98 protein-coding genes (1 of these 98 only partly in view) are annotated in these 109,342 nt (G+C 43.9%); 38 read left to right on the top strand and 60 right to left on the bottom strand.

What is annotated here, in order from left to right:
- Positions 1-262: 262 nt before the first annotated feature.
- The 3 genes from KIH41_RS08360 to KIH41_RS08350 all read right to left on the bottom strand — a co-directional run bounded on the left by KIH41_RS08360 (position 263) and on the right by KIH41_RS08350 (position 2,837).
- Positions 263-982 (bottom strand): phytanoyl-CoA dioxygenase family protein, encoded by a 720-nt coding sequence (locus KIH41_RS08360; RefSeq protein WP_214162130.1) that lies wholly within the window; start codon positions 980-982, stop codon positions 263-265.
- Positions 983-1,227: 245 nt separating this feature from the next.
- Positions 1,228-1,938: a LytR/AlgR family response regulator transcription factor gene (locus tag KIH41_RS08355; RefSeq protein WP_214162129.1), complete on the bottom strand. Its 711-nt coding sequence runs from the start codon at positions 1,936-1,938 to the stop codon at positions 1,228-1,230.
- 146 nt (positions 1,939-2,084) lie between these two features.
- Positions 2,085-2,837: a response regulator gene (locus KIH41_RS08350; protein WP_214162128.1), complete on the bottom strand. Its 753-nt coding sequence runs from the start codon at positions 2,835-2,837 to the stop codon at positions 2,085-2,087.
- Between the two features lie 448 nt (positions 2,838-3,285).
- On the opposite strand from KIH41_RS08350, the gene KIH41_RS08345 reads away from it, so the two are divergent.
- Positions 3,286-6,036, top strand: coding sequence for a PAS domain-containing hybrid sensor histidine kinase/response regulator (locus tag KIH41_RS08345; protein ID WP_214162127.1), 2,751 nt, complete (start codon positions 3,286-3,288; stop codon positions 6,034-6,036).
- Positions 6,037-6,072: 36 nt separating this feature from the next.
- On the opposite strand, the gene KIH41_RS08340 is transcribed toward KIH41_RS08345, so the two are convergent.
- From KIH41_RS08340 to KIH41_RS08300, 9 genes are all read right to left on the bottom strand, one after another.
- Positions 6,073-7,149 carry a phytase gene (locus tag KIH41_RS08340; protein ID WP_214162126.1) on the bottom strand — a complete coding sequence of 359 codons (1,077 nt, stop codon included), beginning with the start codon at positions 7,147-7,149 and terminating at the stop codon, positions 6,073-6,075.
- A 246-nt stretch (positions 7,150-7,395) separates the two neighbouring features.
- A complete protein-coding gene (locus tag KIH41_RS08335; RefSeq protein ID WP_214162125.1) occupies positions 7,396-7,908 on the bottom strand; it encodes an ABC transporter permease in 513 nt (170 codons plus the stop codon).
- Positions 7,901-10,297, bottom strand: a complete 2,397-nt coding sequence (locus KIH41_RS08330) for an ABC transporter permease (protein WP_214162124.1) — start codon at positions 10,295-10,297, stop codon at positions 7,901-7,903. The genes KIH41_RS08335 and KIH41_RS08330 overlap by 8 nt, the downstream gene beginning before the upstream one ends.
- A gap of 80 nt (positions 10,298-10,377) precedes the next feature.
- Positions 10,378-12,801 carry an ABC transporter permease gene (locus KIH41_RS08325; RefSeq protein ID WP_214162123.1) on the bottom strand — a complete coding sequence of 808 codons (2,424 nt, stop codon included), beginning with the start codon at positions 12,799-12,801 and terminating at the stop codon, positions 10,378-10,380.
- 127 nt (positions 12,802-12,928) lie between these two features.
- Entirely contained in the window at positions 12,929-15,346 is a 2,418-nt protein-coding gene (locus KIH41_RS08320) for an ABC transporter permease (protein ID WP_214162122.1), read from the bottom strand.
- Between the two features lie 138 nt (positions 15,347-15,484).
- A complete protein-coding gene (locus tag KIH41_RS08315; RefSeq protein ID WP_214162121.1) occupies positions 15,485-17,842 on the bottom strand; it encodes an ABC transporter permease in 2,358 nt (785 codons plus the stop codon).
- Between the two features lie 80 nt (positions 17,843-17,922).
- Entirely contained in the window at positions 17,923-18,621 is a 699-nt protein-coding gene (locus tag KIH41_RS08310) for an ABC transporter ATP-binding protein (protein ID WP_214162120.1), read from the bottom strand.
- 126 nt (positions 18,622-18,747) lie between these two features.
- Positions 18,748-19,101 (bottom strand): four helix bundle protein, encoded by a 354-nt coding sequence (locus KIH41_RS08305; RefSeq protein WP_214162119.1) that lies wholly within the window; start codon positions 19,099-19,101, stop codon positions 18,748-18,750.
- A 200-nt stretch (positions 19,102-19,301) separates the two neighbouring features.
- Positions 19,302-20,552 (bottom strand): efflux RND transporter periplasmic adaptor subunit, encoded by a 1,251-nt coding sequence (locus KIH41_RS08300; protein WP_214162118.1) that lies wholly within the window; start codon positions 20,550-20,552, stop codon positions 19,302-19,304.
- Between the two features lie 445 nt (positions 20,553-20,997).
- Here KIH41_RS08300 and KIH41_RS08295 point away from each other — a divergent pair, with 445 nt between their 5' ends.
- Positions 20,998-22,386 carry a sigma-54-dependent transcriptional regulator gene (locus KIH41_RS08295; RefSeq protein WP_213943681.1) on the top strand — a complete coding sequence of 463 codons (1,389 nt, stop codon included), beginning with the start codon at positions 20,998-21,000 and terminating at the stop codon, positions 22,384-22,386.
- Positions 22,376-23,728: a sensor histidine kinase gene (locus KIH41_RS08290; RefSeq protein WP_214162117.1), complete on the top strand. Its 1,353-nt coding sequence runs from the start codon at positions 22,376-22,378 to the stop codon at positions 23,726-23,728. The genes KIH41_RS08295 and KIH41_RS08290 overlap by 11 nt, the downstream gene beginning before the upstream one ends.
- Before the next feature lie 43 nt (positions 23,729-23,771).
- Here KIH41_RS08290 and KIH41_RS08285 read toward each other — a convergent pair whose 3' ends face one another.
- The gene (locus KIH41_RS08285; RefSeq protein ID WP_214162116.1) at positions 23,772-24,170 is read right to left on the bottom strand and encodes a YybH family protein; all 399 of its coding nucleotides are present in this window, start codon (positions 24,168-24,170) and stop codon (positions 23,772-23,774) included.
- A gap of 209 nt (positions 24,171-24,379) precedes the next feature.
- Here KIH41_RS08285 and KIH41_RS08280 point away from each other — a divergent pair, with 209 nt between their 5' ends.
- From KIH41_RS08280 to KIH41_RS08265, 4 genes are all read left to right on the top strand, one after another.
- Positions 24,380-24,817, top strand: a complete 438-nt coding sequence (locus KIH41_RS08280) for a DUF2141 domain-containing protein (RefSeq protein ID WP_214162115.1) — start codon at positions 24,380-24,382, stop codon at positions 24,815-24,817.
- Positions 24,818-25,164: 347 nt separating this feature from the next.
- Positions 25,165-25,800: a methyltransferase domain-containing protein gene (locus KIH41_RS08275; RefSeq protein ID WP_214162114.1), complete on the top strand. Its 636-nt coding sequence runs from the start codon at positions 25,165-25,167 to the stop codon at positions 25,798-25,800.
- Between the two features lie 140 nt (positions 25,801-25,940).
- Entirely contained in the window at positions 25,941-27,038 is a 1,098-nt protein-coding gene (gene gcvT, locus KIH41_RS08270; RefSeq protein WP_214162113.1) for a glycine cleavage system aminomethyltransferase GcvT, read from the top strand.
- A gap of 44 nt (positions 27,039-27,082) precedes the next feature.
- Positions 27,083-27,817: a 2-phosphosulfolactate phosphatase gene (locus KIH41_RS08265; protein WP_213944178.1), complete on the top strand. Its 735-nt coding sequence runs from the start codon at positions 27,083-27,085 to the stop codon at positions 27,815-27,817.
- An 85-nt stretch (positions 27,818-27,902) separates the two neighbouring features.
- Here KIH41_RS08265 and KIH41_RS08260 read toward each other — a convergent pair whose 3' ends face one another.
- Complete coding sequence (locus KIH41_RS08260; protein WP_213943675.1) at positions 27,903-28,784, bottom strand: hypothetical protein; 882 nt, start codon at positions 28,782-28,784, stop codon at positions 27,903-27,905.
- Between the two features lie 281 nt (positions 28,785-29,065).
- Here KIH41_RS08260 and KIH41_RS08255 point away from each other — a divergent pair, with 281 nt between their 5' ends.
- A complete protein-coding gene (locus tag KIH41_RS08255; protein ID WP_214162112.1) occupies positions 29,066-29,353 on the top strand; it encodes a hypothetical protein in 288 nt (95 codons plus the stop codon).
- An 8-nt stretch (positions 29,354-29,361) separates the two neighbouring features.
- Here the strand turns inward: KIH41_RS08255 and KIH41_RS08250 are convergent, their stop codons facing one another.
- The 5 genes from KIH41_RS08250 to KIH41_RS08230 all read right to left on the bottom strand — a co-directional run bounded on the left by KIH41_RS08250 (position 29,362) and on the right by KIH41_RS08230 (position 31,976).
- Positions 29,362-29,688: a nucleotide pyrophosphohydrolase gene (locus tag KIH41_RS08250; protein ID WP_213943657.1), complete on the bottom strand. Its 327-nt coding sequence runs from the start codon at positions 29,686-29,688 to the stop codon at positions 29,362-29,364.
- Between the two features lie 152 nt (positions 29,689-29,840).
- Positions 29,841-30,293 carry a D-aminoacyl-tRNA deacylase gene (dtd, locus tag KIH41_RS08245; RefSeq protein WP_213943656.1) on the bottom strand — a complete coding sequence of 151 codons (453 nt, stop codon included), beginning with the start codon at positions 30,291-30,293 and terminating at the stop codon, positions 29,841-29,843.
- Positions 30,294-30,300: 7 nt separating this feature from the next.
- Positions 30,301-31,029, bottom strand: coding sequence for an NAD-dependent epimerase/dehydratase family protein (locus KIH41_RS08240; RefSeq protein ID WP_214162111.1), 729 nt, complete (start codon positions 31,027-31,029; stop codon positions 30,301-30,303).
- On the bottom strand, positions 31,029-31,445 hold the full coding sequence (locus KIH41_RS08235) for a YkvA family protein (RefSeq protein ID WP_213943655.1): 417 nt from the start codon (positions 31,443-31,445) through the stop codon (positions 31,029-31,031). Before KIH41_RS08235 ends, KIH41_RS08240 begins: the two co-directional genes overlap by 1 nt.
- Before the next feature lie 9 nt (positions 31,446-31,454).
- Positions 31,455-31,976, bottom strand: a complete 522-nt coding sequence (locus KIH41_RS08230) for a DUF7935 family protein (protein WP_213943654.1) — start codon at positions 31,974-31,976, stop codon at positions 31,455-31,457.
- Between the two features lie 114 nt (positions 31,977-32,090).
- Here KIH41_RS08230 and KIH41_RS08225 point away from each other — a divergent pair, with 114 nt between their 5' ends.
- Positions 32,091-32,414 (top strand): HesB/IscA family protein, encoded by a 324-nt coding sequence (locus tag KIH41_RS08225; RefSeq protein ID WP_214162110.1) that lies wholly within the window; start codon positions 32,091-32,093, stop codon positions 32,412-32,414.
- Between the two features lie 283 nt (positions 32,415-32,697).
- Here KIH41_RS08225 and KIH41_RS08220 read toward each other — a convergent pair whose 3' ends face one another.
- The 5 genes from KIH41_RS08220 to KIH41_RS08200 form a co-directional block, all read right to left on the bottom strand.
- Positions 32,698-33,159, bottom strand: coding sequence for a DUF4268 domain-containing protein (locus KIH41_RS08220; protein WP_214162109.1), 462 nt, complete (start codon positions 33,157-33,159; stop codon positions 32,698-32,700).
- 124 nt (positions 33,160-33,283) lie between these two features.
- Complete coding sequence (locus tag KIH41_RS08215) at positions 33,284-34,141, bottom strand: ChaN family lipoprotein (RefSeq protein WP_214162108.1); 858 nt, start codon at positions 34,139-34,141, stop codon at positions 33,284-33,286.
- The gene (gene folB / locus KIH41_RS08210; protein ID WP_213943650.1) at positions 34,134-34,499 is read right to left on the bottom strand and encodes a dihydroneopterin aldolase; all 366 of its coding nucleotides are present in this window, start codon (positions 34,497-34,499) and stop codon (positions 34,134-34,136) included. The genes KIH41_RS08215 and folB overlap by 8 nt, the downstream gene beginning before the upstream one ends.
- A complete protein-coding gene (locus KIH41_RS08205; protein WP_214162107.1) occupies positions 34,499-35,356 on the bottom strand; it encodes a DivIVA domain-containing protein in 858 nt (285 codons plus the stop codon). The genes folB and KIH41_RS08205 overlap by 1 nt, the downstream gene beginning before the upstream one ends.
- Before the next feature lie 212 nt (positions 35,357-35,568).
- Positions 35,569-36,477, bottom strand: coding sequence for a WD40 repeat domain-containing protein (locus KIH41_RS08200; protein WP_213943648.1), 909 nt, complete (start codon positions 36,475-36,477; stop codon positions 35,569-35,571).
- A 36-nt stretch (positions 36,478-36,513) separates the two neighbouring features.
- Between KIH41_RS08200 and KIH41_RS08195 the strand changes: the two genes are divergently transcribed.
- Together KIH41_RS08195 and KIH41_RS08190 are read left to right on the top strand one after the other, a co-directional pair.
- Positions 36,514-37,143, top strand: a complete 630-nt coding sequence (locus tag KIH41_RS08195; protein ID WP_214162106.1) for a 4'-phosphopantetheinyl transferase family protein — start codon at positions 36,514-36,516, stop codon at positions 37,141-37,143.
- Positions 37,144-37,292: 149 nt separating this feature from the next.
- Complete coding sequence (locus KIH41_RS08190; RefSeq protein ID WP_246539020.1) at positions 37,293-37,868, top strand: redoxin domain-containing protein; 576 nt, start codon at positions 37,293-37,295, stop codon at positions 37,866-37,868.
- Here KIH41_RS08190 and KIH41_RS08185 read toward each other — a convergent pair.
- From KIH41_RS08185 to KIH41_RS08175, 3 genes are all read right to left on the bottom strand, one after another.
- The gene (locus tag KIH41_RS08185) at positions 37,865-38,707 is read right to left on the bottom strand and encodes a transglutaminase-like domain-containing protein (protein ID WP_214162105.1); all 843 of its coding nucleotides are present in this window, start codon (positions 38,705-38,707) and stop codon (positions 37,865-37,867) included. The genes KIH41_RS08190 and KIH41_RS08185 overlap by 4 nt on opposite strands.
- Before the next feature lie 83 nt (positions 38,708-38,790).
- On the bottom strand, positions 38,791-40,419 hold the full coding sequence (locus tag KIH41_RS08180; RefSeq protein ID WP_213943645.1) for an acyl-CoA carboxylase subunit beta: 1,629 nt from the start codon (positions 40,417-40,419) through the stop codon (positions 38,791-38,793).
- A 240-nt stretch (positions 40,420-40,659) separates the two neighbouring features.
- Positions 40,660-41,460, bottom strand: coding sequence for an N-acetylmuramoyl-L-alanine amidase family protein (locus KIH41_RS08175; protein ID WP_214162104.1), 801 nt, complete (start codon positions 41,458-41,460; stop codon positions 40,660-40,662).
- 162 nt (positions 41,461-41,622) lie between these two features.
- On the opposite strand from KIH41_RS08175, the gene KIH41_RS08170 reads away from it, so the two are divergent.
- Positions 41,623-44,322 carry a putative LPS assembly protein LptD gene (locus KIH41_RS08170; protein ID WP_246539028.1) on the top strand — a complete coding sequence of 900 codons (2,700 nt, stop codon included), beginning with the start codon at positions 41,623-41,625 and terminating at the stop codon, positions 44,320-44,322.
- A gap of 613 nt (positions 44,323-44,935) precedes the next feature.
- Here KIH41_RS08170 and KIH41_RS08165 read toward each other — a convergent pair.
- From KIH41_RS08165 to KIH41_RS08145, 5 genes are all read right to left on the bottom strand, one after another.
- Positions 44,936-45,235 carry a type II toxin-antitoxin system RelE/ParE family toxin gene (locus KIH41_RS08165; RefSeq protein ID WP_213943642.1) on the bottom strand — a complete coding sequence of 100 codons (300 nt, stop codon included), beginning with the start codon at positions 45,233-45,235 and terminating at the stop codon, positions 44,936-44,938.
- Positions 45,225-45,464, bottom strand: a complete 240-nt coding sequence (locus KIH41_RS08160; protein ID WP_214162102.1) for an addiction module protein — start codon at positions 45,462-45,464, stop codon at positions 45,225-45,227. Before KIH41_RS08160 ends, KIH41_RS08165 begins: the two co-directional genes overlap by 11 nt.
- Positions 45,465-45,892: 428 nt before the next feature.
- A complete protein-coding gene (locus tag KIH41_RS08155) occupies positions 45,893-47,953 on the bottom strand; it encodes a M13 family metallopeptidase (protein ID WP_246539019.1) in 2,061 nt (686 codons plus the stop codon).
- Positions 47,954-48,310: 357 nt separating this feature from the next.
- Positions 48,311-50,029, bottom strand: a complete 1,719-nt coding sequence (gene lysS, locus KIH41_RS08150) for a lysine--tRNA ligase (protein ID WP_214162101.1) — start codon at positions 50,027-50,029, stop codon at positions 48,311-48,313.
- Positions 50,030-50,053: 24 nt separating this feature from the next.
- A complete protein-coding gene (locus tag KIH41_RS08145; RefSeq protein ID WP_213943609.1) occupies positions 50,054-51,247 on the bottom strand; it encodes a proline dehydrogenase family protein in 1,194 nt (397 codons plus the stop codon).
- Between the two features lie 127 nt (positions 51,248-51,374).
- On the opposite strand from KIH41_RS08145, the gene KIH41_RS08140 reads away from it, so the two are divergent.
- Positions 51,375-52,463, top strand: a complete 1,089-nt coding sequence (locus KIH41_RS08140; RefSeq protein ID WP_213943608.1) for a bifunctional 3-deoxy-7-phosphoheptulonate synthase/chorismate mutase type II — start codon at positions 51,375-51,377, stop codon at positions 52,461-52,463.
- Between the two features lie 46 nt (positions 52,464-52,509).
- Positions 52,510-53,547 (top strand): AI-2E family transporter, encoded by a 1,038-nt coding sequence (locus KIH41_RS08135; RefSeq protein WP_213943607.1) that lies wholly within the window; start codon positions 52,510-52,512, stop codon positions 53,545-53,547.
- 7 nt (positions 53,548-53,554) lie between these two features.
- On the opposite strand, the gene KIH41_RS08130 is transcribed toward KIH41_RS08135, so the two are convergent.
- The 3 genes from KIH41_RS08130 to KIH41_RS08120 form a co-directional block, all read right to left on the bottom strand.
- Positions 53,555-55,759, bottom strand: a complete 2,205-nt coding sequence (locus KIH41_RS08130) for a xanthine dehydrogenase family protein molybdopterin-binding subunit (protein ID WP_214162100.1) — start codon at positions 55,757-55,759, stop codon at positions 53,555-53,557.
- Between the two features lie 9 nt (positions 55,760-55,768).
- Positions 55,769-56,248 carry a (2Fe-2S)-binding protein gene (locus KIH41_RS08125; RefSeq protein ID WP_213943605.1) on the bottom strand — a complete coding sequence of 160 codons (480 nt, stop codon included), beginning with the start codon at positions 56,246-56,248 and terminating at the stop codon, positions 55,769-55,771.
- A 118-nt stretch (positions 56,249-56,366) separates the two neighbouring features.
- Entirely contained in the window at positions 56,367-58,010 is a 1,644-nt protein-coding gene (locus KIH41_RS08120; RefSeq protein WP_214162099.1) for an amidohydrolase, read from the bottom strand.
- A 30-nt stretch (positions 58,011-58,040) separates the two neighbouring features.
- Here KIH41_RS08120 and KIH41_RS08115 point away from each other — a divergent pair, with 30 nt between their 5' ends.
- A complete protein-coding gene (locus KIH41_RS08115) occupies positions 58,041-58,511 on the top strand; it encodes a type I restriction enzyme HsdR N-terminal domain-containing protein (RefSeq protein ID WP_394369802.1) in 471 nt (156 codons plus the stop codon).
- 5 nt (positions 58,512-58,516) lie between these two features.
- On the opposite strand, the gene KIH41_RS08110 is transcribed toward KIH41_RS08115, so the two are convergent.
- Positions 58,517-59,212 (bottom strand): ComEA family DNA-binding protein, encoded by a 696-nt coding sequence (locus KIH41_RS08110; RefSeq protein ID WP_213943603.1) that lies wholly within the window; start codon positions 59,210-59,212, stop codon positions 58,517-58,519.
- 259 nt (positions 59,213-59,471) lie between these two features.
- On the opposite strand from KIH41_RS08110, the gene hemA reads away from it, so the two are divergent.
- The gene (gene hemA / locus KIH41_RS08105) at positions 59,472-60,740 is read left to right on the top strand and encodes a glutamyl-tRNA reductase (protein ID WP_213943602.1); all 1,269 of its coding nucleotides are present in this window, start codon (positions 59,472-59,474) and stop codon (positions 60,738-60,740) included.
- A gap of 230 nt (positions 60,741-60,970) precedes the next feature.
- Positions 60,971-62,545, top strand: a complete 1,575-nt coding sequence (locus KIH41_RS08100) for a WG repeat-containing protein (RefSeq protein WP_213943601.1) — start codon at positions 60,971-60,973, stop codon at positions 62,543-62,545.
- Positions 62,546-62,573: 28 nt separating this feature from the next.
- Here the strand turns inward: KIH41_RS08100 and floA are convergent, their stop codons facing one another.
- The 3 genes from floA to proS form a co-directional block, all read right to left on the bottom strand.
- On the bottom strand, positions 62,574-63,581 hold the full coding sequence (floA, locus tag KIH41_RS08095) for a flotillin-like protein FloA (protein ID WP_213943600.1): 1,008 nt from the start codon (positions 63,579-63,581) through the stop codon (positions 62,574-62,576).
- 3 nt (positions 63,582-63,584) lie between these two features.
- Positions 63,585-64,046 carry an NfeD family protein gene (locus tag KIH41_RS08090; RefSeq protein ID WP_213943599.1) on the bottom strand — a complete coding sequence of 154 codons (462 nt, stop codon included), beginning with the start codon at positions 64,044-64,046 and terminating at the stop codon, positions 63,585-63,587.
- 315 nt (positions 64,047-64,361) lie between these two features.
- Positions 64,362-65,843: a proline--tRNA ligase gene (gene proS / locus KIH41_RS08085; RefSeq protein WP_214162098.1), complete on the bottom strand. Its 1,482-nt coding sequence runs from the start codon at positions 65,841-65,843 to the stop codon at positions 64,362-64,364.
- A gap of 134 nt (positions 65,844-65,977) precedes the next feature.
- On the opposite strand from proS, the gene KIH41_RS08080 reads away from it, so the two are divergent.
- Positions 65,978-67,381 (top strand): hypothetical protein, encoded by a 1,404-nt coding sequence (locus tag KIH41_RS08080; RefSeq protein WP_214162097.1) that lies wholly within the window; start codon positions 65,978-65,980, stop codon positions 67,379-67,381.
- A gap of 127 nt (positions 67,382-67,508) precedes the next feature.
- Entirely contained in the window at positions 67,509-68,993 is a 1,485-nt protein-coding gene (locus KIH41_RS08075; protein ID WP_214162096.1) for an OmpP1/FadL family transporter, read from the top strand.
- Positions 68,994-69,074: 81 nt separating this feature from the next.
- On the opposite strand, the gene KIH41_RS08070 is transcribed toward KIH41_RS08075, so the two are convergent.
- From KIH41_RS08070 to KIH41_RS08055, 4 genes are read right to left on the bottom strand one after another with little or no spacing between them, the layout of a single operon-like run.
- The gene (locus KIH41_RS08070) at positions 69,075-69,821 is read right to left on the bottom strand and encodes a thioredoxin domain-containing protein (protein ID WP_214162095.1); all 747 of its coding nucleotides are present in this window, start codon (positions 69,819-69,821) and stop codon (positions 69,075-69,077) included.
- A 48-nt stretch (positions 69,822-69,869) separates the two neighbouring features.
- Complete coding sequence (locus KIH41_RS08065) at positions 69,870-70,394, bottom strand: shikimate kinase (protein WP_213943594.1); 525 nt, start codon at positions 70,392-70,394, stop codon at positions 69,870-69,872.
- A gap of 5 nt (positions 70,395-70,399) precedes the next feature.
- On the bottom strand, positions 70,400-71,515 hold the full coding sequence (locus tag KIH41_RS08060) for a BT_3928 family protein (protein WP_214162094.1): 1,116 nt from the start codon (positions 71,513-71,515) through the stop codon (positions 70,400-70,402).
- Positions 71,508-72,059, bottom strand: coding sequence for a DUF1599 domain-containing protein (locus KIH41_RS08055; RefSeq protein ID WP_213943592.1), 552 nt, complete (start codon positions 72,057-72,059; stop codon positions 71,508-71,510). The genes KIH41_RS08060 and KIH41_RS08055 overlap by 8 nt, the downstream gene beginning before the upstream one ends.
- Before the next feature lie 14 nt (positions 72,060-72,073).
- Here KIH41_RS08055 and folP point away from each other — a divergent pair, with 14 nt between their 5' ends.
- Together folP and cdaA are read left to right on the top strand one after the other, a co-directional pair.
- Positions 72,074-72,949, top strand: coding sequence for a dihydropteroate synthase (folP, locus tag KIH41_RS08050; protein WP_214162093.1), 876 nt, complete (start codon positions 72,074-72,076; stop codon positions 72,947-72,949).
- On the top strand, positions 72,946-73,812 hold the full coding sequence (gene cdaA / locus KIH41_RS08045) for a diadenylate cyclase CdaA (RefSeq protein WP_213943590.1): 867 nt from the start codon (positions 72,946-72,948) through the stop codon (positions 73,810-73,812). Before folP ends, cdaA begins: the two co-directional genes overlap by 4 nt.
- Before the next feature lie 100 nt (positions 73,813-73,912).
- On the opposite strand, the gene kbl is transcribed toward cdaA, so the two are convergent.
- Positions 73,913-75,109 carry a glycine C-acetyltransferase gene (kbl, locus tag KIH41_RS08040; protein WP_213943589.1) on the bottom strand — a complete coding sequence of 399 codons (1,197 nt, stop codon included), beginning with the start codon at positions 75,107-75,109 and terminating at the stop codon, positions 73,913-73,915.
- Between the two features lie 165 nt (positions 75,110-75,274).
- Here kbl and KIH41_RS08035 point away from each other — a divergent pair, with 165 nt between their 5' ends.
- A complete protein-coding gene (locus KIH41_RS08035) occupies positions 75,275-76,231 on the top strand; it encodes an NAD-dependent epimerase/dehydratase family protein (RefSeq protein WP_214162092.1) in 957 nt (318 codons plus the stop codon).
- 3 nt (positions 76,232-76,234) lie between these two features.
- Positions 76,235-76,696, top strand: coding sequence for a copper resistance protein NlpE N-terminal domain-containing protein (locus tag KIH41_RS08030; protein WP_214162091.1), 462 nt, complete (start codon positions 76,235-76,237; stop codon positions 76,694-76,696).
- A 10-nt stretch (positions 76,697-76,706) separates the two neighbouring features.
- On the opposite strand, the gene KIH41_RS08025 is transcribed toward KIH41_RS08030, so the two are convergent.
- The gene (locus KIH41_RS08025; protein ID WP_214162090.1) at positions 76,707-77,063 is read right to left on the bottom strand and encodes a Spx/MgsR family RNA polymerase-binding regulatory protein; all 357 of its coding nucleotides are present in this window, start codon (positions 77,061-77,063) and stop codon (positions 76,707-76,709) included.
- Between the two features lie 162 nt (positions 77,064-77,225).
- Between KIH41_RS08025 and KIH41_RS08020 the strand changes: the two genes are divergently transcribed.
- Both KIH41_RS08020 and KIH41_RS08015 read left to right on the top strand, forming a co-directional pair.
- Complete coding sequence (locus KIH41_RS08020; protein ID WP_246535250.1) at positions 77,226-77,648, top strand: DUF4168 domain-containing protein; 423 nt, start codon at positions 77,226-77,228, stop codon at positions 77,646-77,648.
- A gap of 112 nt (positions 77,649-77,760) precedes the next feature.
- Positions 77,761-78,810 (top strand): DUF3667 domain-containing protein, encoded by a 1,050-nt coding sequence (locus KIH41_RS08015; RefSeq protein ID WP_213943584.1) that lies wholly within the window; start codon positions 77,761-77,763, stop codon positions 78,808-78,810.
- Between the two features lie 66 nt (positions 78,811-78,876).
- On the opposite strand, the gene hemL is transcribed toward KIH41_RS08015, so the two are convergent.
- The 8 genes from hemL to KIH41_RS07975 all read right to left on the bottom strand — a co-directional run bounded on the left by hemL (position 78,877) and on the right by KIH41_RS07975 (position 88,188).
- Entirely contained in the window at positions 78,877-80,166 is a 1,290-nt protein-coding gene (hemL, locus tag KIH41_RS08010) for a glutamate-1-semialdehyde 2,1-aminomutase (protein WP_214162089.1), read from the bottom strand.
- A gap of 9 nt (positions 80,167-80,175) precedes the next feature.
- On the bottom strand, positions 80,176-81,843 hold the full coding sequence (locus KIH41_RS08005) for an ABC transporter substrate-binding protein (protein ID WP_214162088.1): 1,668 nt from the start codon (positions 81,841-81,843) through the stop codon (positions 80,176-80,178).
- Positions 81,844-81,994: 151 nt separating this feature from the next.
- Entirely contained in the window at positions 81,995-83,524 is a 1,530-nt protein-coding gene (guaA, locus tag KIH41_RS08000) for a glutamine-hydrolyzing GMP synthase (protein ID WP_213943581.1), read from the bottom strand.
- A gap of 434 nt (positions 83,525-83,958) precedes the next feature.
- Positions 83,959-84,969: a ligase-associated DNA damage response exonuclease gene (locus KIH41_RS07995; RefSeq protein ID WP_214162087.1), complete on the bottom strand. Its 1,011-nt coding sequence runs from the start codon at positions 84,967-84,969 to the stop codon at positions 83,959-83,961.
- A complete protein-coding gene (locus KIH41_RS07990) occupies positions 84,969-85,655 on the bottom strand; it encodes an SDR family NAD(P)-dependent oxidoreductase (protein WP_214162086.1) in 687 nt (228 codons plus the stop codon). The genes KIH41_RS07995 and KIH41_RS07990 overlap by 1 nt, the downstream gene beginning before the upstream one ends.
- Before the next feature lie 101 nt (positions 85,656-85,756).
- On the bottom strand, positions 85,757-86,890 hold the full coding sequence (locus tag KIH41_RS07985) for a hypothetical protein (RefSeq protein WP_214162085.1): 1,134 nt from the start codon (positions 86,888-86,890) through the stop codon (positions 85,757-85,759).
- Positions 86,891-87,116: 226 nt separating this feature from the next.
- Complete coding sequence (gene folE / locus KIH41_RS07980; protein WP_143960078.1) at positions 87,117-87,818, bottom strand: GTP cyclohydrolase I FolE; 702 nt, start codon at positions 87,816-87,818, stop codon at positions 87,117-87,119.
- The gene (locus KIH41_RS07975; protein ID WP_214162084.1) at positions 87,772-88,188 is read right to left on the bottom strand and encodes a 6-pyruvoyl trahydropterin synthase family protein; all 417 of its coding nucleotides are present in this window, start codon (positions 88,186-88,188) and stop codon (positions 87,772-87,774) included. Before KIH41_RS07975 ends, folE begins: the two co-directional genes overlap by 47 nt.
- 270 nt (positions 88,189-88,458) lie before the next feature.
- Here KIH41_RS07975 and KIH41_RS07970 point away from each other — a divergent pair, with 270 nt between their 5' ends.
- Positions 88,459-89,187 (top strand): murein L,D-transpeptidase catalytic domain family protein, encoded by a 729-nt coding sequence (locus KIH41_RS07970; RefSeq protein ID WP_214162083.1) that lies wholly within the window; start codon positions 88,459-88,461, stop codon positions 89,185-89,187.
- Positions 89,188-89,337: 150 nt separating this feature from the next.
- Here KIH41_RS07970 and KIH41_RS07965 read toward each other — a convergent pair whose 3' ends face one another.
- The 4 genes from KIH41_RS07965 to KIH41_RS07950 form a co-directional block, all read right to left on the bottom strand.
- Positions 89,338-90,948 (bottom strand): L,D-transpeptidase family protein, encoded by a 1,611-nt coding sequence (locus KIH41_RS07965; RefSeq protein WP_213943576.1) that lies wholly within the window; start codon positions 90,946-90,948, stop codon positions 89,338-89,340.
- Positions 90,949-91,083: 135 nt separating this feature from the next.
- Complete coding sequence (kdsA, locus tag KIH41_RS07960) at positions 91,084-91,929, bottom strand: 3-deoxy-8-phosphooctulonate synthase (RefSeq protein WP_213943575.1); 846 nt, start codon at positions 91,927-91,929, stop codon at positions 91,084-91,086.
- A gap of 17 nt (positions 91,930-91,946) precedes the next feature.
- Positions 91,947-92,513, bottom strand: a complete 567-nt coding sequence (locus KIH41_RS07955) for a KdsC family phosphatase (protein ID WP_214162082.1) — start codon at positions 92,511-92,513, stop codon at positions 91,947-91,949.
- 1 nt (position 92,514) lies between these two features.
- Positions 92,515-94,056 (bottom strand): bifunctional GNAT family N-acetyltransferase/carbon-nitrogen hydrolase family protein, encoded by a 1,542-nt coding sequence (locus tag KIH41_RS07950; protein ID WP_213943573.1) that lies wholly within the window; start codon positions 94,054-94,056, stop codon positions 92,515-92,517.
- A gap of 245 nt (positions 94,057-94,301) precedes the next feature.
- Between KIH41_RS07950 and KIH41_RS07945 the strand changes: the two genes are divergently transcribed.
- Positions 94,302-95,234 (top strand): DUF6089 family protein, encoded by a 933-nt coding sequence (locus tag KIH41_RS07945; RefSeq protein ID WP_214162081.1) that lies wholly within the window; start codon positions 94,302-94,304, stop codon positions 95,232-95,234.
- Between the two features lie 20 nt (positions 95,235-95,254).
- Here KIH41_RS07945 and KIH41_RS07940 read toward each other — a convergent pair whose 3' ends face one another.
- From KIH41_RS07940 to KIH41_RS07930, 3 genes are all read right to left on the bottom strand, one after another.
- Positions 95,255-95,668, bottom strand: a complete 414-nt coding sequence (locus tag KIH41_RS07940) for a type II toxin-antitoxin system VapC family toxin (protein WP_214162080.1) — start codon at positions 95,666-95,668, stop codon at positions 95,255-95,257.
- Positions 95,665-95,919 (bottom strand): DUF6364 family protein, encoded by a 255-nt coding sequence (locus tag KIH41_RS07935; protein WP_213943570.1) that lies wholly within the window; start codon positions 95,917-95,919, stop codon positions 95,665-95,667. The genes KIH41_RS07940 and KIH41_RS07935 overlap by 4 nt, the downstream gene beginning before the upstream one ends.
- A gap of 74 nt (positions 95,920-95,993) precedes the next feature.
- Complete coding sequence (locus KIH41_RS07930) at positions 95,994-96,425, bottom strand: SRPBCC domain-containing protein (protein ID WP_214162079.1); 432 nt, start codon at positions 96,423-96,425, stop codon at positions 95,994-95,996.
- A gap of 357 nt (positions 96,426-96,782) precedes the next feature.
- Between KIH41_RS07930 and KIH41_RS07925 the strand changes: the two genes are divergently transcribed.
- The 11 genes from KIH41_RS07925 to KIH41_RS07875 form a co-directional block, all read left to right on the top strand.
- On the top strand, positions 96,783-97,202 hold the full coding sequence (locus KIH41_RS07925) for an IS1/IS1595 family N-terminal zinc-binding domain-containing protein (RefSeq protein WP_214162078.1): 420 nt from the start codon (positions 96,783-96,785) through the stop codon (positions 97,200-97,202).
- A 140-nt stretch (positions 97,203-97,342) separates the two neighbouring features.
- Positions 97,343-98,788 carry a porin gene (locus KIH41_RS07920; protein ID WP_246535249.1) on the top strand — a complete coding sequence of 482 codons (1,446 nt, stop codon included), beginning with the start codon at positions 97,343-97,345 and terminating at the stop codon, positions 98,786-98,788.
- Between the two features lie 12 nt (positions 98,789-98,800).
- A complete protein-coding gene (locus KIH41_RS07915) occupies positions 98,801-99,088 on the top strand; it encodes a DUF4212 domain-containing protein (protein WP_213943567.1) in 288 nt (95 codons plus the stop codon).
- 39 nt (positions 99,089-99,127) lie between these two features.
- Positions 99,128-100,831 carry a sodium:solute symporter family protein gene (locus tag KIH41_RS07910; RefSeq protein ID WP_213943566.1) on the top strand — a complete coding sequence of 568 codons (1,704 nt, stop codon included), beginning with the start codon at positions 99,128-99,130 and terminating at the stop codon, positions 100,829-100,831.
- 157 nt (positions 100,832-100,988) lie between these two features.
- Positions 100,989-101,195, top strand: coding sequence for a hypothetical protein (locus tag KIH41_RS07905; protein WP_213943565.1), 207 nt, complete (start codon positions 100,989-100,991; stop codon positions 101,193-101,195).
- A gap of 34 nt (positions 101,196-101,229) precedes the next feature.
- Positions 101,230-103,944 carry an ATP-binding protein gene (locus KIH41_RS07900; RefSeq protein ID WP_317194929.1) on the top strand — a complete coding sequence of 905 codons (2,715 nt, stop codon included), beginning with the start codon at positions 101,230-101,232 and terminating at the stop codon, positions 103,942-103,944.
- The gene (locus KIH41_RS07895) at positions 103,919-104,275 is read left to right on the top strand and encodes a response regulator transcription factor (protein ID WP_213943563.1); all 357 of its coding nucleotides are present in this window, start codon (positions 103,919-103,921) and stop codon (positions 104,273-104,275) included. Before KIH41_RS07900 ends, KIH41_RS07895 begins: the two co-directional genes overlap by 26 nt.
- 23 nt (positions 104,276-104,298) lie before the next feature.
- Positions 104,299-106,191 carry an acetate--CoA ligase gene (gene acs, locus KIH41_RS07890; protein WP_214162076.1) on the top strand — a complete coding sequence of 631 codons (1,893 nt, stop codon included), beginning with the start codon at positions 104,299-104,301 and terminating at the stop codon, positions 106,189-106,191.
- Between the two features lie 75 nt (positions 106,192-106,266).
- The gene (locus KIH41_RS07885) at positions 106,267-108,216 is read left to right on the top strand and encodes a DUF294 nucleotidyltransferase-like domain-containing protein (protein WP_214162075.1); all 1,950 of its coding nucleotides are present in this window, start codon (positions 106,267-106,269) and stop codon (positions 108,214-108,216) included.
- Positions 108,213-108,884 (top strand): 3'-5' exonuclease, encoded by a 672-nt coding sequence (locus tag KIH41_RS07880; RefSeq protein ID WP_213943560.1) that lies wholly within the window; start codon positions 108,213-108,215, stop codon positions 108,882-108,884. Before KIH41_RS07885 ends, KIH41_RS07880 begins: the two co-directional genes overlap by 4 nt.
- A 167-nt stretch (positions 108,885-109,051) precedes the next feature.
- A protein-coding gene (locus KIH41_RS07875; protein WP_213943559.1) for a hypothetical protein crosses the window boundary here: on the top strand, positions 109,052-109,342 show its 5' portion. It continues 123 nt past the right edge of the window; only the first 291 of its 414 coding nucleotides appear in the window; its start codon is at positions 109,052-109,054; its stop codon lies off the right edge, out of view.

The raw sequence follows: 109,342 nt of genomic DNA, 5'->3' as shown, positions 1-109,342 counted from the left end.
TATCAGCGTAAACTATGGCCCAGTGACCTCCGTTTTAGACACCAGGGGGTCTCATATACCTTGGATTACTTATCTATGCCTGTTTTACTGGGTTATTCTATTCATAAACAATTTTCAATCACAGGGCCTCAATTTGAACTTTTAATTGCAGGAAAGGAATCCACTCGGGATTAATGCAATAGGAATAAACCAAAGGACCAACCGAAATGAATTCCAGTTTGAACTGTTCCATATAGCAGGCAATTATACATTTTAAATGATTTTACCAAGCCTTAAAGGAAGGCCTTTGCGTAACCTCATGATACCTAATGACGTCCGCTCCAAAATAATGTAACACCATACTTTTTCTTGTCCTGCTCGGGTCAATTAATTTACTCCCTCCATGAAGCAGGTTCCCATGCCATATCAACACATCTCCTTTTTTTGCTGTAAAGATTTTCCTCTCTAAGCCACTTTCCTGAATTTTTTCCTCAATCTTTTCTATATACTTTTGTTTACTATTTTTACCCAACAGCCATCGATTTCCCCCATGATCAAAATCTCCATTCATCACATACGGTAGCTTATGGCTTCCGGGGTAATAAAACAAGGCTCCATTCTCCTCATTAATATCCTCAAGAGCAATCCAAACCGCAATCAAATACCCATAAGGATACGTAGACATATGTATAAAATCGGAATGGGCTGGCTCTTCACTCCCCTTTAGAAAATTTACGCTTTGAAAAAGGTCTAGAGGTCCACCCATAAGCATTTCGAGTATTTGTACTAGAAGGTTTGTATTAACCGTGTCCCTTAGCTCTTTTGAATGCCTCACCGCGAACATGATTTTCCTTTTGTCCTTAATGGTCAGGTGTTTTTCATGCATCAAATTCACAAGTTTTTCATTGATCAATGAAACCTTTTCCTTTGAAAAAACCCCATTAAGAATCGCATATCCATTATCTGACCAATTAAGTAAGGCAGATTGGATATCGGAATCCAAAGCTGAAAATGCTTGGAGCAGAGGTAAGGCTTCTACTGAATTGATATTATCTAGCCAAGGACGATCCCACGGGTTGTTTTTTGGGAAATCATTGCTACAAATTGTACTATAAAATTTTTTCTTAATTCCGTATAATTTATAAAGTTTATTTTGATATTTAAGTTTCCTATAATTGAAAAGGTTATATATCTCATATAACAACTTAATTCTTTTTAGGTCATCAATCATTTCTGTATATGAAAGCTTTAAGTAAGTGTATTAATCTTGGCCAACAAATTAGGGCGATAGCTATTACTTATCGGTATCACCTTTTTCCTCACCTCCAGATTGGATGGATCTATATTCTCAATCTTATCCAATCTTACGATATAGGACCGGTGAATTCTTGCAAAGGCATTTTTGGGAAGGGTCTCCTCCACCGTTCTTAGCTTCGCATGCGCCACATACATCTTTTGCTCCGTGTAAATTTTGATATAATCCCCAAAAGCTTCTATATACAAAATATCCTTTAACTGAAAATTCAATAACAAGGAATCAATTTTTATGAAGATTTGCTTTACTTTTTCTTGATTGCCTATACCATTAGCCTTTTCCAAGTTAGCCTTGGCCTTCCTTACGGCTTTTAAAAACCGGGAATAATTTTCAATTGGCTTAAGTAAAAAGTCTGCTACCTCGTAATCAAATGCAGGCACGGCATACATATCCTTCAAGGTGGTTATTATGATTTGGGGTTGATCAGCAAGAGTATCCAAAAGTTCCAACCCACTCATCTCAGGCATTTCCACATCCAAAAACACTATATCAACCCTAACCTCTGATAACATTCTGAAAGCATCCACCGGATTGTCAAATACACCGACGACCTCAAGAAAAGGAGTCTTTTCAACTAATATCTCCAAAATCCTAAGGGACATCCGATCATCATCCACAAGTACACATGTATATTTCCTTTCCATAAAAAATCAATAAAAACGATTGGTAATACTCACAAAAACCTACTGTCTCAAAAGCTATTCTCGCACGATAACGGGTTACTAATTTAGTGAAAATCAAAAACTTATAACAACTAGAAATCACCTATTTATTGGATTTACTTGATTATTTAAAGATTTTTCTTTCTCTTTTCAAGTGAAACAATGGCTTTTTGGGTTATCTTCTCTAAATGTATTACTCGTGACAGGTAGGTTTCCTTGTCGGTCATCTGTTCTAAGTCATGTTCCAGCTTTCTTAAAAGCTCTTTTTGCTCTTCCATTCCTACATAGGCAAAGTTTGCTTTGATCTTATGGATAAGAGTCCGAAGGCTTTCCCAATCTTCAAGAAGACAAAAGGTTTTCATCTTGAACAGGAACTTAGGAGCTTCTTCAATAAAAATATCTATGACTTCCCGCATTAATTGCGGATTGGTATCGGTGATTTTTTTCAGATACTGAGTTGAAGTGGTATTAATCCTTGAATTTTGGGCAACGCCAATATTCAACAATTCGGACAATGTAGAAAACAGTACATCTTTTTGGATAGGTTTTCGCAAAAAATATTTGACCCCAGATTTTTTCAGATCATTTATTACTGTTGCACTCGTTTCTCCAGTTAGAAAAATGATTTGCATGTTTTCAATGTTCGGAAACCTCCCTTCTTTGAGCAACTTGTAAGTAGAAAGTCCATCCATTTCAGGCATTTGGTAATCCAAGATCAAAATATCAAAAGCATTTCTACTAATTTCATCCAAGACTCCATTACCATCATCCACAATTGTGACTTGGTGGCCCCATTTCGACAACAGGGCCCCCATAAATTTCTGGGTAATCTTATTGTCCTCTGCTAAGAGAATTCTGCCTGACTTAATTGATTTCGCCATTGGGTGATATGCTTGATTCTTTTATAGTATATAATCACCAACTCTACTTTAAAAATAGATTGTTTTTTTTTAAACAACATGATAATTCGGCAGGTTAACAGGGAATAGAGACCAATTAATTAAATCATACGCTAAATAAATTGCCCTTTCAAAATTTAGGGAAAATACCTGATTTATTTAGGGAAAATACCTGATTTTTAAAAAAAAAGGCAGACTTTTTCTATTTTTTTCAAGGATTATGACCTGGTCTAATTAACAAAAAAGTTCAAAGTTGTTTTTTTGCGATTTAAGAAGGGTAAGTAACCAAAAAGCTTCAGTACTTACACGATTTAACACAATAAACTGAAAACCATAAGGTTATATTTTGGGTTATAACAACATTCACCATAGGATTTTTATTTTTATTTCATATTCTATTTAGTTTACCCTTAACCATTAAACCATGTCAATGGCCAAATCTACATCTTGGGTGGACATTTTGTCGGATTTATTGCGGTTTTCTTTGGAACAAAAAAGACTTGTCCCTTCACATCAGGCGCTAAAGGCTGTTTTAATAAAAACGGGTCAGATTGTAAAGGCCTCGCATTCATATTTCATCAGAGTAGATTCAGATAATAATAATTTCATCGAAATCTATTCCTCCGAGCCCGATCTCTCTGTTCCGTTTGAAGTCATAAAGGACTGGCAAAAAGACATAGCTACATTTAAAAAATTACAGAAATCAGAAAAAAAAGGTGGTTTTAATAAGCTCAACCATCTTCTCATAATACCAATTGAAGAAAACAGCTATGCGGTTTTCGGTTTTCAATTGTCTCCAGAAGGGAAAGAAAAAATCATGAATCTGGTTAATTTGATTCAGCCAATACTTTATGACATTCTCCACGAAATCAAGTCAAAAAATGACTTACTACAAATAGCGCAGCCATTACACAACAGCCAAGCGGCTGTTGTGGAGTATTCCACAGATTTGGTATTTACATTGGACGAGCAGCAATCTTTCACCACATTAAATCCGAATTTCATAAAATACCTTTCCTCTGAAACGGGCGAAAAACCAGAGCTAGGGGATGAACTTCCCTCCGAAATTTCTGCTCTTTTTGGACCCAATTTCCCCAACCTTATAGGAAAAAGTTTCAAAGGATTGAACTTCTCAAAAGAACTTCCCATCAAGTGGGCAAAAAAGAAAGTTTATTATGAATTCTCATTTTATCCCATCCGATACATGAACAATAAAGTGGTTGAAATAAGTGTTGTTGGACATGATATTACAAAAAGGAAAAAATCGGAGTATCTGGTTAGACAACAAAGCCAGCTGCTGAATAGTATTCTGGAAAATCTACCAGTTATTATTTTCCGCATTTCAGAAATTGGCTATTTTTTAGAATTTTCCGGTGCCGGTATAAATAAACTCGGGCTCAACCGAGATGAGGTGATCGGTCAGAAAGCATTGAAGGTTTTCCCTGAACTCAGAGAACCTATTCAAAAAATGAAAAGAAAAAACCCATCAAAATTTACACTGGAAGGCGAAAAAAATGGTATTCATTGGGTGTTCGAGGCATTTACTTTTCAAGATGAAACAAGCCCGAAAGATATCGTGGGTTTTGCTTTTGATATTACAGAGCAATTCATTTATAAAAAAGAATTGCAACTTGCAAAGGAATCAGCTGAAAGTGCAAGTCTGGCCAAGAGTTCTTTCCTCGCAAACCAGAGCCATGAAATCCGCACTCCAATCAACACCATGTTAGGTTTTGCTCAATTGATAAAAAACCATCCGCTACCTAAAGAAACTGAAGAGTATTTAGATTATATCATTTCCTCCGGGAAAATATTGTTATCCCTTTTGGGAAATGTACTGGATCTGACAAAAATCGAGGAAGGAAAAATTGAACTTCAGGAGGAAGCATTCCATCTGAAAGAAACAATTACCTCAAATGTGTATCCTTATAAATTCCAAGCTAAAGAAAAGGGGCTGAAGTTTACTCTCCAATTTGGCGACAATATTCCTAATTACTTGATTGGGGATTCCCAAAAGATCGTTCAGATAATTATAAACCTGATTTCAAACAGCCTTAAATTCACCAAACAGGGCGAAATACATATATCATTTAAATGTATGTATAAAACCCACGATCAAAATATTTTTATATTAATTGAAGTTTCGGACACGGGAATAGGGATCCCAAAGAGTAAACAGGATACGATTTTTGAAAATTACACACAGGCCGATAGCTCTATTAACAGGGAGTTTGGCGGTTTTGGGCTAGGCTTGTCCATTGTCCGTAAACTGATCAATTTAATGGGTGGAGAAATTGGCGTTCAAAGTCCTGGAAAGCTCGTAAATGACTCTGGCCCCTGTGGGAGCACATTCTGGATACACCTACCCTTACAAATCACGGAAACCCAAAATACACAAGATATAAACACCGAATCCAGCCAAATCCACTATAATCGGGAAGCAAAAGTCTTGTTGGTTGATGATAATTACCTTAATCAGCGGTTAGGTGCTGCCATGCTTGATGGTATAGGCTGTTCTGTTGTATTGGCAAACAACGGGAAAGAAGCCCTTACCCTTGTTCTAAAAGAAAACTTTGATCTCATCCTGATGGATGTACAGATGCCTGTTCTGAATGGATTTGAAACCACCCGCAGGATACGGGAGCACAATTCACATGTTCCAATCATTGGTTTAAGTGCAAATGTTTATAAAGAGGATATTGAACACTGTTTTCGAGCTGGTATGAACGATTATCTGGGACGCCCTTTTACCAAGAAGTCGTTTCAGGATAAAGTGGTCAAATGGGTACCGCAAAATCTTCACATTAATCGCCCTCAAAGGATTACTTCTCAGAATCTAACCGGGTTAGCATTCTTAGAGCAAGTCTTCAACGGAGATCAGGAGATAATAATTGAAATTGTAGAGGACTACCTCCATCACCACGATATTATGATAGCAGAATTACATGATACCCTCGCTAATGAAAATTACTCGATGGCGGCGTCCATTTTACATAAAATCAGATCATCCCTTCAAACAGTTGGGTTAAACTCCTTATATAAAACCCTCACCGATATGGAGCAGATAGCCAAGAACGAAGGAAACGGTAAAAAGTTAAAAGTACTTTTTGAAGAAGTAAGAATTACATCGGAAATTGCCAAAAAAGAACTGGAGGAGTCACTTATCTTACTAAGAAAAAACTAAATACGCTGTTTTACTAATGAATGATTGAAATGAATTTCATTCCCTTAACGATTCAGCCAGCTTTAAATCATCACCCGCAATGTCCCTCCAATCATAATAATGGAATGTTTTGTCTGTTGACATGGCAACAAATAAGCCATTGGGGAAGGATGGACCAAGATTTACTGACACGACTTCGGAACCGTCACTTTCCTTGGCTGCCAACTGCACAATTTTCACTAAATTATGTTGATGCTTGTCACGAATAGTTCCTTCTCTTCTAAAAATATGAAATTTTCCTGCTTTCTGATCTGAAACCAAAATATATCCTGTTTGACTGCTTACCTTATATATACTTATACCTTCATGATCCTCCGCAAAACCTTTCTGAGCAAAAACAGCCAACTCCTCATTACCTAGTTCAGGGTCAGCAAAATATTTCCTTACTCCAAATTGTTCATCTGAATAATAAACATATCCCAATTCATCATCGACAACAATAGCTTCTATTTCTTTTTTCCTACTGAACTGTCCGAACTCCCTAACTTTTATCCCCACAAAATTCCCATTTTTATCTAAGTCCAATCGGTACTGCCATAAATATCTCCCTGAGGGACCTAATTTCCTACTCACTATTGCAAACACAGCATTATCGCGGGGTCTTATATACAACGCAACACCCATTGGCGCCCTTTCCTCCTCCCCCTTAAATAATTCTATTCCCCCTTGATCAATCGGTTCCATATCAGGTACAGAAAAAATTCTAAGTTTATTTTCTCCTCTTTCTGTAATTGCCGCAATCGAAAAAGAATTACCGTTTATTGTAACTTGTTTGACATCAACATTATTAGGCCGGTTGAGGCCTTTTACTGTTTTTTCCCTGATTATATGTCCATCAAGTCCATACACTAACAAACAGCCATTTTCACCTTTATCCGTACCTATGACCAGACTTGATGTAGGATCTTCCAAATTATACCAAATGGCAGGATCATCAGTATCATGGACAGCTTTCTCGGTAATAACTTTAGGATAGACTGTATTGGGGAGAATCTCACGGCTTTTCCCAGTCAGTTCCCAACAACTGCTAGGAATCGCCAAAAAGACGACCGGTATCAAATATCTGCTATTCATGGTTCGTGGGGATTTTGTCCTTAATTATTATTCAATATTAAAATTACAGGGTATGAACAATTTTACTTTTTTGTTGCCTCACAAATAAGCAAAATCACACTTGTGTCACTTACTGGCACTTTAAAAGGAATTATTAATTTTGAATTTCGATAAACCAGATTTTGGATTAGCAAATATTCGGTTAATCTTGGTTTTCAGAGGATGAGAGAAACCGGTTAGAAGTTTAATGAATCTGAAAACACATTCTTACTCACTCTTCAACACCTCTGCCGGATTCCTCTGGGCAACCTTATACCCCTGCATGCCCACTATCGCCAGAGAGGCCAGTAGAACCGCCAAACCTGCGGCCACATAAAGTTCATAAGGCATATTGATCTTGAAGTGAAATTCCTGAAGCCAACTGTTTAAAAGATACCAGGTAAGGATAGCCGCAAGCCCAAAAGCAACCGCCATCAGCCAAACATACTCTTTTGAAAGGCTCATTAAAATCTCCATTGTCCCTGCTCCAAGCACCTTACGTATACTGATCTCCTTTGTCCTCTGCGCAATGGTGAAGGAGATCAAAGCAAACAGCCCTAGAAAACTTATCCCCAATGCCATCAAAGTTGCCATCCCCAACACCTTCATCACCCTGAAATCCGATTGATAAAAGTTGCTGATAGTCTCATCGAAGAACTTGAACTCCCCATCCTCAAGTGGAAAATACTTTTTAAAAACCTGATCAAAATCCTGCTTGGCAGTTCTTCCCACATCACTCATCCTTCAGCGTCTCTGCAGGCCTTTTCACAAACACCGTCACTGTCCTATATCCTATGGTCAGGAAAGAAATCAAAGCCACCACCAAAATAGCCGAAGGATAAATCCAAAGCGGGATCACGGCCCGGTTGGCAAAGCCGGAAAGCCATTGGCTACTGAACCAAAGTCCAAAAATCACAGCCAAAACAGAGGAAATTGCCAAAAGCATAAAGAAATCAGAAGACAAAAGTTTCAGAACATCCTGACCTGAGGCACCAAGCACTTTTCTAATACTGATTTCCCTCGTCCTTCTTAAAGCAACATAGGAAACAAGGCCAAAAAGCCCCATGCAGGCAATCACCACTGCAATGCCCGCAAACAGGCTGAAAATCCTTCCAACTCGCACCTCAGATTGATAAAGGTTTGCGTATTCCTGGTCTACAAATTTATAATTGAAGGGTCTGTCGGGCACAAGCCCCTTCCAGGTTTCCTCTAGGCTGGCCAAATGCTCAGCAGGATTTCCCTTCGCCAACCGAACCAAAAGCAAATTGGTCTGGTCCTTATCGATAAAGATCATCAGGGGACCAACCTTGTGGTGCAGACTGTTGAAATAAAAATCACTCACCACTGCCTTGATCCGAGCCGGATTGCCAGCCAGTACCTTTTTGCCAACAGCCTCTTCCGGACTCCAGCCAAGTTCCCTCACCGCTGATTCGTTGAGGATAATAGGCAGCTCTTCCCCGGTCTCAAAAGCTTGACTTCTACTGATGTCCTGCTCTGTAAAATCATTGCCGGCAACAATTCCGGCCCCTATTGTTTTGATGATATCCTCATCTACCGCATATCCGGTGATGCTGATCTCCTTGGTATTGTCAAATCCGGCCTGAATAGCATACCCTCCTTTTATATAAATGGGCATATCTGCGGCTAAAGAGGCCGAACTTGCCACACCTTTTCTGACCAATTCACTTTTCAGGGCAGGAATGGTTTCCATCATTTTATGATGCGTATTGATGGAAATCAGCTGCTGCTTATCATAGCCCAAATTAACCGCCTGCATATAGTCCAGTTGTTGTTTGACGATCATGGTCGCAATCAAAAGGCCGATGGAAATAAAAAATTGGATAACCACAAGGGATTTTCTAAGCCAGGCACCGCCTCCCAATTTGTTTTTTTTGCCCAATGCCTTTAAAGGATCCATTCCCGAAAGGATTACGGCCGGATAAATTCCAGCCAAACAAGCCACCAAGAGCAAAAGCAGAAGAAGAAAACCGATTCCAATAGGGGTAAACAGGAATCCGATTTGCATGGGAACACCGGAAATTTCTTCGAATTTATAACCCAGAATAGCCAAAAGAACCATACTGCATACAAGACCAAATGCAGTCAAGATAAAGGATTCTGAAATAAATTGATTAAAAAGCTGCCTTCGGTCAGCTCCCATCACCTTCCTCAATCCTACCTCCTTATTTCTTTCCGTGGCTTCGGCTGTAGCCAGGTTAACATAATTGATTATACCTATAAAAATCAGCAGGACGGCCACTATTCCGAAAATATAAAGATATTTCATATCCGATCCTGGCTTTACCCCACTCAAACCCTCACCCCGCAAATGAATGCCGGTAACAGGCTGGAGGTGCATGGCTGTCTGGAAATTATAATCCCGTTGGGTTTCGCCTAAATATTTTTCTACCAGCTGCTCCATTTTGGTTTTTAAAACAGCCGTTTTTGCCCCTTCGCTTAGTTTGATATAGGAATAGAAATTACTTGGAGACCATTCCGGCTCCTTGCCATGTCGATGGGATTTAAATGATGCCAAAAAATCGAAGTCCAAATGACTGTTGGTGGGAAAATCCTCCATAACTGCCGATACAGTATATTCCCCACTTTCTACTCTCAATGTATGGCCAACGGCCTCTCTGGAATCTCCAAAATATCGGCGGGCGGTAGATTCAGTCAATACCAGCTGGTTGGGCTCAGCCAAGGCCGCCTCCGGGTTTCCTTCCAGCAATTGGAAGTCAAAAACCTTAAAGAAATTTTGGTCTGCATAGGCAAATTTTGATTCCTCCACACTGAGCTCATCCCCTGTGATCAAAACTGTGGAGAAAATGCTGAGATCAAAAACCACCGTCCCCGTTTCAACTTCGGGAATATCCTCCAGAACTGCAGGAACCAAAGCGGAAGGAGAAGTGCTGACCATTTGACCTTCACCTCCTGAGAAAAATTCCTGGTTAAGCTTATATATCCGGTCGTATCCCGTATACATTTTATCATAATTCCATTCATGATGGATATAAAGTGAAATCGCCAAAAAACTCACAATGGCAATGGTCAGGCCCAAGATGTTGATCCCGGCATAAAGCTTCCGCTTACCCAGGTTCCTGATTGAGATGGTGAAATAGTTTTTCCACATATTTGGTCACGTTAATATGTTAATGGACGGAAGACGGAATCCAATCCCGCATCCGGTCTCCCGTCTTCCGTCTTCGGTCTCTACCCCTCCTTAAATGTATCCACCGGATTCACCAGTGCCGCCCTGATCGATTGGCTGCTCACCGTGATGGCCGCCACCAGGAAGGCCACCAGTCCCGCCACCACAAAGATCCACCAACTCACCCCTACCGAATAGGCGAAGTTTTCAAGCCATTGGCTCATCCCATACCAGCCGATCGGGATGGCCAGCAGGAAGCCAATCAAAACAAGCTTCAGGAAATCCCTGCCCAGCAAGGTCACTATATTGGTCACACTGGCTCCCATGACCTTTCGGATGCCGATCTCTTTTGTCCTTTGTTCTGTGGAATATGCGGCAAGGCCAAACAGTCCCAAAACGGAAATAACAATGGCCAGCCCGGCAAAAAAGCCGAACAGTTGGCCTACTTTTTCCTCGGTTTCATATTGCTCCCAAAACCTGTCTTCAATGAAAAAGGGCGAAAAGGGAAAATCCGACTTCATGGCTATCCATTCGTCCTGAAGAAATGCCATGGCCTCATCCTGACGGTCAGGATGAAGTTTGACCGCCACTTGATTGAAACGGTCCTCTGGCACCATGAAAACCATGGGGCTGATGGGCTGGTGCAGGGATTCAAAATGAAAATCCTCTATCACACCCACCACAAAACCGCGCCGTATACCATAATGGAACTGCTTCTCCACCGCCTCCTCCGGGCTTGACCAACCGATTGCCCTCACAGCAGCTTCATTCAATAGAAAGGCACCAGTTGAATCACTGGCAAGGTTAAAATCCAGATCCCTCCCGGCCACTAAGTTCATTCCGAAGGTATTCAGGAATGAATGGCTCACATGAATATCTGAAATGCGGACATTGATGGGCAAGAGCTCCCCGTTCACTTCGGCCTGCGTTCCCTGGGAGTCCAGCAGCCTGCCGGACGGAACTCTGCTCGCTAAGGAAACCTCTGCTATGCCCGGATGCTGCAGCAGCCTTTCCCGCATCATTTCATAATTGCCGGTAAACTCAGCATAAGCCGGCAAGACTACAATCTGCTCCTTATCGAAACCCAAATCTTTATTTTTGATAAAGTTGAGCTGATTTAACACCACCATTACCCCTACAATCATCACAATGGAAATGGCAAACTGCCCCACCACCAAAACAGACCTGAACTTTTCATGGGCTGAGCCGATTTTAAAGGTGCCTTTCAACACCTTCACCGGCTGAAAACCCGAAAGGAAAAGGGAGGGATAACTTCCTGCTAATGCACCGACCAACAGCACGAGCAGAGCCATCCAAAGCAAAAGCTGCGGTTCCTGGAGCAGGTTTAGGCTTAGTTCTTTGCCGGTAAAATTCCCAAATGCCGGCAATGCCACCCACACGATCACCAAAGCAAACAGCAAAGCCAGAATCACCAGTAACATGGACTCACTCATGAATTGCTTGACCAAAAGTGTCTTGTCCGCACCCATCACCTTCCTTAGTCCAACTTCCATTGCCCGCTTGGCAGATCTGGCAGTGGCAAGATTCATGAAATTAATACAAGCGATCAGCAGGATAAACAAGGCAATGGCGGAATAGATGTATGCATTTTCAATGCTGCTGTTGGGTTCAATCTCCGAATCCAGATTGGAATGCAGATGGATATCAGTCAGCGGCCATAGATTCAGTTGGGTGGTCTCGGACACAGGCTTATCGCTTTCAGTGGGGATATGCCGGTCGATAAAGGCAGGAAATTCACTTTCCAAAGCGTGAGGGTCGACACCTTCCGCCAGGAGCAAATAGGTGGAAAAGGAGTTGTTTCCGAAATTCTGCATCATCTGGTCGAGACTGCCATAAAAGGCGATCACGGGATTCATGGTCGCCAAAAACTCCACATTGAAATGTGAATTGGCAGGAATGTCTTCCATCACCCCCCTAACCTGCAGGTCCCAGGAAAACTCACCGACTTTCATCTCAATGGCTTTGCCCATGGCATCTTCGTTGCCGAAATATTTTCTGGCCATGGATTCCGTGATCACCAAGCCGTCAGGATAAGTCAATGCCTGGTTCGGATCTCCTACCAGCATTTTCCAGGAAAACACTTTGAAAACCTCCGGATCGGCAAAGAAAAAATCTTCCTCCTGAAAAGACTTGCCCTCATGGATCAAAATAGGATTATTGCTCAACAGCCTGACCGCCTCTTCTACCCTATCCCCAAAGTCTGATTTGATCAAAGGGGCAAAAGGCGGCGCCGCATGTCCCAAATGTAAACTTACCTGACCGTCAGGGTTGACCCATTGTCTGGAGACCCTGTAAATCCTCTCTGCCTTTTCGTGATAGCGATCATAGCTGAGCTCGTGCTTCACAAAAAGAAAAATCAATATACTCGCCGCCATCCCCACCGCCAGACCAAGCACATTGATCATCATGTAGGTGGGATTGCGTCTCAGGTTTCGAAGGAAAATTTTGAAATAGTTGTTGAACATGGTTTTGTTTGTTTTGATGTCGGATGTCGGATGACCGATGTTTGGTGTCCGTGTTAAAATTTGGGACGGAAGACCGAAGACGGGAGACCGAATCTAGTTTCCGTCTTCCGTCTTCGGTCTTCCGTCTTCATTCAGATTTCAATGAATTCACCGGGTTTGCCAAGGCAGCTTTGAGGGCCTGAAAACTAATGGTTCCATAAGCAATCAACACTGCCAGTAAGCCTGAGATCAGAAATACCCATATGGACAATTCTATTTTATAAGCGAAATTTTCCAGCCATCTACTGGCTGCATAATAACTTAGAGGGGCTGCGATGACAATGGCAAAACCCACCAAGACCAAAAACTCCCTGGATACCAATGCAGTGATACTCCAAGTGCTGGCTCCCAACACTTTTCTGATACCGATTTCCTTTGTCCTTTGCTCTGCGGTGAATGCGGCCAAGCCAAATAAACCTATACAGGAAATGATAATGGCAATAGAGGTAAAGTAGAGGATAATCGTTGCGGTTCTTTGTTCTTTTTCGTAGTTGCGCTGAAAATCCAGGTCAACAAAGGAATAGGCAAAAGGTGTGGCTGCATTGATGTTTTTCCAGGAGCTTTCTGCAAAATCCAATACGTCTTTCACTTGATTTGTCTGGATTTTGGCAATAAGGTAAGGAGGCTTCGAAGTTCGGACCAGACCAAATGGCTTTATGCCCTTATGGAGGCTTTCAAAATGATAATCTTTCATCACACCCACTACCTCATACTCACTGCGCGTATCCTGCCACTCCATGATGAGCCTCTTGCCCAGAGCCTCCTCCGGTCCTGCGAAACCCAGGGATTTTACTGCCTTTTCATTAAGGATAATGGCAAGCTCCTCATTGGTAAAATCATCCGTATAGCTCCGACCCGCAATCAGTTCCAGCCCAAGCGTTTCTATATAGTCATTGGCCACCCGGCCAATATGGACTTGGCGCATCTCGTCAGAATTGGTACCCTCTGCATAAAGCAACCAGTCCTGTAGAACCTCCAGCCCCGGATAAACCGAGCCTCCGGACACCAATTTTACCCCCTGATGGTTTTCAAGACTGTTTTTGAGGGTAGAAAAGTTTTCAATGGACTCACTGCTTTGAAGAGAAAGGACAAGCTGCTGCTCTTTGTCAAACCCCAGTGGCGTGCTTTCCAGGAAATTCATCTGGCTGCGGATGACCAACACCATGGCAATCAATGCCACAGATATGACAAACTGGAAAACCACCAGCCCTTTTCTAATATTGGCTGCGGAGTATCCGCCACCACGGCCACCCTTGATAATAGCCACCGTCTTGAACCCGGAAAGATAAAAGGCAGGATAAAGCCCGGCGATAAGTCCGGTAGCAACGGTTAAAATAGAAATGGTGAGTAGAACCCATGGGTCCTGAAAAACCTGCAAGGATTTGCCTGCAAAATCATTGAATACAGGAAGCAAAACCAGCAAGATTACAATGGCCAATGCCAAGGACACAAAACTCATCAACAGGGATTCCCCTAAAAACTGACGGACCAGCTGTACTTTTTCCGCTCCGATCACCTTCCTCACACCAACTTCCTTGGCACGTTTTTCGGATTTGGCAGTGGAAAGGTTCATGAAATTAATGCAGGCTATCAACAGGATAAACAATCCTATGGAGCCGAATACATACAGATACATGATATTACCATTGTTCCCAATTTCAAAACCCAAATCAGAGGTAAGGTATATATCGGATACCGGCTGCAGAAAAATGCTCATTGTCATGCCCCTGGCATCAGCGTCTGCCTGAATTTGCCTTTTATAATACTCTCTTAATTTTTCTTCCAGCATCATCTGATCAGTTCCTGGCTGGGCTTTTAGATAGGTATAAAACATGTTATTGCTGGACCAAGAAGTCTCCTGCGCCACATATTCGCCGATATCTGTATTGGCCATGGAAAGGAAAAACCGGGCATCCACATGCGAACGCAATCCGGAATCCTCAAAAACCCCGTCCACCCTATAGTCAAAATCCCCTTCCGGAAGTCCTACCTTGAGAATTTCCCCTACCGGACTTTTATTTCCAAAAATTTTGGTGGCAAGGGAAGCCGATAACACCATGGTATTGGGACGGTTCAAGGCCCGATGTGGATCCCCTTCCACAAATTCGTAAGTCAAAACATCAAAAAATGTCGAATCTACATAATACCCATTGATTTCCTGATAGGTATTTTCAACCCCGTTATCCTGGTAAGTGAGAAACATGGATTCCAGCATGGGATAAGGAAATATTCTGGCTGATTGGACAACATCGGGGAACTCCTCCCTGAAAGCCTCGGCCATGGGAGCTGGAGTAGGCGCCCCACGCATGTCGTTAAACTGGATTGCCACCCTATACAGGTCCTCTTTGTTCAGGTGGTGCTTATCATAGCTTGCCTCATCCCAGATATAGAGCATCATCAGAATGCAGGTGGCCAGCCCCACCCCCAGACCGATCACATTGATGGAAGTGACGGTCTTGTTTTTCCAGAAGCTTCGGAAAGTTGTTTTTATTATATTTTTCAACATTGCGTGACTATTTTTCAAATAGAATAATATGATTCTATCATTATGCCATTCAAAAACTGCTTAAAAACGCCCTTCCACAGCCATCCTCTCTTTTTCTGATAATCATATCCGAACATCAACGTCCGAATACGTGCGATTTTACTCTGTTTTTAAGGAGTTGACAGGGTTCATCTTCGTGGCTTTCCAAGACTGTAAGGTCACCGTGAGGTAAGCCATCCCCATGATAAGCAAAGCTGCGAGGGGCATAAACCACCAGGCAAAGGAGATCGCATGTGCGTAATCCGATAGGAAGTCTACTGCAAACCAATAGGCCAGCAGACAGCCTACCACAATACTCAAAGACACCACCATCACAAACTCCCGGTTGATTACATGAAGAATAGAAAAAGTGCTGGCCCCGTGAACTTTGCGAATGCCAATCTCCTTTGTTTTCTGCTCAGCCACATGTGCCGAAAGCCCCAACAATCCCAGGCAAGAAATCAAAATTGTCAGGATACTGAAATACTTGCTCAGATCCCTTAACCTCAAATCATCCTGATACATTCTCGCATAATTAGCATCCATAAAATGGGCTTCAAAGATGAATGCCGGCTCCATGCTTTGAGTCAATTCCTGCATATATGCGGTGACGGTGGCCGCCTTTTCCGCATCAAAACGTACTAAACCTATATGGGAATACTTGGGAGTAAGCAAGATAATTGCTGGCTCCATGGCCTGATGAAAACTCTGAAAGTAGAAATCTTCGACCACCCCGATCACTTCTCTCTCTTCAGTATCCCAAAGCACCAGTTTTTCCACTCGGTCCTTATCGCCTCGCATCAGATCAAAAGCTTTCTTATTTAAGACCACCCCACCCAGACTATCTGAGCCATACCCACGGTCAAATGGCCGTCCATCCAAGAAGCTCATCCCCATGGTTTGGAAAAAATCATAATCGGTGTGAAACATTTCAAATAATGCCCCGGCATCAGGATCTTTTCCTTCCCAGGAAATATTTCCTGTATTGGAATTCCTGCCGCTGAAAGAATGAGAACCACGGCTTACCAGCTGGATGTCTGGATGCTTCTCCAACTCATGTTTGAGGGTTTCAAATTCACTGTGCAGCTTTCCGTTGAGCTCAAACATCAGCAGTTGATCCTTGTCAAAACCCAAGTTTTGGTTTAAAGCATACTGTATCTGCTGGTTGACCACGATGGTAGAAATGATAAGGGCAGTGGCCAAAATGAACTGGAAAAACACCAAGCCTTTTCGGGCCAGCACGGCATACCGATCCTGGTTGTGTTGCTTGCGAAAGATATGGGCAACTTTGGTGGCTGATAAATAAAAGGCAGGATAGGATCCCGCTATTAAGCCGGTGAAAAGGATTATGGATATAAAACCAACCCAAAACCACAACTGTCCGTAGGGAACAACCAATTGCTTGCTGGCCAATTCATTGAATACCGGCAAGCTTAGCTCTACCATCAGAAGGGCCAAAAGGCTACTGAAAAATGTAATCAGCAGTGACTCACTCAAAAACTGATAAATCAAGGCAGACTTTTCAGCACCCACCACTTTTCGCACACCAACTTCCTTGGCTCTTTTTTGGGATTTGGCCGTGGAGAGGTTCATGAAATTTATACAGGCAATCAACAGAACAAACAGTCCAATAATCGCAAACAGCCTCACGTGCCCTATCCTGCCCCCTACTTGCTGCCCATCCTCAAATCTGCTGTGCAGGTAAATTTCTTTAAAGGGATAAGCAAACATGCTAATATTGGTTTCCGGATGGTATTCCTTCAAAAAGTCCTTCAGTTTTGCTGAAAAAGCTTTACCATCTGTACCTGGGAATAATTTTACCAGTGCTTGGGGGCCATTGTTATTCCACTGGTTCATCCACTCGTTTTCGGCCAGCATCACTTCATAAGGAAGAAGTATTTCAAACTTCATCTGACTCTGCGAGGGTACATCCGCCAAAACGGCTTGGATAAGATAATCCCGGTAGTTGTCGATTTTTATGGATTCGCCCACTACATCACTTCGCCCAAATAGTTTGAGTGCCGCGGTTTTAGTAATCACCGCATTTTCCTTGCTTTCCAACAAGCCTTGGGCAGTACCGTGCAGAACTTCAAAATCTAGGATTTTCAACAAGTCCGGCTCTACATGCTTGCCATCCAACTTCACCCTGTCTTCCTCGTGGCTGGCAATCATGGGCATGTTCCAGCTATAATTGGAAGCGTAGGCCACCTCCGGAAACTTGGCCTTCAGTTCTGGAGCCAATATGCCCGGGGTAGACGAGGTGGTGAAAATTTCAGTGCCATAGCGCTGATGCTCCATGATTTGGTAGATATCCTCTTTTTGAGAAAAGTGCTGGTTGATAGACAGCTCATCCACCACCCAGAGCCCAATAAGCAACGCAACCCATAGGCCCAATGCCAGGCCAAAAAGATTGATGAAAAAGGTCAGCTTATGCTTGGCAAAGCCCCTTACTGCGATTTTGATGTAGTTTTTGTACATGATAAAAAGACAGAAGACCGAAGACGGAAGACCGAAGAGGGGATTCGTTTCCATCTCCCGTCTTCCGTCTTCCAGCTCCGTTATACGTGAAACTGCTCCTTAATATTCTCGGTCACCACCTTGCCATCAAACAGGTTGATGATGCGGTGGGCGTAGTTGGCGTCGTGGGGGGAGTGGGTCACCATTACGATGGTGGTTCCCTCGTTATTAAGTTCTTCCAAGAGCCTCATCACTTCTTCGCCGTTGGCGGAATCCAGGTTACCTGTAGGCTCATCGGCAAGGATCACGGAAGGCCTTGCCACAATAGCTCTGGCAATAGCCACTCTTTGTTGCTGACCACCGGAAAGCTGTTGCGGGAAATGGTCTTTTCTGTGCATGATGTTCATGCGCGTGAGCACTTCTTCCACCCTTTTTTTGCGCTCATCGCCTGGGATTTTGAGGTAAAGCAAGGGCAGTTCGACGTTTTCATAGCAGGTAAGCTCATCGATAAGGTTGAAGCTTTGGAACACGAAGCCTATATTGCCTTTTCTCAGCTGGGAGCGCTGCCTTTCTGAGAATTTGGCCACTTCTTTGTCCAGAAAATAATACTGCCCTGCGTCTGGATTGTCCAGCAGGCCAAGGATATTGAGCAAAGTGGATTTCCCACAGCCCGATGGCCCCATAATGGCCACAAATTCCCCCTTCTTGATTTCGACCTGGATATCATCCAGCGCAGTAGTCTCCACTTCCTCCGTGGTGTAGAGCTTTTTGAGATTGACGGTTTTGATGATGTTTTGCATATTTTCGATTTTTTTTGATTTATATGTTGACCGAAGACGGAAGACGGGAGACAGAAACTGGCCTTGTCAGGTATTCATCCACATGCCGGGAACAACCCTAATAGCTGAAGCTTAAATATTCACCGTTTATTTCATATTATTTTTAAAAGCTACCATCATGTTCATTAAGTTATAGGCTTCTCCATAATTTGAAGCAAATTCATCATCACTGATATAATTTCTTCTTTTTGCTTTGTAGAGGCAAGTCACCGTTTCTGCTAAAGAGCGGATCCCATACCCCATGAATCTACTTTGCTCAGCATTGGATTGGCCAATAGCCCCTTCAGAAATATTCAAGGCTACTGAATCACCAGCTTTTCTTATTTGGAGTGAAAGATTAAACATTTCATATTTCGGGAATTTCCCTGCTAATGCGTCGATTCGTTCCCCAAAATCCATGGCTCTTTGCCATATCAAAAGTTTTTCAAATTTGAATTTCATAGTAAAAAGTTTTTGGTTAAAAACTCAAATTATCTAAGAAATCCGCTCCAATCAATAATCCCTTAGTAATTAAACGTTTAATTCCTCCACTCACTTTCAAAGTCTCTTCTTCTCCTTCCATCCTGCCAAATTTAACCTCATGGCACGGTAAAAGAGATTTCGGCAGCCTTCAATCTATTCGGTCTCCCGTCTTCCTACTTTTACTTCAAGTTTAAAACCTCGTTCCTCCCAAAATTCTCGTAGCCCGACACGATCACGCGCTCACCGGGGGTAAGGCCGTCGAGGACTTCGTAGTACTCTGGGTTTTTGCGGCCTAGGCGGATGCTTCTTCTCTCTGCCTTGCCGGATTTTTCGTTTACCACAAACACCCAGTTGCCGCCGGTATCCTTATAGAATCCTCCGGTTGGCAATAGTACCGTTTTTTCACTTTCGCCCAGCTCCAGCCTGATTCGGACTGTTTGTCCCCTTCTTATACCCGTGGGCACCTCATCGGGGAAAACCATATCAACCTCAAATCTGCCCCCGCTTACATTCGGGTAGATTTTGCTGATCTCCAGCTCATAGCTATTTCCTGAAAAAGTGAAAGTCCCTTTCAATCCTATACCTACTCTAGGCAGATAAAGCTCATCAATGGGAACCCTTACCTTAAATTTATCCAAAATATCAATCTGACCATATCGCTGACCAGCACTGATCGACTGACCCACTTCAATTTGCTCTGTGGAAAGCTGCCCGGCAATGGGCGCCCTCACCACCAAATTATCCAAAATATGGCCCACCCCGCTAAGGGATTGCTGCATCCTGGACTCTGAATCCCGCAGCTGCCGCTTTTGAATGTCCCGCGCCAAGGAATCGTTGCGGTAAGATTCATAAGTTAGCCTTTTTCGCTTCACATTATAATCGTATTGCTCCCTCACCTCTTCAAGCTCCCTGTCGGAAATCAGCTTTTTCTCGTGAAGTTCCAGAAACCGTTCATACTGGGGTTTTAGCAGGTTTATCTGATAATCGATTTCTGCCAAAGCCGCCTGCTGGTTCAGGTCATTTTGATCCAACATCAACCTAGTCTGACGGAGGTTGTTGATCTGGAAATAGAGGTCGGTTTCCCGCTGCATCACGTCCAACTGAAGGTTTGAGTTGGTCAAAATGAGAATGGTATCGCCCACTTCTACCATCGCCCCGGATTCGCGGACTATACGTTGGATATTTCCGCGCTCTATGGCGTCCAGATAGAAAATCTCGGCAGGCTCTATGATTCCACTCACGGGAATATAATCGGTGAATTCACCATCCCTTACAGTTGCCACGCTGATTCTTTCTCTTTCTACATTCATCGAAGCCCTGGAGTCTGCTATTACCAATTGGTATAATACAAAGCTTATCAGGAGAACACCAAGCGCTATTAAGGCAATTAATTTTGGTGTCCAGGTCTTCTTTACTAATTTTCTATCCATTTATCGTAGTATCTTCTGTAACTCCTTCTTACTTTTCACCTGGGTCTAGTCCATAGTTAGATTGAGGTGAGCCTCCTGTCACAAGTCAGGTCTTCTGGTTTTACCGTCTTCCCGTCTCCCATCTCAAAAGCCAATTTATATGCCATGCGGAAAAACGCCATTTAGACGCCATTTTGCCCATATCAGCCAAATGACTAAGTGGAATTTCGAACAGAATTGTCCGCCTGCGACCAAAATTGTAAATTAGTGGACAAACAATCGTTTCATGTAATTTGGGGTTTGAAAAAATTAACTCATCCCCAGCAGTCCTAAAAGCAGATTTTACCTCAAACCTGTAATTGCCACACCATCAGGAACAGGTTTTGGCTAATATAATTTATCCCAATATACTCGAGCATCCAATATCAGATATCGAGCATCCAAAAATTTTGATTATTTTCCATACATGAAAGAGCAAAAACCCGGTAAAATCCTGATTGTAGATGATAATGAGGACCTTTTAAAAGCTGCCAAGATATTTCTAAAACGAAATTTCGGGCAGGTGGATACCGAAACCAATCCAGATTTATTACCGATATTGATCGTTAACGAACAGTATGATGTGATCATGCTGGACATGAATTTTACCAAGGATGTCAGCAGCGGGCAGGAGGGTTTTTATTGGCTCGACAGGATTTTGGAATTGGATTCTTCAGCCGTAGTGGTGATGATCACTGCCTACGGGGATGTAAATACGGCCGTGCGGGCCATCAAGGAAGGAGCCACCGATTTTGTGCTCAAGCCATGGGAAAATGAAAAACTGCTGGCCACCATCAATTCTGCCTTGAAACTTCGACAAACCAAATTGGAAGTACATGACTTGAAAAATAGGCAACAGCAGCTCTATCAAGATATGGACAGCAAGTTTAAGGACATTATCGGGCAGAGTGAATCCATGCAGAAAGTTTTTGAAACGATAGAAAGAGTGGCCGTCACGGATGCCAATGTCCTCATTCTTGGAGAAAACGGTACGGGAAAGGAATTGATTGCCCGCGCCATCCACCGGAATTCCAAAAGATACCGAGAAGCCTTTGTAGGGGTTGATTTGGGCTCCATCACGACCACTCTTTTTGAAAGCGAATTGTTTGGACATAAAAAAGGCTCATTCACAGATGCGAAAGAGGACCGTGCAGGAAGGTTTGAGCAAGCTAACAAAGGGACACTTTTTTTGGATGAAATCGGGAACCTGCCTTTGCCGCTGCAGGCAAAATTGCTGGCGGCTCTCCAAAATAGGGAAGTTACCCGTGTGGGGGCCAACAAAGCTGTGCCTGTAAACATCCGACTTATTTCCGCGACCAATATGCCCATCCATTCCATGGTGTATGAAAACACCTTCCGGCAGGATTTGCTCTACCGGATCAATACGATTGAAATCACCTTGCCTCCCTTGCGGGAGAGGCTGGAGGATATCCCACTTTTGGCAAATCATTTTATCAGCATTTATTCCCAAAAATATAACAAAGAGATACGAAAGGCGGGGGAGGCATTGGTCAAAAGGATGCAGAAATACCACTGGCCGGGTAACATCAGGGAATTGCAGCACAGCATCGAAAGGGCAGTAATCATGACCAACCATAGTGTATTGCAGCCCGAGGATTTGTTTTTCCAGAAAACCCTGACTCCGGAAAAACAGGAGGAAATGGTGAGTTTGGACCATCTCAATATTGAGGATGTGGAGAAAATCCTGATCCGCAAAGCTCTTCAAAAACACAACGGTCACATTACCCGAGCTGCTGAGGAACTTGGACTGACCCGATCATCACTATACAGAAGACTTGAACGTTATGGGCTTTAAATCCTTTGCCCTAGGCATCCTGCTTAGGGTGGCCATTTTGGTTGCCCTGATCTTTTTGGGCACCACCATTTTTCTAAGGGACCACTCCTACCTCATGGGTGCGGTATTTTTGCTGGCCATTGGCTTGCAGACCTACAACCTGATCAGGTTTGGCAACACCACGAACAGAAAGATCACCAAATTTCTGGAATCCATCCGGTTTGCAGATTTTTCCTCTTCATTTACCAAGGACAGCAATTTGGGACCTTCTTTCCGTGAAATGAACATGTCGTTCAACGAAGTAATTGAGGCGTTTCGGAAAACCAGGGCAGAAAAGGAAGAGCAAATGCTTTTCTTGCAGATCATGATCCAGCATATCAATACCGGTATAATTTCATTTGACCATAGTGGGAGAATAGGTGTAATAAATGGAACAGCCAAACAGTTACTCCAAATCCCCCAATTTAAAGACATCAATGATTTGGGAAAGCTATCCAAGGAGCTGCTGGTGAAAATCCTCCATTTGAGGCCTGGAGGCTCATTTTCAATAAAAATCAATCCAGAACTCCACCTCAACATCCAATCTGCAGCCTTCAAAATGGGAGGCAACAGCTGGACCTTGCTTTCTTTTCAAAACATCAAAACCGAGCTGCAGAAAAATGAATTGCAGGCTTGGCAGAACCTCACCAAGGTTTTGCGACATGAAATCATGAATTCTATGACTCCCATTGCAAGCCTTGCCAACTCGTTAGGGATTATCTTGGAGGAAGATGTGAGTGAGGAGCAGGGTGGATTTGTGATAGAAAAGGACAGCTATAGTGATCTGATGGATGGCTTGAATACGATAGAAAAAAGGAGTGCCGGCCTCATCCACTTTGTCAATGCTTATCGGGATTACACCAATATTCCCCAGCCAGAATTGAAAAACTTTTCAGTCAAAGCCCTTTTTGACAATATAGGGGTGCTGCTTAAGGAGGACCTCGCCCACGTGGGAATTTGCTTGAACTGCGAAATCCAGCCTCAGGATTTGCAACTCACTGCCGACCCAGAACTCATCCAGATGATTTTGATCAACCTGATAAAAAACGCCAAAGAGGCTTTGGGTAAAAGTGAGCATAAAGAGATCATAGTTAGGGCAGGCCTCACTAGCCACTCCTACCCTTTCATCCAAGTGATCGATTATGGAGAAGGCATCGTGCCAGAGGCGGTGGAAAGGATTTTTGTTCCTTTTTATACCACCAAGAAAACAGGCAGCGGCATAGGTCTTTCTATATCTAGGCAAATCATGAATCTCCACAAAGGCAGCTTACAGGTACAGTCTGTACCAAACGAGAAGACTATATTTACACTCAACTTTGGATAAAATAATAGGGGAAATCAATCCCCTATTACTTTTTGACAATCAGCTATTTCGCCTCTCCGTTGCTGTTAAAAATGTCACGATGGAGTTTCCACTCCCCATTCTCTTTTTTCCAGATGACAATGTACTTCACTTGGTCTATAAGTTGATTGTTTTCATCAAACAGCTTGGCATTACTGACTTCAATGGCAGTGTCACCATGCCGCTCAACTTCTTCTAAATTCATCTCAATAGACTTTATTCCCGTATTCATTGCACCCTTCCAAAATTCACTGATGGCATTTCTACCCTTTGCAGTCATACCGTTTTGGGGCATAACCTGCCCTTCCTCGGTATAAAGATTGCCAATACCTTGCGCATCACCTTTCCTGAAAGTTTCCATGAAAAGCTCATTTCGATTGAGAATCACATCATTGATGTTTTCATCGGTTAGGATAGTGGACATTTCAAGTTGATTTATAGGTTGGAGATAAAACTGTCATTATAAAATTAAGAAAAATAAACGGATAGAAACATTCTGAAAATCCTTATTATCAGTTATTTATAAATAAAACAAAAAGGTTACATCTCATTATCCGCCACCGTAAATCTTAGCTTCTCAATAAACCCTATTATGTTTCCAGCCGTTAACCGATTGAGACAAAAGCATAGATTATGAAGTATCGAATAAGCATTTTCTTTTTAGGGTTAACCTTATTGCTTTCGAGTTTAACTGGCATTGCCGATCGGGGCAAGTTCGTCATTGAGGTAAGCGATCTTAAAAGCAGCAAGGGCTCACTTAGAGTGATACTTTATGAAAAGGACGGCTGGCTGACCGAAGAAAACGTTAAAGGCAGATTTGACGCTCCCGTGCGCAATGGCCAGGCCACTGTGGAGACCAGCTCACTACCGTATGGAGAATATGCCATGTTTGTATACCATGATGAAAACGACAATGATGAGGTGGATTTCAACCTTTTTAAAATGCCGAAAGAAGGCATAGGTTTCTCAAACAATCCCAAAATAGGATTGAGCAAACCCAAATTTGAGGAAACTGTAGTGAAATTGCGTGAGAAACGAAAAAGGATTGAAGTGAGACTGAAATACTTTTGACCCCCTATTACTCTTCTTTTTTTGTTCAACATATATCTCATTTGGTTAAATTTATTTAAAAAATAACTCTCAGCATTTTCAAAACAGAATTCTTGTCTAGAAAACGGCTGAACAACTTTTTGAACTCTAATGGATTGGAGTCAACCTATACTAACCGTTTAGCCTTTGTTGATTAACATGTTTTAAACTATAAACACCCTTCCCTTATTGCTATTCCATAAATAAAATGTACATTAGCAACAATTGAGAATTAAAGCCCTTATTGACTGATTATCAATAAATTGAATCAACGTTTTTCGTATACCAACAACCTATAATTGGTTAGGAAAGCTCGCAAAATTTCGTGTATGAACACCTGTAAATTATGTGGCTTGAATAAGGTCACACCACTTATAATTCCCCATGACAAAAGAATATATAATTACTGTCCCGACTGCTACCTAATATTTGTGGATTCCACTTTTCATATCGATCTACAACAGGAAAAAAGGCTGATTTTACGACGCAATAACAGTATAGGCAATGCCGAATATGTTCATTATATCAGCCAAATCATTCAACTTATCCGACCTTTCATCTACCAAGGACAAATTGGATTAGATTACGGTTGTGGACCAACACCTACGCTAAACCATTTACTGAAAAAAGAGAACATCACCTGTTTCAATAATGACTATAATTTCGGTTTTAATCATCCATTTAAGAAATATGATTTTATTATGGCGATTGAGTGTTTGGAGAAATTTAAGGATCCCAATAATGGGATTGACAAGTTACTAGACTTCCTAAAACCAGGTGGGATCTTTGGCATGATGACCGAAGTATACCCCACCAAGGATAATTTTAAATATTGGAACAAAAAGCTAGACCCCTCCCATGTGAGCTTTTATCACCAGAAGACTCTCGATTATCTGATAGCAAACAAAAAGTTAACACTTCTCAAATCAGATTCCAAAAGGATTTTCATTTTCGAAAAGCAATAAATTTATGTCCCTTATTTCGAAGCATTAAAGGAAATGGCCTTAAATGTAGCCAAACCATTGAACCCTGCATTTGTTGTATAAAATACCTGTAACCATATGGGTATTTATTATATTTGTACTTTACGCATAAAACTAGCTACATGGAATATACTACCAAAAAAGTAACGTTAAATGACGTTCACGAAAAACTTGGCGCCAAGATGGTGCCTTTCGCCGGTTACAACATGCCCGTTCGTTATTCTTCCGATCTTGAGGAGCATAGGACCGTAAGGGAATCCGTCGGCATTTTTGATGTGTCCCACATGGGGGAGTTTTTGGTAAAAGGACCTAAAGCCCTTGACCTTATCCAGTATGTTTGTTCTAACGACGCGAGTAAATTGGCAATTGGTCAGGCTCAATATTCTTGTTTTCCAAATGAAAAAGGCGGAATCGTAGACGATCTAATTGTCTACAAAATGGCCGAAGAAGAATACATGCTTGTGGTCAACGCTTCCAATATCGATAAAGACTGGATGTGGGTGAAAAAACAAAACAAACAGTTTGAAGCTGAGCTTGAGAACATATCTGACAACATTTCCCTTTTTGCAGTTCAGGGACCAGATGCCGCTGATGCCCTTCAACCCTTGACGAAGCAGAAACTTGACGACATCAAGTTTTACCATTTTGCAGTTGCTGAATTTGCCGGGGTACCCGATGTAATTATCTCTGGAACTGGCTATACCGGCGCGGGTGGGTTTGAGATTTATGTCAAAAATGAGCATGCCGAAAAGGTATGGAATGCCATCATGGAATCAGGCAAGGAATATGGCATCAAGCCTATCGGTCTGGGTGCAAGAGATACCTTGAGGCTTGAAATGGGCTATTGCCTTTACGGCAACGATATAGATGAGACTACTTCTCCTTTAGAGGCAGGCCTAGGCTGGATCACCAAATTCACCAAGGATTTCATCAATAGCGAAAACCTCAAAAAACAGAAAGAAGAAGGTATTACACGAAAACTGGTGGGCTTCATCATGCATGAAAAAGGCATTCCAAGAGCTGGCTACACCATTGTCAACACTGAAGGTGAACCAATAGGGAAAGTAACTTCTGGAACCCTTTCTCCTTCTATGGGACTTGGAATTGGTCTTGGATATGTCAAGAAGGAATTTGCAGATCCTGGCGAGTATATCGGTATACAGGTACGAAACAAGAATCTGGAAGCAACCATTGAAAAGCTTCCTCTTTACAAAAAATAACCAATTTAAATAGCTTCCAACAACTTGGAAGCTATTTTTGCATGATGAGAAATATAGAAGTATGCCTGACCCCGGAGTTGATCCATCTTTACGACCTTCAGGGAAAGATTGTAATTATTGTGGACATTTTCAGGGCTACCTCCACCATGGTTACCGCACTGGCCAATAAAGTAGACAGTGTTACACCGGTCGAAAACCTTGAAGTCTGCCGTCAAATGGCTAATGAGGGATATGTGATAGCAGGAGAAAGAAACGGAAAAACAGCTGAAGGCTTTGCATTGGGCAATTCACCTTTGAGCTATTTGGATAATGGCTTTTTGGATAAAAAGATAGCCATGACCACCACCAACGGCACACTTGCCATAGAGAAATCAAAAAGCGGTTCGTCTGAGATCCTCATTGGTGCTTTTTTGAACCTTCATGCTACTGCATCCTATTTGAAATCCAAAAAAGAGGACATCTTGATTTTGTGCGCAGGATGGAAAGGCAAGTTCAACTTGGAGGATTCACTCTATGCCGGGGCCCTTATTGACGCCTTGTCGGAGGACCTGGCCTATGATTGTGATGGAGCCTTGGCTACAAGAGCCCTTTATCAAGCTAATAAAAATAACATCTCAGGATTTTTGGCTCAGGCCTCGCACGCCAAGCGTTTGCAGAACCATAATATTGAAGCTGACATTGATTTTTGCCTGACCTTCGATAAATATGATCTGGTGGGCAAATTAGTAGATGGTAAGCTGGTTGTTTGGAACTGGAAAACTGTAGGGTCCAGATCATAAAAAAAACCTTCCCAGAATATTAAATCAAGGAAGGCTTAGCATATAGAAAAGCCTGGCAATAATTAATATTGCCAGGCTTTCATTTTTATTTCAGAGTGTGAACTTTAGTTTGGCCATTAGTGGTAATGGTAATCTCATGGTTACACTGCCCATTGCCATAGTTTATCAAATACTCCCTATCACCTACGGTAAGAGTGGTCAGTCCAGAAGTTGGGTAAAGGATACCTTGCTGGGCACACTTTCTATTAAGTTGCAATCCCTCTGTGATCAGGAGAGTATACGGTTCCCCCTCTTTGGTCAAACCGCTCGCCTGGCCTAATACAGTGGTATTAAAATCCTGATTATTGGAAATAACAAGGCTAACCACCTGATCGGCATCACGGGTGACGAATTTTCCATCAGGCCAAGTCACTTTTCCGCCAATTAGCTCGCTGAGGATATCTACCTGACCTTCTTCAAAAATCATCGTTTGCTCATTGCGGCCCTCAACTTTCAACCCGTTCACTTCGTAATCGTGGAAAATAATGTTTGAATAGATTTCAAAACCCATATCATCATCCTCCAGCTTAAATTCTCCGCCTTTGTATTCTATTTCAATCTTCCCTTTACGGACATTCCCTTGTCCATCATCACAGCCATCCCCAAAGTCAATCCAGATGCTGCCCACGGGGCTAAAGCTGTCTGAATTATCCAAATCCCAGGTGATTTTTGCACAATTGAGGCGAGCATCATCCATGTCTTCAGCAGCTATACGCATATTGGCACCGCCCGTCTGACGGCCCTGGGCATCCAATGCCTGTCCCATGTCCATGGCATCACTGAAGTAAGCAGCGATTTCGGACTCGATATTGATATCTACTACTTCTTCCTCAGATGCACGCTCAAAAGAATCATCGCTGGTACAGGCCACCCAAACAAAGGCAGCTGCCAACATCATCAGAGAAGCAATTAGGTTTAACTTTTTCATAAAAATCTATTTTGGTGTTGAACAATTAGGAATGAAATTACCATAAATTTTATAAAACCAAAAAAGACAACTGATTACAAGGGATTTAGGAAATATTAAAAAATTAAATTGTGGGGACTAAGACCTTTTATCACTATACTAAATGTACTGATTAAAATTTTATTACTGATAATCAGCATGTTATAAAAAAAATAATCAAACCATATACTAAACACCGATTAGGCCCTAATCTTTTCGTAATTCCTCAACTTTTAGTAGTATTGCATTGAATAAAGACTCCCATGAGAAAAATCATTTACGCCCTCCCTCTATTTCTTTTGCTAAGCTGTTCAGGATATTTCAGAGTAGTAGCTGATATGGGCATGACAGAAGCCGAATTCAAAAGAAAGAACCATGCTATAGAAGTGGTGAAGATGTATGAAAACAGGAAGGTTTACAGAGTTGTGCCCGTAGGCAACTCAGTCAAATATGTTTACTTTGAAAATGGTTTACTCTACCGCATGGACGAAGGCCAGATGTTTTACCCCGTTTGGCAGCCATTTTATCCAGGAGAGATGGGGTTACAGTGATTCTATTCTCACCTTAGCTTTTCATTCCCTTTATGCCTGTCTTTATCCCGGATATTCTTTTTTTCAAGATTTTTCTCCAGGGCTTTGGTGAGGTCTACACCCGTTTGGTTGGCAAGGCAGATGAGCACCCAAAGCACATCGGCCATTTCGTCGCCGAGGTCTCTGTTTTTGTCGCTTTCCTTAAAGGACTGCTCACCGTATTTGCGGGCGATGAGCCGGGCCAGCTCCCCTACCTCTTCAGTGAGGATGGCCATATTGGTCAACTCGTTGAAATACCTAACCCCTACGGTGTTGATCCATTTATCTACTAATTGCTGTGCTTGCTCTATCGTCATGGCAAAAAAACTTAAAAAAAGGGCCAAATATACCGCGATCGCGGTATTGACAGGCTTTGCCTAGGGCCCTACCTTTGTAATATATGGTTTTTTCTTTTTAAAGATGGTGAAAAAGTAATCTCTCAACTTTTTCACCATTTTTTTTATCCTTATCACACCCTGTTTTTACTATCGATAATGATAGTCACAGGCCCATCATTGGTCAGGGAGACTTTCATATCGGCCCCAAACTCCCCAGTGACAATCGCTTTTTTGAGTTCTGAAGACAATGCCTTCCCAAATTTCTCATATAAAGGTATAGCTATTTCAGGTTTTGCGGCTTTGATATAGGAGGGTCGATTCCCTTTCTTGGTACTTGCATGTAGGGTAAACTGGCTGATCAATAACACATCCCCATAATGGTCCAAGATGCTTTCGTTCATCACCTCTTTTTCATCTGGAAAGATCCGCATGTTAACGATTTTTTTGCTCAGCCATTCGATATCACGGGCATCATCTGCCTCCTCAATGCCAAGCAAAATCACTAATCCCAAACCGATTTTACGGGTTTCCTTGCCGTTGATCAAGACTTCCGCTTGGGAAACCCGCTGGAGTACTGCTATCATGGATCATCTAATCTTTTTGTAAGGCCTGCATCGCCTTGGAGGAAATGTATTCTACTACCAGTTTGGGCTGTTTTAAAGCATGGTGAATCATGGCCCGCGCCACTTGGCTATCCTGTATGGGTTTGTATTTGCGAAACAGCCCTACAGTGGTAAAGGCCTTCATGATCACTTTCCCCACATCCTCTCCTACTCTTACTTCCTTACGTTGTCCTAACAAGATGGAAGGCTGAAAAATGCCCAAATAATCAAATTTGATAAGCTTCAGATCTTCCTCCACCTGACCTTTTACTTTATTGTAAAAAAAAGAGCTTTGTTGATCAGCCCCTATGGCACTCACGTAAAGGAATTTTCTTGCCCCTATTTTATAAGTCCATTTGGCGAAATTAATGACAAAATCATGGTCTATTTTGAAAAAGGCGTCCTTGCTGCCGGCTTTTTTAATAGTTGTACCCAAACTGCAGAATGCATGGATTTCACAGCTCTGGTTCTCCAAGGCCTCGATGATTTGCTGGTTTTCGCCCCCAAAATCATCGATCCTTAATCCTTCCACCAAATCACAGCGATCTAGCTTCGCAAAGTCCACCTCAATCTGGGCCAGTTTGGGATGTTTTAATGCAAGGTGTCTCCTGCCAATCGCAATAACAGCATCATATTCCTTATGCTGAAAAAGCTGGTGCAGTAGCTGCATTCCTACCAGTCCAGAACCACCGGCCACTATGGCAATACGTTTTAGCATTATTTATAGGATTGTTCCCAATGAACAAATTTCTGAATATCGGACTGCAAAGTTTTGATCACCGCCAAAAGCACTGTTAAATCATCCACATATCCGATTACGGGAATAAAATCGGGAATTAAATCAACAGGAGTGACAAAGTATACCAACCCTAAAACCATCATCCCTAGAGATTTGGCCGAAAATCCTTTGTACGTCCCATTTACATGGGCTCTGATCATCCTGAAAAGCACGTCCACATGGCCGATCATTTCTACCACTTGGGGATTGCTGCTAAATTTGTGCAGCTTTTCAGAAGCCGAGTCCATGAGCTTTTTCAGCTTCACCTCATTTTTGGAGATCTTTTGGGCTTGTTCAAAATAAAGGAGCTTGGCTCTTTGAAAAATATTCTCTGCAGTGTCTTTAATAGTTGCCATAAATGTTGTTTAGAAGTAAATCCTGATCTCTGATTTCACCATTTGCAGGGCACGCTTAATGCTGTCCATTTTCTGCTCCAGGGAGAGTTGGAAAATCCGCTTGGCAAGTTCGAGACCTCTAGCTTCTTCGTTAAGGTCTTGGGAAGCGCGGTTGATCATAGTGATCACGTCCTCCACGGCCTTGCGCACACTTTCCCAGGTTTCGTCTGTAAAGTACACCTGCTGGGAAAGGTTGTGGTTGAATTCCTCCCTCACTTCAGAAAGCAAAACTGCATGCAGCTCCCTAGCGGAATAGGACCCGTCATTAACGCGGCGCACAAGGTTGTTGGGAGTAATCCTTTCCAATAGCAGGCACAACCTTTCACCCGCCTGCAGTCTAATTGGCAACACGGTATCCGTGTTCTTTGTTTTCAGTTCAATCAGCTTGTTATCCCTTTCCCTTTTCAAAAATGATACCGCGATGATGTACATCCCATAAATGACCAGCCCTGCGGGAAGGACAATCTTCAAAAGTTCTGTGATATATTCCATTGGTTTAATTTGTTTCTCGAATATCCTAAATAATTTGGTAGGGATAAAACTGTGTGGAAATTTAATTTATGTATAATTTTGAACTCAGAGTGTACCAAATTGCCTTTTAAGTATATGATCATACCCATCAAAATCACCGAGCCGGCCCAAGCCGAGATCCGTAATATCATGGCCAACAAAAACATACCTGCTGAGTATTGTCTGCGAGTGGGTGTTAAAGGCGGTGGCTGTGGGGGGATGGCATATGCGCTGGGCTTTGATAAACAGAAGGATGGTGACGAAAAATTCGAGGTAGAGGGCATTCCCGTTTTGATGGAGAAAAAACATATGATGTTTTTAATGGGCATGCATATCGATTTCTTCGATGGCAACGATGCCCGCGGCTTCACCTTCACCAACCCGGACCGAAAGAAACAAGAGAAAGTTAAAGGGGAGTAAACGTTGAAATGGGTCGCTAAGTCGAGGAAGTTTACTCAAAGTCGCACGAAGTAAAAAAGTATCCGTTTTTTTTTCCACTGAGGTCCACAGAGTTTGAGCACGGAGGACCCCAGAGTAAAACAACTATGAATAAATCCTACTCTGTAATACTCCTCTGTGAAACACTGCGATAAAAACTTTCCAAAAAAACCTTTGTGGCCATTCCAAACTTGGTGTGACTTCTTTTTTTAACTTTGTGCCCTTCGTGACCATATTTTACCCTGTGCCCTTGTGGCCCATTCTTTTACTTCAACTCTTCAAACCCATGCCTGACGTTACTCCAGAATTCATCTAGGGCGATGATCCTTGGCTTTAAGAATGAAATGATCTTTGGCCAATCGTCTTTCTCCATCACACTCACTCCTTCTAATACAACCTCGGCCTTTGACATGGGCCTTCCATATTCATCGGGTTGGGCGTAGGACCAGTTCCATTCTTCGCCCAATTGGCCGCGAAGCATGCTTTTAAACATAATCAATTGCTCATATTGCAACTCTTGGATATCCATATCGGGATGGTTGAGCTCAATGCCAATAGAGGCAAAACCCCGCTCGGCCTTCATTCTAAAAAACAGTTGCTTAACTCCAGTTTTGTAATTCTGCCAATTCACCCTCATGCCCTCCGCTGATGGCACCGGCTTCATGTATGCCCCAAAGGTGGTCCAAAAATCTTTTTTCGTCTTGGCTATTTCTGCTTTTTTATACATGGTTGGGATGGTTAGATGTCCGATGTCAGGTGTCGGATGTCCGATGTCGGATGCCTGCTCGCCGTGGCGTGTAGGATGGACGCCGTAGGCCCTACGTAACGAAAACGGACTCAGTTCTCAGTGCTTAATAGCTCTTCGGACTATCTGTGGGCAATACGATGATAAAATCAGCCTTTGCTCTGGTTTCCTCATCGATATCCATCACGTCTTTCTCCTCTACGGTAATTGTCATGATGGAAAGCCCTTCTTCGTAATGCTTCAAATACCAAACAATTCCTTCATAATTGTTGGAATGATAGGAGCCGTTGATGTGGTAAAATTGTTCCATGCCATCCAGACCTTTCAGGATAAAATGGGCCATGGTGGCATCTTTCAATGCTTGGGCAGCTACCATGTGATCAGCATTCATGTGACTGCCATGCATCATTTCTTTCATCCCTACATATCCCGGTAGCTCCCTGTCTATTTCAATAGGCAGAGGAGCTATAAATAATTTGGCTTCCTCCGAAAAATCTTCCAACACCTCCAAACCTCCACGGCTTACTGCAGAAGCATACTTGCGGGGGACATTGGTGGCGACAAAAGGAATATCATTGGACTTGGCATATTGAACCAAGGGCTTGTAATCTGTCTGGTAATTGTTCCAAAGCTTGACCTCAGCCTCCAAATTCTTTTCATTAATTAGATCCCCAAACCATTCATCAAGGCTCAATTGGTCATCCGCTTCGAAAAACTCTCCACCGAAAACCAGCCCCTCTCCCCTTTCATGCAGACTTTTCAATAGCTGCAACTGCAGCCAGTGGGCAATACTGTTGTTATGAAGTTCCCCAAAAAGCACCACCTGTTTCTCGGCGGCTTCTTCAGCCATTTGCTCAAAACTTACTTCTTCTCCTTGTGAATTGAATATCCGGTAGGGGACGGTTTGGGCGTAGATTTGGAAAGGGAAAACAAGTAAAAAAAGTAAAGGTAAAATTTTATTCATAATCCTGCGGGTAAGCTACTTTTACAACGGAATAATTGACCACCCCTCCAAGGGCGGGATTGTGTTTCTTGATGATAATCTCGATATGCTTGACATCCGGATAATGCTTCAAAATATCCAATAACATCAAATGCCCCAAATGCTCCAGAAGCTTTACCGGCTCCTGCATATGTGCTTTTGCTATCGTGTAAAGCTTAAAATAATCCACGGTGGATTCCAGATCATCATCCACCATGGCTTTTTTAAAATCGGTATCTACATGCATGTCAACCGTAAACCTATTCCCGAGTTTTTTCTCCTCGGAAAACACCCCATGATAGGCATGAAACTCAATTCCTTCCAGTGAAACTCTCCCCATCAGTCAAACTGGTCAAAGAAAGATCCTGAAGTCTGTTTTTTCTCATTTTGCACCGTGGGACTGGGCTGATCTTCTCTGCGAGGCTCTTCCTCTTTTTCTTCCTCCTTGGCTTCAGGCTCCACTATTTCCTCTTCTATCCTTTTAGGCTCCTCTGGTTCAGCTTTGGCCTCCTCTACTTGGGCTTTAATTTCTTCCTCGGCTTCGGGCTGCACTTCTTCCTGCTCTACCTCTTCTTGGATTTCTTCCATTTTAGCAGGCACCTGCCCCACAAAGGATTCAAAAGAACCCTCTTGGCTCAATTGCTCAATTAAATCTGTATGCACCGTGATATCGGCCTGCTCAAAAGTCTTTTCCGCATCCTCCATGGTGTCGATGGTATGCGTGGCGATCTGCTGAAGGTTTTTAAGGACTCTTTTTCGCTGCTCCAAGAGATGCTCATAATTGTCCACTAATGTCTGAATATCCGTTTTGAGGTTTTCCATGATCTCCCGAGCTTTCTGCTCAGCCGCCTCCAACATGTTTTGGGACTTTTGCTTGGCATCATTTCTTAGAACATCCGCATCGATCTGGGCGTCGCCCACAATTTGATCGGCGGTAGTCTTAGCCTGTTCGATGATATTGGCACCGGTATCCTCAGCTGTTTTTAAGGTGCGAAAAAGGGATGACTCCACTTCACGCAGTTTGTTGGACTGCTTTTCAGCTTGATCCAATTTCACCTGAAGGTCTTTTTTCTCATCCATCAGCCTTTCCCATTCCTGGGACAAGCTGTTCAAAAATGCGCCTACCTCTTCCTTATCATATCCCCTGAAATGCCTTTCAAAGGTTTTCTGTCTTATTTCTAATGGTGTTATTTTCATTTTTATCGTTATTTTCTATTATCAGGTGCCAGTCGGTCTGCCTATAGTTGATGGTCCATAGACCATAATCCATAGAATTGCGAAGTCAAAACTTGCCTTGACACTTTTTTCGAAATTTCTATCAGGTTTTCTCCGGTAAGAGGCCTCTGCGAAACTCCTCTTTAAACTCCGCGAAACCCTGCCTGCGGAGGCAGGTCTGTGTTCCTTTTATTTCACATACCTATCTCCCAGATCCCCACAGTCCTGTCATCGCTTATGGAGATCAACTTATCTGAAAAGCTGCTCCAAAGCACCTTGTTGATTGAGGTACCGTGACCGGCGTGGCGGGCTTTGTCGATTACTTTTAGGAGGCGGAAACTCTCCCCATCCCAAAGTTTTATCGATTTGTCCATGCTGCAGGTGGCAAAATACCTTCCATCTTTTCTGAAAGATAAATAATTGATGGCAAATAAATGAGCGGCAATGCTTTCTTTTTCCTCATAAGTTTCTGCCTGCCAGATTTTAAGGTGCGCATCACGGCCACCACTGACCAACTGGCCGGATACAGGATGATATCCCAGGGCAAAAACGGAGTTTTGGTGGCTGGTCAGGTTGGCTTTTGGCTTAAAGTTGCTGGTGTCAAATACTTTTACCGTATGGTCACTCAACCCCACAGCCAAATCTTCCCCAGAGGGATGAAAAGCCATTACCCGAGCGCTCTTATCCCCTATTTTCAAATGCCTCACCACAGCCCTGGCCTCGACATCAACAATTATCACAAGTCCGTCTCCTGTACAAACCATCAGGTTGTCACCTTTCACCTGAAGGTCAAAAATGGCTGCGGAACTTATTTTTAACGACCATATCTCCTTTTTTGTATCCAGGTCTATCACATGAATGCCTTCATAATTGTGCCCGGCAAAAAGCCAACCCCGTTTTTCGTCTATGCCCAACGCATAAACGCTATGGGGAAGTCTGGCCAATAAATGGCCGTCTTTGGGGTTGGCCTGCCCCCATTGCACCACCATCCCATCTCCTGACCCCGTGAAGAATAGGCCTTTCTCACCCCACTCAGCAAGGGCATAAATGCAATCATTGTGACCAGTAAGGGTATGGAGTTTATTTACTTGAATATTTGACATATATTGCAGACGGTAATCCTGAGTACATTAAGGCATATGCAAACAAAAATAGAAAAAATAAGTCCTTTATCTGCCCTGGCCATCAAGAATATTGAGGGGACGGAGGGCGAGGCACTTGATTTTTTAAGCTTCCGAGAAAAACTTTCCTACGCAAACATCAGCCATCCCGGCAAAAAAACCGAATGGCGTGGCGCCAGATTGGCCATTAAGGAAGCTCTTGAATGCATACAGCATCCTTATCCGGGGTTTTTCAAAGATGAGCACGGCAAAAGCCACCCCATGGACAATTATGGATACGTATCCCTCACCCACACTATGGGACTTGCCGCAGCAATCTTTCACAAAGAAATGCCCGTAGGAATTGATTTGGATTTTGTCAGGGAAAAAGTGGTCAGGTTGGGCCCAAAATTTCTTGACCCCTCCGAAATGGACTTTCTGGACAATGACCCCCTGCATTATACCATGGCCTGGTCGGTTAAAGAATCCATTTTTAAATGCCAAGGAAAAAGAGGCATCAGCCTACGACAAAACATTTTGTTGCAGCCTTTTGACAAGGGAGCAAGGATCGTAAAAGGTAAAGTCTATGACACCGAATACACCGATCACCACTATCAGGTTCAACTGGAAGTGGAAAAGGATGTGGTGTTGAGTTATACGATTTGGTAGGGGACGGGAGACCGAAGACGGAAAAAATATAACCGCAGAGGCTCAGAGGTCCCAGAGAATGTGTTGGTTGCTCTGCTTCTTTACGCTTTCTCTGCGGTTAAAAAAAATACTTTCTAGTTATTTTCAAGTTAGAATTAATTAAGGTAGAAATGAAAAGATCGCTGCTGTTATTGGTTTTGATGATGGAATCCATGCTTGTGACGGTGGCACAACGGGTTCAGAATTTTGAGCTCAAGGATGCCAATACAGGCACTCAGGTTTCCTTGGAGGAATTGACCAACAAAAGCGGTACAGTTCTTATTTTCACCTCCAACTCCTGTCCTTTCTCCAAACTTTATGAAGACAGAATCAAGGACATTGCCAGTAGATTTGATAATGATTTTTCATTTGCACTAATCAACCCGCACGCCGGAAGTGTGGAAGAAACAGAAAAGGAAATGAAGGCAAGAGGTTTTCGATTCCCTTATCTGATGGATGGTGAACAAAAGGTTACGAGATCCCTTAATGCAAGCAAACTTCCGGAAGTTTTGGTGATTACCAGTGGCCCTACAGGCCAATCTGTGGTTTATCAAGGCGCTATAGACAACAACCCTCAAGCTCCAGGAAGCGTAAGCCAGCGCTATCTGGAAAATGCACTTACCCAAATCCAACGCCGCTCTTCCCCCAGCCCTGCCCAAACCCGAGCCGTTGGGTGTAATATCCGCCCTAGAGGTTCGAGGAATTAATCTATCAAAAGTTCGAGCAGGCTTTTCACCTCTTCCGACTTTTCCACATCCCCTAGCCGCTCATAGGCAACTATTAGATTTCTAAACATCCTTTTGATAATATCCAGGCTCGTGCAGGGCTCGAAAAACTCATCCTTTGGCGCAATCTTCAAATGCTCCAAATAATGGAATATATCGGATTTGCTGAAAATAAGCCCTTTATTAAAAGCATTGATGTAAAAAGATTGGGCTTCATTGAGATAAATAAGCACAAAAAGGTTAGGCAAATTGACCCCATGTATCGGTATCCCCAGCTTTTGGGCCACCAATAAATAAATAGCGCAGAGGCTGATGGGGTTTCCCTTTTTGGTGGAAAGTACATTGCTCAACATGCTGTTGCCCGGGGCATGGAAGTTTTTAGTGTTGGCGGAAAACTTTAACCGGTTAAATAGCACATTGTTAATAATCCTTACCTGATCATAAGGCTGCAGGTCGTTTTTGAAAGAGGTCCAGACCTCGAAGTAAATCTGGTGCATTTCCCCGTTTAGCTCATCAAACTCCAAATCGGGATATTGGTAGGTATTGAGGATCCACAACCCGGTGAGCAGGTCCTGCTTTTCGGATTCTTTCCACTCCCGGAGGCGGCTTCGCATTTGGGAAAGCTGAAGCTCATGTACGAGTTCCTCGATTTCCTTTTGCACCGTGGGATTGAAGCTTTCCTCCCACTTTTGTTCCAAAAAAGGAATAATTTCAGTGCCGAGCGATTTGATCTTATCCCTTACGTGGTTGATGACCTCCCTATCCTCATCATCGAGTAGGGAAACCAATGCGTTCAATTCTTTGTCCGTCAAATTTTCCATCTTCCTGCATCCTAAAAAAGAAACTGTTCCCAATTATTTAATATCAGGAACAGCTTTCAAAATTACAAACTTCTAAGCAGGAATTAAGTTTGGATCACACCAACATTAAAACGCTCAGTAATGGGGGCATGATTGGCCGCCTCAATCCCCATACTCACTACTTTCCTGGTCTCCAATGGATTGATCACACCATCCACCCATAGCCTCGCAGAGGCATAGTAAGGGCTGAGTTCCTCATTATATTTATCTTGGATTTCTTGGAGCAATTTCTCCTCATCCTCTTTGGTGATTTCCTCTCCGGCCTTTTTAAGACTGGCCACCTTGATTTGCAACAAGGTTTTGGCAGCCGAGGCACCGCTCATCACAGCCATCTGTGCTGTTGGCCAGCTGAAAATCAGGCGTGGGTCATAGGCCTTACCACACATGGCATAATTTCCCGCCCCATAGGAGTTGCCTATGATGATGGTAAACTTGGGCACTACGGAGTTAGCCATGGCATTTACCATTTTGGCCCCATCCTTAATGATGCCTCCATGTTCCGCCTTACTGCCTACCATAAACCCACTTACGTCGTGAATAAACAACAATGGGATTTTACGCTGGTTGCAATTCATGATAAAACGGGCAGCTTTGTCGGCGGAATCGGAGTAGATCACACCACCCATCTGCATTTCCCCTTTTTTGTTTTTGACGATCTTACGCTGGTTGGCTATGATGCCGATTGCCCAGCCGTCAATCCTGGCCGTGCCGCAAAGGAGCGTCTGGCCATAGTTTTCCTTATATTCATCGAATTCGGAATTGTCTACCAATCGGCCGATCACTTCCCGCATATCGTAGGGTTTGACCCTGTCGGAAGGGAAGACGCCAAAGATTTCTTTTTCGTCTTTTGCCGGCTTCTGAGGCTCCACCCGGTCAAAACCGGCAGATTCAGGTGCTCCAAGGGTTGAAAAGATCCTTCTGATGGCATCCAGACATTCCTGATCGTTTTCGTATTTGTTGTCAGTCACCCCGGAAATTTCACATTGAGTGGTGGCTCCACCCAAGGTTTCATTGTCCACATCTTCGCCGATGGCGGCCTTTACCAGGTAGGAGCCTGCCAGGAAGATGGAACCCGTTTTGTCCACAATCAAAGCCTCATCAGACATGATGGGCAGATAAGCCCCTCCCGCTACGCAGCTGCCCATGATGGCCGCTACCTGCACGATTCCCATGGAAGACATCTTGGCGTTGTTGCGGAACTGACGCCCAAAATGCTCCTTGTCTGGGAAGATTTCATTTTGTTTGGGGAGAAATACTCCGGCACTGTCTACCAAATAAATAATAGGAAGCCGATTTTCCATGGCTATTTCCTGTGCCCTGAGGTTTTTCTTGGCCGTCATGGGAAACCATGCCCCGGCTTTCACCGTAGCGTCATTGGCCACGATCATACATTGCCGGCCACTCACATAGCCAATTCCTGTTACCACACCGGCAGAGGGGCAACCGCCTTCCTCCTCGTACATGCCGTCGGCGGCAAAAGCGCCTATTTCCAAAAATTCAGAATCCTTGTCCCGAAGGTAATCTATCCGCTCGCGGGCAGTAAGTTTGCCCTTTTCATGTTCTTTGGCAATTCTCTTTTCACCGCCGCCCAGATGGACTTGTTTTAACTTTTTCTCTAATTTATAAATGAGTTGCTTATTCAGGTCCTCATTCTTGTTGTATTCAAGATTCATGAAAAATTGATTATTGGGTTTATATGCTTTTGCTAAAATAGAAGCAATAAAAGTGATATCAAAAATAAAGTACGAAGTGGGCGGCACGAAGTTCACAAGTCCCTGCTCTCCCGTCTCCAATGTAACGTCCTAAATTAAATTGACACTCATTTTTCTCCTCGAATTGGCCTTTCCCGATTCGCCCTCTATAGTCCTGATGAGTATCGGGAGGGCTACCCAGGACAAGTAGTGAAATCTTCCCTACATCGACTCTATCTCCTCCTTGTATGCCTTAATAGAACGGTAAATCGCCGAAGCCAAGTAAGTTTGGCCGTTGGCACTGTTCAAGTAGCGTTCCTCTGCCGCATTGGAGAGAAAGCCGGTTTCGATCAACACACTAGGCATGCTTGTCGTCCAAAGTACATAAAAAGGAGCCTGCTTTACACCGCGACTCTTTCTTTGCACCCTACTGGTAAAATCGGTTTCAATCTTTTGGGCCAAGGAAAGCGAGTTGGAAAAATATGCCTTCTGCATGAGGTTAAACATCATGTAGGATTCCGGGCTCTTGGGGTCAAAACCTTCGTAATTCTCTTTATAATCATCCTCCAGGAGGATTACCGCGTTTTCCCTCTTTACAATATCAAAATTGGCGTCAAAGTTTTTGCTACCCATCACGTACGTTTCTGTACCAGCTACGCCCTTGTTGCCAGTGGCATTGCAGTGGATGGAAACAAACAAATCCGCTTTGTTCCGGTTCGCAATATTGGCCCTTTCCTTGAGGGGAATAAAAACGTCGGTTTTACGTGTATAGATGACCTCCACTCCAGGCAGGTTTTCCTCGATATACTTGCCCACTTGAAGGGCCAGTTTGAGAGCAACATCCTTTTCCCTGGAGGTGGCCCCAGACGTACCGGGGTCATGGCCGCCGTGTCCGGCATCTATCACGATCCGCTTGAGGCGAAATTCGGGTGCCCGCTCACCAGTGGGAATAAAGCCTGCAAAAAGCCCACAGAGTGTGAGAATCGAAATAATTAGAATATTTTTAGGGAGGGTTCGTTTCATAAACGTTAATAACATTAACTTTACGCAAAAATTAAAAATTTTTGATTAAACTAGAAATAATCTGTGCAGAAATATAGGTTTCTATTCTTATCCTTTATTTTCTTATTCCTGCTTGATCTAGACGCTTTTGGACAAGACCGTCGAGGTAGAAGACTGCCCGAAATGCGGGTTACCGCTCCCGATACGGTCATCAACCCCAACCTGCTGCCCGAGCCCGCTTGGCCCGACAGTATACCAATCCCAGGTCCTGACACGCTTCCAGACGGTACCGACACTACAACGGTTGTGCCAAAGGGCGACATACAGACCCAAATTGACTATTACGCCGAAGACAGTATTATAACGGACTTCACTTCCAATAAAGTATATTTATATAATGATGCCTGGTTTGAATACGGAAATATTCGCCTAGATGCTGATTATATAGTAATTGATTGGGAAAAGAGCGAACTATTTGCCTCTGGTATTACAGATTCTCTTGGAGCTATACAAGGCAATCCTATTTTTAAAGAAGGACCTGCCACCTATGAGATCCGAAAGGAAATGCGGTATAACTTCAAGACCCAAAAAGCCATCATCTCCGATGTGGTCACCGAGCAGGATGAAGGCTTTTTAAGAGGGCAGACGGTGAAGAAGGATGATGACGGAAGCGTTTACTTGAGTAATGGCTTTTACACCACCTGTAATCTGGGTGAACCACATTGGCACATTGCATCCGGCAAAATAAAATCCATTAGGGGCAAACATGTGGTCGCAGGCCCGTTTAATTTGCATTTTAACAACATCCCGACACCTTTGGGGCTACCCTTTGGGATAATTCCCGACCAGCAGGAAAAAGCATCAGGGATATTATTTCCAACTTACGGCGAGGAACAGATCAGGGGTTTCTTCCTTAGAGATTTCGGTTATTATTTTGCTTTCAACGATTATATACACACCAGACTTACAGGTGAAATCTTCTCCAAAGGGGGTTACGGTGCCAAGGCAGCCACTCTATATAGGAAAAGATACAGGTTCAGTGGAGGTTTCAATTTTGATTACCAACGCTTCCAAAGCCCTGAAACCGAGGAATTCCAGGTGGATTACAACGAATTTTGGGTCAACTGGCAGCATACGCCGGAATCCAGGGGAAACAGCCGTTTCTCGGCTTCCGTAAATGCCGGTACGACGACCTATAACAATGCGGTGGTAAACCCTGTAAACTTTGCCAGAAACATCAATGCGGAATTTACCTCCAACATTGCCTATAGCAAGACCTTTGCGGGCACCCCGTTCAGTATGTCAGTCAACTTACGGCATTCGCAAAATATCCAGACGGATGAGGTGAGGGTGGTCCTTCCAGACATCGCGGTCAACATGAACCGTCAAAACCCTTTCAGAAATGTGCAGTTTGAACCCTTGAAGACCTTGAACATTGCCTGGAACTTCAACGCCCAAAACTCCATCAACAATTTGATTGTAAATCCCCTAGGAGTAAACACCCAGCCGCAATTTCAGGAGCCCGATCCATTTGACCCTTTCCAAGGCATAGATCCACTTACAGGACCTCCAGTGTTGCCGTTTAATTTTGCCAACTTGCCACAGTTGTTGAGGGAAGCGGACAATGGGTTTAGACACACTGTACCAATTACCTCAAACTTCACCTTGTTCCGTTATTTCACCGGCACGGCAGGATTCAATTATACCGAACTGTGGTATTTGAACCAGATTGACTATTTCTATAATGCCGAGGAGCAGCGGGTGGATCAAATCAGGTCCGATGGGTTTAACAGAGCTGGTTTCTACAATTCTTCCTTTAACCTTTCTACCAACATCTACGGTTTTTATACCTTCAGAAAAGGTGGTAAAGTGGAAGCGGTAAGGCACCACATGCAGCCAACTTTTGGCTTTAGTTATTCGCCTAATTTTGCCGACCCACGATTCGGTTATTTTCAGGAAGTTCAAGTGGACGAAACGGGCAGGACCCAGTTCTTCAGCCGTTATCAAGGGGCAATTTTTGGTGGTCCGCCATTGGGCGAGGCCAGGTCACTTAACCTTTCCATCAGAAACGTGGTGGAAGCCAAGATCAAAACTTCCAACGATACTACAGGTAATGAGGAAACCAAAAAAGTCCCGGTGCTCCAAACGTTGAACATTGCGTCCAACTACAACATGGCAGCCGACTCCTTTAATTTGGCCCCGATAAACATCAATACCAGAACGGCCTTCTTTGATCAGCGCCTGAGTGTGTTCCTTTCGGCGACCATGGACCCTTACGCTACCCGCACTGTCACCAATGCGCAGGGCCAGCAAGCCGAGCGAAGGGTGAACGATTTTGCATGGAATAGAGGCCAAGGTATAGGCCGACTGAGAAACGCCACCCTTAACTTAAACGGGAGCATAAACCCTAGTCAGACGGAAAAAAGTCCCGGGGAAAGGCGCGATGAGATCACCAATGATTTCATGGCCCAAGGGGGGGTGATGAATGAATTTACCCAAAACGAAATTGATCGGATAGTGGCCGATCCCAGCCAATATATAGATTGGGCCATTCCGTGGAACCTGACCTTTGGGTACAACTTGAGTTACAACCGTGCTTTTACTGGTGTCACCAATGTGACCCAGGCCCTAAATGTATCGGGTGATGTGAGCTTTTCCGAAAAATGGAAGATCAACTTCAACACGGGGTATGATCTATCTACTGCCCAAGTCACCCAATCCATGATCGGTATAGCCCGTGACCTCCATTGCTGGCAGATGAACGTCAACTGGATCCCTTTTGGCCGCTTTACCTCCTACAACATCGACATCCGTGTCAAATCTTCAATTCTCCAGGATCTGAAGGTCTCAAGGAGAAGAAGCTTCTTCGATTCGTTTAGGTAGTATAGAGGTTTATTTCCCGATATCCGCTTCGGATCGGGAGGTTTAGAAGGTTAGAATTTAACATAGTTCAGTAGATAGTAGATCTCCCGAGGAGCGCCGATGGAAAAGTCAGGAGGCACTTCGGGACGGTAGAAGGGGTTAGGAGTGAAAGCATCCCTATCGTCGCTTTGCGATTTCTAAACCTCTAAACAAGGCCACAGGCCAAATAACCTTCCAAACTTAGCANGGACGGTAGAAGGGGTTAGGAGTGAAAGCATCCCTATCGTCGCTTTGCGATTTCTAAACCTCTAAACAAGGCCACAGGCCAAATAACCTTCCAAACTTAGCAGTTTAGAAGGTTATTTCCCGATAACCGCTTCGCGGATCGGGAGGTTTAGAAGGTTAGATTCAGGCCATTTCCAGAACTTGGCGTCCTTTGCAAAACTCTTTGCGCACTTCGCCTGCCCTCCGGGAGGCGGGCGTGAAACTGCCGCGATGAAGTCAAGCCACATCCCTCTCGTCGCTTCGTTATTTCTAAACTCCTAAACCAGGTCGATATAGACCCATAAACCATTTTATCGGCGCAAAAGGATTATAAATAAATGAAATAATATAAATTACTGATTTGTATAGGCTACAATCTCTTTTTCCACTTCTTGGGGTGCTGATTTGTATTAAAAACGGAAATAACGTTGATATCAATGTCGTCTACTAGATACAATACTAAAAAAGGAAAACGACTCAAAACAAATGCTCTGACTTTATTTTTATAATAGACCTTATAGGTTAGCGGATTTGAAGAAATGACCTTTTTTGCATGATCTAGAGCTTCTAGAAATTCTTCTCCTAAACCTTGCTTTTGCTTTTCATACCAACTATAGGCCTCCATTACATCCATTTCAGCTTCTTCGGAAAGCTGGTAGTTATAAATCATCTTCATGACGCTTTCTAACCCGGTCCTTTACTTCATCCCAAGATGAAAAATGCATCTGGCCCTCCTCATATTTTTTAAGCCTTAAATCTAATTCTTTCCTTTGGGATTCACTTAATTCCAAAGAGTCCTCATGTTGTTTTTTCAATTCTTGAAGCTGTTGTAAAACAGATTTATCTTTAAGGTCCTTTACCCAATGTATAAGGTCAGTTTTAACAGTTTTGATATCCATGGTAAATGGGTTTAGTATAATTAAAATTAACGAAATTGCTTAATTATTGATTCAATTCTAAAAAGTAAAAATACTTAAGCAGTTTAGAAGGTTATTTCCCCAAAACCGCTTCGCGGATCGGGAGGGTAAGAAGGTTAGATTCAGTCCATTTCCAGAGCTTGGCGTCCTTTGCCAACCTTTTTGCGCCCTTTGCATGCACTCCGGTAGGCGGGCGTGAAACTACCGCGATGCAGTCAAGCCAAATCCCTCTCGTCGCTTGCGATTTCTAAACCCCTAAACCAGGCCGCAGGCCGCCTAATCCCTTAACCCCCGGAATTTCTTCGTGCCTTTGCGCTTCCGTGGCAAATAACTTTCACTCTTTTGCTATAAAAAAGGCCTGACCAAAACCGATCAGACCTTTTATAATAAACCTTAAAAACGATAAAATCTTACCAGATTCTAACCCTGTCCTCAGGGGCTTTGTACATGCCGTCGCCTTCCTGTACATTGAATGCTTCATAGAAGGCATCAATGTTCACCAATGGACCGTTTCCGCGGTACATGGCTGGGGAGTGAGGGTCAGTTTGGATCTGGGTTCTTAGAGCTTCTTCTCTGCTTTTGGTCCTCCAGATGGTAGCCCAAGAAATAAAGAATCGCTGCTCCGGAGTGAATCCGTCAATGCTTTCTGGTCTGCCGTGCTCCTCCAAGTGTCTTTTTAATCCGTCAAAAGCCACCAATACACCACCAAGGTCACCGATGTTTTCACCCAAAGTCAAGCTTCCTTTTACATTCACACCGTCTAATGGCTCATAGGAATCGTACTGGGCAACCAATTGACCGGTTCTTTCTTGGAAGTTTTCCAAATCTTCATCCTGCCACCAGTTTCTCAAGTTACCCTGAGCATCATATCTGCTACCTTGATCATCAAAACCATGGCTGATCTCATGTCCAATCACACCGCCAATACCACCATAATTCACAGCAGCATCAGCTCTGTAATCATAAAATGGGGGCTGAAGGATACCGGCAGGGAACACAATCTCATTCCAAGTTGGGTTATAATAGGCATTCACCGTTTGAGGGGTCATAAACCACTCATTCTTGTCAATCGGCTTACCCAGCTTAGAGATATTTTCATTGAACCTGAATTCAGAAGATCTCATCACGTTATCAAAATAACTGGCAGTTTCAGGATTGCCGTCTACTTCTAGGTCAGCATAGCTTTTCCACTCATCAGGAAATCCGATTTTCACACTGAAAGTACCAAGCTTTTCGAGGGCTTTCTCCTTTGTCTCATCAGTCATCCAGTCCAGGTTCCTGATTCTATCTCCCATGGCCAACATAATGTTGTCCACCATTTCTTGGGCTTTTTCTTTTGCTTCTTGTGGGAAATATTCCTCTGTATAAAGTTTTCCGATGGCCTCCCCGGCAGCTCTTTCAGTAGTAGCCAACACTCTTTTCCATCTTGGTCTCATCTCGTCGGTACCCTGAAGTTCCTTACCGTAGAAATCAAAATTATTCCTTACAAACTCATAGCTCAGGTATGGAGCAGCACTGTTGACCAAGTTCCACTTTAGGTATTCCTGCCAAGTGGAAGCCGGAACTTCCTGCATGATTTTCTCCACTTCCTCCATAAACTTCGGAGTCGAAACGATCACCTCATCCGTGTCGGCATTCAGTTCGTCCAAATACTTCTTCCAGTCAAATGAAGGCGTCAACTCATTCATTTCACTTAGGGTAAACTTGTTGTAACGGCCTTCCGGGTCACGCATTTCAATTCTGGTTTTGCTGGCCTTGGCCAATCTGGTTTCCAGATCCATGATACGCTGAGCGGCACCTTCTGCATCATCCACTTTGGCTAGCTTCAATGCTGAAGCTACATGCTTTTGATATTTTTGGCGGAGGTCATTAAATTTCTCGTTGTCCTCCACATAATAATCTCGGTCAGGTAGGCCAAGACCGCTTTGCGAAACGTAAAGGGCCATTCTTTCAGAGTCCTTCAAGTCGGTGTTTACACCCAGACCAAAAAATGCTCCTCCCCCTCTTTTTTGCTGCTTGGCCATATAGGCCTGAAGGTCCTCGGCTGAATTTATCTTCTCGATCTCTTCAAACCAAGGCCTCAAAGGCTCTATGCCTCTGTTTTCAGCCAGTGTGCTATCCATACCGATCTGGTAGAAGTCGGCCGCCTTTCTCTGGTCAGAGCCTTCCTGGAATTCTTCACTATCGGAGGCTTTTTCGAGGACTCTTAACACTGCCTCATTGTTAAATTCGCGAAGCTCGTTAAAGCTTCCCCATCTCCCCTGGTCGCCCGGGATCTCGGTTTTTTCTAGCCAGCCACCGTTGACAAACTGGAAAAAGTCGTCCTGAGGGCGGGTGGTAGAATCCATGTAGTTCAAATTGATGGCTTGCACTTCCCCTCCCCTTTCGGAAAGGGCTGACTGCTGGGAACAGCCCGCCATCACCATCCCGGTAATGACAGCGCCAAAGCCCAAATAATTAAATCGGTTCATAAGTTATATTTTGGTTATTTAATTCTGGAAGCCAATTTAATAAAAAAAGGCTATACGCACTAATGGGTTTATTTTAACGGCATAGCCCCGGGCGGGGAGACCGAAGACCGAAACAGGGGCCAATGTAGACACTGACCAAGAGTCTGTCAGATTTGTCGTTTACTAGTGTGATTGGGATTAAAACAAAAACCCCTTTTAGATTTCTCCAAAAGGGGTTCTAATATGTTATTTCAACGCTTGCAAATTTGCAAATTTAATTCTTTGCTTGCGCGCCGTGGCGTGAAACCTCTCTTTTTCCTGCGCCGCCTCGCGCTCTTTGACTCCTCTGCGATTGAACTCACGTAATGTTTAGTATTCCTATTCAACCCATTTGGCCACTTCCTCTTTGGAAGGGTTTTTGGCGTCGAGTTTCAGTTTTTTGCGCTTGCCACATACGTCGTTGAAGAGTTTGTTTACGTCTTGCTCCTTCAATTGCTCAATGGTATGGATGTTCAGATCGCGAATTGCCGGGATCAGGGCGGGATCTATGCCGCGCTTGATGAAATCCTCGTCGGTGGCGATGCTAATTTTCTTCTCAGGTCTCATCTGAGGGAAGAAAAGCACTTCCTGTATAGTCGACTTGTTGGTCAGCAACATGGTTAACCTATCTATACCGATACCCAAACCGGATGTGGGTGGCATACCATACTCCAGGGATCTGAGGAAGTCCTCATCCATGGCCATGGCCTCATCGTCACCCCTTTCGGCAAGTTTCAATTGCTCCTCAAACCTCTCGCGCTGGTCAATAGGATCGTTAAGCTCCGAGTAAGCATTGGCAATTTCCTTACCGTTGACAAACAGTTCAAACCTCTCCACAAGGCCTTCCTCTGTTCTGTGCTTTTTGGCCAAAGGAGTCATTTCGATCGGGTAATCGGTGATGTATGTCGGCTGGATAAGGTGAGCTTCTACTTTTTCGCCAAAGATCTCATCGATCAGTTTCCCGCGTCCCATGGTATCATCTACTTCGATACCAAAGTCAGCGCAAACTTTACGAAGACCTTCTTCATCCAATTTGCTGACATCTACATCTGCATATTCCTTAATGGAATCATACATGCTCAGTCTACGGTATGGGCCGGCAAAGTCGATTTCCTTGTCCCCTACTTTTATTTTAGAAGTTCCATGTACAGATACCGTTACCTTCTCCAATAGATCTTCCACCATTTCCATCATCCAGATATAGTCCTTATAGGCCACATAAATTTCCATGGAGGTAAACTCAGGATTATGCGTTCTGTCCATACCTTCATTACGGAACATTTTCCCAAACTCGTACACGCCATCAAAACCACCAACGATCAACCTCTTAAGATATAACTCATTGGCAATCCTTAGATACAAAGGCATATCCAAAGTGTTGTGAAAAGTGTTGAACGGACGGGCCGCTGCTCCACCATGGACGGCCTGAAGGATAGGGGTTTCAACTTCCAACCAGTTGTGATCGTCAAAGTACCTTCTCATGTTGGAAATGATCCTTGAGCGGGTCACAAACACATCCTTCACTTCAGGATTTACCGTAAGGTCCACATACCGCTGTCTGTATCGAAGTTCAGGATCGGTAAAGCCATCGTATACATTGCCCTCCTCATCTCTTTTCACCACTGGAAGCGGTTTTACGGATTTGGAAAGAATTTTCAATTCTGTAACATGCAGTGAAATCTCGCCGGTTTGGGTGGTGAAAATATACCCTTTCACCCCGATGAAATCCCCGATGCCCAAAAGCTTTTTGAACACCGTATTGTAGAAAGTCTTATCATCCTCTGGGCAGATATCATCCCTTCTGATGTAAATCTGCAACCTGCCGGTGGAATCCTGGATTTCGGCAAATGAGGCCGAGCCCATTATCCTGCGGCTCATCAGCCTGCCAGCTATGGATACGCTTTTATAGTCGTTCTTTCTATTTTCGTAGTTTCTATGAATATCGCTCGCGGTGACATTGATAGGAAAAGACTCGGCCGGATAGGGATTGATCCCCAGCTTCATCAATTCTTCACGGTCTTTTCTTCGCTCTAATTCCTGCTCGCTTAATAATTGCATTGATATAGGTGAATTTTTACTGCTTTATTTATTATTCTTAATCGCTCTTCTACGCGCAATTTCCTTTTTGATCAAATCAAATTCCCGGCTAGACTGGCCCGAAATACTCGTATTTTCCTCCGCCCGACGTGCCAGATAGGGCATCACGCTTTCCACAGGCCCATAAGGAACATACTTCATTACATTATAGCCGCCCTTGGCCAGGTTGTATGAGATATTGTCACTCATGCCAAATAATTGCGCAAAGTAAATCCTCTCATCATTGGGCTTCAAGCCGTGCAGGGACATCAACTCGGTCAGCATGATATTGCTTAGTTCGTTGTGTGACCCGCTTACAAGAAACACCCTTTGTTTATTATTTATGCAAAACTGCAAGGCATCGTTATAATCCTTATCCGCAGCTTCTTTTGTCGGCTGAATTGGGCTTTCGTAGCCCATATCCAAAGCCCTTTGTCTTTCTTTTTCCATGTAGGCGCCTCTCACCAACTTCACACCCAGGTAATACTGCTTGGCCACCGCGTCCAAGTGTGCGCCTTTCAGTCTTTGGAGCATATCGTGACGGTACATCTGGTAGGTGTTGTACACGATAGCGGTTTCCTTGTTGTATTTCTCCATGGCTTCATAAACCATATCGTCAATCACATCCTGGAACCAGCTTTCCTCGGCATCTACCAAAATCCTCACCTTGGCATCATGTGCGGCTTTGCAAAGTTCGTCAAATCTACCCCTAAGCCTGTCAAAAGACGCCTGCTCCTCTTCGGTAAGCGGTTCTTTATCCTGAATCTTGGTCATGATGTCAAAATCCCCCAGGCCCGTCACCTTGAATACCGCAAAATCAATATGCATGGAGTTGGCTGCCTTTTCAATAGTCTTGAGGATTTCAATTTTGGTACTCTCATAGCTCTGCTCATCGCCTTCACCCTCCACAGAGTAATCCAAAATCGACCCAATGTTGTACTTGCCCAGATCCAGGGCGGTACCATGGCAATCTTCAATGGTTTCGCCACCGCAAAAGTGGCCAAACATGGTAGCCTTCATCAAGCCCTTTACTGGAAATTTCAGCTTAAATGCTAAATTTGTCATCTTAATGCCCAGCTTGACGGCAGTCTGATTATTCATGGTAGCGAAAATGGCGTACATCTTCCTCAAATCTGCGTCTGTCTTGGATTCAAATGCTACCTGAAGATCATCAAAGGAAATTTTGGGTTCTGTTTTCATACATGATGCTCTAAAGTATATTTGGGTGGGACCGGTAGCATGGGTGCTCCCCTATCCGCATGCAAATATATCAAAAAAACCCCTACTGCCTTATAATTGTTAATTGATTTATTACCCTTGAGCATACATGAACAAAGATTTGATCCTTAAGAAAATAGGCGACTGGAACCAAGATTTCAGCTACCCCCTCTTCATTGCAGGCCCCTGCAGCGTGGAAACCCCTGAGCAGCTGGACCAAACCGTCGGGCAGCTGGTGGAGCAAGGAATCAGCACCATACGGGCGGGCGTGTGGAAGCCCCGAACCCGCCCAAACAGCTTCGAAGGCGTAGGGGCAATAGCCCTGCCGTGGATCCAGGAAGTCAAAGCCAAATATGGGGTAAAATTTGCCATCGAGGTGGCCTCTCCCGCACATGTGGATGAAGCCCTGAGGGCGGAAATGGATGTCTTGTGGATCGGCGCAAGGTCTACGGTCAACCCTTTTACCGTACAGGATATTGCCGATAGCCTCAAGGGAGTAGATATTCCGGTGCTCATCAAAAACCCGATCAACCCGGACCTTGCCCTTTGGATTGGGGCCATCGAAAGGATCGCCCAAGCGGGTGTGTCTTCCATTGGAGCCATTCATCGTGGTTTTTCCAATTTCAATGACACCAAATACCGTAATTCACCTACTTGGCAGATACCGATAGAGTTGAAATCCCTCTTCCCGGATTTACCGCTACTATGTGACCCCAGCCATATCTGCGGAAACAGAGACCTGATCCAACACATTGCCCAAAAAGCACTTGATCTGAGCTTTGACGGGTTGATTATAGAATCGCATTACCAGCCCGACAAGGCCTGGTCAGATGCCGCACAACAGCTCACCCCTGGCAGTTTGGGTAATTTACTCCAGCATTTAAAAACCAGGAAAGTGGCCTTGGATGACCCGGAACTGCAATCCCAGTTGGAAGTGATCCGGGAGCAGATTGACCATGTTGACAGGGAAATATTGGAGCTTTTGAGTCAAAGGATGAGTCTGGTGGAAAAAGTAGGGCAGTATAAAAAGCTCAACAACGTGGCGATTCTGCAAATGGAAAGGTGGAACAAGGTCTTCCAGACACGTCCTGAATGGGCAAAATCTCTGAACCTGAAGGAATCTTTTGCCAAGGATCTTTTCAAGCTTATCCATACCGAATCGATCAAAAAGCAAACCGAAGTAATGGAGGGTGAGTAAGCTTTCAATGTGGGGATAAAAACAAAATGGCCGTTTTCATCTTTATATGATGATGAAAGCGGTCATTTTTAAAATAAACAGTATACTTTTTCTAATCATTGCAACAGTAGCCATTTTCTACCTGGGCGCTGGGTTTCTTAAGCCTTTGGTGTTTGGTTTTTTCTTTGCCACACTGATGTGGCCTGTTGCTATTTTTTTGGAGAAGAAAGGACTTCCAAGAATGCTTGCCGCATTAATTTGTGCCTCAATTGTCTATTTGACGGTTTCAGGCTTGCTGGTATTGGTGGTTTCCCAGCTCGGGCAGTTTGCAGAAAGCCTTCCTGAAATCGGGGATCAACTTGAAGAACTCTTGGCAGCCCTGCAGCAAAGTGTAGCAAACATGACGGGCATCTCTCCAGAAAGACAGGCCAGTTTGTTTGAAGAGAGGTCTGAAGGCCTTGCCGAAACGATCCAGGCATTTGTTCAAGGTTTCTTGACAGGTTTTTTCACCACCCTGGGGCACTTCTTTCTTACCAATGTCTACCTATTCCTTTTACTTACCAACCGAAGCCGGATCAAAACTTTCATTTTAGATTATAGCGGGGAGAAAAAGGAAAAGGCCAAATCCGTCATTAACAAGTCTGCTACTGTTTCACATCATTATCTGTGGGGAAGGATAAAGGTAATGTCCATTTTGGGTGGCCTGTACTTGGTTGCATTTTTATCCTTCGACGTTCGTTTTGCTTTGCTATTTACGGTTGTGGGAGCATTGCTCACAATCATACCCTACATTGGCCCCCTGCTGAGCGGGGTGATTCCCGTGGCTTTTACCCTGGTGGAAGGCGAAGATTATTCTTATATCCTATTTTTTGCCGCAGTCGTGCTGGTGATCCAGTTGATAGAAAGCTATATTTTGGAACCCCTCATCATCGGGGATGAGGTAAACCTTGCTCCCTTGTATATTATCATTGCGATAATCATCGGCGGTATGCTATGGGGAATTTTGGGAATGATTCTTTTTGTACCTCTTTTTGCCATTTTCCGCATCATTGCGGAGCACACTCCCAAAATGCAACCCATAGCCAAACTCATTAGCAACAAATAAGGATTAATCAGCTTTGCAATTTATCCCAATTGATCTGTTCAGGCTTTAATGGCAAATCCCTAAGTCGGGAACCAGTAGCTTCGAATATGGCATTGGCGATTGCCGCACTCACCGGCCCCTGGGCGGCCTCACCAGCCCCCAACGGCTCTTCTTCCGGTCTATCAATGACATGCACCTCAATTTCCGGCACATGGGAAAAGCGCATAATCGGATAGCTCGCCCAAGTGTTGCTTACTATTCCCTGACTGTCATATTTGACCTCCTCAAAAAGCGTCCAACTTGCGGATTGGATCATGCCGCCTTCTGTCTGGTTCTTCAAACCATCTAGATTGATGGTTTGCCCTGCATCTATTACGCCCACCATTTTTTGGAGCTTAAAATCTTTGTTTACCGGATCAGCTTCCACCAGTGCCGCTACCGCAAAGTAACTGGCGGCGTTTTTATATTTGGCAAAGGCCAAACCCCAGCCTTGGTTGCCTTTCTTACGGTTTGAGGACCAATTGATTTTTTCAGCCAGCATTTCCAACACCTCCTTTGCCCTTTCATCGTGAAGATGCTTTAACCTCATCTCCAAAGGGTCCGCCCCACTCTTATGCGCAAGCTCATCCATAAAAGATTCCAGTGCAAACACATTCCCATAAGCCCCGAGCCCACGCATGGCCGAAGTTCTCAAGGGGGTGGAAAAATCATGATGGACGATTTCCCTTGGAAAGCCATAAAGTGGCACGGCATTTCTGTAACTTCCCGCCGAAAAGCCTCCCGGCTCAAAATTCCTGGGATTTTCCAGGGTATTGGCAGCTATAAAATGGCCGGCCTTTCCTCCCGGTCTGGCACTGTGTGCATCTGACCATAATTCCGTCCGCCAAGCTTCTATATTCCCTGCGCTGTCTACTATCCCTATCATTTTGAAAGCCATCGCAGAACCGTAAGGCTCCCAGCTGTGCTCATCCATTCTCATCCATTGCACGCGGATGGGCGGACCGGGATGTGCAGCTGCAAGCAAAGCCGCATCTGCCCCGGCATCATCGGCGCCATTGTGGCCATAGCAGCCAGAGCCTGGAACTCCGATCACGCGGATATTGTCCTCACTCATACCGAGCAAATCAGCAATGGTCCTCTTCATGGGATAAACGCCTTGGGTATGTGACCAAACAGTCAGTTTTCCATTCTCCATCTGGGCAATCGCACACGAAGGGCCGATCGAACCGTGCATTTGAAAGGGCCGGGTATAGGCTGCCTCCAATATTTCGCCTCTTTCTTGCCAGTTGGACGGCAAACTATCTTCTATGGAATCACCTTTGTCGTGAGAGTTGAACATTTTCTCGTAAAGCTCGTCCTGTGGGGGAGCCAAAGTTTTCTCCTCCCAGCGGGACCCCATCTGAAGACGCTGCAGCCCCTTAATAGCATCAAACTCCCTTTCAGCCAACACGGCTAGAAAACTCCCATCCTTAACCGTTTTGATAACCCCTGGCAATCCTTCGACTTCTTCCTTCGGAAAATCAATCAGCTTTGCCCCGTACGATGGCGGGCGCATCACCCTGGCATGAATCATCCCCGGCAACCTCAAATCCTGAACATAAAGGGACTTACCGGTCACCATGGCAAGTATATCCTCCCGGGGTACAGGCTGACCGATGACTTTATAGTCTTTTGGATCTTTTTTGGGTGCCTTTTCGGTAATCTCTCCTTCCAAAGATTTTTCCTGGAGCACATCCCAAAACGAGGCCGATTTGCCTCCCGGTTGGGAGATCATACCCTTGTCAATTGAAAGTTCTTCTGGAGAGGTATTCCAATTTCCTGCTGCTTTCTCAAGCAAAATACGCCTAGCTTCCGCGGCTGCATTGCGGATGGTTTTGCCACTTCCCTCAATGGAGTTACTTCCCGCGGTATAGCGCTCATCCTGGGTTTTGCCCGTATCGGCAATGACGATTTCGACCATGTCCATCCCCACATCCAGTTCCTCCGCGGCAATCTGGCGTAAAGCTGCCTTTATCCCCTGCCCCAACTCCATCTTCCCCGTAAGCACGGTGACCTTACCGTCCGGATTCAGGCGGATCCAGGAATCCACTGCGTTTTTGCCCTTATCCGCAAAATCGGACATGACGTTGGCCTCATTGGGAGTGCAAAATGCGAGGGGAAGCAGGTTGAAGCCTACCAGCACCTGTCCGGACTGTTTTAGGAATTTGCGGCGGTTAATATCGGATAGTTTCATGGAAGAAAATTAGAGGGTGGTGGATTTCATTTTTTCGGCAGCAAGCCTGACAGCTTTGATAAATCTGGAATGTGTACCACAGCGGCACAAAACCCGCTGTAGCCCTTCCTTTATTTCTTCATCGGCAGGGTTGGGATTCTTCTCCAATAAAGATTTTGCCGAAATCACCATTCCATTGACGCAATAGCCACACTGGGCGGCTTGAAGTTCAATAAAGGCCTCCTGAATAGGATCGAGCTTTTCTCCATCAGCCAAGCTTTCAATCGTCCTGATTTCCACACCCTCTAGGCTACTACAGGTCCGCATGCAACTTGGTTCTGCCATACCATCCAGCAACACCATGCAGCTTCCGCATTGCTCAAGGCCGCAGCCAAATTTGGGACCGTTGAGTTCAAGCTCGTTTCGCAAAGGGTACAGCAGAGGAGTGGCGGGGTCTATTTGCAGGGTATGCTCCTTGCCATTTACATTCAGGCGGACATCTTTGATCATGGGAAGTGGGTTAGGTGAGAAACAACAATATCCCCAAGATAAAAAATTATGGACAGAAAAGTAAGAAGTGAGAGGTAAGAGGTGACTTAACTTCTTACTTCTCACTTTCTATCTTTTACTATTTTCTTTCGAAAACCCGCTGCCCCCCTATGTATGTCTCCTGTATTATCAACTCCCTGAGAGACTCTTCCGGCGCCTCCATCAGGTCTTCGTTGAGGATTACAAAATCGGCCAGTTTGCCAACCTCGATGCTACCTTTATAATCTTCCTCAAAGTTGGCAAAAGCGCCCCAGATAGTCATTCCCCGCATGGCATCCTCACGGCTAATCTTGTTGTCCATTTGAAAACCTTCTTCAGGCCAGTTGTTCGCATCTCTTCTGGCAACAGCGGAATGGAATCCGTACAGCGGGTTGATGAATTCCACTGGAAAATCGCTTCCCAAGGCCAATTTACCGTTTTGATCAAGCAGATCCTGGAAAGTATAGGCAGTTTTGATCCTGTCGGGCCCCAGTCTGTCCTCAGCCCAATACATGTCAGATGTAGCATGTGTAGGCTGCACGGACGGGATTACACTGTATTTGGCAAACTTGCCGATGTCCTCACGGCTCACAATCTGTGCATGTTCAATTCTCCAGCGCAGGTCGTTTTCAGTTTTAAGCACTTTGGCATAAATATCCAGCAAAGTCCTGTTAGCCGAATCGCCAATACAGTGGGTATTCATCTGGAAACCATTTTCATGCATCTCAAAGGCCAACTTTTCAAATTCTTCAGGGGTGTTTAGCAAAAAGCCCTGCTCGTGCGGATCATCATGATACGGTTCCAACAAAGCCGCCCCTCTTGAACCCAAGGCACCGTCCCCATAAATTTTAAAACTTCTGACGGTCAAATGGTCATCCTGAAAAGTTCCTTTTTCAAAATAATGCTTACGGTTTTCCTCGGTTGGGTTCACCATGGCATAAACCCTCATTTTCAAAGATCCGTCCTGATGCATGTCATGCAGCAACTCTATGGTAGACCGGTCAAGACCAGCGTCAACTACCGTGGTCAAACCCACTTCGAAGCAGTTTTCCTGGGCAGCTTTCAATGCTTGCCTACTTTCTTCCTCAGTTGCATCTGGGATGTTTTTGGAAACCAACCCGATGGCGTTATCGATCAAAGTACCTGTAGGCTGGCCGTCTTTCAGTATAACTTTCCCGCCAAGGATGTCCGTATTGGCATCCACCCCGCCGAGATCCAATGCTTTTTGATTGGCCAATGCCGCATGCCCATCAACCCTGGTCAGCAAAACCGGCGTATCGGGAAAGAGCTCATCCAGCTTTTCCTTGGAAGGAAAACTTTTATCCGGCCAAAGGTTCTGGTCCCACCCCCTGCCCAAGAGCCATTCCTGCTGAGGATGCGTTTCACGGTGCCTTTGAACCCGCTCCAGCAGTTCCTCAAACGTTTTGGAACCTACCAAATCAGCCACCTGTAGCCCGGTCCCATATCGGTAAAAGTGGGCATGGCTGTCAATGAATCCCGGGTAGACAAATTTCCCTTCCAAATCAGTAACCTCATCGGCCTGAAAAGCTCCCTGGATCTCCGCCTTGGTGCCCACACCTACAAATTTGCCATCTTTTACCGCAAAAGCTTCTGCCTTGCTAAAGGCCTCATCTACGGTATAAATCTTCCCATTGAGAAAAATCTGATCGGCCTTTTGCATTTGGGCCTGTGCCGTGGTAGTGATACCGAAGGCAAGAAGGGTATTGAGTATTATTTTATTCATATATATAGATTGTTTCTTTAAGTTTGCAAGATGATGGAACCCCAAGTCAACTACTCCATGCCGAGACTGAATCTTCCTCCAGTAGAGGTACAGGTGGATGAAATAGATGGTAAAATAAGCATTTTTGATTCACTTCGAAAGAAGTATTTGGTATTGACGCCTGAAGAGTGGGTGAGGCAACATATTATTTTATATTTGGTAGAGCACAAAAAATACCCCCGGTCCCTTTTTGCATTGGAAAAAGGATTGAAATACAATACCCTCCAGAAAAGGTTTGACGTGCTGGTCATGGACAGGGATGGTAAGCCTTTCCTATTGGTGGAATGCAAAGCCCCCGACATCAAGCTAACCCAAAAGACAGTTGAGCAGGTGAGCGTTTACAACAAAATCATAGGCGCCCCAAATCTCTCCATCAGCAATGGAATTCAACATATCTGCCTGGCCTGGGATGACAATTTGGGGCAGTTTAAGCAGTTGCGGCATTTCCCTGATTTTACCTAAATCCCTCAGTCAAAGGCCAAATAAGGCTTCAGGCGCTCCACCCAATTGGGGTTGAGGATCTTGATCTTGAGTAAATCCTCTCCACCGGAAAAGCCTCCATGCTGATCCCGATAGGCCACGATAACCTTTGCCTGTCCAAAACTCACATAGGGATGCTTGGCCAAATCCTCCACCGAGAGGGAGTTAATGTGAAGCTTATTGACTCTCTGCGGCTTGAAGTCAAAAAAGTCCCAGATCTTTTCATAAGCTCCTTCTTCCATCCCGTAAACATCAAATAGCTGCTCTTTTGAATACAGCCCTCCCATGCCATCCCGGAATTTGATGATTCTACTTGCCATCACTTTGCCTATGCCAGGCACAATTTGAAGTGTCACCGAATCTGCCTCGCCAAAATCCAGTTTCAAGTTGCTATAGTCAAGCTCTTTCCTTTGCCTTTGTGCCGGTACGCTATCGGCAATAGCTGTCAATTGCACTCTGGATGCATTTGTTTTTATAGATGAGCTATCCGGATATATTTGCGGCAGCTTTGCCTCCAACATGGAGCCATATAAATCGGGGCTTCTTCCCATGACAATTCGCTGATAAATCAAGGGGGAAATATAAAAGCCAATTAAAAAAGGGATAAGCAAGGCAAAACCCCTGGCCTCCCTCTTGCTGAATCCTAAATATACCCGCAGATAGAAATTGACACGCTTGAACATTCCAAAAAAAATTAAACCCTGAATGAAACCCCCCGTTAAGCAATAAGAGACATTATGGTCTTATTTTGAAAAAACTTAGGACCAATAAGTTACAAAAAATTGGAATTATTTTCTAAAAATCACGATTATTGTAACCGAAATCAGAAGAATCAGTCTGAAAGGTTATTTAGACGGATTCCAAATTAAGATAAGAATGTCCAAAATATTCCATCTCTTAAGTTTCTGATTTAAATTTGTGAAGTGAAACCTTTATTCTGTAATGCAAAATAAATTTAGAGCTTTAAGTTTATCCTACAAAAGTGCACCAGTGGAAATCAGGGAGTTAATCTCCTTAGATGACACTTCCATTCAGTCCCTTTTGGTTAAACTCAAGGACTTTTTTAGCCTTACGGATACCCTCATCGTTTCCACCTGCAACAGGACGGAAGTCTATTATGCCCACGAACTAGACCTAAGCACCGAAATCATCAAATTGATCGGGCTGGAAAAAGGTCTTGAAGATGTGGTTTCCTACATTGAATATTTCAACATCTTCAACAACGACAGGGAAGCTATACAGCATCTTTTCAAGGTTTCAATGGGATTGGAAGCGCAGGTAGTGGGTGACATGCAGATCTCCAACCAGATCAAGCGTGCTTATCAAACCGCTGCCGACCTAGACATGGCGGGGCCATTTCTTCACAGACTGATGCACACCATTTTCTTCACCAACAAAAGAGTGGTGCAGGAAACCGCTTTCAGAGATGGCGCCGCATCGGTTTCCTATGCTGCGGTTGAATTGATAGAGGAACTTACCTCCAACACCTACCAGCCACGAGTATTACTGATCGGGGTGGGGGAAATCGGTGAAGATGTGGCCAAAAACATGGTACATGTTCCTGAAGCAAAAGTCACCATCACCAACAGGACTTATGAAAAAGCCGAGGCATTGGCTTCATCCTTGGGATATGAAGTGATTCCTTTTGAAAATTGCATTGAAGCCATGAAAGAGGCCGATGTAATTGTTTCTTCGATTACCAGATCCAGACCTTTTATCACCAAAGAACTGGTCAAAACTTTTGACATTCAGAGCTACAAACTATTTGTAGACCTTTCTGTCCCAAGAAGCATTGAGACCTCCGTGGAAGATGTACCTGGAGCCATGCTTTATAATGTGGACAATATCCGAAGCAAGGCTTCAGAGACTTTGGAAAGAAGACTTGCCTCTGTACCTCAGGTGGAAGCTATCATTGAGGAAAGCATCACTGAGTTCTTCAGCTGGAAGAAGGAAGCGATGGTATCACCTACCATCAATAAGTTAAAAAATGCTTTGGAACAGATTCGCAAAGAGGAGATCGAAAGGCACCTTAAAAATGCCGACCCAAAGGAGTATGCGATCATTGAAAAAATTACCAAAAGCATGATGCAAAAGATCATCAAGATCCCGGTAGTGCAGCTTAAGGCAGCATGTCAACGGGAGGAAGCCGATCAGATGATCGATATCCTATCTGATTTGTTTGATCTGGATAAGGAATTTTCCAAGAAATAATTAAAACATTAATAATCAAGCCTTTCGACAAATCGAATGGCTTTTTTTATGCCATTACATTAGTACTTTTTGTTTACATTCCCATAACAAATAGCAAATTTTCAAGCCCTCCAATTAAAGCCAAAAAATTTTAATTTTTACTTAACAAAATTTCACAGTTATTGGTCGTTAACCTTTTGAAATACACGCCGAAAACTGTTATTTTACTATTGAATTTTAAAACAACCTAAATGTTAGTAGAAGTTTGCAAGAGGGGGGCCATGGTGGCTGGATTTATTTTGGGAATACAGTCAGTTTCAATGGCGCAAACCTGGGAGGTCTATGACCACAACCTCAACATGACCAGGAAAATCGAGAACGACAACATCAAACTTTTAAGCGAGTCGGTAAGGGTAAGCATTGTAGATCAAAAACTGCAACTCCTCAACCCCCAATACAAGCCGTTTTATACGCTTAAGGGCAACAAAATATATCAGTTTCTGGAGCCTTGGATAATTGTTTCCGAAGGAGATAAATATGGTGTTTTCCATGAATACGGTGAGGAAATATTGACGCCTGATTTTGATGATGTGCAAACCTATTATAGCCAGCTTTTGGCCAAGAAGGGGAATGCCTATTACTATTATGACAGGGGGGAGAAAAAGGTCAAAACGCTTGGCGCATTTGAAGATGCCTTTTTTGCCGACAATGGGCAAATCATAGCCAAGACTCCGCAAGGATATTTCCTACCTCTTAGCAGCAACCCCAACAAGATTTACCAAAAACTTGAGGTGGTCAATGACAAAACCATCCTTGCCCAAGAGGGCACCGGCTTGGGATTGATCAACCGAGAAGGTGATTACATCCTTGATCCTGTTATCGACAGGCTAAACCATGTGGAAGGAGATTATTACTTCGGATATGATGCCAACCAATACATGTTGATCAAGGCGACCGAACAGAAAGCAGACATCAAATATACCAGCTACCATAAAATAGCCATCGAAAATGACGTGATGCTGGAATATATACACGGAAAACTTCGCAGAGTCATGAAGAATGACGGCATCCTGTTGGACATAGTAGGAATGGACTCTGTGCGGAGGATGGATAAAAACCATTATAACGTATATTTCAGAGACCATAAGGTAGGATTACTGAATGCCCAGGGCAAATGGGATGTGGCTCCTTCGGAAAACATTGCCAAAATCTTGCCTGGAAACGAAGGTCTTTACGCTGCCCTAATTGATGGAAAATACGGTTTTGTCGATAAAGCCGGAAAGCTGAGAATTGCAAACCGCTATGACAGTGTGGGAAAATACTCAGAAGGCTTGGCGCCGATTAAAATCGATAACCGCTGGGGATACTTGGACAAAAACGACCGCATCGCCATCCAGCCACAGTTTGAGGAAGTAGGCGAATTTTACAGAGGAATTGCCATTGTCAAGAAAAACGGAAAGGCAAATCTGATTGATAAGGACGGAAAGGAGCTTTTGAGCAACTATTACAGGAGAATCTCCTTGACAGACGATAATTATTACCTCACCGAGGACGAGGAAATGTTCGGGTTGGTGAATGCCATGGGGAGTGAAATTTCAATCCCTAAATTTGATGAGATCAGACGTGAAAACTACGACCATATTTTGGTGAGAAGAGGCAACAAATATGGGTTGATGAGAGAGTCTGGAGAGTATAGCTTGCCAATCTATTATAAGAATATCATCTACGACCGTTCAAACGAGTTGATTTTGGCTGAAGACGAATACATCCCACCAGTAGTGGAGATTGCGGAAGACAGCAAGAAGAAAAAGAAAAAGGGAGCTTAAAGCTCCCTTTTTTATCTCGTTGGTGAAATTATTTCTTATCGCCTTTTGATTTCGAACTGTCCTTTCCGGTATCCGATCCCGCAATGGAGTCTCTCATGGATGTATCGGACTTAATGTTTTCCATTTTGTAATAGTCCATAATCCCCAGCTGCCCGTTTCTGAAGGCTTCGGAAATTGCTCTTGGGACTTCGGCTTCAGCTTCTGTCACCTTAGCTCTCATTTCCACGTTTTTGGCTTTCATTTCCTGCTCCAAGGCCACGGCCATAGCTCTTCTTTCCTCAGCTCTAGCTTCGGCCACTTTCAAGTCGGCAGAGGCCTGATCGATCTGAAGCTTGGCTCCGATGTTGGTACCCACATCAATGTCTGCAATATCAATTGAAAGAATTTCAAATGCCGTACCTGCATCCAGGCCTCTTTCAAGAACCAGTTTAGAGATTTTGTCTGGGTTTTCAAGTACACTCTTATGGTTGTGGGCCGAACCGATAGAGGTTACAATACCTTCCCCTACTCTTGCAAGGATGGTTTCCTCACCGGCTCCCCCGACCAATTGGGCGATGTTTGCTCTTACGGTCACCCTTGCTTTAGCGATCAGCTGGATACCATCGGCGGCAACTGCTGCCACATTTGGGGTATTGATAACTTTGGGATTTACCGAAATTTGAACCGCTTCAAACACATCTCTTCCCGCAAGATCGATGGCGGTAGCTTGTTTGAAGGTGATACTAATATTCGCTTTATCGGCTGAAATCAATGCCCGAATCACATTGGGAACATTTCCTCCAGCAAGATAATGTGTTTCCAAATCATTGGTGGTAAGCTCCAAACCTGCTTTAGTGGCCGTAATCAGCGAGTTAACAATAATGCTTGGGGGCACCTTTCTGATCCTCATCCCAATCAGCTCACCTATACCGACTTTCACATTGGAAAAAATGGCGGTGATCCACAGGTTGACCGGCACAAAGTATAAGAAGATAAAAATCAATATCAGACCTGCAAAGGCCGATATTAAAATGAACATTGAATTGTCTATTTCCATAATTTATTGTTTAATAATAATTCGATTGCTTTCTAATTTTGTGATTACAACTTTGGTATTCGGCGTGATAAACCCAGTTTCAGACTTTACCTCATAAATTTTATCACCAAATTCGGCTTTGCCATAAGGTTTGATATCGGAAATGGTCTTCCCAACCTGTCCCACCTCAAGTCCAAGCAGCCTGTCGTCGAAGCTTCTGCTGGTAATGGACGAAGTTAGGGCAAATTTTTTCCACACTCCAGAGCGAAGCCCCAATACCAGGACGATCAGATTTGCCAATAAGGCCACTCCTAACACCCAGTATCCGGATTCAGGACCAAGTGTGGCAAATGAGTAAATTACTCCAGCAGCGGTAAAAACCACCCCCAGCACCCCTACCACGGTGGTGCCGGGCACGAAAATAATTTCTGTGAGTACAAGGATCAATCCCACACTCAATAAGGTTACTAAAATTAACCAAGTCATGTGATTTCCGACAATTACATGCTGAAAATAGAGCTTTTTTCCCAGTATTTAAAGCATTGGAGGTGTTAGAGAGGAAAATAATGTGAGGATAAATGATGTCGAGTGTCCGATGTGGGGTATCCGATGTCCGATTACGATGACAAATGGGACAAAGAGTGACGCGGAGTTCAAAAGGAGTTTCGCTGAGTTACCCTCTTTGCGGAGGAAAATAGGACACAATGGGCACAAAGGGAAAAAAAAGGGCAGGAAGGGTGCAAAAAAAGAAAAGCGCGGAAAAAGTATCCTACCGCGCTTTTCAATATAGGGCCTAATCTATCAATATGCCTTGGCAAATAAAACCCGGCCTTGGGAAACATTCCCCGTCAGCACGCATTTGCCTTCTTCTTTTTTCTGGTCCAAAGGTATGCATCGGATGGTAGCCTTGGTCAGTTCTTTGATTTTCTCTTCCGTTTCGGAAGTACCATCCCAATGGGCAGATACAAATCCACCTTTATTTTCCAGTACATCCTGAAACTCCTCCCACGAATTTACCTCGGTAGTCTTTTCAGTTCTAAAATCGAACGCCTTTTTATAAATGTTCTCCTGAATCTCTTCCAACAGACCTTTGATCTTTTGGTCGATTTCAACCTCATTTAGATTCACACTTTCTTTGCTCAAAGTATCCCTTCTGGCAAGTTCCACGGTATTGTTGGCCAAATCTCTTGGCCCCAAGGCGATTCTCAGGGGAACCCCTTTAAGTTCGTATTCAGCAAACTTGAAGCCTGGCTTATGGGTGTCGCGGTTGTCAAATTTCACGGAAATCTCCAATGCGCGGAGTTTTTTCATGATCTCTTTGGCCTTGACAGAAATGGCTTCCAATTCTTCCTCGCTCCTGAAAATCGGTACGATAACCACCTGAATCGGGGCAAGTTTTGGCGGCAACACCAACCCGTTGTCATCAGAATGGGCCATGATCAGGGCTCCCATCAATCGGGTGCTCACACCCCATGAAGTCCCCCAAACATAATCCAAACCACCTTCCTTGGTGGCAAATTTTACGTCAAAAGCTTTAGCAAAATTCTGCCCCAAGAAATGGGAAGTGCCTGCCTGAAGCGCTTTGCCATCCTGCATCATGGCTTCAATACAATAAGTCTCCTCGGCTCCAGCAAAACGCTCATTGGCTGATTTTATCCCTTTTACTACCGGCATAGCCATATGTTTTTCAGCAAATTCGGCGTAAACATCCAGCATCTGCTCGGTTTCCTCTATGGCTTCCTGCTTGGTAGCGTGGGCAGTATGGCCTTCCTGCCACAGAAACTCGGCGGTTCTCAAGAAAAGTCTGGTTCTCATTTCCCATCTTACCACATTGGCCCACTGGTTGACCAAAAGGGGCAGGTCACGGTAAGACTGGATCCAGTTTTTATAGGTACTCCAAATGACAGTTTCGGATGTTGGTCTCACGATGAGCTCTTCCTCCAACTTGGCCTCTGGATCGACGACAACACTTTTCCCATCCTCTGAGTTTTTCAATCGGTAATGGGTGACTACTGCACATTCCTTGGCAAAACCTTCCACATGGCTAGCTTCCTTCGACAAGTAAGATTTGGGGATAAAAAGCGGAAAATAGGCATTGCTGTGACCGGTGTCTTTAAACATCTTGTCCAGTTGGGCCTGCATTTTTTCCCAGATGGAATAGCCGTAAGGCTTGATGACCATACAGCCTCTCACGGCCGAATTTTCAGCCAGATCAGCCCTTTTGACCAACTCGTTGTACCACAATGAATAATCTTCACTTCTTTTTGGAAGGCCTTTGCTCATTATTTTTATTTGTTAGTTTGTAAAAACTCTTTATATTCGTTACTCGGTTTACGAGGGCAAATATAAATCAAAAATTTATAACCCTCTTGACCTCAACACGTATATAGTGTTAATAGCATTAAAACCAGATCCTTATGAAAAACCTAATTTCAGTTCGGTACCTTGGAGTGATAGCAGCACTTGGGCTGGCCTCTTGTAGTCCGGGATACACGAGTATGTCCGGCGAGTCGGATGACCTGTATTTCATGGCTTCCGATGCAGCAGTGGCCACTGAGTTTGCCGTAGCCGGCAATAGAGCGGACAACTTCCGGGAAATCCGTCAAGCAAACCCGGAAAATTTGGCGCAGGAAAACTTTTCTGCCAAGAATGTGAATCCAGAATACTTAGCGCGCTATCAACGTCAGGACCCTGAAGAAGAAGGATCTGTATATTTCGACGAGTCTGGACAAGCTGCTGAAGGCGAAGGCGACATCAATGTATATAACAATTTCTACGGAGGAGGCACTACCCCTATGATGAACCGTGGCATGATGAACCCATGGATGATGGGCGGCATGGGCATGGGAATGGGTATGATGAACCCGTGGATGGATCCTTGGATGATGAATCCGATGATGATGGGCATGTATGATCCTTGGATGATGGGTATGGGGCCAATGGGCTTCAGACCAGGTTTCGGAATGGGATTTGGCATGGGCATGGGATTCGGCATGGGATCCAGATTTGCCCTTGGTTTTGGCAGTCCTTGGATGATGGGACCACGTTTCGGCATGGGAATGGGCTGGGGCATGGGTGGTTTCTACGATCCTTTCTGGGGCCCATGGGGCATGAGACCCATGATGGGCTGGGGAGGCTGGGGAATGGGCGGCTGGGGCCGACCAATCTTCGTAGTGCCAGGCGGTGAATTCGCTTCCAGACAAGCCGTAAGAGGTGCAAGACCTACCAGAGGTGCTGGAGTAGCAACACCTTCTACTAGAGCTACCGCTGCTTCTCCACAGGCATCAAGAGCTGCTGCCAGAAGAGATGCTGTAAGCAGAACTTCCACTCCATCTACCAGAGCAGCTAGAACCAACGATTTCAGTAGATCTCAAAATGAATTATATAGCGCTAGAAGCAGAACCGCTCCTGCAGCATCAGCTTCTCCAAGCAGAAGAGCGGCTAACTCTCCTGCCATGAACAGAGCTGGCAGCCCAACAAGCAGAAGCGCTTATACAGCTCCTAGCAATACCGGTAGAATGGCTCCAACAAGAGGTGCCACACCATCTAATAGAACTGTAGCGCCAAGCAGAGGCACAACTTCCTCTCCGTCCTACAACAGAGGTGGTTCGCCATCTTACAGAACAGCGCCTTCCAGAAGTGCGTCGCCATCTTATAACAGAGGCGCCCAACCTTCTAGAAGTACTTACAGTCCATCGAATAGGTCATCAAGCCCATCCTACTCCCCTTCTAGAGGCGGTGGTAGTGTCGGGGGTTCCAGAGGCGGCGGTAGCGTCGGCGGAGGAGCATCCCGCAGTGGCGGAGGAAGAGGGGGGAGATAATTTCCCCTCTTTTTTTTTCATCTTTTTTTCTTCCCTTCCGTATAGTAAACTATCAAATTTTCAAAAGGCATAACATTTGTCATTAATAATGGCATTGGGTTGCTATGTTAAAAATAAACCGATTTAGATGAAATCAATCAACAAGTGGATTTTAGGGATTGCTGCTTTTAGTGTGCTGGGAACAGGATCCTCTATGGCCCAAAGCGGGTATTATCAAGATGCTTTAAGATTCAGTCAGTTCAACTCTACAGGTTCAGCCCGGGTGATGGGCCTCTCGGGAACGCAGTTTTCCCTAGGTGGCGACATTTCCAATATTCATGGTAATGCCGCAGGTCTGGGATTCTTCAGAAGATCAGAATTCAGCCTTTCCCCATCCTATGGGGGCTGGAATACCGATTCTTATTTGAACAATGCTTCTGAGTTTGGAAATATTCCAACCACTAACTTCGCCTTACCCAATCTGAGTTTGGTAATAGCCAACCCGAGAGATCCTTTGACTCCCGGTTCTTTTAAAGGTGGTGCATTTGGTGTAAGCATCAACAGAACTGCCAACTTTAACAGTGAATTTGCTTTCCGAAATGTAACCCCTACTTCCCTGACGGATTACTTTGCTGCAGATGCATTTGGCGCCCAGGGAGCCGTTTTGGATCAGGAAAACAGTTTAACCGGCCTGGGCTTCAGTACAGCACTTATAGCCCCTACTTCTCCAGGTGGAACAGAATATGTCTCCACAAACAGTTCTGACCCATTAATGTATGAAGAAGTTATAACCGAAGGCGGTGTTACCCAGGTTACTTTCGCCTACGGTGCCAATTTTGAAAACAAGCTTTTCCTTGGGGGATCATTAGGGGTATCAAGCATCAGCTACTCTCAATTTAAGTTATTTACGGAAGACTTTAATCCGCAGTTTGGAGATTTGGTTGGCTATGACCTAAGAGAAAACCTTTTTATTAACGGCACTGGGGTAAATTTAAATTTGGGCGCCATTTACAAACCGGTAGATGAATTAAACCTGGGACTTAATTTTCAAAGTCCAACCTGGTACAGGCTAAATGAAGAGTATGATGCCAACATTGTTTCCGAATTTGCCAACCCTACTGAGACTTTTGACGCACGTACAGACATCTTGCTGGGCACATACAACCTGAGAACCCCAATGAAATTCAATGCGGGTGCGACTTATTTTGTAGGAAAAAATGGTTTCATTTCAGCCGATATCGATTATGTGGATTACAGCACTATGTTCTTAAACTCCAGGGATTTCAACCCTCAATTGGACAATCAGGCGATTCAGCAAACTTACGGACAAACCTTCAACTTCCGAGGAGGTGGGGAATTTAGATACGAAATGTTTCGTGTAAGAGCTGGCTATGCTTACTATGGAGACCCATTTGATGACCCCAACTCTCAAAGACACCAATCCGTTATCTCGGGCGGTATAGGGGTAAGGTTGCCGAAATTCTATGTGGACCTTGGCATCAACCACACGCAATTCGACCAAACTTATAGAAGCTATTCACTTATTGATGCAGCTGGCCGAGAATTGGGACCAGTTGCGGATATCAGAAATACAATTACTCAAGGGATCCTAACCCTAGGGTTCAACTTCTAAATAAAAAGAGAGGCTGCCTTTGTAAAGACAGCCTCTCTTTTTATTTTAAACTTCCCTCCTGAAACTGAGGAAGTAACCATCTTAGATATTATTAAGCTGGACTTTTAATTCTTCCTCAGAAATAATCCCATTGTGCCTCCAAACTTCTTTGCCGTCTTTAAAGATCACAAAAACGGGCACCCCTTGGATACTGTAAGCTTTACCTACCTCTTTGCTCTTATCCAAATCAATACGTCTGATAATTGCCATATCTTTTAGGTCCTCCTCCACTTTGTCAATTATTGGAGCCATTTTGCGGCAAGGTGCACACCATACGGTGTGAAAATCTATTAATATCGGTTTATCTGCCACTAACATGGCTTCAAACTCATCCAAGCTCAACTCTTCAATTTTATCATCCTTGGCAAGGGCATCTTTAACCAAGGTAAAGCCGGCATTCTCCCAATCCATCAATCCATTGTTGAGATGATAAACCCGCTTGAACCCAAGCTCTTCCATCATCTTGACTACCTCAATACTTCTTCCACCTGAAGCACAATACAGGTAAATATCCTTATCTTTTGACATCAGGCTGATTTTTTCCCTGAAATCTTCATCATAATAATCCAGAAGGCTGGCGTCTTGAATATACCCTTTAGAGTACACTTCCTCTGAAGTACGCACATCCAAGATAATCCCCTCTCCCTGCTCTATAACTTCCTTGAATTTAGTGGCATTCACATCCTGAACCTGAAAATCAGAAACATTTTGATCTTGTACCTTTAATTGGCCTTCACCACATGCACTTAGGATGGTGGATAAAGCGAGAACGAATAATATTTTTTTCATATTAAGTGATTTGCGTCAAAAATAAGACAGTTTAGTCTTCTTTACAAACTATTCATCATCGCCTTCCCTTTTATCGACCAAAGCAAGGATATCAGACACTACAGCTATGTTATTTAACCTGAAATGCGCTCTTCTATAAAAAGGCTGTCTTTGGCCATATATCATTCGGAGCTTGGCCAACCGCGCTTCTGAGTCCAATCCAGCAAACATGGGCCGGTTTTGGGAATGGGACAACCGGATTAAAATCTGCTCCAACGGTGGGTCAAGGAAAATCGAAAGGCCTGCAGCATTGATTTCTTCCATGTTGTCAAAAAAGCAGGGTGCCCCTCCCCCTGTGGCAAGCACATAGCCATGTGGTGTATTTAGCATTTTGGATAATGCCCTCCTTTCAAGCATCCGAAACTCTTCCTCTCCAAGCTCTTCAAAAATCTCAGGAATAGACCTGCCGGCCTCTTCCTCGATCACCTGGTCAAGGTCAAAAAAAGAAAGCTGCAGCACTTCTGCCACAGCTTTTCCCAAAGTACTTTTTCCGGAACCTGGCATCCCTACTAAGATGATTTTTTCCTTATTCATAATAATCAAGAACTGACCGGATTATCATTGAACAGCTTTTCGACTTCCGATACTGCTGGAGTATTGTTGTGGTGCCATTTCCCCTTGACCTTCCCATTTTCCAGCACCATGATCCCAGGATTTGAACGCAGGATGGTTTTTACTACTGTGGCATCCGCAAGGTAATAATCTATATCCCAACCGTAAAGTGCAACTAATGCCTCCGCTTCCTCCTCAGAAGAGGCAGAAACAAATACCACTTCTACGGATGTGCTTCTAAATCCACGGACCAATTCTGTAATCCTGTCAATATTACTTTCGTTGATTTTACTGATGTTGCTTACCATAATCAGGACTTTGTTGCCACTTAAAATCTCGTCGGTGAAGTCGCCTTGAGAGTTCCAAATGGCAAAATCCGAGATCTTGGGAAGCGCCTCTGGATTTTTAAGCTTCATTTCCACAAACTCATATTCATCCCCTGTGGGATAAACATCCATTACTACCCTTTCCCCATTCCTATCCATCACATAGCTGTACTCCAGATTGGCAGAGGGCTGCATGGCTGCAGGTATATCGGTACCCTGTTTAAAAGCCCTGAAATCCAGAAATGGCAGATTTTGGATGGCGTAGATTGCCAACCCGGTGGAAATTACAAGGGAAAAGGCTGAAACCAACATGGCCGGAAAACTATTGTTTGGCTTAAGATCTTTGTTGAAGATCAGCAATATGGCTATGAGCACCAATAGAAATACATCTTTGGAGAAGCTTTCCCACGGGGTAAGTTTAATGGCGTCGCCAAAACAGCCACAGTCTGTGACTTTATTGAAGTAAGCCGAGTAGAAGGTCAAAAATGTGAAAAACACAATGATTACTGCCAAGGCCCAGGTGGTAAACTTGGGGCGATAATTAATGATAAGCATGATGCCAAGCACCACTTCCACCACTACTAGAAAGACAGCCAGCGGAAGGGAAATAGCCTTAAGATTGGCAAAGAAAGGGGCAATATCATAACTGAACACATCAAAGTATTCTTCCAACTTGATGGAAGTCCCGATGGGGTCATTTACTTTGATGAGGCCCGAGAAGATGAATAGACCGCCAACTATAAAGCGGACTATCAAAAGGAAGATTTGCTTAATCATTTTTATGGAATCCTAATTTTATCAAACAAAAAACGGAGTAATTTATCATGTCCTGATAATTGGCTTCTATGCCTTCAGACACCAAGGTTTGCCCTTGATTATCTTCTATCTGCTTAACCCTATACAGCTTCATCAATATAATATCGGTTATGGAAGAAATCCTCATGTCCCGCCAGGCCTCGCCATAGTCATGATTTTTGTTTTCGAGCAAGGCACGGGTGGCATTTACCCACTTGTCGTAAAGCGGCTCAAGCTTTTCATATTCAATTTCAAGGTTGCTGTCATCTTTCAGCTCCAACTGCATCAGAGCTATAATGCAATAGTTGATGATACCGATAAACTCATCCTGAATAGGGTCATTCACTTTTTGGTTTCCAAGTTCCTGTATGGACCGTATGCGTTGGGCTTTGATGAATATCTGGTCTGTAATAGAAGGAAGCCTCAAAATTCTCCAAGCAGTTCCATAATCTAAAGTTTTCTTCTTGAAAAGTTCTTTACAAAGGTGAATAACTTGATTATATTCGCTCACGGTTTCCGTTTTCAAAGTATTTTTATTTAATGGTCGACAATTTTAATTCTTCTGGCATCGAAGATAATTTATTTCCCCCAAAAAAAATAACCCTTAACATCAAAGGGAGGCTCTGGACGTTGGACACCCCTTGGGTGATGGGCATTCTCAATGTAACTCCCGATTCATTTTTTTCTGAAAGCAGATCAGTGGATTCCTTGGAAAGTGCCGTAAAAAAATTGATTACCGAGGGAGCCGACATTATTGATATCGGTGGCTACAGTACCAGACCGGGTGCTGCAGAGGTCTGCGAAGCTGAAGAAACGGAGCGGGTTTTAAAAGGGGTTCAAGAGGTTAAAAAGCAGAATCAGGATATTCTGATTTCGGTGGACACCTTTAGGTCTGAGGTGGCCAGAAAAGCAGTGGAATCAGGGGCTGACATGGTGAACGATATTTCGGGTGGCGATCTAGACCCCAACATGCTGAAGGTGGTGGGCAAACTCAAAACACCCTTTATCTGCATGCATATGAGGGGCACACCTCAGGATATGGCCTCCAAAACCGATTATCAAGACTTGGAGAGAGAAATATTTGCCCGATTTCAACAAAAACTGAACCAATGTCGCCAAGCTGGCATTAATGATGTAGTACTTGATCCTGGATTTGGTTTTGCAAAGACTTTAGAACAAAACTTTCAATTGCTGAGGAATTTGGGTTATTTTAAATTTTTGAATACGCCCATTTTAGTTGGGATCTCAAGAAAGTCCATGATTTACAAGCTTTTGAAGACCAGCCCAGAGGATGCCCTAAATGGGACTACCGCCCTAAATATGGCTGCTTTAATCAATGGCGCAGACATTCTCCGGGTCCATGACGTAAAAGAAGCAAAAGAAACGATCCAATTATATAAACAACTTTACCCTTGAGTCTACTTTTCAGAATAGGATTTCTAGAAATCTCGCTGGTCAATGTTCTTGACATTGCCCTGGTAAGCTTTCTATTGTATCAGATCTACAAGCTGATGCGGGGTAGCGTTGCGATTAAGATCTTCTTGGGCTTCCTTTCCCTGTATCTCATCTATTTGGTGGTAAATGCCGCCCGAATGGAATTACTTTCCATTATTCTGGGCCAATTTATGGGTGTCGGTGTGATTGCCGCCATCATTCTCTTTGCGCCTGAGATCCGTAAGTTTCTTTTAATAATAGGCAGGTCTTCCATTTTTTCCAATGAAAATGTGTTTCGTGAGTTGTTGTTTTGGAAAAAAAGAGAAACCCAGGCGTTTAACATTACTCCCATCCTTGAAGCGTCTAAGTCTCTCGCCGGAACCAGCACAGGTGCCTTGATGGTAATTTCCAGAAACTCCGAGTTGAAATTTTATGCGGAAAGTGGTGATTTGATCGATGCGGTGGTCTCCAAAAGGTTATTGATAAGCATTTTCAACAAATACAGTCCTCTCCATGACGGTGGGGTCATCATCTATAACGGCCGTGTAAAAGCTGCTAGGTGTATCCTGCCTGTCACCGAAAGGGAAATCCCTGCACAGTTTGGCCTACGCCACCGAGCGGCCATCGGGATGTCCGAGGCGACCGATTCTCTTATTTTGATTGTTTCAGAAGAAACGGGCCAGGTATCCTTGGCAAAAAACGGCAAGATCTTGCACAACCTTTCCTTCCAGGAAGTCAGAGAAATATTGAATGACTACTTATCCGGAATCGATGTAGATGACAAGTTTGAAGCGGTAAGCGTGTCGGAAAGGAAAAAAATCAGGAAAGCAAAGGAGCTGGATTAATGGACGATGTCGGGTGACGGATGTCGGATGTGAAAAAGAAAGGGCCATGAAGCTTCCGCTTCATGGCCCTTTCCATTGTAAAATGAATGCTGACGCATTATCAGTCGATTATGCCTAGCTCTTTTCCTACTTCAATAAAGGCTTCTATAGCTTGGTCAAGGTGCTGTTTGTCATGTCCAGCAGAGATCTGAACGCGGATTCTCGCCTCTCCTTTTGGCACTACAGGGTAGTAGAACCCAATCACATAAATACCTCTTTCCAAAAGTTTTTCTGCCATCTTTTGTGACAATACCGCATCATAAAGCATGATAGGTACAATGGCATGCGTGCCCGGTTTGATATCAAACCCGGCTTCTTTGATTTTTGAGCGGAAATAGTTGGTATTCTCCTCCAATTTGTCCCTCAATTCAGTAGTCTCGGACAGCAGGTCAAACACCATGATCGATGCTCCCGTAATAGATGGGGCCAAGGTGTTACTGAACAGATACGGTCTGGAACGCTGTCTGAGCAGGTCAATAATTTCCTTTCTTCCAGATGTGAATCCTCCTGACGCTCCACCAAGTGCTTTACCCAAGGTACCTGTAATAATATCAATTTTTCCCATTACCCCTTTCAGCTCATGTACTCCCCTTCCGGTTTTGCCCATAAACCCTGTGGAATGGCACTCATCAGACATCACCAAGGCTTGGTATTTTTCGGCAAGTTCCACGATTTTGTCCAATTGGGCGATTGTGCCGTCCATGGAGAAAACCCCGTCCGTTACGATGATCTTTTGCTTTGCTCCCTTGGCATCGGCATCCTTAAGCTGAGCCTCCAAATCTTCCATATCATTATGCTTGTATCGGAATCGCATAGCTTTGCAAAGCCTCACCCCGTCAATGATAGAGGCATGATTCAGCGCATCGGAGATAATAGCATCTTCTGGACCTAAAATAGGTTCAAACACACCCCCATTGGCATCAAATGCAGCAGCATATAAAATAGTATCCTCAGTCCCCAAAAACTCAGAAATCTTTTTCTCCAATTCTTTATGGATATCCTGTGTCCCGCAGATAAACCTGACGGAGGACAATCCAAAACCGTGGGTATCGATGGCATTTTTTGCCGCTTCGATAACTTTGGGATGGCTGGAAAGGCCGAGGTAATTGTTGGCGCAGAAGTTCAGTACTTTCTGGCCGCCTTCGATGGTGATTTCGGCAGCCTGGGGGGAAGTGATTATTCTTTCTGTCTTATATAATCCGGCATCCTTGATGTCCTGGATTTCCTTTTCCAGTTTTGGCTTTAAGGTATCGTACATATTAAAGATTTTTAATTGGTTATGGTTCTTAAAAATTGGAAAATGTTATCCTCAGAAACCCTCTAAGGATTCATTGATTTTGTTAATTTTGTGCAACGAATACCCAAATATAATCAAAATTCCTGGAGCCATCAGGTTTATCCAGGCTTTGAAAATGAGACAAAAATGGAGAAAATATTAATTATTGGCGCTGCCGGACAGCTTGGATCAGAACTCACCCTTTCCTTGAGCAACATGTACGGCGGGGAGCAGGTCATCGCTACGGATATCAATCAGTCGGCTGCCGTAAAATTTGATTACTGCAGATTCGAGGTCCTAGATGTGATGGATAAGGATAGGCTAAGGAGCTTGGTAAAAAATGAAAACATCACCCAAATCTACCACCTGGCGGCGATTCTTTCGGCCACGGGGGAGAAAAACCCATTGTTTGCCTGGAACCTCAACATGGACAGCCTTCTACACGTACTGGAATTAGCCAAAGAGTTTAAGTTGAATAAAGTGTATTGGCCTTCTTCTATAGCGGTTTTCGGTCCCAACACCCCTATGCAAAACACTCCTCAAAACTGCGTTATGGATCCAAACACGGTATACGGGATCAGCAAGCAGGCCGGAGAACGATGGTGTGAATACTATTTCCAGAAATACAACGTGGATGTAAGAAGCCTGAGATACCCAGGCTTGATTGGCTACAAGTCTCTTCCCGGAGGAGGTACCACTGATTATGCAGTGGATATCTTTCATAAGGCCATCGATGGTGAAAAGTTTGAGTGTTTCCTTTCCGAGAATACCTATCTTCCCATGATGTACATGCCCGATGCCATTAAGGCCACTTTGGATTTAATGCATGCGCCGGCTGAACAGATCAAGGTAAGAAGCAGTTATAACCTTGCCGCTATCAGCTTTTCCCCAAAGGAGATTTTTGAAGCCATCAAAATGGAATACCCTAGTTTTGAAATCAGCTATCAGCCGGACTTCAGACAGAAAATTGCCGACAGCTGGCCGGACAGTATAGACGACAGTGCGGCCAGGGCCGACTGGGGATGGCAGCATGAATATGACCTTCAGAAAATGACCTCAGATATTCTAGCCAATTTACCGGAGTATATGGTCAATTTTAAATAGCCTATGAAAACTGCACTCACGTCGACAGTAATTCTTTTAGGTCTTCTGGCCTGTGAATCCAAGGAAACTCACCACACATCCCCTGCCGATAGGCAAAGAGAGGAAGTCAATCTTGGGGGCTTAGAGGAATCCAATTGGGTTACATATCAGGGATCCATCCCCTGTGCCGACTGTGAGCGGATTGAAATGGAGATCAGGCTGGAAAACTATGAGCAGGAAAGAAGTGGTGAATTTGACCTTTACGAAACCTACGTGGGCACCAGAGATGGGGACCGCACGGTGGAAAGTTTCGGAAGTTATGAAATCCAGCGTCTGCCGGATTCGGAGGATCAAATGATTGTATTGAACACGGAGAACAACAGGCTCATCAGGCTTTCACTGGAGGATAATGGAGATCTAACCCTTCTCGATCAAGAAGGCCAAAAAATAGAATCAAGTTTGAATTACAGCTTAAAACGAAAATAAGAAAGGGGCCTTAGCGGGCCCCTTTTACTTGCTCTGGCAATGATGCATCATAGCCGGCTATCCATGTGCCGTTTTCTAGTTGGATTATAGGCCTTTTGATCATGCTGCTGTTTTCCTTTAGCACGGGAATCGCAGATTCTTGGGAATCCAAGGCTCCTTTTTTACTCTCGTCAAGCTTTCGAAAAGACGTTCCCCTCTTGTTGACGACAGTGTCAAGCCCAAGCGCCTGAATCATCTCGCTCAGCAATTCCCGTGATGGGGCTTGTTTTTTATAATCATGAAAAACATAGCCTATTTCCTCGGAATCGAGCATTTTCAATGTTTTTTTAATGGTATCGCAATTTTTGATCCCATAAATTTTTATCATATTAACTTTATTTAATAGAACAAAACCTCTAATTCAGGGTTATTTTTTGTATATTAGCGTTACACTAAATGAAAACTAAAACCCAAACTTATGATTAATTCAAAGTTATCGAAAATTTTCACTTTATCCTTCATCTTTTCTTTTGCGCTTATTTTGGGTGTTATGGCTCAGCAACAAATGCCGCCACAACAACAGCAGCAGGTGAATGATAACTTCACTGACGAAGAATATGAGAAGTTTGTGAAAATCAACAAAGAAATCATTCCTCTGCAGGAAGAAATGCAGTCGAAAATGATGGAAACCATTGAAGAAACCGGACTTGATGTCAACAGATTCAATGAGTTAGCACAGGCACAGCAGGCAGGAAACATTAAAGAGGTTTCTCAAGACCCAGATGAAATAGCGAAATTCAATGAGGCAGGTCAGAAAGTGGTTGAAATGAACCAGGAAATCGGACAGGCTTATCAGGAAAAAATGGCTGAAAACGATATGGATCAGCAGAAATTCCAAGAAATGATGATGGCTTACCAGCAGAGCGAAAAGGTAAGAACCAAAATCGACAGCATGATGGATGATGAAAATTAATAAGTCATCATTCTGACAAAAAAAGCCACTTAAAAAGAGTGGCTTTTTTTATGCCCATAAACCTAGCTTTTTATAGAAAAATTGGTGTAAATTCACTTTTTTCAGATACACTATGATAAAGCAAAGGCGGAAACTTGATATCTGTCTCAATTGTAGGCTTCCCTTAAAACTTGAAGATAACTTTTGCCCCCAGTGCGGCCAGGAAAACCATGACCAAAATGTTTCCCTATTCGTATTTTTAAATGATTTCATAACCAATTATTTAAGTTTTGACAGTTCACTGTACAGAACTATCCCCGCATTTTTACTGAAGCCGGGCAAGATTACCAAGGCTTTCAATGAAGGAAAACGTCGGCGATATCTTCATCCCATCCGATTATACCTTATCCTGTCCCTTTTCTATTTCTTTGCAATCAGCGCGGTAGTGCCGCCAAACTTATTTGACCAGCTAATGTCGGCAGGTCTATGGGATATGACAATTGAAGACAACGATCGTGTTAAAATGAAGCTGGATGAAATCCCCGAAAAGGATAGGCAAGAACTGGATAGCATGCTCAATATAGTCGGAAGCTATAGCTTGGGGTCATTAGGGGGAAAGAACGCCCAGGACACATTGGGTACGGTGAAGCTAAAGTGGCGGGATATCAAGATGATGGCGCAGGATACTGACATCAGCGACAGTTCATTTTACCGAGCTATGGAGACCACAGATTTCAATTTCAACCTTCCCTATTTAGGCATCACCCAGCAGAGAAAATTTATTGGGAATTCAAATCTCTATGTAAGCAATTCAGCAAGAAATTTGCCCATCATGATGTTTGTGTTACTACCTTTTTTTGCTTTATTACTGAAGATCCTTTACATCCGCCACAAGAAATTCTATGTGGAGCACCTGATTCACAGCCTAGTATTACATGCTTTCGCCTACTTAATTTATGGGCTCGGGATCAGTATTATGGCTTTTCACTTTGCAGATTTTGGATATACCATATTCATATGCTTTTTGGTCGTGACCACCTATGCCTACATTTCACTTTTAAACCTGCACGGGCAGGGCTGGTTCAAAACACTTGTGAAGTTCAATATACTTGGGTTGGTGTACCTCAACCTCCTTATCATAGGTGTTCTAATGGAGCTGTATATTTCCTTGTTGGTATTTTAAAAAAACAAAAGCTGGCCCAACGGGACAGCTTTTGAAGTATAGTTACAAGTAATATTTTTAGGAATTTTATAAAACCTCTCTGAGAGATTCTTCATTCGCATCAATGATTTGGTCGATATGCTCTTCGGTAAGTGCAGTGGATAGGAACCAACTCTCATACTGAGATGGTGGCAAGTAAATCCCTCTGTGCAACATGGCTTGAAAATAACGGCCAAATAATCCTGTATCCGATGTCTTGGCCGTTTCGAAGTCATAAACCTCCTTATCGGTAAAGAACAAGCTAAACATACTTCCCAAATGGGTCATGGTATAATTCAAGCCCAATTTCTCCTGGGTAGCCTGAAACCCTTTTAACAAACGGTTGCCACTCGCTTCCAGCGTGCTGTACACGGATGGATTCTCATTCAGGTAGGTTAGCATGGCCATACCCGCCGCCATGGCAATAGGATTTCCAGAGAGCGTTCCCGCCTGGTAAACCGGCCCTGCCGGCGAAACGAAATCCATGATTTCCTTTTTCCCTCCATAGGCCCCCACAGGCATACCTCCACCGATAATTTTCCCCATGGTTGTAATGTCTGGTGTAACGCCGAAATGCTCCTGAGCACCTCCTTTTGCAAGCCTAAAGCCGGTCATCACCTCGTCAAAGATCAAGACAATGCCTTCCTTATCACAAAGGTCTCTTAGACCTTGCAGAAAGCCTTCCTTAGGCAAGATGCAACCCATATTCCCTGCCACTGGCTCCAGAATGATTGCAGCAACTTCATTTGGGTTGGCTTCCACCAACTTTTTAACAGCCTCCAGGTCATTATGCGGAGCCAAAAGGGTGTCTTTCGCGGTTCCCCTAGTAACCCCAGGACTATCAGGCTGCCCCATGGTAACGGCGCCAGAGCCCGCTGCGATAAGGAATGAGTCCCCGTGCCCATGGTAATTCCCTTCAAACTTGATGAACTTATCACGACCTGTAAAGCCTCTAGCAAGGCGGATGGCAGACATCGTGGCTTCTGTACCACTGTTCACCATTCTTACCTTCTCCACTGAAGGCACCATGCTTACGATCAGTTCAGCAATCTCAATTTCCCTAGCTGTGGGGGCTCCGAAAGAGGTACCTGTTTCAACGGCTTTAAGGATCGCCTCTCTAATTTGGGGATGATTGTGCCCCAATATCATTGGTCCCCAGCTGTTGATCAATTCAATAAACTGGTTTCCATCCTCATCAAATAAATATGGCCCATTAGCCTTATTGATAAATAAAGGGTCTCCACCGACGGCTCTAAATGCCCTTACAGGGGAATTTACCCCGCCAGGAATGGAATTTTGTGCCTTTGCGAAAAGGTCTTTGCTTCTTGAAATCTGCATGCTTCCTTTTTATTCTATTTCCAATGTACCTTTTTCCAATCGCATGATCGGTACATACTGATTAGCTCTTTCGTTGGAGAAATCAAACCCGAAAGTCAGTTTTCCTTTTTGGAATCCCGCTCTTCTCAGATTTTGGGCAAAGTCAAACCCCTTGTCGGGATTTAAATTCTCCTGAATCCAATAAATAGTTTCGTATCCCAAGTGGGCAAATATCCCTGGGAAAACCTGATATTTTTCAAAGAACTCCTCTCTGAAAGGTTCCAGATCAGGGGATTCAAAATCCAGCGTATTATTCCCAATAAAATGGATGTTCTGATGTTCCAGCATTTCAAAACTGGCAAAATTAAAGTATAGCCAGCTGTCCGGCACCAAGATCGGAACTCTCGAATTGATTGACTCCACCACTCCAAAGGTAGGAGAAGCGACATTTGGGTCATCACTTAAAATGATCACCAAATTAGCCGATGGGGATCCGCCTCTTTCAATTCCCAAACTTGAGAAGAAATCGCGGGTATTTCGGCCCTCAATTTTTTCGGATTTCACTATCTGAAAACCTTTTCTCCTAGCTTCCTCGGTAAGTTGCTTGGCCAGCAACTCATCTTTTGAGGACGCGGAATATCCGATTGCAATTTTCTTTTCTGGGGTTTTCCTCTGGGCATAGTCCAAAATCCCCTTACTCATCGAGCGGGTGCTCGGACGGAAAAGGTAAGATTTTTCGGCTACCTCTAGGTTGTCATCCAAGTTTGAAAGTGGATTGATCTGAGGGATACCCTGCTGCTCCGCAAAAAGAGAAACTACAGCTACCTCCTCTGGATAAATAGGACCTACTATCACATCGGCCATTCTGAAAAAAGGGTCTTCCAATATTCTTTCAGTCACCGCCTCGCTTCTTTCGGTATCAAAAGTCCGGATCAAAATGTCCACCCCCTCTTTTTTGGCTTCTTCGACGGCCAGTTTCAAACCTTGATAATACTCAAATACGAAGTTATTTCCCTGAAGCCTGCTCACGCCAGAGCCACCGTTATAGTTGAATGGCAACACCACGGCAACTTCCAAAACCTGGTTGACCTGCCGCTTGCGGTCCGATTTTTCACCTTCTTGAGCTCTTACGCTTTTCACTTCATTATAAACCCTTCTCTCCTCAGTGCTCATCACGGTTTTTTCTTCCAGCTGCTTGCGCAGTGCCAAAGCAAAACCTTTATTCTTCTCCCCGAAGTTCCGAAGATTCAACACCATCCAACTCAAATTGGCATTTTGAAGGAAATCAAAAGTTGCCCTTTCAGCTTCTTGCCTGATGGAGGGATCCTGGATTTTTTCAATCTCATTTAATGCCTCGGAATTCTTATTTTGGCTAAACAGAGATAAGGCCAGCAAGTACCTGGCTTCATCTTGATGCTGCCAAGAACGGTTATCCAGCAGGGTTTGAAGAGTACCTTTGGCCAGCTCATGTTGTCCATTTCCATAAGCCGCACGGGCAAAATGAAAATGGGCATAATTTGAAAGACTGCCATAGCGGCGGTTGTCAAGATAAGGACGCAGGACTTCCATCGCCTCCTCCCAGTTGCCATAGGAAACCAGCTGTTTTCCTCGGTTGTAATTTTGCAGATCACGCTGTTCCTGTGCAAACAAAGCCGTGAAGGAAATCAGGAAAACCGAGAGCAAGAAAAGTTTTTTCATAAATATCGTAATGTATATTAGGACCTCTGAATGGTCCGGGGGTAAGGACATTAAGGAAATTCAAATATTATACCTCAATATGAAAGTCCACGAATTTAATGCATTTAATCGCATAAAAAAAGCCTGATGTTAAGTATCAGGCTTTTGAAGCTTATTCCCATTCTATGGTAGCAGGCGGCTTGGAGCTGATGTCATACACCACTCTGTTTACACCTTTCACCTTGTTGATGATATCGTTACTGATTTGTCCCAAAAACTCATAAGGCAAGTGAACCCAGTCAGCCGTCATGCCATCTACTGAGGCTACGGCACGAAGCGCAACCACTTTTTCATAGGTACGCTCATCTCCCATCACCCCTACAGACTGTACCGGCAACAAAATCGCCCCAGCCTGCCAAACCTGGTCATAAAGACCATGGTCTTTCAATCCTTGGATGAAAATGTGATCAACTTCTTGAAGGACTCTTACTTTCTCTGGTGTGATATCTCCCAAAATTCTGATGGCCAATCCCGGTCCAGGGAAAGGATGTCTACCTACAATGTTTTCAGGAATTTCAAGAGCTCTACCCACTTCTCTTACACCGTCTTTAAATAGGGTATTCAAAGGCTCTACCACCTGAAGTTTCATAAAGTCAGGCAGTCCGCCGACATTATGGTGTGACTTAATGGTAGCCGAAGGTCCGTTCACCGACACAGACTCGATCACATCTGGATAGATGGTACCTTGCCCTAGCCACTTTACACCTTCGATTTTGTGTGCCTCGTCGTCAAAAACCTCGATAAAGGCTTTCCCAATGGCTTTTCTTTTATCTTCAGGATCAGAAAGCCCTGCCAAAGCATCATAAAAACGCTGCTTGGCATCTACTCCGATCACATTCAATCCCATGTTTTCATAGGATTTCAATACTTCTTCATATTCATTTTTGCGAAGCAAACCATTATCTACAAAAACGCAGGTCAGGTTATCGCCAATCGCACGGTGGATCAAAGTAGCGGCCACAGAGGAATCCACTCCACCTGAAAGTCCCATTACCACCTTGTCATCACCTATTTTTTGTCTCAGCTCATCCACTGAAATGTCGATGAACACGTCTGAAGTCCAGTCTTGGCTACAGTCGCAAATCTGAACAACAAAATTTCTAAGAAGATTTTTTCCTTCTAAAGAGTGGGTAACTTCTGGGTGAAACTGTATCCCGTAGGTCTCCTCTCCTTGGATTTTATATGCAGCCACACGAACTGACGGCGTGCTGGCAATCACATCAAATCCTTCGGGCAATTCTTTGATGGTATCTCCATGGGACATCCAAACTTGGGAGCCATGGGTGATTTCTTTAAATAAATCGATGTGGGTATCAATATGGTTGAGGTTGGCCCTGCCATATTCCCTAATTTCAGATGGAGCGATGGAGCCGCCATATTTGTGGGCCATCAGTTGGGCGCCATAGCAAACCCCCAATACCGGAAGTTTGCCTCTAAACTGGTCCACGTCAATATCAGGGGAGCCTTCATCTTTTACAGAGCATGGGCTGCCTGAAAGGATAATGCCTTTGATATCGGGAGTAATCTCCGGAATCTTATTAAAAGGGTGAATTTCACAATAAACATTCAGTTCTCTAACTCGTCGGGCGATAAGTTGTGTGTACTGAGAACCAAAATCGAGGATCAAAATCTGTTCTGCCATGCGCAAAGTTAAGCAAGCTTCTAGAAAGGAAAAAAATACTCTGTAAAAATTTCGGAATATTATTTGGATTGGACTTCAAATAACCCCTCAGTAAATCAAGATGATAAATTGTGTGGCGTGCAGAACCTTAATTTCCCCCAAATAGTCATTAAGCCCTCGAATTAGGATTACAGTATCAACCAATGATACCGGAACTTTAGTCGCTGGCATATCTACTGAAGTTTACCCCGCACTCATATTTTCTCTATATACCCCCTATACATGGTTCGAATAAGCTATGGATCAGGTATGGACAAACTGTAAATTTAAACTAACAGGCCATGGGAGGAAACCTAGCTTAGTCCTAACTCAATATCCCTATAAGGTCCCTATAAGATCCCTATAAATTCCCTGTAAGGTCCCTATAGTCCTGAAATTTTGCTCAGCAACAAACATCAACTGTCCTCAAGGTTCGAATTCTCCCCTTCATAGAGTGTTTCCAGCTCCACAGCATCGATTCCCATTTCTTCCTCCAAATATTTGGCAAAAACTGCAGTGTTGCCGTGGGTCAGGTAAACTTTCTCAGCCTCTGTGGCTTGAATGGCCTGAATCAGTCCGTTCCAATCAGCATGGTCACTTAATACAAACCCTGCATCGGCAGCTTTTCTCCTACGGGTCCCTCTCACGTTCATCCAGCCGGAGCAGATTCCCGTGCGATAAGGGGAAAACCTCCGCATCCAGGGTGTCCCCAAGGCAGAGGGAGGGGCAATTATCAATGCTTCTTTAAAAAAACTCTTATCCATATCAGCATCCACCTTGGGCACATCCACTACTTTGACGCCATTGGCAATCAAAGCTTGATTCATATTGTAGATGGCACCGTGACAATATACTTTCCCGATCGTTAGATCAAGGTTATTTATGATTCGCTGGGCTTTGCCCAAAGAGTAACCCAACAAAACAGAATTCCTGCCTTGGGAGGCATTCTTTCTCCACCAGTTATTGATCCCTGCAAAAATCTCCTCTTGGCTTTCCCATTTGTAAATTGGCAGCCCAAAAGTACATTCGGAAATAAATTCATGGCATTTTACAGGTTCAAAGGGTTCGGAAAGTCCATCATCCTCCACTTTGTAATCCCCGCTGGCAACTATTACTTTGCCTTTATATTCAAGTCTGATTTGGGCAGATCCGGGAATATGCCCTGCGGGATGAAAACTTATTTTCACCCCATTGATCGTAATTGGATCATTGTAACGAATCGTCTCAATGGAAATATCTTCCCCTAATCGCCGCTTCATCACCTCTTCGGAATGGTGATGGGCCAAGTAGTGTTTCATGCCCCATCGGCTGTGGTCGGCATGAGCATGGGTGATCAGTGCCTTGTCCACAGGTTTCCAAGGGTCGATAAAAATATCGGCCTGGGGGCAGTACAGCCCATATGGGGAAAGCTCCAAAATCCCACTCATTACAAACCCTTTATCGTTGACATCCCGCCATCTACGTGCAAGATCTGCCCAGTCACCCAGCCCGATTTATCAGAAAGCAGGTATGCAACCGCCTCTGCAATATCCTCTGGCTTCCCGTACCTACCTAATGGGTGCCGCTTGGCGGAGGCTTCTTTCTTATCTTCAGTAGAAAGTAACTGCTCGGCCAATTTGGTATCGGTCAGAGAAGGGGCTACGGCATTAACCCTGATGTGAGAAGGAGCCCACTCTGCTGCCAGCGATCTGACCAACCCTTCCACCGCACCCTTGGCACTGGCTATACTGCTATGGAAACCCATGCCTGTCTGCACAGCCACGGTACTGAACAGCACCACGGAGGCATTTTTGGATTTCTTGAGACTTTTCAATGCGGCCTGCAGTACTTTCACCGCACCTAAAAAATTCACATTGATATCCCGTTGGAAGTCCTCCACTGAAAATCGGTGAAAGGGCTTCAACTGGATGGATCCAGGGCAATAAACCAGCCCATGAACCTCTTCAGGCAACTCTTCAATTGAGTCCCAGTCGCCCAATACATCCAGCTTTTCACCTGATTCCCCAGATCTGCTGTAGGAAAAAATATTTGCCCCCTGATCCTTCAGGATCTTGGCGACTGCCTTTCCAATATCACTGTTGCCTCCGATGAGGACCATGTTTTTGTTTTCCATTTATTACCTAAGTTTCTCCTTTACATGACCTGCTGTTTAATGGAATTGTTTACGTTGGGCACAAAAAAACCGGATGGGTCACCTCCGGCTATACATACAGGTTACTTCAGCTCATAAAAGTAAAAAACAACTTCATCCCTTTCCTGTACCTGAGGGTCAACCCCAGGTTGGTGCGTGGAATAAATCACATCCTTGTGCATTTTGAGATCGACGTCCCATTTCCCCTCCCACACCTTCTCTTTTTCACTAAACACCTGGTAATAAGGATTTTTGTATTTATCCCTTACGACCAGGTAATCCGGACCGCCTACCACATCCTTCGGTAGAGCATCCACTTCTTCCTGAGGGGCAGCAGCCATATAGGAGGTCAGGAGGTAGCCGTTGGAATGGGCAAACCCTGTATAGTGGGACGACGCCAACTCGGAAAAGAAACGATCAAAACTCTCATTATTCTTTACAGGAGCAAGTTGTCTATAGGTTGGTTCTGGATTAAGGTTAAGCACCTCCTTCAGTTTCAGGCTCGGAAAATCGTATACGTAGATCTCTGGAGAATACATGAACATCAGGTGGAGAAGTCCATCTCGATAAAGAGGAATGGGATCCATGCTCCTATAAACCCCAGGATTTTGAACCATTTGACTTTTTTCAGGCATAGGCTCTCTGGCAGTCACCTGATCGGAGGCCAGGTCATATGCTGTCAAAAAGGGATAAGTATGGAGGGAAGAAGCATCCTGCAATCTATCACGATCATCCGTACCCACTGAGAAGGCATACAGGTAATCGGCTATAGGCAAAGTCACCCTGGATCCACCTATGATTCCCGTAGCCAACTCATAAGGTAATTTTCGCTTTTCTTTTAGCGTCAAAGCAGAATCGTATACAAACAGTCCCCCAAAGGTTTCGATAAGCAGATCACCATTGTCCCGGTAATTGGCAGTAATGAAGAATCTGGACTGATAACTGTCTTTTCCATCCATAGAGCGGTTGGCCTTTTGCCTTATAGTGCCTTTTTGATCCACCCGGACGAGCTCACTGCGCTGAAAATCATACAGCAAGTATTCACTTCTATCCGGCTTAAAATCCAAAAGTTGTAAGTTGCCCAGGTAATCTATGATCAAGCTATCTGTTACTATTAATTCGGGCTCATAATGTAATGTAGATTTTTCTGCAGATCCGCATGCAAGCGTCAGGCAGGCACACAGGGCAAGGCAGATCATGCTGAAAAGTTTTTTCATAATAGGAAAATGAGTGCAACAATCCTTTAAAACTAAATTTATTTGACTAAATTTCCAATCACTCTTCATAAAAAATAATGGCATTACCGTAATTCTTAAAAATACAAACCTGCATTGCCCATAAGCCCTCACCCCTATTTCTTAACACCTTACTTAGACCCTAGACTTAAACAAAAAAAGCCGGACTTTACGCCCGGCTTCTTGTGTCATATATCAGCGATAGAAACTACTTGTCCAAGGAAAGATATTTGTAAAACTCGTTTCTGGTTTGTTCGTCCTTTTCAAATTTACCGCCATAAAAAGAGGTTACAGTATTACTGTTCACATCCTGGATGCCCCGTGAAGAAACACACATATGGTGCGCATCCAAAATTACAGCTACGTCTTCAGTGCCCAGAATTTCCTGGAACGCTTTCCCTATTTGCATGTTAAGCCTCTCCTGTACTTGAGGTCTTTTTGCAAAATACTGCACAATACGGTTAATTTTTGACAATCCGATTACATGGCCACTGGAAATATAGGCCACGTGGGCTTTTCCGAAGATGGGCACGAAATGATGCTCGCAATGGGAATAAAAAGTGATATCCTTTTCCACCAGCATCTGGTTGTACTTGAACTTGTTTTCAAAAAGCTTTGCCTTGGGCATGTTTTTCGGATCCAAGCCGCTAAAAACTTCCTTAATATACATTTTGGCCACTCTATGAGGCGTGCCTTTCAAACTGTCGTCAGAAAGGTCCAGCCCCATGATGTGCATGATTTCCTTGAAATGCTTCTCGATAAGCTCAATCTTCAGCTCATCGTCCATTTCAAATGCATCTTCTCTTAGGGGAGTCTTTTGGGAAGAACCTGCGTGATCATCACCCATCTCGTCCATCTCTCGATCAAGATCCATTCCCGTCGTATTCAACAAAGTTTCTTTCTGTTTCATATAATCGAATAATTAACTCGTATTTCGTATCTATTTTTTCTCTCAGAATATTCCAAACAACCACTGCAATGTTTTCAGCGGAGGGGTTAAGATTTTTGAATTCATCTGTGTCGAGGTTAAGGTTTCTATGATCAAACTTTCTCAGCACATGTTCCTTGATCAGGTCGCTGAGTTTTTTCATATCGTAAACATAGCCGGTCTGGGGGTCGATTTCACCCACCAGTTTCACGATCAGTTCATAATTATGTCCATGGTAATGGGGGTTGTTGCACTTGCCAAACACTTCTTGGTTTTTCTCATCAGACCAATCGGGGTTATGCAATCGGTGGGCAGCATTGAAATGCTCTTTTCTATAAACGGCTACTTTCATTTAAACTGGGTCAATCTCTCAAAACTCCGCAAAGCTAAACATTTTTTGTATTTACGTAGGCATTAGGAGGCTTACCTGCCTCCCGCCCACAATATTGAGCTATGGCGAAACGTTCCAAAATCATCGGTACAACATACTTTTCCCTGATTTCAGTTCATTACTGCCAAAACTGAAGGCAGAACCGTTTGTAAAACCGCTTTGTTCAGTTTTTTCTCACGCAAACAAAAAATGGCCATGGAACTAAAATCGCTTTTTCCCCCTTGTAAGAATATGATTAGAGCCCTTAGTATCTTACTTGTATTCACCATCGCCCCTATTTTCTCCTCGAACTCCTATAATTCTCCGATCCTGGAAAATGATGATTTATTGGACAAAAGTGTCCCAGAGGAAGAAATATTGACTAACTCCATTCTGGCACATCCTGAAAATTCTGAATTTACACTTCCGCAAGGCCAGGTGTTGGACCATGCCGTGAGCGGGTATCTTAAATTGCTTGCTGAAGGAAGCATTGAGCCTGGAAAAGTCCTGACAATCGTGGATTTCAGCTTGCCAAGCACTGAAAAAAGGATGTGGGTGATCGATGTGGAGGATGGAAGAATTCTTCATCAGACGGTCGTCTCGCATGGAAGAAACTCGGGTGACCTGATGGCGGAAACTTTTTCAAATGTAGAATCCAGTTATATGAGCAGCCTGGGGTTTTATGTGACCGGTGAAACCTACCACGGAAAGCATGGCTTCAGCCTCAGACTTGATGGTATGGAAAAAGGCTTTAATGACCTGGCCAGACAGCGTGCCATCGTCATTCATGGCGCAGCTTATGCCAATGAGGATTTCATCACCCAAACTGGCCGCTTGGGCCGGAGCCTAGGATGTCCAGCGCTTCCGCTTGATTTGAGCGAAACTGTTATCAACCAGATAAAGGACAAAAGCTGTCTGTTTATTTATGGAAATGATGACAACTATTTAAACAACTCCCCATTGCTATCCTCAAAAGGCTGATAGAAACGGCAAAAGGTAGTCCCTTCGAACTACCTTTTGTTACCCAACTCGAAAAAAATCGGAGAGTTACAGCTTATTCCACAAAAAATGCCTTTTCAAAAAATAACCCTCTCAGAGCCAAAAATAAAAGTTCTCATCCACTTTTTATCCTTACAGAAAGTCATTGGAAACAGGCAATCCCATTGCCTCTGCTAACTTTCTGTCACCTTCATATACATCTTCCCTTACCTGCACTCCCTTTCGGTCTTTCCACACGGTGAGATAAAGGATCCACACTTCCGGATTTTTATTCAGATTTACGTTTTTTTCATCCTCCAGCTTCATAGCCTTGGTAATCTCTTCTTCGCCCCAATCTGAATCTTCAAGTAACAAGGAAGCAAACTCTACTGGCTTTTCAATTCTGATACATCCCGAACTAAAGGTCCGCTCATCTTTTTCAAAATAAGCCTCCGCAGGGGTATCATGTATATAAATGCTGTAATCATTAGGAAACATGAATTTGACGCGGCCTAGCGAATTGTGGTCACCAGGTTCCTGTTGAATCATGTAAGGAAATTCACCCTCCTTTACATCTTTCCACTCAATATCCTCAGGGTTCACAGCCTCCCCATCAGCGGTGAGCACCTGCATTCTATTTTTTTCCAAATAGTTCATATCGGTCTGTATGGCAGGGATGGCATCTTCCCAAAGAATGGTTTGTGGCAAAGTCCAAGTTGGGCTAAACACCAAATAGGACATTTTAGAGTGAAAAACAGGCGTCTGACGGTATTCCTTGCCGACGATTACCTTCGACTGGAATACTGTATCCTCGCCGCTTAAGTAGTAAAGGTAAAAGTCAGGAATATTTACAATGACTTTATCATCTTTTCCATTCACAAAATTAGGCAACCATCTCAATCTCTCCAGATTCACTTTTAGCTTTGTGATATAGTCATCGTGCTGATAGTTTACCGCCTCAATAAAATCTTTTCCCAACACTCCATCAGGATTCAATCCATGTCTGGCCTGAAAACTCCTAATCCCATATTCCAAATCATTGTCATATAACAAGGAGTCTTCCGGATTATAATCTTTCAGATCCTGAAACTGGATCATCCGCTTACGAATCTGAGGAATAGCCTCATGTTGATCGCCAGGCTCAATTTTTCCGGCAAAAGTTATTTTAGTATTCTTACCATTATTGTTTTCAAGGGCTTCCTTTAATAAGACCTTGAGCTCATCATATCTGAAATTTTCAGGCTTCAGCTCATCAAGGCTTGATTGAACCGAGGTTTTGTTGGCGTCAAGATCAAGTAACAGGGCATAGTAATCCGTTTTCTTTGCTTCAGGATCAATTTTCCAATCTATATTGATTTTGGAAGGGTCTACTCTGCCCCTATCGATATCACGGGCCAGACGCCAGTAAGAGTTGCTCATCATCATATCGAGCACCGCATGGATTTCAGGATCAGTGGTTTCTCTGATTTCTGATACCAGCGATTCAATCTCATCATAGAGATAATCCTTTTTATCCAGACCCTCCAGGTGAATTTCATCCAAGTAAGACAAAAGAGCCTCCCCTTTTTTATTTACGCCCTGCGCTTTCACCCAGATTGGCTGAAACTCGTTGTGTGAATAAACTTTTTGATATAAGGAATCCCTATTGAAATCTCCTGACATCTCCTTCAACTGTTCAGCGATATCCTCATTTTTGGGATATTGGCTACAGGAAAAGGCCAGGAGAACTAACAGGCCAAATACGAGATATTTTAAACTAGACATAAATCCAATGTTACTACATCTATCGGATGGCAAAGCTTATGCCGAAAAAAAATTTTGTGGAATTATTCCCCATTAAACGCAAAAATCCCCGCCTTTTTTGACGGGGATTAAATAAATTTAAGATTTTATAAGGTTTTAAACTGAGAAATCCGCATACTTTCTGCCCATTTCCCATGCCTCCTTCAACATTTCCAAGAAACCCTCCATCTTATCCAGTGGAACCAAATTAGGCCCATCACTTAAGGCTTTGGAAGGCTCAGGGTGGGTTTCGATAAAAAACCCGTCAATACCGGTAGCTGCCGCTGCTCTGGCCAGGAAAGGAGCAAATTGACGTTGCCCTCCACTGCTGCCGCCTTGGCCACCCGGCTGTTGTACGGAATGGGTCACGTCAAACACCACTGGCGCATATTGGCGCATCGTAGGCAGTGAACGCATATCCACTACCAAGTTATGGTATCCCAAGGAATACCCCCTCTCAGTAAGGCAGACGTTATCATTTCCAGCAGCCCTTACTTTGCTCACGGCATATTGCATATCCTCAGGAGCCATGAATTGCCCCCTTTTAATTTTGACGGCTTTTCCGGTTTCAGCTGCGGCAAGCAGCAAATCAGTTTGGCGACAAAGAAATGCGGGAATTTGGAGCACGTCCACCACTTCAGCCACATCTTTGGCCTGATAGCTTTCGTGGATATCAGTTACCAAAGGAACGTCCAGTTCTTTGCCCACTCTTTGCAAAACCTCCAAGGATTTATCCATCCCAATTGACCTAAATGAATTGGAGCTGGTCCTGTTGGCTTTGTCAAAAGAGGCTTTGAAGACATAGGAAAAACCATTTCTTTCTGCCCATTCCTTCGTTTTTGAGCCAATCTCCATGCAGATATCAAAGCTTTCTACGGCACATGGACCGGCAAAAAGAACGGGACGGTCCTCCCCTAAAATAACCTGGTCGGTTATTTTCATACTATTTGTAAACTTGTTCATAACTTTAGCTTAAATCCTCAAGGGTTTTGGAGTTTTTGGGAAATCAGGTGCTCAATTACGCTACCAAGCTTGCCTTGGCTTTCCAACAGGATGTCAGCCACTTCCCTGAAGACCCCGTCTCCACCATTAAACTCACTGACAAAATCAACTTTGTCTTTGACATAACTCATCGCATCGTTGGGGCAGGCCGAAAAACCTACATTTTTCAGAATTGGAAGGTCAATAATATCATCCCCAATATAGGCACATTGGTCCAAAGTCAAGCCCAGCGCCTTCAGCTGGGAAAGAAATACCAGCGATTTTTCTTTAACACCATGAAAATGGAAATCAAACCCCAGCTCCTCACATCTGTTTTTCACCACCAAACTGTTTCTTCCCGTAATTACACCGATTCTGATGTCATGGGCCTTGAGAAACTGGACGATCTGGCCATCTTTGACCTGGAAGCGCTTAAATTCGGTTTTATGATCATCGTAGATCACGCCCCCATCGGTCAGCACCCCGTCCACATCCGTTACCAGTAATTTTATCTTGGAGGCTTTATCAAACACCTCTGCGGGCACATGCCCAAAATATTCCTTCATGTTATTTGTTTTTCTTCCAATGGATGGAATATAAGTCCAGCCTTCTTTGCTCCAGGTTTCTCACACTCCCCGCTTTTCTCAATTTAGTAAGCAAATCAAGATCAACATCCGCCACGATGGTGGTTTCAGTATTCAAAGATGCCTCGGCAATGACCGCATCATGGGGAAATGAGAAATCTGAAGGTGAAAATATGGAAGCCTGCGAGTGCTGTATATCCATATTCTCCACTCTTGGCAGGTTACCCACCGAACCGGTGATGGCTACATAACATTCATTTTCCACAGCACGGGCTTTCGCACAGGTGCTTACCCTGAGGAAGGCGTTTTTGGTATCCGTCCAGAATGGCACAAACAAGATATCCATTTCCTGCTCGGCCAATATCCTTCCCAGTTCCGGGAATTCCACATCATAGCAAATCAGAATCCCGATCCTTCCGGCATCTGTATCAAAAACCTTGATCCCATTACCCCCCTGAAGTCCCCAATAGGCCTGTTCATCCGGAGTGATATGCAATTTATACTGTTTATCCACCGTACCGTCACGACGGCAGAGGTAGGACACATTCCGAAGCTTCTTACCGTCATATTCAGGCATACTACCTGCTATGATATTAACATTGTAGGATAGCGCCAGATCCCGCATTCTGGTGACGATTTCCTCCGTGTAATCGGCCAAGTTACGGATGGCCTCAGAGGCATCCATGTCGTTAAACTCAGCCAAAAGCGGTGCGTTGAAGAATTCCGGCAAAAGGCAGAAATCAGATTTGTAGCCCGACACCGTATCCACAAAAAACTCCACCTGCTGCATCAAGTCATCCACATTGTTGAAACGACGCATTTTCCACTGCACCAGACCGAGCCTTACGATGGACTTTTTATTACCGATAAGTTTTTCCTCCTTTTCGTAATAAATATTGATCCACTCGAGCAAAGTCGCATAGGCCCGGCTATCGGTATCCTCGGGAAGGTATTTGGTGATCACCTTTCTTACGTGAAATTCATTGGCGATTTGGAAAGACAACACTGGGTCGAATATCTCCTTGTTTTTGACCAAGTCGATATATTTCCTTGGAGTCATCTGATCAGCATATTTGCTGTAGCCCGGGATTCTGCCACCCGCAATGATGGAGCGAAGGTTCAGGTTTTCACAAAGCTCTTTTCTTGCATCATAAAGCCTTCGTCCAAGCCTCATTCCTCGGTATTCCTTGTCTACAAAAACGTCGGTCCCGTAAAGGGTGTCCCCATTGTCGTCATGGGTATCAAATTTCCCATAACCCGTGATTTGATCATAAGTATGGTTATCCCCGAATTTGGAATAATCCACAATTAGACTGAGGGCGGCCGCAACCACCTTCCCGTTGTCCTCAATACAAATTTGGCCTTCCGGAAAGGCCTTCAGTTGGTTTTTAAGTTCTTCCTTTGTCCATGCCCCACCCTGGTTTTTGTAGATGGAGGTCATGATGTCCCGGATATCATTATAATCAGAAAGCTTAATATTTCGGAGTTTAAGCCGATGTTCTAATTCTTCTTTTTGCTTACTCATGGTTCAAAATTAAGTAAATCTTAAGGATATTTGGAAAAAATTGAAAAGTGTACATGCAGGAAGCAAATATTCAAATATCCTGCCTTTCAACAACCTTCCCTTATATTTTAAATTATTTCCCAAATTTTATCATTGGTAATAGCTTTTAATCCATTTTTGTTCATATTTTCGAGCAACTTTCAGAATTATATAATATCTTTATTAACAATTGTTTGTCATTGAAGTGGGTGGAAATTTTTAAGAGAATGAAAAGGGCATTAGCTATTTTTTTGTTGCTGCTTCCTCTCTGTTTACAGGATGCATTCGGGCAAAGCCTTTACCGCTTCAAGTTTGAAGACCCATGGTCTATAGCCATCCATGCCGGTCCCACGCAATATTTCGGAGAGCTTTATTCCTTGTGGAAATACAATGAAGGCATTCAGCCGGACTACAATGTTGCCGTATCGGCCAAATATACCTTTGGCACCAGGTTAAGGGCCAGATTCGACCTTACTTTCTACCAGATCTCCGGTGATGACAAGCTTGCCGACCCCCGAAGCATGCGGACTCCCCGAAACCTCAACTTCAGGGCGAGGAATTTTGAAGGGGCCGCCTTAGTGGAATATTACCTCAAGCCCGTAAAGTTATACAGCCATAACCGATCTTTTCTCAACCCTTATATTTTCGCAGGCCTGGGAGTCAGCAGTAATAATCCATACGGTTATTACCGCAACGAATGGGTCGCCCTTCGGCCCTTGCGAACTGAGGGAGAGGCTTATTCTGCTGCCGTGCTAACATTTCCGATGGGTGTAGGGGTAAAATATAAAATTACCCCATGGGTGGATATGTTTTTGGAGGCCAATTATAGGTTTACCCTCACTGATTATCTTGACGACGTGAGTGCTTATAATGTAAGCGGCTTTTACGAAGAACTTATTGAAGACTATAGAGCTGGTGAAAACGGAAGCGAAATGCGGCTTATAATGTCTATCCGCAACCCTAATTTCATGAACAGGTTTGGAGAACCCGATCTGGAGGCTATAGAGGCAAATGGAGGGCGCATCAGGAGAGGTAGCGGTCTGGAAAACCGGTATGACGGCTTCATGACTTTCAATCTAGGCATGGAGATTTACCTTACCCACGATATTTGGGATAACTGGTTGTTGAGACATAGGCGAAGAAGTTATCGATATTGGTAGTCAGAGGTTTAATATCCTTCTTAGAAATAACTTCTCAAAAACTCCCTACTTCCAGTAATCTCCAGTTTTGAGAAATAGAAATCATTTTGGTTTTCGGTCACAATAACTTTGCACCCAGCTTTTAAAGCTGCATAATATTCCAAACCATCTTCAAAATCTTCCACCGATTTATCCTCACTTGCCTTCCTTACCACATCATGATCTACACCAGCAATTTTGATCTTGGAGGAAAGCAACGCAAGCTTTTTTTTGGCAACTACTCTCCCACTCTTTTTCTCTGAAAAATAAAATGCAATTGCCAGGCAAATCGGGGAAGTATAAACTTGAAACCTGGGGTTATCTTGAAGGCTAAGAATCCGTGAGGAATAACTGTACAATGGATACTCCTGATTCAAAACCGAAACAAGTACGCAGGCATCAAGAAAGATTTTCATTTGCGGGATTTAAAAAACTCATCCTTGACCGATTTGCGATTGGCTTTAGTATGATACTCAGCTTGGCCTTCCGATAACATATTTACCCAATCGGCTACTGGCAAGTCATCAAGACTTTTGTAGTCCCCTGAGGTAATCTGGGCATACAAAAACTCAGTAAGCCTTGAAAGGCTTATGTTATTGGCTTCCGCAAAAGCTTTGGCTTTTTCGATAGTACTTTTGTTGAAAGAAAGTGTGATTTTGGAATCCATAATACATCTGGCTAAGTCATACTACAAATTTATTTATTTTATACGTAAACCACAAGCATAAGTAAATCATTATATTACACCAAACTTTCGGCTTCAGCTTTTAAGGCCAAGTTCATTTTTATAAAATTGTCTCGAGTATCATTTCCGATCTTCTTCAAAATCAAACCTGCCAGCAATCCGGAAAAATTCTCCCCATGAACAACCTTTACCTGATTTGCTCCGAGCTCTACTATTTCAAAATAATGGTGACCGTCAAATAAGCCTTTAAAAATCAGCTTCCCCATCCAATCAAAATAGCGATACTTTTCCATCTTGAGTATTTTGGGTTTAAATGTCATAGTTCCATCACAACTTACCATGGTATTGGTAAGATAGCTCCCCTCAATTGGTTTCCCATGGCTTTCAATAATGAAAGGATTCCATATGCTATACCCTTCAAAATTAGTCAAGACATCCCATACCTTTTCCTTGGAGGCATTAATCAAAATTTCGGTTCGTATTGTCATGCAAAATTAAAGTTCACTGGAGTTGACTACCAAATTTCAGCAACCCCTATTAAAGATACAACAAGTTGACGATCAAAAATCTAAGCACCGTAAAATTAATATTCATCCTCCCTAAGTCCCTACTCTTTCCACCATAATCAGAAGTAAAATATCCATTAATAATTTTTCAACATACCTTTAAAAACAACCATTAAGTTTAAATTTTGCAGCCTTTCAACTTATCTTCTCAATAAGGAAACATTTAGCTCGAATTACAGATTTTTATATGGTATTTATCTCTTAAATTAAAAACACCCTTAACTTATTGCTAAAATAGTATACTTTCGCTAAATTAGTATATCTTAAATAAATCGATTGATGGAAAACCCCCAGTGTCCCAAATGCGAAAACCAAAAAGTCGTCAAAAGTGGCTTTTCAGGAGGCAGACAGCGCTATAAGTGCAAGAAATGCAATTATTATTTCTCCGTTAACAAGATCGGCAAATCCATTGACAAATACTATGTCGTCAAAGCTTTGCAGCTTTACATTGAGGGCATCAGCTATAGGGAAATCGAAAGAATATTGGGAGTAAGCCATGTTTCGGTCATGAACTGGGTGAAGCAGTACAAGATTAAAGCTCCTGAAAATACCGACTACAGACCCACTTACAAAGTGCTAAATCATAAAGAACTTATCAATTTCATGAGCGACAAGGCCAATTTGACCGATACAGGAATGTTGATCACAGAGCTTGGAGACAAATTTATGGTGATTAAATGGGAGCGTTTTAAAAATTAAAATTCAGAATTTTATACTTTTATATATAATTTTTTAACAGAAATATACACACAGTTTTTCTTTCTCTTTCCAACTTCTCAAATTAGTTCAAGCGAATTGTTCGGGCCCGGGCAAAGCGTAATACAAAAACCCAAAATACAATGATACCTATCAAATACCTGCTTAGCGGCATGGTATTCATGTTCGGGCTATGTCTTACCACTAAGGCTCAGGACACACTTCCACTTCCGACCGAGTACATCAAGTCCGGGGATTTCGTGGATCACACCTACAAGCCGCTAACCTTAAAACTGAGCGATGATGGCTCCAAATACATCCGTTTCCTATTTTGGAACCAGATGTGGGCCCGAGTGACGGAAAACAATCCGGGCACAGTCTCCGTAGATGGGCGACCATCCAGACAATCCACCGACATCGGTATCCGCAGAGCTAGAGTTTTGGCCTATGCCGAAATTTCTCCAAGATTCTTGATCCTCACCCATTGGGGCATCAACAACCAGACTTTTATTAACGGCGGAGTGCCTGGTGGCGGCATGACCGGCAATCCCGGCAACATTCCTGTATCGGTCAACCCTGAAACCGGGGAAGGCAGCGCCATCGGTTTATCGGCCAAGAAGCCACAGCTGTTTTTTCACGACATCTGGACCGAATACAAAATCACCGACCAACTCTACATGGGCATGGGGTTGCACTATTGGAACGGCATATCCAGAATGACCAGCCAAAGCACCCTAAACTTCATGACCATTGACGCCCCGATTTTCAACTGGCCCCTAATTGAACTTACTGACCAATTTGCCCGCCAATTTGGTTTTTATGCTAAGGGCCAGATTGGAAAATGGGACTATAGACTTGCGCTAAACAAGCCATTTTCGGTGGGAAATGGGGGACGATACGATGAAGCCACCCAAAGACCCATTGCCGCCAATATCGCCAATGACCACTGGGCCACGCAGGGATACATTGCTTACCAGTTTTTTGAAAAGGAAAACAACAAGCTGCCCTTTTTTGTAGGCAGCTACCTGGGCACCAAAAAGGTTTTCAACATCGGAGCGGGCTGGCACCACCACCCCAAGGCGACCAGTTCGGCCAATGGCAGCGGGGAGCAGCAGTTTCACGACATCTCCTTGGCCAGCTTAGATGTCTTTCTGGATTTGCCCTTTTCCAGCGCCTCCGGAACAGCCCTAACTGCCTATGCAGTATATTACAATTATGATTTTGGCCCCAACTACATGAGAAACGTTGGGATAATGAACGTGGGATTTGGAGGCACCTCCCAAAATGGCCCCGGAAACGCCCAACCCACAATCGGTACCGGCAATATATTTTACGCCAATGCAGGCTTCCTTCTACCAAAACAATTACTAGGCGATAAAGGCAAGCTCCAGCCTTACGGGGCTTTGACCCACAAAAATTTCCAATACTTTGAAGATACTACCTGGCAATATGATTTGGGGCTCAACTATTATATAAATGCCCATCAGGCCAAGGTCACGCTTCAATACAGCCAAAGACCCATATTTGAAAATTACAGGAAATCCAGCGCCGCCGGCGAATGGATCCTTCAAACACATATTTTCCTCTAATCCCAAAATAGCATGACACCTAAAACAATCGAAAAAGAAACTCCAAAAGACCTTTCCGCTAAGGCTTATTGGAAAAAGAATCTCAAAACCCTCCTCTACCTCCTCGCAGTGTGGTTTGTGGTATCCTTCGGGTTCGGCATCCTACTCGTGGAACCGCTCAATGAAATCCGCATGGGTGGGTTCAAACTGGGCTTCTGGTTTGCCCAACAGGGCTCCATTTACGCATTTGTCGTCCTCATATTCATTTATGTCTACCGCATGAATAAACTGGACAAAGAATTTGATGTAAACGAAAAATAGTCCCTAACCCAATCTGAAATAACCTAATTACAAGAAATCATGGAAATATTAACTTGGACATACATTTTGGTGGGGATATCCTTCGCCGTTTACATCGGGATCGCCATTTGGTCCCGAGCCGGATCTACAAAGGAGTTCTACGTAGCCGGCGGCGGCGTATCCCCACTGGCCAACGGAATGGCCACAGCAGCTGATTGGATGTCGGCGGCATCATTCATCTCAATGGCCGGCATCATCGCATTTGCAGGTTACGACGGCTCAGTTTACCTCATGGGCTGGACGGGAGGCTATGTGCTACTCGCACTTTTACTGGCTCCTTACCTGCGGAAATTCGGGAAATTTACTGTCCCTGACTTTGTGGGGGACCGCTATTACTCCAACAAGGCCAGAGTGGTGGCTGTAATCTGTGCGCTTTTCATCTCCTTCACTTATGTGGCCGGTCAGATGAGGGGTGTGGGGATTGTATTCTCCCGATACCTGGAAGTGGATATCAATACCGGTGTGATCATCGGGATGTGTATAGTATTCTTTTATGCGGTTTTGGGCGGTATGAAAGGCATCACCTACACCCAGGTGGCCCAATATTGCGTGTTGATTTTCGCTTACATGGTTCCCGCAATCTTTGTTTCCATGCAGCTGACAGGCAATCCTATCCCACAGTTGGGACTAGGGGACACCGTTGCTGATGGCACGCACCTTTTGGATAAGCTGGATGGTGTCTTGACCGAACTTGGCTTTACGGCCTATACAAGTGGTCAAAAGGACATGACTGATATTTTCGCCATCACTTTAGCCCTGATGGTGGGTACCGCTGGTCTTCCCCATGTGATTGTTCGGTTCTTTACTGTGCCAAAAGTAAAAGACGCCAGACTATCTGCAGGATATGCACTGGTATTCATTGCCATCCTATACACCACGGCCCCTGCTGTGGCTGCCTTTGGAATCTACAACACCATTGAAACCGTGGCCAACAAACCTGTCGATGAATTGCCGGCTTGGGTGGACACCTGGAGCAAGACCAACCTGATCATGGTGAATGACAAGGATGCAGACGGCATCGTCCATTATTCTGCAAATGCCATGGATAACGAACTGTACATTGATAAAGACATCATGGTATTGGCCAATCCCGAAATAGCAAATTTACCAAACTGGGTTGTAGGTCTGGTAGCGGCTGGTGGTATGGCGGCGGCCTTGTCAACCGCAGCAGGTTTGTTGTTGGTGATCAGCACCTCTGTTTCGAGGGATCTATTCAGAACCTTCCGACCAGAAATGTCGGAGAAAAATGAGCTTAGGATTGCCAGAGCAGCGGCAGCAGGAGCTGTCTTGTTTGCAGGGTATTTCGGGGTGAATCCTCCAGGCTTTGTGGCAGAAGTGGTCGCCTTTGCGTTCGGACTTGCCGCAGCATCCTTCTTCCCGATCATCATCATGGGGATATTCTCCACCCGAATGAACAAGGAGGGAGCCATAGCGGGAATGGTTTCAGGACTGGTATTCACCCTAGCCTATATCATTTACTTCAAATTTGGACAAAACCTCTTCGGACTTTCCGAGGCGGCAGTAAGCTCCGACAACTGGTGGTTTGGCATTTCTCCTGAGGGAATCGGAAGCTTCGGTATGCTGATCAATTTTGTGGTTTGCTATGCGGTTTCAAAATCCACCCCTGCACCTCCCCAAAAAGTGCAGGATATGATCCAGGAGATCCGGATTCCAAGAGGTGCCGGCCAGGCGCATGATCATTGATATCATTTTCCCCACATAACTAAACAGGTATCTTTCCGGTGATGTAATCATCGGGGGATACCTGCTTAAATTAACCTAACTTCATTTCTGACCGGATCAGTCAGCAATAGAATTACCGATTTATTTAAGTAAATTAGGTTTAAAGTCTTTTGAGCTAATGAAAACCAACAGAAAAAATCAATTTTTAGTGGTATTGTTCCTCATGGGAATGGTGGCGCTGAATTATCCGGTTCTATCTATTTACAATGTGCAGTCCACCCTTGCGGGAATACCTGTGCTATATTTCATGGTTTTCTCCAACTGGATCCTGCTTATTGGATTTACCTTATTGATCATCTCAAGATATTCCTCCAAGGATGTTTAGCAATGCGGTCGTCATATCGTTCACCTTTGGCTATTTGGCGCTGCTATTCGCAATTGCTTATTTAAGCGAGCGCTCTTCCTTTCGCAGCAAAAAACTTTCCTCCAACCCTATCATTTATTCGCTGTCCCTGGCAGTTTATTGTACCGCCTGGACATATTACGGCTCCGTTGGCCGAGCGGCCACTAGTGGTATAGAATTTCTCACCATTTACATAGGCCCAAGTTTGATAGCCCCGCTGTGGTGGCTGGTGATGAGAAAAATCATCCGGATTTCAAAAGTCCAACGCATTGCATCTATTGCGGATTTCATTTCTAGCAGGTATGGCAAAAACATTTCTCTTGGCAGCATTGTCACAGTATTTTGCCTTTTGGGCATCATCCCCTACATTTCTTTACAGATCAAGGCGGTCGCGCTTTCCTTTGACATTTTACAATCTCCCCTCCACAACATCCAGGAATCAGCCCTGCCATTTTTCCAGGACACTGCTTTCTATTTGGCTTTAGGCTTGGCACTTTTCACCATTCTATTTGGCACCCGAAACATAGAGGCCACCGCCCAACATGAAGCCCTGGTGATGACAATTGCCTTTGAATCTCTGTTCAAATTAATGGCCTTTTTGGTAGTCGGGGTGTTTGTTTGCTATTTCATGTTTGACGGGGTTGCGGATATTTTCCAGCAAGCCTCCAGCAGTGGGCTAGACCACTTGTTTGTCCTGCAAGGCGAACATGGCGTCTCGGAGTGGTTTTGGATGTCCATGCTTTCCATGATGGCCATACTATTTTTGCCCCGCCAATTCCAAATGGTGGTAATTGAAAACACCAACGAAAGGCATCTCAATACCGCAATGTGGCTTTTCCCACTCTATTTACTGTTGATTAATATATTTGTATTGCCCATCGCCTTGGGCGGTCTGGTAATGTTTGGGTGGGGAAATGTGGACGCCGATTCATTTGTCTTGGCATTGCCCATCATAGCCGACAAAAGCTGGCTGGCCCTCTTGGTTTATCTCGGTGGCTTCTCTGCAGCCACATCCATGATCATTGTGGCCTCGATTGCCTTGAGCACCATGGTGAGCAATAATCTGGTGATGCCACTTTTGCTGCTCAGCAAAAACTTCCAACTACGCCACCAGCACAGAATCGGCAATATTCTAATCTGGTCCCGACGGCTCGCCATATTGGCCATCATACTTCTCAGCTACATTTACTATAGAATGGTAGGGCCTCAGTTCAGCCTAGTGGCTATTGGATTGATCTCCTTTGTAGCCATTGCCCAGCTGGCCCCCGCCATCATCGGGGGAATTTACTGGAAAGAAGGCAGCAGAGCCGGAGCGCTTACGGGAATATTGGTGGGTTTTGTGCTTTGGTTTTTCACCTTAGTAGTGCCCACTATGATCTACGCAGGTTATTTGCCTGAAAGCATTTTGACCGAAGGGCTTTTCGGGCTGGACTTTTTGAAACCCGATGCCCTGTTTGGGTTTGGCGAACTTAGCTACATCACCCACGGACTGGTTTTCAGCCTCCTGCCAAATCTATTCTGCTACTTGGTTATTTCATTGTTCAGCAGGCAAACTTCGAAAGAGCACAACCAGGCTGTAGTCTTTGTGGATATTTTCAAGTACAGCACTATTTTGGACACCTCCATTATCTGGAAAGGCCAGGCTTACATACGGGACATACAGAGCTTATTGGAGAATTTCCTGGGGGAAGAAAAAACGAAGGACGCCCTGCAGCAATATGTTGACTTCAAAGGCTCCAAGATTGATGGAAAGATGAAAGCCGACCCCGAATTGGTCAATTATGCAGAAAGACTGCTGACCGGAATAATCGGAGCCGCCTCCGCCAGAATCATGGTAGCCTCAGTGGTGAAAGAAGAAGAAATCTCCATGGCAGAAGTCCTTGATATTTTAAAGGAAACCCAAGAGCTCAAACACCTCAACGAGGAACTTCAGCAAACCAGCGAAGCGCTGAGAAATGCCACCGCTTCCCTTCGAAAAATGAATGAAACCTTACTCGAAAATGACAAACTGAAAGATGAATTCATTTCCACCGTCACTCATGAAATGAAAACCCCCATCACTTCCATTAGAGCTTTTTCCGAAATTTTGCAGGACGAGGACTTGCCAGAGGAGGATAGAAACCGGTTTTTGGGCATTATCATCCAGGAGACGGACCGTATGACCAGAATGATAGATCAAGTGTTGGACCTGGAAAGATTTGACTCAGGCCAACAGCAACTGGAACTATCCCAGGTAGACCTCAGCATACTACTTCTGGAAGCTGCCGATAGCATGAGTCAGGTATTTAAGGATAAAAACATCCAATTCAAATTGATGCTGAATATTAACCATTGCTTTATCCTAGCCAACGAGGACAGGATTAAGCAGGTGGTATTGAACCTGCTGAGCAATGCCGCCAAGTTTGCAAACAGTGAAGTAATCCTAAAAGCACATCTGGAGGACAAAACGGCCATTGTGGAAATCCTGGATGATGGCAAGGGCATCCCGGCTGAAGATATCCCTTACATTTTTGACAAATTCTACCAGGCTAAAAACCAGACCAGCAAAAAACCGCTGGGCAGCGGACTGGGCTTGGCGATATCCAAAAAAATCATGGACTACCATCAAGGGAAAATAAAAATCGAAAGAAAAGGCACCTACACCGCTTTCCAACTGGTTTTCCCTCAAATAAATAAGTTGACATTACCGAATATAAATTCAGAAAATGAACAGAATACTCATAGTAGATGACGAACCCAACATCCTGCTTTCTTTGGAGTTTCTCTTCAAAAAAGAAGGTTTTCAGGTCTTAATTGCCAGAGATGGTGAGGAGGCCCTGGATTTGATAGAACAATCCACCCCCAAGGTGGTGATCTTGGATATCATGATGCCCAAAGTGGATGGATATGAAGTTTGCGCTCATCTCAAAAAGAACCATCAGGAGGTAAAGGTTATCTTCCTTACCGCCAAGAGCAAGCAACAGGATGTGGAAAAGGGCAAGGAACTAGGTGCGGACCTCTATTTGACCAAGCCTTTTTCCACCAAAAACCTGCTTAACCAAGTAAAAGCATTAATCAATTAACCAATATAAACTTTAGATAACTTATGAGCGATAGAATCCACACGCTGAGCGGATACTTCCATGAATATCAAAAATCGGTGACCGAGCCTGAAAAGTTCTGGGCCAGAATAGCTGATTCCTTTCATTGGCAGAAAAGATGGGACAAGGTCCTGGAGTGGGATTTTGAAGGGCCGGATATTAAATGGTTTGTCAATGCAAAACTCAACATCACCGAAAACATATTTGAAAAACACCTTTATACCCTGGATGACAGAGCGGCAATCATTTGGGAGCCAAACGACCCCAATGAGGAGGGCCGGACCATTACATACAGAGAACTTTACCATGAGGTCTGTAGATTTTCAAATGCGCTAAAGGCCAAAGGTATAAAAAAAGGCGACCGGGTAATCATCTATATGCCCATGGTGCCGGAAGCCGCCGTGGCCATGCTAGCCTGTGCCAGGATCGGAGCCATCCATTCGGTGGTTTTTGCCGGATTCAGCTCCTCCGCCTTGGCCGACCGGGTCAATGACTGTGGGGCTAAAGCCATCCTGACCTCCGACGGCAATTACCGGGGCAACAAGAAAATAGGCGTCAAGAGCGTGGTGGATGAGGCCTTGGAAAAATCCTCCGTCGACACCGTGATCGTTTACCAGCGAACCGGGCAAGAAGTGACCATGAAGGAAGGTCGTGATCACTGGTGGCATGAGGTAATCGAAGGGGAAGAAGACACCAACAAAGCTGAGGTGATGGATAGCGAAGACATGCTCTTCATCCTTTACACCTCAGGTTCCACCGGCAAGCCTAAAGGAGTGGTCCACACGATTGGTGGCTATATGGTATATACAAAATACTCTTTCGAGAACGTATTCCAATATTCACCCGGTGATGTATATTGGTGCACAGCAGACATTGGCTGGATCACTGGCCATTCGTATATTGTCTACGGACCATTGTTGGCAGGGGCCACATCCATAATGTTTGAAGGCGTGCCGACATATCCGGATGCGGGCCGGTTCTGGGCGGTCTGTGAAAAATACAAGGTCAACCAATTTTACACCGCCCCTACCGCCATCCGTGCACTTCAGGCCCATGGCACTGACCCAATCGAACCGTATGACCTAAGCAGTCTCAAGGTGCTGGGTTCGGTGGGTGAACCAATCAACGAGGAGGCTTGGCACTGGTACCATACACATATCGGCAAGACTCGCTGCCCCATTGTTGATACCTGGTGGCAGACGGAAACCGGCGGGATCATGGTTTCTCCAATCGCCGGCATCACCCCGACCAAACCTGCTTATGCTACTTTACCGTTGCCGGGTATTCAACTATGCATAGTGGATAATGAGGGGAAAATCATGACCGGCAATTCGGTAGAGGGCAACCTTTGCATCTGCTTCCCTTGGCCAGGCATGCTGAGAACGACTTATGGGGACCATGAGCGTTGCAAGCAGACCTATTTCTCCACTTATAAAGGCATGTATTTTACAGGGGATGGTGTAAAAAGAGACCATGACGGTTATTACAGGATCCTCGGCCGAGTGGATGATGTAATCAACGTTTCCGGTCACAGAATGGGCACTGCCGAAGTGGAAAATGCCATCAACGAGCACCCACTTGTGATCGAATCAGCAGTGGTTGGCTATCCGCATGAAGTGAAAGGTCAGGGAATATACGCTTACGTGATTTCCGACATGAAAAACAGAACCGAGGAAAACCTGGTCAACGAAATCAAGGACACTGTTTCCAAGATCATTGGCCCAATAGCCAAACCGGATAAAATCCAGATCGTCTCTGGACTTCCCAAAACCCGTTCGGGCAAAATAATGAGAAGGATTTTGCGAAAAGTGGCCGAAGGAAGCTTGGATAATATGGGTGACACCTCCACCCTACTTGATCCTGAGGTAGTGACCGAGATTATTGACGGCAGGAAATAATTCGACTAGTGAGGCATACCAAAAAGTCCGGTATGCCTCTTTTTTTTGCTTAAAACTTTCTTTAACTTCCGTAATATGGCCAATGTTATCATAAACAGGGTCAGGGAATTCCTGCAGAGTTACCCACCCTTTTCTTTTTTGGATGAGGCCGCCTTAGAGGCGGTAGCCACCGCTGTGGAGATACGTTTTTTTGCCCCGCAGGAATACCTTTTCGAACAGGGAGAACCAGCCCAAGATTGCTTTTTTGTCCTAAAGGAAGGCGAAATCCATCTTACCCAAAGTATTGACGGAAGGCAGGAAATCTATGAGAAATGCGATGAGGGGGATGTCTTTGGCGTGATGGCCCTGATGGGCAAACGGCCCTACAGGCTCAATGCCCAAGCAGCGGAAAACAGCCTGGTTTATGCTATACCCGTGCAAACTTTTGAAAGCATTCTAAAGGAAAACAACCGGGTAGCACTGTACTTTGCGGCAGGCTTTGCCTCCGGTCAGGTGGTAGTCAGGAATGACCTTTCCAAATCCCAGCAAGCCCGAAGCATTTTGGGTTCCCCCACCAAGGATATTGGCCTACTCTTGTTTACCGGACAATCTGACGTGCGGATAAAGCATGAAGTGCTCACCTGTCAAATCGGTGAAAGCTGTCATGCCGCCGCATTAAAAATGGCAGAGAGAGACGTAGGTTCCATCATCATTGTAGACAATGAAAAGCTGCCTCTAGGGATAATTACAGACAAGGACCTTCGCAATAGATTGGTGGCTAAGAAGCTCCCATTTGAGACACCCGTGGAGCGTATCATGAGCAGTCCCCTAACCACCATGAAGCCAAATGCGAACTTCCCAGACCTGTACCTGACCATGGTAAGGCAAAAGCTTCACCATTTAATATTCACAGAAGATGGGACAGCGAGCTCAAAGGTTGTGGGCATCATCTCTGACCATGACATTTTGCTCGCTCAGGGAAACAGTCCAGCGGTATTGATCCATGGCCTACAGAACACCTCAGAGGTTAAAGAGATGGCAAAAATCAGGAACCGTGCAGAGAGGTTGCTTAAGTATTATTTGGAGAATGAAGTCTCCATGGACTTTGTGGCCAATATCATTTCTGAGATAAATGACCTGATCATCCAAAGGGCAATAGAAATATCAAAAAGGAATCTAGAGAAAAAGTACCCCGAGGAAGTCAGGAAAATCAAATTCTGCTTCATTTCCTTGGGAAGCGAAGGCAGAGAAGAGCAGCTGCTGCGCACTGATCTGGACAATGCGATTGTTTACGAAGACCTGGATCCTGAGGCTGATTTGGCGGCCAGACCTTTTCTGGCAGAACTTGCCCAATCTGTCATTGACATTCTCTTGGCCTGTGGTTTTCATCCCTGTCCAGCCCTGATGATGGCCAATAATCCAAAATGGTGTCAGCCCTTGGACCAGTGGAAGAAATATTTTTCGGAATGGATAAGCAATCCCACCGAAGAGTCGCTAATGCATTCGGCCATATTTTTTGATTTCAGACCCATATATGGCCAGAAAAAATTATCAGAGGCCATGGCCAAACATATCTATAAGGAAATAGAAGGTAAATCAGTTTTCTTAAATTTTTTAGCAAAAAATGCCAATATGAATCCCGCTCCCTTGGGTTTTTTTAGAAATTTTGTGGTAGAAAAATCAGGGGAGCACCGTGATAAATTTGATATCAAAATGAGGGCTATGATGCCTTTGACAGATATTGCCCGACTATTGGTCTTAAGTCATAAAATGGTTGATATTAACAACACTTTTAAAAGATTTGAAAAATTGGCAGAAGTAGAGCCCCAGAACAAAGAGATATATCTAGAGGCAGCCAAAGCATACGAGATTCTGATGAGGATTCGTGCCATCGAGGGGCTGAAGTCCGAATCATCAGGAAGATATATAGAGCCAAACAAACTAGGAAAACTACAAAGGCAATTGTTAAAGAATGCGTTTTATCCCATCGATGAGCTGCAGGCCTTGCTCCGAGTGAGATTCCAATTAGACTATTTTAAGGGATGAGTAGCTGGTGGAAAAAAATATGGGAAGACGAATTTACCAAAACTGATTTTGTAAAGGAATATGAAGATAAATTCCGCTCAAAAACCAATCCTGATACTCCATTAGACCAACTCACTTTTTGTATTCTTGACACGGAAACTACCGGGTTAAATGTAAATAAAGATTACATCTTGTCTTTTGGGGCTTTAAAGGTCAAAAAATATCACATCCATTTAAGTGATCTTTTAGAAATATATGTAAAGGCCCCTTTGGTTAAAAGTGAAGCTTTATCCGTTCATGAAATTGTTCAAAAAAATGATGCGGAAGAGCTTTCCTCATTTGCACAACATTCTTTACAATATATCGGAAACAGCATAGTGGTAGGGCACCATGTGGGGTTTGATATTCAAATGTTACAAAAGACTTACCGCCCTTTTGGCTTAAAAAAGCTTTTGAATAAAACCATAGACACTTTTGAATTGGCCGTAAGACTTGAGAAGGGTTATCACTTTAATCCAGAATTAATAAGAAATGAAGAATATAGTCTAGACGCACTTTGCAAAAGATATAAAATCCCATTGCATGACCGGCATACTGCATCTGGGGACGCCATGCTAACGGCGATACTTTTTATGAAACTGCTGAAATCAGCTGAAAACAAGAGCATTACAAAATTATCACACCTTTAATTTTGTATTAAAAAACTATTGTCAAGAGTCCAACTACGCTTCTCAAATAAGTTTTTTAACTAGATTTAAAATGATTTTTTATAGATTTATATTTTTTTATTTAATAGATTTGGTAAACTCAAATTAATTAGATTAATTAGAATATATTTTTAAAACCATTACAGACAATGAACACATTAGAAAAACTAAAAGAAATCACAGCTGATTTAGAAAGTGATGAAATGATGGCAGTGGATGCCCAAGGCAAAAAATACACCTTAGAGCAAGCTAGCAAAGCAGGTGTGAATGTTACTATCACTTCTTCTAAAAACTCAGCACTTGTTTCATTCAAAAATGCTTTCGGTATTGATTTGTCAGACAATAAGGAGTTAAATCAACTAAACAAACTTCTTGGCGCTGTAACTGGTGGCGGTTCTGCGACAGGCGGTAAAAGAAAAAGATTGACTGATGATGAAAAA

The sequence above is a fragment of the Litoribacter ruber genome (assembly GCF_018500185.1).
GTDB classification, from domain to species: domain Bacteria; phylum Bacteroidota; class Bacteroidia; order Cytophagales; family Cyclobacteriaceae; genus Litoribacter; species Litoribacter ruber.
Note: the sequence above shows the minus strand (reverse complement) of the source record. Positions and strands in the feature narration are given on the sequence as shown.

Excerpts from the sequence above, each read along its gene's own strand:
- KIH41_RS08350 (WP_214162128.1), bottom strand. The coding sequence starts at position 2,837 with ATGGCGAAATCAATTAAGTCAGGCAGAATTCTCTTAGCAGAGGACAAT.
- KIH41_RS08135 (WP_213943607.1), top strand. The coding sequence starts at position 52,510 with ATGATGATGAAAGCGGTCATTTTTAAAATAAACAGTATACTTTTTCTA.
- KIH41_RS08090 (WP_213943599.1), bottom strand. The coding sequence starts at position 64,046 with ATGACTTGGTTAATTTTAGTAACCTTATTGAGTGTGGGATTGATCCTT.
- KIH41_RS08060 (WP_214162094.1), bottom strand. The coding sequence starts at position 71,515 with ATGATTAAGCAAATCTTCCTTTTGATAGTCCGCTTTATAGTTGGCGGT.
- KIH41_RS08230 (WP_213943654.1), bottom strand. The coding sequence starts at position 31,976 with ATGGAATATATCACAGAACTTTTGAAGATTGTCCTTCCCGCAGGGCTG.
- KIH41_RS08315 (WP_214162121.1), bottom strand. The coding sequence starts at position 17,842 with ATGTACAAAAACTACATCAAAATCGCAGTAAGGGGCTTTGCCAAGCAT.
- folE (WP_143960078.1), bottom strand. The coding sequence starts at position 87,818 with ATGAAACAGAAAGAAACTTTGTTGAATACGACGGGAATGGATCTTGAT.
- KIH41_RS08180 (WP_213943645.1), bottom strand. The coding sequence starts at position 40,419 with ATGAATCTTGAATACAACAAGAATGAGGACCTGAATAAGCAACTCATT.
- KIH41_RS07915 (WP_213943567.1), top strand. The coding sequence starts at position 98,801 with ATGACACCTAAAACAATCGAAAAAGAAACTCCAAAAGACCTTTCCGCT.
- KIH41_RS07940 (WP_214162080.1), bottom strand. The coding sequence starts at position 95,668 with ATGAAAATCTTTCTTGATGCCTGCGTACTTGTTTCGGTTTTGAATCAG.
- KIH41_RS08220 (WP_214162109.1), bottom strand. The coding sequence starts at position 33,159 with ATGTATAAAAAAGCAGAAATAGCCAAGACGAAAAAAGATTTTTGGACC.
- KIH41_RS08355 (WP_214162129.1), bottom strand. The coding sequence starts at position 1,938 with ATGGAAAGGAAATATACATGTGTACTTGTGGATGATGATCGGATGTCC.
- KIH41_RS08140 (WP_213943608.1), top strand. The coding sequence starts at position 51,375 with ATGAACAAAGATTTGATCCTTAAGAAAATAGGCGACTGGAACCAAGAT.
- KIH41_RS08125 (WP_213943605.1), bottom strand. The coding sequence starts at position 56,248 with ATGATCAAAGATGTCCGCCTGAATGTAAATGGCAAGGAGCATACCCTG.
- KIH41_RS07975 (WP_214162084.1), bottom strand. The coding sequence starts at position 88,188 with ATGAAAGTAGCCGTTTATAGAAAAGAGCATTTCAATGCTGCCCACCGA.
- KIH41_RS07945 (WP_214162081.1), top strand. The coding sequence starts at position 94,302 with ATGAAAAGGGCATTAGCTATTTTTTTGTTGCTGCTTCCTCTCTGTTTA.
- KIH41_RS08005 (WP_214162088.1), bottom strand. The coding sequence starts at position 81,843 with ATGAAAAAACTTTTCTTGCTCTCGGTTTTCCTGATTTCCTTCACGGCT.
- KIH41_RS08255 (WP_214162112.1), top strand. The coding sequence starts at position 29,066 with ATGAGAAAAATCATTTACGCCCTCCCTCTATTTCTTTTGCTAAGCTGT.
- KIH41_RS07895 (WP_213943563.1), top strand. The coding sequence starts at position 103,919 with ATGAACAGAATACTCATAGTAGATGACGAACCCAACATCCTGCTTTCT.
- KIH41_RS08240 (WP_214162111.1), bottom strand. The coding sequence starts at position 31,029 with ATGCTAAAACGTATTGCCATAGTGGCCGGTGGTTCTGGACTGGTAGGA.
- KIH41_RS07925 (WP_214162078.1), top strand. The coding sequence starts at position 96,783 with ATGGAAAACCCCCAGTGTCCCAAATGCGAAAACCAAAAAGTCGTCAAA.
- KIH41_RS08130 (WP_214162100.1), bottom strand. The coding sequence starts at position 55,759 with ATGAAACTATCCGATATTAACCGCCGCAAATTCCTAAAACAGTCCGGA.
- KIH41_RS08175 (WP_214162104.1), bottom strand. The coding sequence starts at position 41,460 with ATGAAACGAACCCTCCCTAAAAATATTCTAATTATTTCGATTCTCACA.
- folP (WP_214162093.1), top strand. The coding sequence starts at position 72,074 with ATGGTCGACAATTTTAATTCTTCTGGCATCGAAGATAATTTATTTCCC.
- KIH41_RS07930 (WP_214162079.1), bottom strand. The coding sequence starts at position 96,425 with ATGACAATACGAACCGAAATTTTGATTAATGCCTCCAAGGAAAAGGTA.
- KIH41_RS07935 (WP_213943570.1), bottom strand. The coding sequence starts at position 95,919 with ATGGATTCCAAAATCACACTTTCTTTCAACAAAAGTACTATCGAAAAA.
- KIH41_RS08340 (WP_214162126.1), bottom strand. The coding sequence starts at position 7,149 with ATGAATAGCAGATATTTGATACCGGTCGTCTTTTTGGCGATTCCTAGC.
- KIH41_RS08335 (WP_214162125.1), bottom strand. The coding sequence starts at position 7,908 with ATGAGTGATGTGGGAAGAACTGCCAAGCAGGATTTTGATCAGGTTTTT.
- hemL (WP_214162089.1), bottom strand. The coding sequence starts at position 80,166 with ATGCAGATTTCAAGAAGCAAAGACCTTTTCGCAAAGGCACAAAATTCC.
- KIH41_RS08285 (WP_214162116.1), bottom strand. The coding sequence starts at position 24,170 with ATGTCCACTATCCTAACCGATGAAAACATCAATGATGTGATTCTCAAT.
- KIH41_RS08160 (WP_214162102.1), bottom strand. The coding sequence starts at position 45,464 with ATGGATATCAAAACTGTTAAAACTGACCTTATACATTGGGTAAAGGAC.
- folB (WP_213943650.1), bottom strand. The coding sequence starts at position 34,499 with ATGGGGAGAGTTTCACTGGAAGGAATTGAGTTTCATGCCTATCATGGG.
- dtd (WP_213943656.1), bottom strand. The coding sequence starts at position 30,293 with ATGATAGCAGTACTCCAGCGGGTTTCCCAAGCGGAAGTCTTGATCAAC.
- gcvT (WP_214162113.1), top strand. The coding sequence starts at position 25,941 with ATGGAATATACTACCAAAAAAGTAACGTTAAATGACGTTCACGAAAAA.
- KIH41_RS07950 (WP_213943573.1), bottom strand. The coding sequence starts at position 94,056 with ATGAGTAAGCAAAAAGAAGAATTAGAACATCGGCTTAAACTCCGAAAT.
- KIH41_RS08115 (WP_394369802.1), top strand. The coding sequence starts at position 58,041 with ATGATGGAACCCCAAGTCAACTACTCCATGCCGAGACTGAATCTTCCT.
- KIH41_RS08165 (WP_213943642.1), bottom strand. The coding sequence starts at position 45,235 with ATGATTTATAACTACCAGCTTTCCGAAGAAGCTGAAATGGATGTAATG.
- KIH41_RS07885 (WP_214162075.1), top strand. The coding sequence starts at position 106,267 with ATGGCCAATGTTATCATAAACAGGGTCAGGGAATTCCTGCAGAGTTAC.
- KIH41_RS08075 (WP_214162096.1), top strand. The coding sequence starts at position 67,509 with ATGAAATCAATCAACAAGTGGATTTTAGGGATTGCTGCTTTTAGTGTG.
- KIH41_RS08015 (WP_213943584.1), top strand. The coding sequence starts at position 77,761 with ATGATAAAGCAAAGGCGGAAACTTGATATCTGTCTCAATTGTAGGCTT.
- KIH41_RS07955 (WP_214162082.1), bottom strand. The coding sequence starts at position 92,513 with ATGAAGGAATATTTTGGGCATGTGCCCGCAGAGGTGTTTGATAAAGCC.
- KIH41_RS08250 (WP_213943657.1), bottom strand. The coding sequence starts at position 29,688 with ATGACGATAGAGCAAGCACAGCAATTAGTAGATAAATGGATCAACACC.
- KIH41_RS08320 (WP_214162122.1), bottom strand. The coding sequence starts at position 15,346 with ATGTTGAAAAATATAATAAAAACAACTTTCCGAAGCTTCTGGAAAAAC.
- KIH41_RS08305 (WP_214162119.1), bottom strand. The coding sequence starts at position 19,101 with ATGAAATTCAAATTTGAAAAACTTTTGATATGGCAAAGAGCCATGGAT.
- KIH41_RS08290 (WP_214162117.1), top strand. The coding sequence starts at position 22,376 with ATGGGCTTTAAATCCTTTGCCCTAGGCATCCTGCTTAGGGTGGCCATT.
- KIH41_RS08205 (WP_214162107.1), bottom strand. The coding sequence starts at position 35,356 with ATGAAAATAACACCATTAGAAATAAGACAGAAAACCTTTGAAAGGCAT.
- KIH41_RS08200 (WP_213943648.1), bottom strand. The coding sequence starts at position 36,477 with ATGTCAAATATTCAAGTAAATAAACTCCATACCCTTACTGGTCACAAT.
- KIH41_RS07880 (WP_213943560.1), top strand. The coding sequence starts at position 108,213 with ATGAGTAGCTGGTGGAAAAAAATATGGGAAGACGAATTTACCAAAACT.
- proS (WP_214162098.1), bottom strand. The coding sequence starts at position 65,843 with ATGAGCAAAGGCCTTCCAAAAAGAAGTGAAGATTATTCATTGTGGTAC.
- KIH41_RS08215 (WP_214162108.1), bottom strand. The coding sequence starts at position 34,141 with ATGAATAAAATTTTACCTTTACTTTTTTTACTTGTTTTCCCTTTCCAA.
- KIH41_RS07985 (WP_214162085.1), bottom strand. The coding sequence starts at position 86,890 with ATGAAAAAACTTTTCAGCATGATCTGCCTTGCCCTGTGTGCCTGCCTG.
- KIH41_RS08035 (WP_214162092.1), top strand. The coding sequence starts at position 75,275 with ATGGAGAAAATATTAATTATTGGCGCTGCCGGACAGCTTGGATCAGAA.
- KIH41_RS08065 (WP_213943594.1), bottom strand. The coding sequence starts at position 70,394 with ATGAATAAGGAAAAAATCATCTTAGTAGGGATGCCAGGTTCCGGAAAA.
- hemA (WP_213943602.1), top strand. The coding sequence starts at position 59,472 with ATGCAAAATAAATTTAGAGCTTTAAGTTTATCCTACAAAAGTGCACCA.
- kbl (WP_213943589.1), bottom strand. The coding sequence starts at position 75,109 with ATGTACGATACCTTAAAGCCAAAACTGGAAAAGGAAATCCAGGACATC.
- KIH41_RS07995 (WP_214162087.1), bottom strand. The coding sequence starts at position 84,969 with ATGAGTGGGATTTTGGAGCTTTCCCCATATGGGCTGTACTGCCCCCAG.
- KIH41_RS08155 (WP_246539019.1), bottom strand. The coding sequence starts at position 47,953 with ATGAACCGATTTAATTATTTGGGCTTTGGCGCTGTCATTACCGGGATG.
- guaA (WP_213943581.1), bottom strand. The coding sequence starts at position 83,524 with ATGGCAGAACAGATTTTGATCCTCGATTTTGGTTCTCAGTACACACAA.
- KIH41_RS08275 (WP_214162114.1), top strand. The coding sequence starts at position 25,165 with ATGAACACCTGTAAATTATGTGGCTTGAATAAGGTCACACCACTTATA.
- KIH41_RS08225 (WP_214162110.1), top strand. The coding sequence starts at position 32,091 with ATGATCATACCCATCAAAATCACCGAGCCGGCCCAAGCCGAGATCCGT.
- KIH41_RS08100 (WP_213943601.1), top strand. The coding sequence starts at position 60,971 with ATGTTAGTAGAAGTTTGCAAGAGGGGGGCCATGGTGGCTGGATTTATT.
- KIH41_RS08330 (WP_214162124.1), bottom strand. The coding sequence starts at position 10,297 with ATGTGGAAAAACTATTTCACCATCTCAATCAGGAACCTGGGTAAGCGG.
- KIH41_RS08295 (WP_213943681.1), top strand. The coding sequence starts at position 20,998 with ATGAAAGAGCAAAAACCCGGTAAAATCCTGATTGTAGATGATAATGAG.
- KIH41_RS08170 (WP_246539028.1), top strand. The coding sequence starts at position 41,623 with ATGCGGGTTACCGCTCCCGATACGGTCATCAACCCCAACCTGCTGCCC.
- KIH41_RS08070 (WP_214162095.1), bottom strand. The coding sequence starts at position 69,821 with ATGAAAAAAATATTATTCGTTCTCGCTTTATCCACCATCCTAAGTGCA.
- KIH41_RS07910 (WP_213943566.1), top strand. The coding sequence starts at position 99,128 with ATGGAAATATTAACTTGGACATACATTTTGGTGGGGATATCCTTCGCC.
- KIH41_RS08120 (WP_214162099.1), bottom strand. The coding sequence starts at position 58,010 with ATGAATAAAATAATACTCAATACCCTTCTTGCCTTCGGTATCACTACC.
- acs (WP_214162076.1), top strand. The coding sequence starts at position 104,299 with ATGAGCGATAGAATCCACACGCTGAGCGGATACTTCCATGAATATCAA.
- KIH41_RS08195 (WP_214162106.1), top strand. The coding sequence starts at position 36,514 with ATGCAAACAAAAATAGAAAAAATAAGTCCTTTATCTGCCCTGGCCATC.
- KIH41_RS08325 (WP_214162123.1), bottom strand. The coding sequence starts at position 12,801 with ATGTTCAACAACTATTTCAAAATTTTCCTTCGAAACCTGAGACGCAAT.
- KIH41_RS08020 (WP_246535250.1), top strand. The coding sequence starts at position 77,226 with ATGGCTCAGCAACAAATGCCGCCACAACAACAGCAGCAGGTGAATGAT.
- KIH41_RS07920 (WP_246535249.1), top strand. The coding sequence starts at position 97,343 with ATGATACCTATCAAATACCTGCTTAGCGGCATGGTATTCATGTTCGGG.
- KIH41_RS07905 (WP_213943565.1), top strand. The coding sequence starts at position 100,989 with ATGAAAACCAACAGAAAAAATCAATTTTTAGTGGTATTGTTCCTCATG.
- KIH41_RS08025 (WP_214162090.1), bottom strand. The coding sequence starts at position 77,063 with ATGATAAAAATTTATGGGATCAAAAATTGCGATACCATTAAAAAAACA.
- KIH41_RS07965 (WP_213943576.1), bottom strand. The coding sequence starts at position 90,948 with ATGTCTAGTTTAAAATATCTCGTATTTGGCCTGTTAGTTCTCCTGGCC.
- KIH41_RS07970 (WP_214162083.1), top strand. The coding sequence starts at position 88,459 with ATGATTAGAGCCCTTAGTATCTTACTTGTATTCACCATCGCCCCTATT.
- floA (WP_213943600.1), bottom strand. The coding sequence starts at position 63,581 with ATGGAAATAGACAATTCAATGTTCATTTTAATATCGGCCTTTGCAGGT.
- KIH41_RS08300 (WP_214162118.1), bottom strand. The coding sequence starts at position 20,552 with ATGGATAGAAAATTAGTAAAGAAGACCTGGACACCAAAATTAATTGCC.
- KIH41_RS08145 (WP_213943609.1), bottom strand. The coding sequence starts at position 51,247 with ATGAAAACAGAACCCAAAATTTCCTTTGATGATCTTCAGGTAGCATTT.
- KIH41_RS08345 (WP_214162127.1), top strand. The coding sequence starts at position 3,286 with ATGGCCAAATCTACATCTTGGGTGGACATTTTGTCGGATTTATTGCGG.
- KIH41_RS08030 (WP_214162091.1), top strand. The coding sequence starts at position 76,235 with ATGAAAACTGCACTCACGTCGACAGTAATTCTTTTAGGTCTTCTGGCC.
- kdsA (WP_213943575.1), bottom strand. The coding sequence starts at position 91,929 with ATGAACAAGTTTACAAATAGTATGAAAATAACCGACCAGGTTATTTTA.
- lysS (WP_214162101.1), bottom strand. The coding sequence starts at position 50,029 with ATGCAATTATTAAGCGAGCAGGAATTAGAGCGAAGAAAAGACCGTGAA.
- KIH41_RS08310 (WP_214162120.1), bottom strand. The coding sequence starts at position 18,621 with ATGCAAAACATCATCAAAACCGTCAATCTCAAAAAGCTCTACACCACG.
- KIH41_RS08265 (WP_213944178.1), top strand. The coding sequence starts at position 27,083 with ATGAGAAATATAGAAGTATGCCTGACCCCGGAGTTGATCCATCTTTAC.
- KIH41_RS08190 (WP_246539020.1), top strand. The coding sequence starts at position 37,293 with ATGAAAAGATCGCTGCTGTTATTGGTTTTGATGATGGAATCCATGCTT.
- KIH41_RS08080 (WP_214162097.1), top strand. The coding sequence starts at position 65,978 with ATGAAAAACCTAATTTCAGTTCGGTACCTTGGAGTGATAGCAGCACTT.
- KIH41_RS08235 (WP_213943655.1), bottom strand. The coding sequence starts at position 31,445 with ATGGCAACTATTAAAGACACTGCAGAGAATATTTTTCAAAGAGCCAAG.
- KIH41_RS08185 (WP_214162105.1), bottom strand. The coding sequence starts at position 38,707 with ATGGAAAATTTGACGGACAAAGAATTGAACGCATTGGTTTCCCTACTC.
- KIH41_RS08110 (WP_213943603.1), bottom strand. The coding sequence starts at position 59,212 with ATGTTCAAGCGTGTCAATTTCTATCTGCGGGTATATTTAGGATTCAGC.
- KIH41_RS08260 (WP_213943675.1), bottom strand. The coding sequence starts at position 28,784 with ATGAAAAAGTTAAACCTAATTGCTTCTCTGATGATGTTGGCAGCTGCC.
- KIH41_RS08280 (WP_214162115.1), top strand. The coding sequence starts at position 24,380 with ATGAAGTATCGAATAAGCATTTTCTTTTTAGGGTTAACCTTATTGCTT.
- KIH41_RS07990 (WP_214162086.1), bottom strand. The coding sequence starts at position 85,655 with ATGGAAAACAAAAACATGGTCCTCATCGGAGGCAACAGTGATATTGGA.